A 112,536-nucleotide genomic window follows, 5' to 3' on the forward strand; every position below is an offset into this window, starting at 1 on the left:
TCCTAGTTAAGTTTGGGGGGGGGAGGGGGGTGTGTGGGGTGGGGGAAAGCCCAAAACACAAACCGGCCGGTAGCTACCGACCGTTGGTCGGTAGGCATTGGCGTGCCGACCGACGGTCGGCACCCACCACAAACCGACCGGTAGCTACCGACCGCTGGTCGGTAGGCATTGGCGTGCCGACCAACGGTCGGCACCCACCACAAACCGACCGGTCGGCACCCACCGGTCAGCTGTTGACGACCTTGAAGGCGTCGCGCGCGGCGGCGATCGTCGCGTCGATCACGCTGTCGTCGTGGGCGCTGGACAGGAAGCCGGCCTCGTAGGCCGACGGTGCCAGGAACACGCCACGCTCGAGCATGGCGTGGAAGAAGCGGTTGAACGCGCCGATGTCGCAGGCGACGGCCTGCGCATAGGTGTCCACCTTCTGGTCGGTGAAGAACAGGCCGAACATCGCCCCCACCTGGGTGGTGGTCACGGCAACACCCGCCGCTGCGGCCGCGTCTTCCAGGCCGGCGCACAGGCGGGCGCTCGCGGCGCTCAGGCGGTCGTGGAAGCCCGGTTCCTGCACCAGTTCGAGCATCGCCAGGCCGGCGGCCATCGCCACCGGATTGCCGCTCAGGGTGCCGGCCTGGTAGATCGGACCGGCCGGCGCGATCTGCGACATCAGCTCGCGACGCCCGCCGTAGGCGCCCACCGGCATGCCGCCGCCGATGATCTTGCCGAACGTGGTCAGGTCGGGGGTGATGCCGTAATGCGCCTGCGCGCCGCCGAGGGCGACGCGGAAGCCGGTCATCACTTCGTCGAAGATCAGCAGCGTGCCGTACTGGGTGCACAGCGCACGCAGGTGCTGCAGGTAGCCGTCGCGCGGCGGAATGCAGTTGGCGTTGCCCACCACCGGTTCGATGATCAGGCCGGCGATGTGCTCGCCCTGTTCGGCGAACAACGCGGTGGCCGCCTCGAAATCGTTGTAGGGCAGGGTCAGCGTCAGTTCGCTCAGGCCCGCCGGCACGCCCGGCGAGGTGGGCACGCCCAGCGTCAGCATGCCGCTGCCGGCCTTGACCAGGAACGAGTCGCCGTGGCCGTGGTAGCAGCCTTCGAATTTGACGATGCGGCTGCGGCCGGTGGCACCGCGCGCCAGACGGATCGCCGACAGCGTGGCTTCGGTACCGGAGTTGACCATGCGCACCATCTCGCACGACGGCACCAGGCGGGTGAGCGTCTCGGCCATCACCACTTCGGCCTCGCACGGAGCGCCGAAGGACAGGCCGTTGTCGATGGCACGCTTGACCGCCTGGCGCACGGCCGGGTGGTTGTGGCCGACGATCATCGGGCCCCACGAGCCGACGTAGTCGATGTAGCGGTTGCCGTCCACGTCGTACAGGTATGGGCCATCGGCGCGCTGCACGAAGAACGGTTCACCGCCAACCGACTTGAACGCGCGCACCGGCGAGTTGACGCCGCCGGGCAGCAGCGCCTGTGCGCGGGTGAACAGGGCGTGGGACTGGTCGTGGTTCATGGGGTGTCCTGGTGAGGCGGGAACTGGGCGAGGAAGGCGCGCTGGGTGGCGACCGGATCGTCGGCGGCGAACACGCTGCTGACCACGGCCACCAGATCGGCGCCGGCCGCGATGACGGGACCGACATTGTCCGGGGTCAGCCCGCCAATCGCCACCCGCGGCACGCCCAGTGCGGCGCTTTGCCGCAGCAGGTCGGGCGTGGCGCGGCTGCTGGTGACCTTGGTGGTGGTGGGGAAGAACGCACCGAAGGCCACATAGCTGGCGCCGGCAGCGACCGCACGCTCGGCGTTGGCCAGCTGGTCGTAGCAGGACGCGCCGATGATGGCCGCCGCGCCGAGAAGGGCGCGCGCAGCGCCGATGTCCCCATCGGTGCCGCCCAGGTGGACGCCGGCGGCGCCCACGCGCAGGGCGAGGTCCGGGTCGTCGTTGATGATCAGCGGCACCCCGTGCTGCGCGCACAGCGCCTGCAGCGCGGTGGCCTGCGCCTGCTTCAGGGCGGCGTCGGCGGTCTTGTTGCGGTACTGCAGCCAGGTGGCGCCGGCGGCCAGCAGCGGCGCGGTGCGCGCCAGCAGGCGGGCCGTGTCGGCCTCGTCGGGAGTGATCAGGTACACGCCACGGGGGCGTGCGGAAGAACGGGAAGCAGAAGTCATCGGTGGCTACCGGTAGCACGACGGGAGTGGGACAATGGGCGCTGCCCGTTCCTGTCCCGCCGTGATTATCCAATGACCGATGCCACCGCCACCACTTTCCGCACCTGGATGTGCGTTGTCTGCGGCTTTCTGTACAGGGAAGAAGACGGCCTGCCGGAAGAGGGGATCGCGCCGGGCACCCGCTGGGAAGACATTCCCGATACCTGGACGTGCCCGGACTGCGGCGTGACCAAGGATGATTTCGAGATGGTCGAGGTCGACTGATCCGCCTGGCGGGTCAATCGCGGGTTGCCGCGTTCAGTGCAGGCGCGGCGTGCGTCCGCCCAGTTCCACCAGCTTCTCGCGCACCCATTGGGCGTCGCTGGCCTGGCCATTGCGCTGCAGGTACTGGGCCAGGTCGCGGTGCGCGCCGGCCTGGTAGTCCAGCTGCAGATAGGCCAGCCCGCGGTCGCGCAGGGCGTCGTCCTGCTCGGGGGCCAGTTTCAGCAGGCGGTCCGCACAGCGTGCGGCGCGGTCCCATTCGCCGCGCTCGGCATACACCCCGTGCAGATTGCGCAGCATGCGCATCAGGATCGCGCGCGCCGGCGCCGGGTCGAGGATCTGCGCCAGCACGTCGTCATCGGGGACCTCGCCGCCCAGGTGCGAGCGGGCGCGTTCGCGCAGTTCTTCCACGTCCAGCGGACGGCCGCCGTTGAAGGGGTCCATCACCAGCACGCCGTCGTTGACCGGCAGGCGCACCAGGAAATGGCCGGGGAAGGACACGCCGTCCAGCGGAATGCCCAGCCGGCGCGAGACTTCCATCTGCACCAGGGCCAACGAGATCGGGTTGCCCAGGCGACGCTCGAATACCTGGTTGAGATAGCTGTTGCGCGGGTCGTAGTACTCGCCGTGGTCGCCGCTGTAGCCCAGTTCGTCGAACAGGTGGCGGTTGACCGCCGCGATCTTCATCGGCCACATCTCGATCGTGCCGACCTCGGTACGCAGGTGCTCGACATGGCTCTGGATGAGCGCGTCGTAGACCTTCGGGTCCAGGTCGGGGTACTCGTCGCGGGCGATCAGCAGCGCGGTGGGCAACAAGGGCAGCGCCTCGTCGTCCAGGTCGGCCAGCGAATCCCACTCCGGTAATGTCATCTGCCCCTGCATGGGACAAGACTGGCGACAAATGCGTCGCGATTCAAGCGGGGCGGTGTGAAAGACCGCCAGCCGAGGCCGGCGGTCGCACACTCAGCGGGCGTCGTCGATGCCCGGCCCGAACACCAGCTCGGTGCCATCGGCCAGGCCCAGCTTTTCGGCCTGGCCGGCATTGAGCTCGAGCACGTACCGCGCCGGGCCGCTGCTGGGGTAGGGCGGGCAACGGTCGCCGGCCGAGCACGGCGGCACGTCGCGCGACTGGCTGACCAGCCGCCGCTGCGCATCGAAGTACAGGATGTCCAGCGCGATCTTGGTGTTCTTCATCCAGTACGCCTGCAGCTCCTCGCGTTCGTGGATGAACAGCATGCCGTGGTCGTCGGGCATCTGGTCGCGGAACATCAGCCCGCGCGCGCGGGTTTCATCGTTGGTCGCCAGTTCGACCTGGTAGCGCGTACCGCCCAGTTCGACCCAGTGGCGGGCGCCGGTGCTGGCGCAACCGGTCAGGGCCAGCAGCAACAGCAGCGGCAGCAGACGCTTGAGAATCATCGTTCACCTCGACGGTAAGGCCGGCGCCAGGCGCCGGCCAAGGGGGTCAGAACACCTGCGGCGGTTCGCCACCGACGATCACCACGTCGGCCGGGCGCCGCGCGAACAGGCCCACGCAGACCACGCCGGGCAGCTGGTTGAGCTCGCGCTCCAGCTTCACCGGGTCGGTGATTTCCAGATGGTGGATGTCCAGGATGACGTTGCCGTTGTCGGTGACCACGCCTTCGCGCCACGCCGGCTGGCCGCCGGTCATTTCCAGGATGCGGCGTGCCACCAGGCTGCGCGCCATCGGAATCACTTCCACCGGCAGCGGGAAGCGGCCCAGCACCTTGACCTGCTTGCTCGGGTCGACGATGCAGACGAAGCGCTCGCTGGCCTCGGCAATGATCTTTTCACGGGTCAGGGCAGCGCCACCGCCCTTGATCAGGCACTTGTTGCCGTCGCATTCGTCGGCGCCATCCACGTACAGCGACAGCGTGCCGGTGTGGTTCAGCTCCATCACCTCGATGCCGTGTTCGCGCAGGCGCGCGGTGCTCTGCTCGGAGCTGGAGACGGTGCCCTTGATGCGGTGCTTGATGCGGGCCAGGCCATCGATGAAGTAGGCAACGGTGGACCCGGTGCCGACACCGACGATCATGCCGTCTTCGACGTATTCCAGGGCTTTTTCGGCGGCCAGGCGCTTGGCTTCGGACATGGCGGAGAACTCTTGGGGACGAGGATGAAAGGAAAGGGTCAGTGCTTTTCCAGCGACAGCAGCGTTTTCCACTGCGCTGCGGTCACCGGCAGGATCGACAGGCGGTTGCCGCGCGCGATGAGCGGGAAGCCCTCGCCCAGCGCATCGGCATGCAGCTTGATCTCGTCCAGCGAAATCGTGTCGCGCAGCTTGCGCTCGAAGGCCACGTCCACCAGCAGCCAGCGCGGTTCCTCGCGGGTGGCCTTGGGATCGTAATAGTCCGACCCGGCATCGAACTGGGTCTCGTCCGGGTAGGCGTCGCTGGCCACGGTGGCCAGCCCGACGATGCCGGGGACCTTGGTATTGGAGTGGTAGAACAGCACGCCGTCGCCGACCTTCATGCCGTCGCGCATGAAATTGCGCGCCTGGTAGTTGCGCACGCCGTTCCAGGGCTCGCGGCCCACGCGCTGCAGATCGTCGATGGAAAAGGCGTCCGGTTCGGACTTCATCAGCCAGTAGCGCTTGCGTGCGGTCATGCCATCTCTATCGCGGTAGGTGCCGATCGTCGACCGGCGCGGGAACAAGGGTGGACAGTTCGGTGCAGATCGCATCGACCGGGACATCCCAGGACGCGACCGGGAGGGCGTCCACCTGCTGGATCGAGAATCCGACGCCGACCAGCCACGGCGGGGCCGGGCGCGTCTGTCGGAATGCGAAGCTGCGATCATACCAGCCGCCTCCCATGCCCAGCCGCCGGCACTGGCTGTCGAACCCGACCAGCGGTGCCACCACCAGCGCCATCTGCTCCGGCGCCAGGGTCTGTGCGATGGGCATGTCCGGCTCGGGAATGCCGAACCGGTTGGCGGTCAGCGGCTGCCCGGGGCGCCACGGCGCGAAGCGCAGCGTCTGCGCGTGCAGCACCGGCAGGCAATAGACCACGGTGTCGGGCAACTGCATCTGCCAGCGGTGCAGGGCAATCTCGCCATCCATCGCCCAGTAGCCGGCGACATGGCCTGCGGTGGGGGCGAACGGCAACGACAGCAGCGCATCGGCCAGGGTGTCGGCAGCGGCCAGGCGGTGCGCGGCGGGGAGGTCTCGACGGGCGTGGCGCAACTGCTGGCGCAGGGCCAGGCGCGGGTCGGTCATGCCGGGGTCCAGGTCACGGAAGGAGAGCGGCGGATAAAACAAGAGCGACGCTCCAGGGGAACGTCGCTCTTGCCGGAATATTGCATTCTCCGCGGTGACGATGCGTGCGAAACGACCTTGAACCCGGGGTTCAAGTGGGTACGCTGGGGTTCCTTCGGGCTTCCCGCTACAAGGCGGACTTGCACTCCCGGCGCCGTCGCGCACCCGTGGTCGTAATTAAGGGACAAGGCGAATGTTTGCACACGCCGTCGTTCACAGCAGAGAACGCGTCGCCATTATAGCCAAGCGCGCGCCGAGGGATAGGCCGTTCGTCGGTTGGATTGCAGGGGAATTCAGATGGATGACAGGCGCGTGTTCATCGCCGCATGCGTGGCGATGTTCCACGCGCGGTCAGGCGCCGTCGATCGCGCGGTCCAACCGCCGGTTCAGGTCGGCCAGGGTCTGCTGCAGCGCCACCGCCTGGCGGGCATGGTCGTCGCGCAGCTGCTGCAGCTCGTGGGCGAGGTTGAGCGCGGCCAGCACCGCCACCCGGTCCACCGCGGCCATGCGGTTGCTGCCGCGGATCTCGCGCATCTTGGCGTCCAGCAGCCGGGCCGCCGCCGTGAGGCTTTCGCGTTCCTCGGCACCCACGCCCACGGTGTACTCGCGGTCCAGGATGCGGACACTGACCGGTTCGGTCTGGCTCATGTGTGCTGCTCCAGGGACTTGAGGCGGGTGATCATCGCTTCGACCCGGGAGCGGGCCTGCTCGTTCTTGGCCAGCAGCTGGGAGCGCTCGGCCACCAGGTGTTCCTGCTGGTGGCGCAGGCTGCGGTTCTCCTCGGCCAGGCGCTGGTTGCGCTCAAGCAACGCCTCCACGCGTGCGGCGAAGGCCTGCAACTGGGCGATGGCGTCGGCTGGTTCCATGAGCGGCACGATAGGCAAGGGCGTACGGGGCGGTCAAGCGAATAATGACGGGGGCCGGCGGCGGTCCGGGCCGGGGTCTGTCGCGGGCAGCCCGGGCGCACGGCGACGACCCGGGAAACACGGCCGGATTGCTACACTGTCGCGCTCACAAACCGTGGTGATCGGCTGCGGTGGCACCTTTTTCTGATCGAGCCCCAAGATGACCGAACTTCCGAGTGTCGACGACGTAAACCAGGCCAGCCAGGCATTGGGCCTGGGCGCCAACGCGGCTGAACTCCACGGCGGCCTGTGCGGCTGGCTGTCCGCTGGCGGCGCGCCGGTGCGCGAATGGCCGGCGCGGGTGCTGGCCGACGACGCCCTGCCGGTGCCGGCAGAGGGCGACGCGCTGTCGCGCCTGCTGGAGGCCAGCGTGGCCCAGCTCGAAGACCGCGACTTCGCCTTCGAGCTGCTGCTGTCCGATGCCGGCGATACCGCCGCGCAGGCCGATGCGCTGTTCACCTGGGCGCGCGCCTTCCTGGGCGGCTTCGGGCTGGGCTCGGGCGGTCGCCGCCCGACGCTGTCCGAAGAAGGCGAAGAAGCGCTCAACGACCTGGCCAAGCTGGCCCAGGCGTCGAGCGAGGATTTCGAGAGCGGCAACGACGATGACGAAGACGCACTGGCCGAAATCGAGGAGTTCATCCGCGTGGCGGTGCTGCTGCTGCACGGGGACTGCGTCATGGCCGCGCGCCATCGGCAGCGCCTGAACTGAGATGGATATCCGGCAGCTGACCGGCATCTCCGCCGCCGAATACACCCGTCGCCGCCGCCAGTTGATGGAAATGGCCGGCGACGACGCGATCCTGGTGCTGCCGGCCGCCGCCGAGCGCGTGCGCAGCCTGGATACCCACTATCCGTTCCGCCAGGACTCGGACTTCTGGTACCTGTCCGGCTTTCCCGAGCCGGATGCGGTGCTGGTGCTGATCCCCGGGCGCCGCCACGGTGAGGTGATCCTGTTCTGCCGCGAGCGCGATGCCGACCGCGAAGCCTGGGATGGCGCACGCGCCGGCCAGGAGGGCGCGGTGTCGCGCTACGGGATGGACGATGCGTACCCGATCGACGATCTGGACGACATCCTGCCGGGCCTGCTCGAAGGCCGTTCGCGGGTGTACTACCACTTCGGCCGCGATGCGGAATTCGACCTCAAGCTGATCGGCTGGGTCAACCGCGTGCGCTCCCAGGTCCGTCATGGCGCCCAGCCGCCGCACGAGTTCCTGGAACTGGGCCACCTGCTGCACGAACAGCGCCTGTTCAAGTCTGCCGCGGAGATCGCGCTGATGCAGCGCGCTGCCGACATCAGCGTGCAGGCGCACCGGGTGGCGATGCGGGTGGCGCAACCGGGCATTCACGAATACGAGCTGCAGGCCGACCTGGAGCGCGAGTTCCGCGCCAACGATGCCTGGGCCGCCTACGGCAGCATCGTCGGTGTCGGCGCCAATGCCTGCATCCTGCATTACCGCGACAACAACGCGCGCAGCCGCGACGGTGATCTGGTGCTGATCGACGCCGGCGCCGAGTACCGCGGGTACGCCAGCGACATCACGCGGACCTTCCCGGTCAACGGCCGTTTCACGCCCGAACAGCGTGCGCTGCACGATCTGGTGGGCGCGGCGCAGGCCGCCGCACTGGCCCAGGCGCGGCCGGGCCAGGCGTACGAAGCCGGGCATCTGGCGGCGGTGGAAACGCTCACGGAAGGCCTGCTGCGGCTGGGGCTGCTGAAGGGCAGCCTGGAAGAGAACATCGCCGAGGGCCATTACCAGCGCTTCTACCGGCACAAGACCGGCCATTGGTTGGGGCTGGATGTGCATGACGTCGGCGATTACCGCCTGGCCGGCGACTCGCGGATGCTGGAGCCGGGCATGGTGTTCACCATCGAGCCGGGCCTGTATGTCTCGGCCGACGACCGCACCGTGGACGCGCGCTGGCGTGGCATCGGCATCCGTACCGAGGACGACGTGCTGATTACCGACGACGGCCACCAGGTGCTGACGGCCGGGTTGGCGCGCAGTGCCGATGAGATCGAAGCGGAGATGGCCGCGCGCGCTCCGTAGCGCGGACCTCTGGTCGGCTGCGCTTCGTTCCGGAATCGACAGCCCCGGGCCGTCCGGAAAGCCGACCAACGGTCGGCTCTACCTGTTGTTGGTTGGTCGGCCGCGTCGTCCGGAAAGCCGACCAACGGTCGGCTCTACCGGTTGTTGGTTGGTCGGCCGCGTCGTCCGGAAAGCCGACCAACGGTCGGCTCTACCTGTCGTTGGTTGATCGGCCGCGTCGTCCGGAAAGCCGACCAACGGTCGGCTCTACCTGTCGTTGGTTGATCGGGCGCGCCGTCCGGAAAGCCGACCAACGGTCGGCTCTACCCGTTGTTGGTTGGTGGGCCGCGTCGTCCGGAAAGCCGACCAACGGTCGGCTCCACCCGTTGTTGGTCAGTCGGCCGCGGCGAAGGCCGGACGGGTGAGGTTGTCGGCATCGCCGTCGGTGCAGCGCACCTCGTCTTCAATGCGGATGCCGCCATACGGGCGGAAGAAGTCCACGCGGCTCCAGTCGATGCTGTCGGCGTTGCCGGCCTGCTTGACCTCGTCCAGCAGCATGTCGATGAAGTACAGGCCCGGTTCGATGGTGACCACCATGTCCGGCTCCAGCACGCGGGTCAGGCGCAGGTAGGGGTGGCCCTGCGGGCGCTCGACGCGGCCGCCGCGGTCACTGGCGGCGAAGCCGGCCACGTCGTGTACCTGCAGCCCGATCAGGTGGCCCAGACCGTGCGGGAAGAACGCGGCGCTGACGCCGGTGGCCAGGGCGGCCTCGGCGGACACCTTGAGCACGCCGAAGTCCTTGAGGATGCCCATCAGGGACAGGTGCGCATCGATGTGCAGCTGCTTGTAGTCCCCCCCCGCACGCACCCCCGCGCACATGACCTGCTGCGCGGCGTCGACCGCGTCGATCATTGCCTGGAACTCGTCGTGCCCGGCGGCGGCGTAGGTGCGGGTGATGTCGCTGGCATACCCATGCGCGCTGGCGCCGGCATCGATCAGGAAGCTGCGCAGCGGCTGCGGCGCGGTACGCCCCAGGTCGGTGTAATGCAGCACGGCCGCGTGCTCGTTGAGACCGATGATGTTGCCGTAGGGCAGTTCATTGGCGTCCTGGCCGACCGCACGGCAGTACGCCATGTGGATCTCGAACTCGCTGGCACCGGCGCGGAAGGCGGCCTCGGCGGCACGGTGGCCGCGCACGCCAAGGCGCTGGGCCTGGCGCATCAATGCGATTTCGTACGGCGTCTTGCTGGCGCGGTGCCAGTCCAGGTAGTTCACCACCGGCTCGGGGTTGTTCGGCACGAACGCGCCCAGCGTGCTCTGCGGCTCGCCGAGGATCGCGCAGCGTGCGATGTCCTTGGGCAGCAGCGCCAGCGCTTCCTCGGGCGTGCGGATGATCGCGATGTCCACATGCTCCACCCACCAGCCGTTGGGCGCGTCGGGCACCACATGCCAGTAGTCGAAGGGCTGGTGGAAAATCACCGTGGGGCGCTTGCCCGGGGTGTACACCAGCCAGCTGTTGGGCACCTTGGTCAGCGGCAGCCAGGCCTTGAAATTCGGGTTGACCGCGTACGGGTAGTCGCGGTCGTCGAACGCCTGGTAGTGCAGGGTGCCGCTGGGAATCACCAGGTGATCGAAACCGCCGCGCGCCAGCGCTTCATCGGCGCGCCGGCACAGCACGCTGATGTGGTGGGAATACAGGGCGCCGAGGTCTGGCTGGTTCATCACGGGGGCTCATTCGACAGTGCGGAGTGCAGCCCCTGATTCTGCCGCAATCGCGCCGGCGGCGCTGTGCCGGAACCGGCACTCACACTGCCGAAGATTCCTGTGCGATCCAGTCGCGCAGCTGCTCGCGGTGTTCCCGGCTCAGGGTCAGGAAGCGGAAGCCCACCCAGGCCTGGCCGGGCGCATGGGTCTGTTCGCTCCACAGCAGGTGCGCGCCCACATCGAGCACGCGCGGCTGGCCGAGCGGTCCGGGAATGGCGAACTGCAGCTGGTACAGGGCGTCCTCGTGCATCGGCACCGAGGCCAGCATCAGCATGCCGGTTTCGGACACGTTGCCGAGGCGGCCGATGATGGTCTCGGCCATGCAGTCGGTGACCGGCACCAGCTCGGCCACCTGGCGGCGCGGCGCGCGTCGCGTATCGGGGGTGTTCATGCCGATGCCTCCGGGGTACCGGCGCCCGCCAGCGAGCGCAGGGTGCGCAGGGTGGCCTGCCAGGCGCGGTCGATGAGCCGGCCCTTGTCTTCGGTGACGATGCGCGCCTGGCCGTGCGCCATCAGGCGGGCGAGGGCATCGAGCGAGTGCTCGCCGGCCTTCTGCCCGCGCGGCGTGACGAACAATGCGTTGTCGGTGACCAGGCTGTACCAGGACAAACGCTGGCGGCGCACGTCGCCCTGCTGGTTGGTGGTGAATTCGAACCACGTGCCGAACGGCAGCGTGCGCAGCTGGCGGTAGCAGTCTTCCTCTGCCGTGCTGCGCGCCAGCGGCGCGACCTTGCGCGGGTCCGCGCTGTCGGCCTGTTCGCCGAGGCGGGTACGCGCCTTCAGGCGTGCGGTCAGTTCGGTCCGCGAGGTGCTGTCGTCCTCGCCACCCGGCGTGGACAGCCGGCGGGCGATCGCAGCGGCCTCGTCCTGGTGATACCCCACCTGCAGCAGCGCGGCTTCGACCTGTTCCCCCAGCACGGTGTCGCTGTCCGCAGCGCCCGGCGGCTGGCAGGTGATGGCGGCGATGCGGGCCGTTTCCTCCTGGCGTTGCTGCCACTGCGGCGATTCCTCGCCGTGGCGCAGCAGGGTCAGGGTCAGGGTGTCCGACCAGGCCTGCTTGAGCAGGGACTGCACGAAGCGCGGCGGCGCGGCCTGCGCGCACAGCTGCTCGATGCTGGCGCTGGCCTGCTGCTTGGCCGATTCCAGGCGCTCCTTGCCGCGCGCCGCTTCCACGTGCCGTCGTTCGGCCAGTTCGGCCTTGTGTGCCAGTGCGCGGAAATGCTGCTGGATGTCATCGTTGGCGGCGTCGAACACCGCCGTATCGCCCTGGTAGTTCTGTACCACCTGGTCGACGGCGTGGCTGAGCTTGGCCACCAGCTGCGGATCGACATCCTCCTCGCCCAGCCAGGTGGCACCCGCTTCGGCCACGGCATTGAGCAGTTCGCGGGCCGGGTGCTGGTCGCGCACGAAGAAGGCGGGGTCGGACAGCGCTGCGCGCGCCACCGGCACCTGCAGACGGGTCAGCAGGTCGGCGGCGGCCGCGTCATGGCGGACTTCGCGCTGGATCTGCCCGTAGAGCATGTCCAGCAGGTCGAAGGTGTCGTTGTCCTTGATGGTCAGCGCCGCCTGCGGCCCGTGGTCGGCGCGGACCTGGGCCAGCAGCGCGTTGTGCAGGTCGGCCATGCTGCGGCGGGTGCCTGCGGCGTGCGCGGTCTGGCCCTGCAGTCGCGCCAGGGTGGCATGCAGGGCATCGTCGGGAATCGGAACGCCGGGGCTGGCTGGCGCCGGTTGTGCCGGGGCCTGGGGCGCGGCGCCGGGGGCACCTGCCACCGACGGTCCGTCCGGCGGCGCGCCGCCGCCGGTGTCCACTGCTGCTGCCGCTGCCGCGACCCCGGCGTTGGCCTGGCGCGCGGCGCCAAGCAGCTGGTGCAGGGCGGCCATCGCCGGTGCGGTGAGATCCGGGCCGGCCGCGGCGCCCGCAGCGGCCGCCGGTACGGCTGGCCCCGCCCCGGCAGTGGTCATGGGCGCGAGCGTGGCGTCCTGCAGCGAGCGCGGCAGGGCGCCCATTGCTTCACTGGTCATGGCCGCCCAGGCGCCGGCCGGCGCGGTGCCGCCCCAGCCGGTCAGCGGCCGCACGCCGGTACCGCCGGCACGGGCAGGGGGGCCACGCTCGGTACCCGTGACGATGCGGCGGGTGGTTGCCGACCGGGCCAGATACGGCGTGTAGACCAGGCCGGGCAGCACGCCTTCGTGGCCGAGCAGGATGTTGGCGCGCTCCAGCAGTTCGCCGAGACGCTCGATCAGCTGGCGGTCGAACACACGGAACAGCGCGAGCTGGGTTTCCAGCCCCAGCGCGAACTGTTCTCCCAGGTCGCGCGCGATCCGGCACAGCACGTGCGGGCCGAAGGGCAGATCCTCCACGTCGAACGCCGGCCCGGCCGCCAGCACGCCGAAGCGCTGGCCCAGCAGCTGCAGCGCGCTGGCCGAGCGCTGGGCTTCGCGCCGGGTGATGTCGGCCAGCACGATGTCGCGGTCGATGTCGGTATCGGTGACCAGGGTCAGGGTGCTGGCCGATACCGGAGCGGCGGCGGCCACCGGCCGGTGGGCCTGCCGCGGCTGGCGCAGCTGCGCCAGCGCGGCGGACAGGGCGGTCAGGAAGCGCGGTGCGAACAGGGCGTTCACCTCGTGCAGCTGCCGCGTCTGGGCGTAGATGTCGGCCTGGATCTGGCTGTTGCGCGCGCGCTCGGCATCGCGGAACAACTCGCGTTCCAGCTCGACGATGGTCAGCTTGAGCGGGTTGCTCAGGATCTGCACCGCCTGTGCATGCAGCGCGGCCAGCAGCCGGCGCACGCGCGGCGGCGCATCGACGCTGGCAAAGCGCGCGCTGTCGGGCTGGGACGATGAAGGTGCGGACGCAGACATCCGTTGTGGTTCCGGCTCCCCTGAGTACCCGGAATCTAACGGTTTCCCCGGATTGCCGCCACACGGTGCGTGAAGACACACCTGACGCAGGCCGTCGTAGAGCCGGGTTCTACCCGGCTGCACTCCGTCCGGATCGGCGCACACCTGACACAAGCCGGGCAGAGCCCGGCGCTACGGGAGGAACAGTTCGACCACGTCGTTGGTGAAGCGCCGGCCCAGCTCGGTGGGCTGGATGTGGTCGCCGTCCACGGTCATCCACCCACGCGCCACGGCGGTCTGCAGCGGTGCGGCGATCTGCGCCCGCGCCAACCCGGTGCGCGATTCGAAATCGCGCAGACCAAAGCCCTCGTGCAGGCGCAACAGGTTGAGCATGTACTCGAACGGCAGGCGGTCGGCATCGATGATGTCATCGCCGCCGATCGACGCGGCGGTGCCGGCGCTGTCCATGAACGTCTGCGGGTGCTTGTGCTTCCAGCGGCGCAGCACGTTCTGCCCGGCGCCGCTGCTGATCTTGCCGTGCGCGCCGGCGCCGATGCCCAGGTAGTCGCCGAAGCGCCAGTAGTTCAGGTTGTGCGCGCTCTGCCGGCCCGGCCGCGCATAGGCGCTGACCTCGTACTGCGCGTAGCCGGCGTCGGCCAGCAGGCGCTGGCAGTGTTCCTGGATGTCCCAGGCCGAGTCCTCGTCCGGGATGCCCTGCGGCGGCCGTGCGAAGAACACCGTGTTCGGCTCCAGGGTGAGCTGGTAGTGCGACAGGTGCGTGGGCTGCAGCGCGAACGCGCGTTCCAGGTCGTGTTCGGCCTGCGCCAGGGTCTGCTGCGGCAGCGCGTACATCAGGTCGATGTTGAAGTTGTCGTAGCCGGCGTCCTGCGCCAGCTTGACCGCGCGCTCGGCTTCGCCACTGTCGTGGATGCGGCCCAGGCGCTTGAGCGCCTCGTCGTTGAAGGTCTGGATGCCGAAGCTGATGCGGTTCACGCCGGCCGCGCGGTAGCGGTCGAAACGGCCGTGCTCGGCGGTGCCCGGGTTGGTTTCCAGGGTGACTTCCAGGTTCGGTGCGAAGCGCAGCCGCGCCGACGCGGCCTGCAGGAAGCGGTCGATCGCGTCCGGCGGAAACAGGCTGGGCGTACCGCCACCGAAGAACACGCTGCTGACCACCCGGCCCCAGACCAGCGGCAGGTCCTGGTCCAGGTCGCGGATCAGCGCGTCGATGTAGGCCTCGAACGGCAGTTCGCCCTTGGCCGCATGCGAGTTGAAATCGCAGTACGGACATTTGCGTACGCACCAGGGCAGGTGCACGTACAGCGCCAACGGCGGCGGGACCAGCCGCGGCGCATGATCATGATCGTGGTCGCCGGTGCAGGCTTCGCCGGGCAGGTGGTTGCAGGAGGTGGTCATGGACGTTGCGGCGCGGCAGGATTCGGGGGGAGGGCAGCGGTGCCCGGTGCCAGTTCGCGGGGGATGGCCAGGCCGGGTTGGGCGCTGTGCACAGCGGCAGCGATGGCGCGGAACAGCGCCAGCGCGCCGCCATCGGCCACATGGGTGTTCATCACCCGCACGTGATGCCAACGCCGGTGGGAACCGGGATGCAGGGCAACGCCCAGCTCACTCACCACCGACTGGGGGCTGCGTTGCCAGTTGCCATAGTGCAACGCGTTCACCTCGCGGGCATGGAAGCGCCGCGCGCGGAAGCCGTTCAGTGCGCTCTTGACCTCGATATGCCCATCGGCCTCGATCACGACACGTTGTCGGCTGAGTACGCCGATCATCACGGCGAGCAGGACCCACATGCTGGCGATCAGGCCGAACAGGAAGCCCCACGGGGATTCCTGCGCCGGATCGGTGCTGTCCGAGCCGAGCAGCGACGCGCCGCCCATGACCACCAGAACGCCCAGCATCAACGTGGCGAGCAGGGCCTGGTAGCTGCGCCCGCTGGAGTGGAACACGCGGCGCGCCCCGTCGCTCATGTGCTGGCGAGGAACCCGCGCAGCCTGGCCAGGGCGATGGCGCGGTGGCTGATGGCGTTCTTCTGCGCCGGCTCCATTTCCGCCGCGGTCAGGCCACGTACCGGGTCCAGGAACACCGGGTTGTACCCAAAGCCGTTGCTGCCGCGTGGCGCATCGATGATGGTGCCTTCCCAGCTGCCTTCGCAGATCAACGGTTGCGGGTCGTTGGCATGGCGCAGCAGCACGATCACCGCGTAGAAGCGCGCCGTGCGGCGTTCGGCCGGCACATCGCGCATCGCCTCGAGCAGCTTGGCGTTGTTGGCGGCATCGTTGGTCGGGCTGCCCGCATAGCGCGCGCTGTACAGGCCGGGAGCGCCATCGAGCGCGTCCACGATCAGGCCCGAGTCGTCGGCCAGGGCCGGCAGGCCGGTGCTGGCGCAGGCGTGGCGGGCCTTGATCAGCGCGTTCTCGACGAAGGTCAGGCCGGTTTCGGGCACGTCGCCGACGCCCAGTTCGCCCTGCGCCACGATCTGCAGCGGCAGGTCGCCGAGCATGGCCTGCAGTTCCTTCAGCTTGCCGGCGTTGCCGCTGGCCAGTACCAGTGTCTTCATTTCGGCTCCAGCAGGTCCCAGGTGTTGCCGTACAGGTCGGCGAACACCGCGACGGTGGCATAGACCTCCTCGCGCGGGGTTTCCAGGAACACCACGCCCTGGGCGGTCATGGCGGCATGGTCGCGGTGGAAGTCATCGGTGTTCAGGAAGAAGCCGACGCGGCCCCCGGTCTGGTTGCCGATGCGCGCGCGCTGCTCGTCGTTGCTGGCGCGGGCCAGCAGCAGGGCGGCGGCGCTGCCGTCGGTCGGGCCCACCACCACCCAGCGCTTGTCGCCCTGGTCGATGTCCTCGATCAGGGTGAAGCCGAGCTTGCCGGTGTACCAGGCGATGGCCTCATCGTAATCGGCCACCACCAGCGTGGTCAGGGCGATGCGCCGCTTCATACCGACGCCAGAGCGGCCTGCTGTGCCGCAAACAGATCCTGGATGCCCTTCTCGGCCAGTGCCAGCAGCGCGTCCAGTTCATCGCGGCGGAAGGCGTGGCCTTCGGCGGTGCCCTGCAGTTCGATGAAGCCGCCACCGTCGTTCATCACCACGTTCATGTCGGTATCGCAGTCGCTGTCCTCGGCATAGTCCAGGTCCAGCACCGGGGTGCCGCGGTACACGCCGACGGAGACCGCCGCGACCGCGCCGAAGATCGGGTTGCGTTTGATGTCGCCGCGCTTGAGCAGGAAGTTCACCGCGTCCACCAGGGCCACGTAGGCGCCGGTGATGGCGGCGGTACGGGTGCCACCGTCGGCCTGCAGCACGTCGCAGTCCAGGGTGATGGTGCGTTCGCCGAGTGCGCCGCGGTCGATGCAGGCGCGCAGGGTCCGGCCGATCAGGCGCTGGATTTCCAGCGTGCGGCCGCCCTGCTTGCCGCGGGCGGCTTCGCGGTCGTTACGGGTATGGGTCGAACGCGGCAGCATGCCGTACTCGGCCGTTACCCAGCCCTCGCCCTTGCCGCGCAGGAACCCCGGCACGCGGTTTTCCACGCTGGCGGTGCACAGCACGCGGGTCTCACCGAAGCTGACCAGCACCGAGCCTTCGGCATGGCGGGTGAAGGCGCGCTCGATGCGCACTTCGCGCAGCTGGTCGGCCTGGCGGCCACTGGGACGGGGATCGGACATGCTTGGCTTCCGGGTAGGACGGGGGATGCGGAGCCGCGCCCGGGCCGGAGACCGGCGGGCGAGGAGGCCGTGAGAAGACCGCTAGGGTACCATTTGCACTTTGAGAGCACCGGAAACCCGCATGATTCGAAGCATGACCGCCTATGCCGGCGGCGAGCGCGCCACCCGCTGGGGCACGCTGGCCTGTGAGCTGCGCTCGGTCAACCACCGGTTCCTGGAGGTGGGCGTACGCCTGCCCGAAGAACTGCGTGCGTTGGAACCGCAGCTGCGCGAGCGCGTCGCTTCCCGTTGCAGCCGCGGCAAGATCGACCTGGTGGTGCGCCTGCGCGCCCCGGAGGTCACCGGTGCGCTGGTGGTCAACGATGCACTGCTGGCCCAGCTGGGCGAGCTGTCCCGGCGCCTGGCGCCCGGGTTCCCCAGCCTGCAGGTGAGCTTCACCGAACTGCTGCAGGTGCCCGGCGTGATGCAGGGCGAGGCGGTCGATGCCGCGGCCCTGCAGGCCGAGGCGCTGGCACTGCTGGATACCGCGCTGGATGGCTTCGTGGCGGCACGCGAGCGTGAAGGCGACAAGCTGGCCACGGCCATCCAGGAACGTGTGGACGGGGTGGAGCGCATCGCTGCCGAGGTCACCACGCTGATTCCGCTGATCCGCGAGGGCCAGCGCGCCAAGCTGTCGGCCCGCCTGGCCGATCTGCCGCATCCGGTCGATCCCGGTCGCGCCGAGCAGGAGCTGGTGCTGTGGCTGCAGAAGCTGGACGTGGACGAGGAGCTGGACCGCCTGGGCAGCCATATCGTGGAGATCCGCCGCGTGCTCAAGCAGCGCGAGCCGGTCGGCCGCCGTCTGGACTTCCTGCTGCAGGAGTTCAACCGCGAAGCCAACACGCTGGGCTCCAAGTCGGTGGACAGCCGCACCTCCAACGCCGCTGTCGAACTGAAGGTGCTGATCGACCAGATCCGCGAACAGGTGCAGAACATCGAATGAGCAGCCAGCCCATGCCGACCGCCGAGCCCGCACGCGGCACCCTGTACATCGTGGCCGCGCCCTCCGGGGCCGGCAAGAGCAGCATCGTCAATGCCACCCTGGCGCGCGACCCGCAGATCGCCCTGTCGATCTCGTTCACCTCGCGTGCGACCCGGCCCGGCGAGATCAACGGCGAGCACTACCACTTCGTCAGCGCTGCGGAGTTCGAGCGGATGATCGCCGCCGGCGATTTCTTCGAACATGCCTGGGTGCACGGCGACTGGAAGGGCACCGCCCGGCAGTCGGTGGAGCCGCAGCTGGCGGCCGGCCAGGACGTGCTGCTGGAGATCGACTGGCAGGGCGCCCAGCAGGTGCGCCAGCTGGTGCCCGGTACGGTCACGGTGTTCATCCTGCCGCCGTCCCGGCAGGCCCTGCAGGACCGCATGCGCAAGCGCGGGCAGGACAGCGAGGCGGTGATCGCGCAGCGTCTGGCGGCCGCACGCGAGGAAATGCTGCATTTCAACGATTTCGACTACGTGATCGTCAACGAGGTCTTCGAGACCGCCGTGGACGAGCTGTGTGCCATCTTCACCGCCAGCCGGCTGCGCCGGGAGGCCCAGAAGGTCCGCCACGCGGGCCTGATCCAGGCGCTGCTGACCCAGGATCCGGCCACAACTGACTGATTCACAAGGGGCGGGTAGCGGGTTGGCTTGATTTTGTCCAGCCCCCGCCGGTACAATCCGTCCCCTTTCCCTCATTCGATTGAGCAGCCCTCACCGGCTGCCGGGAGCCCGCATGGCCCGCATCACCGTAGAAGATTGTCTGGAAGTCGTGAACAACCGTTTCGAACTGGTCATGATGGCGTCCAAGCGCGCCCGTCAGCTGGCCAATGGCGTCCAGGCCACCCTGGACAACAGCGAAACCGAAGACAAGCCGACCGTGCTGGCGCTGCGCGAGATTGCCGCCCGCAAGATCGACAACGCCCTGATCGACGAAGTCGAGAAGGCCGAGCGCGAGCGTGCCGAGCGTGAAGCACTGGAATGGGCCGCTGCCGAAGTCGTTGCCGACGAAGACATGTCCAAGAACGACGACTGATCGCCCACGCGATGCATCGTTGTTGACACAGACAGCCCGCCCTTGGCGGGCTGTCTGCATTTCAGGGCCGGGGCGCGGTCATGACGCAATAATTTGCCGTTATCACGTGGCTGGAATAGTCTTCAAGCCATGAATCCAGGCCCCACTGCCAAGGTCGCCTCGCCCCCCGGCGCGGCCGTACCCGACTATGTCCTCCAGCTCGAACGTGCGGCGCACTATCTGCCGCCGGAGCAGTTGCCGTTGCTGCGCCGTGCCTGGGAAGTGGGGGCCTCCGCGCATGCCGGCCAGACCCGCAAGTCCGGTGAGCCCTACATCACCCATCCGGTGGCGGTGGCCCAGGTGCTGGCCGAGCTGGGCCTGGACGTGGAAGCGCTGATCGCCGCGATCCTGCACGACACCATTGAAGACACCCCGCTGACCCGCGAGGAACTGGCCGCCGAGTTCGGCGAGGCCGTGGCCGAGCTGGTCGATGGCGTCACCAAGCTGGACAAGCTGAAGTTCCGCGACCGCCAGGAAGCGGCCGCCGAGAGCTTCCGCAAGATGCTGCTGGCGATGTCGCGCGACCTGCGTGTGATCATGATCAAGCTGGCCGACCGCCTGCACAACATGCGCACCCTGGGCGCGCAGAGCCGCGAAGCGCGTGGCCGGATCGCGCGCGAGACGCTGGAGATCTACGCCCCGATCGCACAGCGCCTGGGCATGAGCCTGGTCAAGAGCGAGCTGCAGAACCTGGGGTTCAAGGCGCTGTATCCGTGGCGTCACGCCATCCTGGAAAAACACATCCGCAGCCAGCCGGTGGTCCGCCGCGAGGCGATGGCGCAGGTGGAAGTGCAGCTGAGCCAGCGCCTGGCCAAGGAAGGGCTGGAACACCGCCTGGTCAGCCGCATCAAGACCCCGTGGAGCATCTACAACAAGATGCGCGACGAGAACAAATCCTTCGACCAGGTGATGGACGTGTTCGGCTTCCGCCTGGTGGTGCGCGGCGTGCCGCAGTGCTATCACGCGTTGGGTGCGGTACATGCCACCTTCAAGCCGCTGGACGGGCGCTTCCGCGACTTCATCGCGATCCCCAAGGCCAACGGCTACCAGTCACTGCACACGGTGCTGTTCGGGCCCTACGGTTCGCCGATCGAAGTGCAGATCCGCACCGAGGAGATGGACCTGATCGCCGAACGCGGCGTGGCCGCGCACTGGACCTACAAGTTCGGCGGCGACTCGCCCAACAGCGCGCAGAGCCGTGCGCATGCGTGGATCGTCGAGCTGATCGATTCGCAGCGCGCCGCGGGCTCCTCGCTGGAGTTCCTGGACAACGTCAAGGTCGACCTGTTCCCGGACGAGGTCTACCTGTTCACCCCGAAGGGCAAGATCCTCGCCTTGCCGCGCAACTCCACCGCCCTTGATTTCGCCTACGCGGTGCACACCGACGTGGGCAACATGGCCGTGGCCTCGCGCGTGGACAAGAAGCTGGTGCCGCTGCGTACCAAGCTGGTCAGCGGCCAGACCGTGGAAGTGATCACCGCACGCTCGGCCACACCCAAGCCGCAGTGGCTGGAGTTCGTGGTCAGCTCCAAGGCGCGTACCGCGATCCGTCACCAGCTCAAACAGCTTGAACACGAAGACGCCGTGCAGCTGGGCCACCGCATGCTGGACCGCGCGCTGGAGGCAATGGACAGTTCGCTGGAGCGGCTGCCCAAGGGCCGCCTGGACGCGTTCCTGGCCGAGCACCGCTACCCGCGCCTGGAGGCCTTGCTGGCCGAAGTGGCGCTGGGCAACTGGATGCCCAACCAGGCTGCGCAGGCACTGATGGCCTATGCCGAGCTGCGCGGCGGTGCGCATTCCAAGCATTCGCAGGAGAAGATCCTGATCAACGGCAGCGAGCGTGGCGTGGTCACCTTCGCCAACTGCTGCCAGCCGATCCCGGGCGACGACATCATGGGCTACCACACCGCCGGCAAGGGCATCGTGGTGCACCGCATGGACTGTCCGAACCTGGCCGAGCTGCGCAAGTCGCCTGAACGCTGGGTGCCGATCGGCTGGGACACCACCGTGTCCGGCGACTACGACACCTCGCTGGTGGTCGAGGTCGAGAACGGTACCGGTGTGCTGGCGCAGCTGGCCGCCGCGATCGCCCAGAGCCACTCCAACATCGAGCGGGTGGACTACCTGGACCGCGACTTCAACGCGGCCGTGCTGTGCTTCAACGTGCAGGTCCGCGACCGCAACCACCTGGCCGAGGTCATGCGCCGGCTGCGCCGTCTGTCGGTGGTGCAGTCGGTACGCCGTCAATAAACGGCAGCGCGGGGCAGGGCGCCCGCCGCGGAAACGCGGCGGTACAATGGCCGCTTCACTCTCGTTACCCGGAGCTTCCATGTCCCGTCAGATCATCACCAGCGACAAGGCACCGGCCGCCATCGGCCCGTACTCGCAGGCCGTGCGCGCCGGCAACACCGTGTATTTCTCCGGCCAGATTCCGCTGGACCCGGCCACCGGCGACATCGTCGGCGCGGGCGATATCGAGGCACAGGCGCGCCGCGCCTTCGACAACCTCAAGGCCGTGGCCGAAGAAGCCGGCGGCTCGCTGGACAAGGTGGTCCGCCTGGGTCTGTACCTGACCGACCTGGCCGAGTTCGCCAAGGTCAATGCGGTGATGCAGGACTACTTCCAGGCCCCGTACCCGGCCCGTTCCACCATCGAAGTTTCCGGCCTGCCGAAGGGCGCCAACTTCGAGGTCGACGCGGTGATGGTCATCGACTGACCCTCACGTGGCACGCAAGTCGGCGGTCACCCCGGCCCTGACGCCTTCCGGCGACGCCTCCCTGGCGATGCTGGCCGGTGTCGGCCCGGCCGTGGCCGCCAAGCTGGCGGCGCGCGGCCTGTCCTCGCTGCAGGACCTGTGGCTGCATCTGCCGCTGCGCTATGAAGACCGCACCCGGCTGACCACCATCGCCCAGCTCCAGCCCGGCATGGCCGCGCAGGTGGAGGGGCGGGTCAGCGCGGTGGAGCGTGGCTTCCGCGGTCGCCCGATGCTGAAGGTAGCCATCGAGGACGACTCGTACGGCACGCTGCTGCTGCGCTTTTTCCACTTTCGCGCCCAGCAGGTGGCGCAGTTCGCGGTGGGCGCGCGGGTGCGCTGCTATGGCACCGCCAAACCGGGCCAGCTCGGCCTGGAGATCGTGCATCCCAGTTACCGCGTGCTGGGCAGTCACGACGAAGACGAACTCGGCGACAGCCTCGACCCGGTCTATCCGGCCGTCGAGGGCGTCGGGCCGGCCACGATGCGCCGGTTCATCGGGCTCGCACTGGATCGCCTGCCCGACGAGGCCGCGCTGGAACTGCTCCCGCCCGACTGGCTGTCCGGGCTGGGTCTGCCGTCGCTGCGCGCCGCGCTGCTGACCGTGCACCGGCCCCCGCCGGATGCGGACCTGGCTGCGTTGGCCGCCGGCCGGCACCCGGCGCAACGGCGACTGGCCATCGAGGAACTGCTGGCGCACCACCTCAGCCTGCGCCGCCAGCGCATGGCGCTGCAGGCGCACCACGCGCCGTCGCTGCGCGGGCAGGGCGCGCTGGTCGAACGGCTGCGCGAGAGCCTGCCGTTCCGGCTGACCGGTGCGCAGCAGCGCGTGTACGAACAGATCCGCAAGGACCTGGCCAAGGCACACCCGATGCTGCGGCTGGTGCAGGGCGATGTCGGTTCGGGCAAGACCGTGGTCGCGGCGATGGCGGCGATGCTGGCGGTGGAGCGGGGCAAGCAGGTGGCGCTGGCCGCGCCGACCGAACTGCTCGCCGAGCAGCATCTGAACAACCTGCGCGGCTGGCTCGAACCGCTGGGCGTGCGCACCGCCTGGCTGGCCGGCAAGGTCACCGGCAAGGCGCGCGCCAAGGTGCTGGCCGAGGTTGCCTCGGGCGAGGCGCAGGTCGTGGTCGGTACCCATGCGCTGATGCAGGACAGCGTGGTGTTCAAGGACCTGGCGCTGGCCATCGTCGACGAGCAGCACCGCTTCGGCGTGCACCAGCGGCTGGCGCTGCGCGACAAGGGCGCCGACGGGCGCAGCGTGCCGCACCAGCTGGTGATGACCGCCACGCCGATTCCGCGCACGTTGGCCATGTCCGAGTATGCGGATCTGGATGTCTCGGCGATCGACGAGCTGCCGCCGGGGAGAACGCCGGTGCAGACCGTCGCGCTCAACAACGACCGGCGCCCGGAGCTGATCCAGCGCATCGCGGTGGCCTGTGCCGAAGGGCAGCAGGTGTACTGGGTGTGCACGCTGATCGAAGAAAGCGAGGAGCTCGATGCAACGCCGGCACAGGCCACCTTCGAATCGCTGCAGGCGCTGCTGCCGGGTGTGCGCGTGGGACTGGTGCACGGGCGGCTGAAGGCCAGCGAAAAACTTGCCACGATGGTCGCGTTCAAGGCCGGGGAAATCGACCTGCTGGTGGCCACCACGGTCATCGAGGTCGGCGTGGACGTTCCCAATGCGTCGTTGATGATCATCGAAAACGCCGAGCGCCTCGGGCTGGCGCAGCTGCACCAGCTGCGCGGGCGGGTCGGGCGCGGCTCGGCGGTGTCGCGTTGTGTGCTGCTGTACCAGGCGCCGTTGTCGAACATGGCGCGCGCGCGGCTGGAGACCATGCGCCAGACCAACGACGGGTTCCTGATCGCCGAGAAGGACCTGGAACTGCGCGGTCCCGGCGAACTGCTCGGCACCCGGCAGACCGGTCTGGCCGCGTTCCGCATGGCCGACCTGGCGCGCGACGCCGACCTGCTGCCCGGCGTGCACGAACTGGCCGAGCGCCTGCTCGCCGAAGCGCCCGCGGTGGCCGACACCGTGGTGCGGCGCTGGATCGGCTCGGCGGTGCGCTACGCGGCGGCCTGACGGGGCGCCAGCCCCCGCCTTGTATTTGTCATGACAGGGTGCGAAAGTCCCTTGCCGATTATCAAGACGGCAAAGATGACCAAGAAGATTCCGCTGCTGATCGACACCGATCCGGGTGTCGACGACGCCCTGGCCCTGTTGATGGCCTTCGCCGATGAACGCCACGCCATCGTTGGCCTGACCATCGCCGCCGGCAATGTCGGCCTGGACCACACGGTCCGCAACGCCCTGAAGCTGTGCGAAGTGGCTGGCCGCGACGACGTGCCGGTGTTCGCCGGTTCCGCCGATCCGCTGCTGCACCCCTCGGTGGATGCCGCCCACGTGCATGGCGCCGATGGGTTCGGCGACGTCAACCTGCCGCCTGCCGCCCGCACCGCCGAGGCCGAACACGCCGCGCTGGCGATCCTGCGCCTGTCGCACGAGTACGCCGGCGAGCTGTTCCTGGTGGCACTTGGTCCGCTGACCAACCTGGCGCTGGCGCTCAAGCTCGACCCCACCTTGCCGCAGCGTGTGAAGCGCTTCCTGGTGATGGGCGGGGCGGTGACCTGCCACGGCAACATCACCCCGGCTGCCGAGTTCAACATCGCCTTCGATCCGGAAGCGGCGCACGTGGTGTTCACCGGTTTCCCGCAGATCGAAGTGGCCGACTGGGAAGCCACCGTGGCCCACGGCCTGCTGCACAAGGACGTCGAGCAGTGGCTGGCTGCCGACAGCGACAAGGCCCGCTTCTACGAGCTGATCTCGCGCCAGACCCGCCTGTGGTCCGAAGACAGCCGCGGCGAGCGCTGGTTCGCCGCCGATGCCCTGGCGATGGCCTGGGCGCTGCAGCCGGAAGGGGCGATCCGGGTCGAATCGCGTCCGTTGAACATTGAACTGGCCGGTGTCCACAGCCGAGGTGCTACCATTGTCGACTGGAACCGCCAGACGGGGCAGCCGGACAACACCCAGCTGCTGATGGCCTACGACCAGGGGCGCTTTGAAGCCCAGGTCCGGGCCGCTCTCGGGGTCCGGTAAGGCCGCCACGGCGCGCCTGTTCATGTAGCGGTGGTCCCGGCTTGCCCTTGAAGGGCGCCGGGACTATAATGCCGCGCTTACGTTTTTCATATTCTCTACGGTGTGTCCATGAAGGCCGATATCCATCCGAACTACCGTGACGTCGTTTTTCAGGACGTTACCTCTGATTTCAAGATCCTGACCCGTTCCACCATGGCGACGAAAGAAACCGTGCAGTGGGAAGATGGCAAGGAATACCCGCTCGTCAAGATCGAAATCTCGTCCGCCTCGCACCCGTTCTACACGGGCAAGCACAAGGTGATCGACACCAGCGGCCGTATCGACAAGTTCCAGAAGCGTTTCGGCAAGCCGGCTCCGGCTGCTGCTGCCGAATAAGCGGTCGACGCTGCTGCACGAAAACAACGGTCGCCCAGGCGGCCGTTGTTTTTTTTTGCCTGTTTGAACCCTGCTGGCGAATGAACGGCAGTTCATAAATTGTCGCTGCGGCAGGAACGCAGTGTCCATCCCGGTCGCCCCGGCAGCCGCGAATGCCTGCTGGAGCGGGGCGTGCACGCCCTGCGTCTACGACTTCCGTCCTAGGGCGTGGCAAATGTTGCTGTGCGATAATGACGTGATCCACAGCACAGGCTGTGGACTTCCTTCACGTGCCTGCCCCATGCGCTTGGGTGGGCGCCTTCCCCTGAGGAGCGCACACAGTGTCCGATCTTGATCAGGTCACGCTCAACGCCGGCGACACGTCGGTTGTTCTGCCGGTCATCAAACCCACGCTTGGCAACGATTGCGTCGATATCTCGAAGCTGACCAAGGAAACGGGTCTCTTCACCTACGACTCCGGCTTCACCGCCACCGCCAGCTGCAAGTCCGCCATCACCTACATCGACGGCGACAAGGGCGTGCTGCTGTACCGCGGCTACCCCATCGAGCAGCTCTCGGAAAAGTCCAGCTACGTCGAAGTGGCCTACCTGCTGATCAACGGCGAGCGTCCGAGCGCCGAGCAGCTGAAGGCCTTCACCGATGAGCTGGCCGCCGAGGCCAACGTCGATGCATCGATCAACACGCTGATCGCCAGCTTCGCCAAGGATGCCCATCCGATGGCCATCCTGGCCGCCGCGATCGCGCAGCTGTCGGGCATCTACCACGCCTCGCTGGACCTGTCCGACGCCGAACAGCGCCGCCAGGCCGCCGTGCGCCTGATCGCCAAGGTGCCGACCCTGTCGGCGCTGATCTACCGCCACGGCAAGGGCCTGCCGGCCAACACGCCGGACACCTCGCTGGACTACGTCAGCCGCTTCCTGAAGCAGACCTTCGAGTCCGCCGACGGCCAGTACGACCTGAACCCGGACGTGGTCAAGGCGCTGGACCTGCTGTTCATCCTGCACGCCGACCACGAGCAGAACGCCTCGACCTCGACCGTGCGCCTGGTCGGTTCGACCGGTGCCAACCCGTATGCCTCGGTCGCCGCCGGCGTCACCGCGCTGTGGGGTCCGGCCCACGGCGGTGCCAACGAAGCCGTGCTGAAGATGCTGGAAGAGATCGGCTCGGCCGACAACGTCGAAAGCGCCGTGCTCAAGGCCAAGGACAAGACCTCCGGCTTCCGCCTGATGGGCTTCGGCCACCGCGTGTACAAGAACTTCGACCCGCGCGCCAAGGTCATCGGTGAGATGACCGGCAAGGTGCTCAAGCAGCTCGGCGTGCAGGATCCCCTGCTCGACGTGGCCGTCAAGCTGGAGCAGGCCGCACTGCAGGACGATTACTTCGTCGCCCGCAAGCTGTACCCGAACGTCGACTTCTACAGCGGCATCATCTACAAGGCGCTGCAGATCCCGACCGAAATGTTCACCGTCATGTTCGCCCTCGGCCGTACCTCCGGCTGGGTTGCGCACTGGCTGGAACAGCAGGTCGATCCGGAAATGAAGATCGGCCGCCCGCGCCAGGTCTACACCGGCCACGACGTGCGCGACTACCAGGGCTGATCGCCCCGACGTTGCAACGCAGAAAACGCCTCCGCAAGGAGGCGTTTTTTTTTGTGCATCGCGACCCATGTGTCGAGACCACTGGCGTCTCACGGTCCGTCCAGCGGATGTCCGGTGTCGACGTGCATTCGCGTCGCAACGGGTCGCGTCGGTCCCGGCATTATCTCCGTGGGTTGCGCCAGATAATATCCGGCGCGCAGGTCGTGGCCGATTCCGTCTGCGCAGGTGGGGCCATGGAGCCTGCGCGATGTCGTGTTCGACAGTCTGGAAAAACAGGCTTTTTTTCGCAGGAATGATAGGCGCGCATGACGACGCCGTGGTGAAAACCCACGTAGGAATCGGCGTGATTCGTACGTCGCGTGCGCGATGTCGCAGATGTACCTGTTATTGATGCATTTTAAGAATCGTTGCATGTCCAAATCACATTTCATTGACTAACGTGACCGCGCTGCTGGTACACCCCGTTCGTACGGCAGTGCTTCCACTACGGAGGCTCCTTAAATAATCAGAGAGAGAAACACATGTCGCATATCTTCAAGAAGGCCGCGCTTGCCGTGGCACTCGTCGGCGCCTCGCTGTCGGCAAACGCTGCAGTGGAAGCCAACATCACCGTGTGGGCCAACGTCGACCCGACCCTGTCCCTGCTCAAGGCCGATGGCACCGCCCTGCCGGATGCGGTGCAGCTGGTGTACCGCGCCGGTGGTGCCGGCCTGGCCCCGTGGAGCGAAGATGTGCGCATCTTCACCAACGACGTCGAGAAGGACGTCACCGTGCGTCTGGCCGCCGACGCGGTACTGCGTCCTGATCTGGCGGCCCCCGGTGCCCAGAATGTCGACCTGGCCGTGAGCCTCAACGGCCGTCCGCTGGATACCACCGCCATCGAATTCGCTGCTGCCGATCTGTTCGAGAGCGCGATTCCGGGTGCTTCGATCGCCATGCCGCTGCGCGTGCAGCAGAAGACCTCCGGTGAAATCAGCCACGCCGGTCTGTACAGCGGCACCGTCGCACTCGTCGTCGCCCAGAGCGCCGGCACCCTGTAATTCCTCCTACCGTGCCGGCCCGTGCGCGGGCCGGCCGGCTATCGGTTGTACCTCCCCTCATGTTGATACCTGCCCCCGCCCTTACCCGGCTGGCGATCGCGCTCGCCCTGACGTTGACCGTACCGGCCGTCCAGGCGCGGCCGGTGCCAGCCGGTTTCGAAGATCTCGCGACCGGCCAGGCCGAGCGCGTCGAGGTGCGCCTGTTCGGGCGCTCGGCCGGCCTGTGGTCGGCGTGGATCACGCTGGATACCGTGCAGCTGGACCAGCCGGTGCAGGTGCTCGATGCACTGGGCCTGCCGGCCGATGCGCAGGATGCGCTGCGCGCCGCGCTGGCGGCGCCGTTGCCACGCAACAGCCACCTGGCCTGCCCGTACGGCCAGCCCAATCCGGGCTGCGGCTGGATCGACAGCCCCGGTGACCCCGCGCAGGTGCACGCCATTTTCGACGAAGGCGAGGGCGTGCTGATGCTGTTCCCGGCACGCCAGTGGCTGCCGCAGCAGACGGCCGCGCCGTCGCCGTTCCACCGGGTCAGTGAGCAGGCGAAGAACGCACTGCTGCACCAGCAGACCATCAACGTCAGCGGTGGCGACGGCTATCAGGCGCTGAACATGCAGGGCAGCGGCGCGCTTGGCGTGCTGCGCAACGGACATATCGGCGGCAGCTGGAACTACAGCCGCCAGGCGCGCCAGGGCGCCGCGACGCATGACCGCTTCCACCTGGACGATCTCTACTACCGCCACGACCTGGCGCAGCGTCATTACCTGCAGCTGGGGCGCATGGACCGGCGCAATCTGTCCAGCCAGCAGGGCGGCACCTTCAGCTTCGGCATGCTGCCGCTGGACCGTTTCGAAGGGCTGCGCGTGGGCACCACGCAGGCCTATGTGGATGCCGACGCCAGTATCGCGTCCACGCCACTCACCGTGCTGCTCGGTCGCGACGCGCGCGTGGATGCGTTCGACGGCGACCGCCTGCTGCAGACCTTCTATCTGCAGGCCGGCGTCAACGACCTGGATACCCGCCGTTTTCCCGCCGGCACCTACACCGTCACCCTGCGCATCTACGAAGACGGGCGTTTCGTACGCAGCGAAGATGCGCCGTTCAGCCGCGGTGGCGACTGGTCCGACCGCAGCGTGCAGTGGTTCGTACAGGGCGGGCGGCGGCGTGCGCACAGCGCGCGCGAGCGCGACGCCACGGCCTTCGATACCGCGCTGCAGGCGGGGCTGCGCGTGCCGTTCGCGCGCAATTACGGCATGACCCTCGGCGTCGCCCGCGTGGCGGATACCGGCTACGGCGAACTGCGCCTGGAAGGCCGCCAGCGGCTGGGCGATCACGATCTGCAGGCGATGGTCAGTGCGATCAGCGGTGGCGACGGAAGTCACGGCATACAGCAGCAGCTGAGCTATCGCCACATCGCCTCGTGGAATCTCTACCGCCAGCGCGTGCGCGGCGGTGCGTGCGGCGCGAGTACCCCGCTGCAGCGTGATCGGTTCGGCTGCACCGATTCGCTCAGCGCCTCGGTGTCGGTGCCGTTGTTTGGCGGCAGCCTGTACCTGGGCCACACGCGGCGCCGCAGCCACTCCCCGGAGTGGACGCTGCCCGACGGCAGCGACGAGGCCTGGAACGGTCTGCCGCCCGGGCTGCTGCCGCCGTCCGTGCCCACGCTGCGCCCGGCGCAGACGGCGCGCAGCGTACAGGCCAGCTACAGCCACACCCGGCAGTGGCGCGGCCTGACCCTGGGCAGCCGCCTGGGCGTGTGGCAGCAGGACAACGATACCGGCAACGGCCTTGGCGCCTACCGCGATCGAGGTGTGTATCTGAACCTGACCGTGGCGCGGCTGCGGCGGATCGAGAATGGCAGTCTGCAGCAGCGCGTGGCGCTGGACATGCGGCGGCCGCAACACGGCGAGACGGACAACCGGCTGAGCCTGTCGCAGTCGCTGCGCCAGGAGCATGACGACGATGCCCGCGAGCTGAGCGGCGAACTGAGCGGACGCAATCAGGACCGCTACAACGCGCTGGTCAGCGCACGCCTCGACAACGCGATGGGGCAGACCGGCGCCGCCGTGTCGTACTACCGGCAACCCGGCGGCGGCGAGATGTCCTACAGCGTCAACCATTCCTCCGGTGTGGCGCTGTCCGCCCAGGGCCTGTTCTGGGGCGGCGCGTATGGTGCCGACGCCGGCGTGGCGGTCAGCGTGGGCGATGCGCAGGACCTGGATCTGCGCGGCGCGGCTGCGGAGGTCCGTGCCGGCAACAACCGCCGTCAGACGCTCGGCTTCGGCGAGCGCCGCCTGCTGCCGCTGGGCGGCTACCAGCGCCATCGCGTGGACGTACAGGACCTAAGTGCCCACGACAGCGAGGTTGCCGTGCGCGTCGCGCGGCTGGGCGCAGCGCAGCATGCGTTCCTGTCACCGGGCAAGGTGATTGCCCTGCCGATTGCACTGGAAGTGACCTACACCTTCATCGGCAATGCGCGCGACCTTGCCGGCGCACCGCTGGATGGCGCCCGCATCCTCAATGCGCCGGTGCCGTCGCTGGGCAGCGATGGCGGCTTCATCGCCGAGTTCCCGCAGCGCGAACCGGTGCTCTACCTGCTGCAGGCCGAGCGCCTGCTGCAGTGCCCGCTGACCGTGCGCGACCGCCGCAGCGTGGTGCTGCTGGTCGGCGACGTGCAGTGCGAACCGCTGGCGCTGGAGCGCCTGCCGGCGCCGATACGGCACCAGGCACGGGTGCAGCGGTTGTTGAACGAACTCACCCCGGTGGCGGCGCGACGCCAAAGCGAAACGATGGGAGAAGTGCGATGAAGATGTGGCTGGTTGCATGCGTGTTGTTGTGGAGCGTGTTCATCAGCGCGGAGGTGCATGCGCAGCGTCCACCGCTGACCACGCCGGCCACCGGCGTCATCACCACGGAGGTAACGCGCACGTTCGACCGCTCCGCGCCGGAAGCGCTGGAGCTCTGGTCGCGGCGCACGGTACTGGGCTACGGCGAAGTGGGGTTGAACTACGGAAAGATCCATCTGACCTGCACAGAGGATCCTGCGCTGGGACGGTGTCCTACGCACGATACGGGAGAATCTCCGTCTAGAAGCTTGTTCCCGCTTGAGTTCCGCGAACAACGAAGCGGTCAGCGCATCGATATCAACGTTACCGGCTGGTTGGAAAGGGCGGAGTGGGAGCGATTCTGCAGTGTCGACTTCTGGGACCAGCGAGAGTACCCGCTTTGGACATCTTTCCACGCCGAATGTCTGGTGCCGCCTAGCGGCACTGCAGCGGCTCTTGGCGTGCAACAAGAGGATGTGCAGAACCTTGTGGCCGGCCGCTGGCTGGCAGAACTCCATCTGAACCTTCGCATCGATCCGAACGGCCCCGTGATCGCCACGCACGTCTTCAAGTTCGACCTGACCATCACCGACCGCGACCGCACCATGATCTACCTGCCCGAGTTCGGTCTGGCCCCCCCGTTGGTCGGCCTCCAGCTCGACTATCGCCCGGTGCCGTATCCGGCCACCATCGGCGGCACCACGGTGCTGGACATGTGCCTGTACGACGGCATGGGTTCGCAGAGCGAATACCTGGCCATCACCGCACGCGACATGGGCCCGGCCGCCCCCGGCCGGCCGGACACGCAGTACTCGGTCTGGCACCGCGATGGCGGCCGTGACCCGCATGATCGCGTCGACTACCAGCTCACGCTTGCCCACAACGGGCAGCGCATCGCCCTGCGCAACAACGATGAAGTGCTGCTGCGCGGTATCGACACCGCCGAACTGCGCCTGGTGATGCTGCCCGACATGAACCAGTGGGTGTACTGCGTGCCCACCCCGCTGACCCTCGACACGCCCCGGGTACCCGCCGCCGACAAGCGCGAAGGCTACTACGAGGGCCGGCTCACGCTCGAGATGCGTCTGCCCACCACCCGCCTGTGACCCTCCGACTGGAACCCCGTCCGATGACCAAGACCTGCCTTGCCGGCGTGCTTCTGCTCGCCCTGTTGCCCGCCACCCCGGCGCTGGCCAACCTCAACGTCCACCCGATGCGCGTGCATGCCGAAGCCGGCAAGACCGCCACCGTGCGCGTGCATTCGCAATCGCCGCAGCCGCAGTACGTGCAGGCCACGGTGAAACGCATCCTGCATCCGGCGACCGAAGATGAGCAGGAAATCGACGAAGCCATCGGCGGCGCCACGGTGATGGCGGTAACGCCCGGCAAGTTCGGCCTGGCCGGCGGCGGCAGCCGTCTGGTGCGGATCATTCCGCTGCAGCCGGTCGAGGTGGAAACCGCGTTCCGCGTGTACTTCGAGGGTGTGCCGGGCCCCGACGACCGCGAGCCCGGCGTGGCCGTGCAGGGCACCAATGCCACGCTCGGCGTCAGCCTGGTGTGGGGCGTGCTGGTCAACGTGTTGCCCAGCGACGGTCGCGTGGAGATGCAGCTGGAGGGCAGCCGGCTGGTCAACCGCGGCACCTTGCGCCTGGGCGTCAATCACGTCCAGGACTGCGATGCCAATGGCGCCTGCACGCCCCACGAGGTCAAACGCAGCCTCTACCCCGGCGCGGCACTGGTGTTGCCGTTCGTGCCGCGCCCCGGTGGGCGCGTGGAGATCGATTACCGGCTCAGCCATGCCGGCTACCGCGACCACCGCCAGACCCTGCTGCCTTGAGCGCCGCGGCAACGCGCCGTGCCGCCTGTACCCCTTTTCCCAACCACGGAGTCTTTGATGAACCGTATCTACCGTTTGATCTGGAACACCACGCTGCGCTGCTGGTCGGTGGCCAGCGAGCACACCCGCTCGCGTGGCAAGCCGGCCTCGGCCACACGCGTGCTGGGCGCAGCCCTGTGCGCGGTGCTGGCGGGCCCGGCGCTGGCCAGCGAGGCGGTACCCGACCCTGGCGCAGCGCTGGAGACGGCGGTGGCAGGCGCTACCGATGCCGCAGCGTTCGACGACGCCGGGCAGGATCGCGATCCGCTGCCGGCCGATGCACCCGCTGCGACAGCCGTTGGCGCACGTGCGGCGGGCATCAACAGTCAGAACGTGCTGATCGGCGGTGGCTCGTCCGTCAACAGCACCCGCGGCGTGGCCATCGGCGTGGGGTCGACCACTGCCTTCGACGGCGTCGGCATCGGCGCCAACGCCAAGGCCAATGCCGGCGGGGTGGCGATCGGCATCGATGCCGCCACCAGTGCCGGCAGCGGCGGTACGGCCATTGGCAGGAATGCACGGTCCGACGCACAGGGCGGCACCGGTGCGGTGGCCCTCGGCATGAACAGCTACGTCGGTGCGAGCGGCAACAGTGCCATCGCCATCGGCTCCAGCGCCCGCGCGGAAGGCTCCCATGCCACGGCACTCGGTGCAGGGGCGCAGGCGTCGGGGAGCACGTCACTCGCACTGGGCAACAACGCCAAGGCACCGGCCAGGGGCGCGATCGTGATCGGCGACGGCGGCACGCTGGCCAATGCCAATGCGAGCCACGCCATCGTCATCGGCAGTGGCGCGCGTTCCGGCGGCTACGATGCCGGCATCGCCATCGGCCAGAGCGCGGTCACCGACGGCTCCGGCAAAGCGGTTGCGCTGGGTGCCCAGGCCAATGCCAGCCACGGCAACGCGGTTGCGCTGGGCGCCGGCTCGGTGACCACCGCCACCAACCAGGTGTCGGTGGGCAACGCCACCACCAAGCGCAAGATCGTCAACGTGGCCGACGCCGCATTGAGCACGACCAGCACCGAGGCGGTGACCGGCAAACAGCTGCACGCCACCAACCAGAACGTGACCAGTGCCACCAACACGGCCAACGGCGCGCGCACCACCGCCAACGATGCACTGGCCAAGGCCACAGCGGCCAGCGGCCTGATCAGCCAGACCGCGGCCAACGGCAACGTCCGCCTGGGCGGCAGCAACACCGGTACCACGCTGGATGTACGCAACCAGTCCAACGCCAACCGGCGCATCACCGGGCTGGCCGATGGTGCGCTGAGCACCAGCAGTACCGAAGCAGTAACCGGCAGGCAGCTGCACGCCACCAACCAGAATGTGGCCGGTGTCACCACCACGGCCAATGCCGCCAAAGCCCAGGCCGACACGCTTGCGGCGCGCCTGTCGGCGCCTTCCCTGGCGTTCGGGGCTGAGGCGCTCGCTGCTGGCGATGGCGCCGTGGCAATCGGTCGCAAGGCCAGTGCGCCGGCCAAGGGCGCCATCGTGATCGGCGATGGGGGCGGGCTGGCCAACGGTAATGCGTACCATGCCGTCGTGATTGGTACCGGGGCCCACTCCGGTGGCTACGCCGAGGGAGTGGCGATCGGCCACGGCGCCATCACCGGTGGACGCGGCAAAGCGGTGGCACTGGGCGCGCAGGCCACGGCAGACCATGCAGGTGCCGTGGCACTGGGCGCAGGTTCGACCACCCAGGCTGACAATCAAGTCTCGGTGGGCAATGCGAGCCTCAAGCGCCGCATCGTCAACGTGGGCGACGGTACGTTGAGCAACACCAGCAGCGAGGCGGTCACCGGCCGGCAACTGCATGCCACCAATCAGAATGTGAGCGCGGCGACCACCCTGGCCAACACCGCGCACAGCATCGCCAACGACGCACAGACCAAGGCCAACGTACTCGGGGGGCTGCTAAGCCAGAGCGCCGGCAATGGTGACGTCCGCGTGGGCGCCAGCAACACCGGCGCTGCGGTGGACATGCGCAACCAGTCAAACGCGAGTCGTCGGGTGACCGGCGTCGCCGATGCGGCGCTTGGCACCGGCAGCACCGATGCCGTCAGCGGCCGCCAGCTGCACGCGACCAACCAGAACGTCACGGCGGTGACCGCCACCGCGACCGCGCTGACGGGTCTGGTGGGCCAGACCACAGCGGGTGGCGACGTGCGCCTGGGCGCACAGAACACCGGCACCACGCTGGACGTGCGTAACCAGGCCAACGCCAACCGCCGCATCAGCGGCGTGGCCGATGGCGTGGTGAGTGCCAGCAGTGCCGACGCGGTGAGCGGGCGCCAGCTCAACACCACCAACCAGAATGTGACGGCGGCAACCACGCTGGCCAATACCGCGCACACCGTCGCCAACAGCGCACAGACCACGGCCAACGACGCACAGTCCAAGGCCAATCTGCTGGGCGGCCTGCTCAGCCAAACCGCCGTCAATGGCGATGTCCGACTGGGAGCCGGCAACAGCGGCGGCATGCTGGATGCGCGCAACCAGAACAACCAGGCTCGCCGGATCCGTGGCGTGGCGGAGGGCCTGCTGAACGCCACCAGCGACGAGGCCGTCAGCGGCCGCCAGCTGTTCGCCAGCAATGCACAGATCACCCGCAACCGCGAGGATATCGACAGCCTGCGCAGCGACTTTGCCGACTTCGACCCGGATCTCAGCGGTGTCGTGCGCTTTGACGAGGAGGGCAATGTGAGTCTCGATGGCGGGCGTATGGTCGCGCTTGCCGAGGGCGACCTGAGTGCGGGCAGCCGTGAGGCCGTCACGGGCGGGCAGCTGTTTGTCACCAATACGCAGGTGGCCGAGCACGGCGTGCAGATCGCTGCCACCCGGACCGATCTGGACGCGCTGCGGACAGACTTCGACAACTACGCGCCCGATCTTGGCGATGTGGTGACGTTCGATGCGGACGGCAACGTGAATCTCAAGGATGGGCGTCTGGTGGCCGTCGGCGACGGTGAGATCGCTGCCGGCAGCCGTGAGGCGGTCACTGGCGGGCAGTTGTTCGAGACCAATGCGCGGGTGTCGGTGCTGGAGGAGGGCAGCAAGTATGTTGTCGTGGGATACGACGAATACAGTGCGGCCGCCCAAGCCGGTATTCTGGCCACGGCGGTGGGCAGTGACACCAAGGCGATGGGGGAAGGAGCGACCGCGATTGGTAGTTTTGCCCAGGCACGGGGTAAAAACTCTGTTTCTTTGGGCCGAGCCGCGTTGGTACACGAAGGCGCTGAAGATGGCTTTGCATTGGGCGCGCGCTCCCAGGTTCACGTCCGCAATGGTGTTGCCCTTGGCGGAGGTAGTCAGGTGCGCCCGGGGGCTACAAACAGTGTGGCGTTGGGGCACGATTCCCTTGCCTCCGGGGTCAATGAGGTCTCTATCGGACATTCGAGTCTCAAGCGTCGCGTCACCAATGCAGCCAATGGCATCCAGGCACACGACCTCACCACCGTCAACCAGCTCGCTGGCGTGGTCAACGCGCTCGGCGGCGGCGCCGGCTTTGCGGCCGACGGCAGCGTGATCGCGCCGTCGTACAGCGTGCAGGGCATGGCGCACGGCACGGTCGGTGATGCGTTGGGCGCGCTGGATGCCGAGGTGACCGGCACGCAGCACGGCCTCGACGCGGTGGGCGAACGCCTGCACGCGCTGGACCAGGCCCGTGCGTCAGCCGATGCCACCGCCGTCCGCTTCGACGCCGACCGCAGTGCGGTCGATTTTGGCGGCGCCCGTCTGGTCAATGTGGGGGACGGCGACATCAGCTTCGCAGGAAGCCGCGAAGCGGTGACCGGCGGTCAGTTGTTTGTGACCAATGAGCGGATTTCCGGGTTGGAGGAAAACAACCGGTATGTCGTGGTTGGGTACGATGAGCTCAGCCTGCCTGCTCAGGCAGGTCTGCTCGCCACTGCGATGGGAAGTGATACGTACGCCTTGGCTGAGGGCGCTACTGCAATCGGCAGTTTCGCGCAGGCAAGGGCCAAGAACTCTGTATCGCTGGGCCGTGCCGCGTTGGTACACGAGGGCGCCGAAAATGGGTTTGCATTGGGCGCGCGGTCCCAGGTGCACGTTAGCAATGGCGTTGCGCTTGGCGGTTCAAGTCAGGTCCTGCCTGGTGCTGACAACAGTGTCGCGTTGGGGTATGGATCGCTCGCAGACGGTGCCAATCAGGTGTCGCTTGGCCATGTGAACCTCAAGCGTCGCGTCACCAATGCCGCCAATGGCCGGGACGCAAGCGACCTCACCACCGTATCCCAGCTCCGCAGCGCCTTCGCCGCGCTCGGTGGCAACATGGCGATGGATGCCAACGGCAACATCATCGCGCCGGAGTTCCATGTCCAGGGCCAGCGTCTGGCAACGGTCGGCGATGCGCTGAAGTCGCTCGATGGCGCGGTCATCGACAATCGCCGCGATCTGGCCAGCATCGACGCGCGCTTCAATCGCCTGTTCGACGACACCGGCACGCGTGACGATGGCGCCGGCCAACTGCGCCTGGGTGGCGAGTACGGCATGGTGCTCGGCAACGTGGCCAACGGCATGATCGCGCCGGGCAGCCGTGATGCGGTCAACGGTGGGCAGCTGCATGCGGTGCAGGAGCAGATCAACGGCCGCATCGATGGCCTGCAGTCGCAGATCGACGGGCCGACGGCGGCCGACAACCGGCAGGCGTCGGTGGACGACACCGCAACCGGCGAGGCACCTGCCGATGCGCAGGTACCGGAGACACCGGCCAAGGACGCGCCGGCCGTGGCCTCGGCCGACGCGCCCACGCCGGGCCCGAAGGCCGATGATCCGCCGCCGCCGGTGGACTCGCGTGCGGTGGACGAGGCGGTCAACCAGGCCAATGCGTATACCGACCAGGCGATGGCCGGCGTGGACCGCAAGCTGGACCGCATGGACAAGCGCCTGAACCGGATGGCCGCGATGGGCAGCGCGCAGGCGGCGATGGCGATGAACACCGCCGGCCTGAACACCTACAACCGCCTCGGTGCGGGTGTGGGCCATGCCGAAGGCGAGTCGGCGCTGGCCGTGGGCTACCAGCGCGTGCTCAACGAGCGCGGCTCGGCCACCTTCAGCCTCAACGGCGCGTTCACCAACAGCGGCGAACGCACGCTGGGCGTCGGCTTCGGCGTGGGCTGGTAAGTCCTGCGGCAGGGGCGGCGCCGTCTGGCCGCCCCGGTTGATCAACGCCCCGTGCGGTTCGCCGCACGGGGCGTTTTCGTTTCCGCGTCACCGGTCTCGGCGGGCGCTCAGGCGCCGCCGAGGTAACCGTCGATCTCGTCCTGGCTGAGCAGATCGCGCAGCTGGGCCTGCGAGGCGCGGCGCATCGGCTTCTCGTCGATGGCCGACAGCGGCGGCTGCCGCAACGCGTCGTAGGGCAGCACCGCGATGTCGAAGGTCAGGTCTTCGGCGCTGAACACCCACACCGGCACGTCGAGGTTGCGCTCGCGGTCCAGCCGCAGCCGTCGCGTGCGCGATTCGGCCGGGATGCCGTGTTCCTCCAGAAAGCGCTGCACCGCGTCGGTATCGTCGCTGTGCACCTGCACCTGCACGGGGCTGTTGGTGTCGGCGGTGCCGTCCAGCACCGGGCCACACAGACGCGGCGCGAAGGCGTGCAGGAAGTCCATCGCGCGCAACGCGGCTTCGCGTCGCTGGCGCAGCTGGGTGCCGTGGTCGGCGCCGGCGAACAGGCGCTGGTACTCGCGCAGCGCATCCTCGATCTCGGCGTTGCGTGGCAACGACGCGTCGTCGTGGATGTCCAGCCGTGCGGCGGCCTTGAGCTTGGCCTGGTGGTAGTCGCGGATGCCGCCCTCGGCCATCAGGCGGGCGGCTTCATGGGCAAGCCGGTGGCGGCGCTCGCGGGTCTGGGTGGCTGCATGCTGACGGGCTCGATGCATGACCGTGCTCCTGGGCGACCTGCACGCGACTGTACACCCGCGATGTGACAACGGAGTAGGCAGCGGCAGCAGGGAATCCCGGGGCCTGCGGCGGCCCCGGGCATCGCGGTGGATCAGAAGATGTCGAACGCGGCGTCGTCGGCCTGCGGTGCATGGGTGTCGAAGCTGTATTCCTCGATCTTGTCCATGTCCTCGACCTTGACCCACTCGGTGGCACCGTTGAGCGTGGCCTGGACCATGCCGGACGGCGGCTCGTTCTGCGCGATCGGGGTGTCCTTCAGTGCGGCGCGCATGTATTCGATCCAGATCGGCAGGGCGGCGCGGCCACCGTACTCGCGGTAGCCCAGCGAGCGGAAGTCGTCGCGGCCCACCCACACGGTAGTGGCATACGGACCGCCGAAGCCGGAGAACCACGCATCGCGGTGATCGTTGGTGGACCCGGTCTTGCCGCCGACATCCTCGCGGCCGAGCACCTTGGCCGCCGTGCCGGTGCCGCGCTGGACCACGTCGCGCATCATCGAGACCAGCTGGTAGGCGGTGCGTGCATCGATGGCGCGCGGGGCGACCTTGGCGTCCGGGTTGGCCGGGCGCGGTGCCTCGGCCACGGCCTGCTGCGGCTTGGCCGGGGCGGCGTTCGGGGCCGGCGCGGCGCCGAAGTTGAAGCCGTCCACGACCTGGCTGGCCGGCGCACCACCACTGGTGCCGGCGCAGTCGCGGCAGGCCAGGGCCGGGTTTTCCTTGAACACCACGTTGCCGTCGCGGTCGGTGACCTGGTCGATCAGCCAGGTGTCCACGCGCGAGCCGCCGTTGGCGAACACGGCATAGCCGCGCGCCACCGACAGCGGGGTCAGCGAGGCGGTACCCAGCGACATCGACAGGTTCGGCGGCAGCTCGGCTTCGGCAAAGCCGAACTCGCTGATGTACTTGCGCGCGTAGTCCACGCCCATGCCGTCGAGCAGGCGCACCGAGACCAGGTTGCGCGACTGCACCAGCGCTTCGCGCAGGCGCATCGGGCCACGGAAGCCGCCGCCGTCGTTCTGCGGCGACCAGGTCTTGCCGCGGCGGTCGCGGAACACGACCGGGGCGTCGAGCACGATCGAGGCGGGGTTGAAGCCCTTGTCGAACGCAGCGGCATAGATGAAGGGCTTGAAGCTGGACCCGGGCTGGCGACGTGCCTGGGTGGCGCGGTTGAAGCTGTTTCCCGAGAAGCTGAAGCCGCCGACCAGCGCCTTCAGGGCCCCGTTTTCGGCATCCAGCGAGACCAGCGCGGACTGGCCGCGCGGGACCTGGTCCAGCAGCCATTCCCCTTCCTTTGCGCCGGGGCGCACGCGGACGATGTCGCCGCGCTGGACCAGCTTGGCCGGGGTCTTGCCGGTCCACTTGGCGGCCGAGGCCGGCAGCACGATCTCGCGGCGGTTGGCCAGCACCACGGTGGCGCTGCCATCGGCGGCCGTGCTGGCCACGATGGCCGGCAGCAGCACCGACTGCACCGGGATCTTGCGCACGTGTTCGGCCAGGGCGGCGGCATCGTCGCCGGCACCGAGCTCGACCTGCTTCTCCGGCGCACGCCAGCCGTGGCGGTGGTCGTAGGCGAACAGCCCGTCGCGCACCGAGATGTTGGCGGCGGTCTGCAGGTCCGAATTGATGGTGGTGGTGACGTGGTAGCCCTTGTTGACCGCGTCGCCACCGAACCGGGCGATCATTTCCTGGCGCACCAGTTCGGCGACATAGGGCGCCTCGACCTGCACCGGCGGCTCGTGCGCGCTGGCGTGCATCGGCACCGCCTTGGCGGCGTCGGCCTCGGCCTGGGTGATGAAGCCCAGGGTAGCCATGCGCTGCAGCACGTAATAGTCGCGGCGCTCACGGGCGCGCTCGGGGTTGCTCAACGGGTTGCCGCTGGAGGGGAACTTGGGGATGCCGGCCAGCGAGGCCATTTCATCCAGCTCAAGTTCGCCCAGCTTCTTGCCGTAATAGAACTCGGCGGCCGCGGCCACGCCGTAGGCACGGTTGCCGAAGAAACTCTTGTTCAGGTAGAGCTCGAAGATCTCGTCCTTGCTCAGCTCCTGCTCGATCTTGCGCGCCAGCAGGATCTCCGAGATCTTGCGGGTGTAGCTGTACTCCGAGCTCAGGAAGAACTGGCGGGCGACCTGCTGGGTGATGGTGGACCCGCCGGGCACGCGCTTGTCGTTGGTGGTGGCCAGCAGCCACACCGCGCGGGCGATGCCTTTGTAGTCCACGCCGCCATGCTCGTAGAAGCGGGCGTCCTCGGTGGCCAGGAAGGCCTGCTTCAACCGCAGCGGGACGTCCTTCATCTCGACGGGGCTGCGGCGGGTCTCGCCGAACACGGCCATCAGTTTGCCATCGCTGGCATACACATACATGGGTTCCTGGAGCTCGATGTCGCGCAGGGTCTGCACGTCGGGGAGCTTGGAGGACACGGCGTAGTAGAGGCCGCCGGCAACCGCCGCGCCAATCAATGCCAGGACCAGGAACGCCACCAGCATCCAGCGCAGCCAACGGCGTAAGCGTGTCATCAGGACAGATTCCGATTGCGAATTTCGTGGTCGCAGAGTATAGATTACGCAAGGGAACGGCTGGGGTTGTTCCCGGGGAGAGCAATTCGTTCACCGTCTGGGGATGCGTGAAACGTGCCGTAGTGCTCGTTTCACAGCGTGACGGTTGCGGTTTGCAAAAAAAACGTTATTAATGCGCGGACGCAGGTTATGCGTCCAAGTGCCCGTCGGCAGGGGAGAAACCGTGGGGCTTATCCCAAAGAGCCAGTCGCCGCTTATTGGCGTCGACATCAGTTCGACTGCGGTAAAGCTGTTGCAGCTTTCACGCAGTGGCAATCGTTTTCGCGTGGAACATTACGCCGTGGAACCGCTTCCGCCGAATGCGGTGGTGGAAAAGAACATCGTCGAGGTCGAAGCGGTCGGGGAGGCCATTCGACGCGCAGTGAACCGATCGGGGACCAAGGCCCGGCATGCCGCCGCTGCCGTGGCAGGCTCGGCGGTGATCACCAAGCTGATCCCGATGCCGGCCGACCTGGATGAGAACGACATGGAAGCCCAGGTCGAGCTCGAGGCGGTCAACTACATCCCGTACCCGATCGAGGAAGTGAACCTCGATTTCGAAGTGCTGGGTCCGATTCCCAACAACCCGGAAATGGTCCAGGTGCTGTTGGCGGCGTCGCGGTCGGAAAACGTCGAGCTGCGCCAGTCGGCGCTGGAGCTGGGCGGGCTGACCGCGCGGGTGATGGACGTGGAGGCCTTCGCGGTCGAGAACGCCTTCGCCCTGGTCGCCAGCGAGCTGCCGGTGGCCAGTGACGGCGTGGTGGCGCTGGTGGACATCGGTGCCACCATGACCACGCTCAACGTCCTGCGTGGCGGGCGCAGCCTGTACAGCCGCGAACAGGTGTTCGGCGGCAAGCAGCTTACCGACGAAGTGATGCGCCGTTACGGCCTCACCTACGAGGAAGCCGGCCTGGCCAAGCGTCAGGGCGGGTTGCCGGAAAGCTATGAGATGGAAGTGCTGGAGCCGTTCAAGGAAGCCACGGTCCAGCAGATCAGCCGGCTGCTGCAGTTCTTCTATGCCGGCAGTGAGTTCAACCGCGTCGACCACATCGTGCTGGCCGGCGGGTGCGCGGCGCTGGCCGGTCTGCCGGAGATGGTGGAAGAACAGCTGGGCGTGGCCACCATCGTGGCCAACCCGCTGGCACAGATGACGCTGGGCCCGAAGGTGCAGGCGCACGCGCTTGCCCAGGACGCCCCGGCGCTGATGATCGCCACGGGTCTGGCCCTGAGGAGCTTCGACTGATGGCACGCATCAATCTATTGCCCTGGCGCGCCGAACGGCGCAAGCAACGCCAGCGCGACTTCTACACCATGCTGGGTTTTGCCGCCATTGGCGGCGTGCTGCTGTCGTTGCTGATCTGGTTCTACTACGACCGTCAGGTCAGCGGGCAGGGGGATCGCAATACCTTCCTGCAGGCCGAGATCGAGAAGGTCAAGGAGCAGAACAAGGAGATCGAGCGCCTGGATCGCCAGAAGGACCGCCTGCTGGCGCGCAAGAAGGTGATCGAGGAACTGCAGGCCAAGCGCTCGCAGATGGTGCACCTGTTCGATGCGCTGGTCCGGACCATTCCCGATGGCGTGGTGCTCACCGCGCTGAAGCAGGAAGGCGACATCCTCACGCTTGAAGGCCGCACGCAGTCCAACGCGCGTGTCAGTGCCTACATGCGCAACCTGGAAGGCTCGGGCTGGATGACCAGCCCGGAGCTGTCGATCATCGAGGCCAAGGCCCCGGAAAAGGACAAGGAAGGCGCCCCCCCGGTGGGCCCGGTCGCGGACATCAAGGCATTGCCGTACATGTTCGTGGTTAAGGTCACACTGCCGGCCCAGACCGATCCGAACGCGGCGGCGCCTGCCGTCCCGGGTGCCACTGACCCTGCCGTCGATCCGGCCGCGCCGGCCGTCGTGCCGCTGTCGCCGGCACCTGCTGCCGGTACCCCGGCCGCTGCACCGGCAAGCCCGGCCGCTGCCGCCCCGGCAGCGCCTGCATCGACCCCGGCCGATGCCGCCACCCCGGCCAAGCCGTCCGGCAGCCGCATCGCGCCGCCCGCGCCACACGTACAACCGGCTGCGCCGTCCCCGGCACAGAAGGGGGCCGCATGAGCCAGAAAGTCAATCTGAAAGAGCTGGACTTCAACAACATCGGCAATTGGCCGCAGAAGGCCAAGGTGGTGTTCTGCGCGCTGCTGGCGCTGTTCATCGTGATCATGGCCTGGTTTGTCCTGATCAGTGGCAAGCGCGAGGAACTGGGCACGCTGGAACAGCGCGAGTCCGAGCTGCGCGCCGAGTTCGAGAAGGAACAGGGCCGCGCGGTGAACCTGGAGCCGCTCAAGCAGCAGCTGACCCAGATGGAGCAGGTGCTGCAGCAGATGCTGCGCCAGCTGCCCAGCAAGACCGAAATGCCGGACCTGATCATCGACATCTCGCAGACCGCGCTGTCCAGCGGCCTGTCCAACGAGCTGTTCCAGCCCGGAGCGGAGGCGCCCAAGGAGTTCTACGCCGAGAAGCCGATCGCACTGCGCATGGTGGGCAGCTATCACCAGTTCGGCGCGTTCGTCAGCGGCGTGGCCTCGCTGCCGCGCGTGGTCATCCTGACCATGCACGACATCAACCTCAAGCCGAAGGATCCCAAGACCGGCATCACCGCCCGCAGCGGTGCGCTGGAGCTGTCCGGTACGGTCAAGACCTACCGTTACCTGGATGACGTGGAGATGGAAGCCCAGGACAAGGCCGCCCCCGAAAAAGACAAGGCGGCCAACGCCGGAGGCACGCCATGAGCCTGGGGACGACCGCACGGGTCTGCGTGGTACTGCTGGCGGTGTTGCTGGGGGGCTGCGCACGCGGCGTGACCAGCACGCCGGGCGATGCGCCGAACCTGGAGAAGTGGGTGGCCGACGTGCGCGCCCGGCCGGCACCGCCGCTGGAGCCGCTGCCGGTGATGCAGCAGTTTGAAACGTTCGAGTACTCCGCGCAGGGGATGCGCGATCCGTTTACCGATGCCTGGACCAATCCGCAGGGCGGATCGGGCCTGCGTCCGGATCCGAACCGCCGCAAGGAGCCGCTGGAAGCCTTCCCGCTGGACAGCCTGGACATGGTCGGTTCGATCGGTCGCGATGGCGGGCTCGTCGCGCTGGTGATGGCGCCGGACAAGGTCACCTATCGGGTGCGTCCGGGCGTCTATCTGGGGCAGAGCGACGGACGGGTGACCGGGGTCTACGAGGACCGGATCGAACTGATTGAACTTGTGCCCGATGGTGCAGGCGGCTGGCTGGAACGGCCGGCAACGCTCGCACTTGAAGATCAATGATTGCTTACGGGGATAGCACGATGACCTTTTCCAATGCCATGCGGCTGCGTCCGGTCCGGCGCCAGAAGCGTATCCACCTGTGCGCGCTGGGAGTCGCGCTCATGGTGGCCAATGGCACGCTGATGGCGGCCACGCCAGCCGGCACCACGGCCCCGGTTGCGGCGGCCACGCCCGCGGCGGCCACCGCCCCGGCGTCGCTGTCGGTGTCCAAGATCGACTTCAAGCGCGGCGACGATGGCGCCGGCCGCCTGATCCTGCAGTTCGACGGCCAGGGAGCAAATCCGGACCTGCGCAGCCAGGGCAACAGCGTCGTGATCGACGTTGGCAACGCGCGCCTGCCGGAGAACCTGCAGAAGCCGATCAATGTGACCGACTTCGCCACACCGGTGCAGCGCATCGATGCCAAGCCTTACGGCGGCGGCACGCAGCTGGTGCTCAACACCAACACCGCCTTCGAGTCGCTGGCCTATCAGAGCGGCAACGAGTACGTGGTCGAGATCAGCCCGCGCCAGGCCATGCCGGCCACCGGTGCGATCAATGCCACCACCGTGACCCAGGCCGCCGCGGCCGTGGGCCAGCGCGGGTACAGCGGCAAGCCGGTGACCTTCAACTTCCAGGACGTGCCGGTGCGCACCGTGCTGCAGTTGATCGCCGAGGAATCCAACCTCAACGTGGTCGCCTCCGACAGCGTCGAAGGCAACGTCACGCTGCGCCTGATCAACGTGCCGTGGGACCAGGCGCTGGACATCGTGCTGCGTGCCAAGGGCCTGGACAAGCGCCGCGATGGCGGGGTGATCTGGGTTGCGCCGCAGCCGGAGCTGGCCAAGTTCGAGCAGGACAAGGAAGACGCGCGGATCGCGATCGAGAACCGCGAAGACCTGATCACCGACTACATCCAGATCAACTATCACAATGCCGCGCAGATCTTCAAAGCGCTGACCGAAGCCAAGGGCATCGGCGGCGGCGGTGGCGGCAGTGGTGGTGGTGGTGGCAGCGGCAACAGCGGTCAGGAAGACAGCGGTTTCCTGTCCTCGCGCGGCCGCATCGTGGCCGACGAGCGCACCAATACGCTGATGATCAGCGACATTCCGAAGAAGGTCGCGCGCATGCGCGAACTCATCAATGTCATCGATCGTCCGGTGGACCAGGTGTTGATCGAGAGCCGCATCGTGATCGCCACCGACACCTTCGCGCGTGAGCTGGGCGCCAAGTTCGGCATCACCGGCAACCGCGACAACGTGTTCTTCGGCGGCCAGACCGAGACCAACCACGAGAACATCACCAACCAGGCCACCAACAACTACGACTACAACAAGGCCGTCAGTGAGTGGATCGCCGGTGGCCGGACCGGCGCCGTGCCGGTACGCGCCCCGGACAAGATCAGCACCGGGCTGCTGAACTGGAACTCGGCCGTGGCTGCGGCCAGCAACCCGGGTTCGCTGGCGCTGTCCATCCTCAACGCGGGCTACCTGCTGGACGTCGAACTGTCGGCGATGCAGCAGGAAGAGCGCGGCGAAGTGATCTCCAACCCGCGCGTGGTCACCACCAACCAGCGCGAGGCGCTGATCAAGCAGGGTAAGGAAATCGGCTACGTGACCATCAGCGGTGGTGGTGCCGGTGGTGGCGCTGCCCAGGCCAACGTGCAGTTCAAGGAAGTGGTGCTGGAGCTGAAGGTCACCCCGACCATTACCAACGACAACCGCGTGTTCCTGAACATGGCTGTCAAGAAGGACGAAGTCGAGCGCTACATCCGCCTGGAAGGCTACGGCGAAGTGCCGACCATCAACCGTCGCGAGGTCAACACCGCGGTGCTGGTGGAGGACGGCCAGACCGTGGTGATCGGTGGCGTGTACGAGTTCACCGACCGCAACAGCATCAACAAGGTGCCGTTCCTGGGCGATGTGCCCTTCCTGGGCAACCTGTTCAAGAAGCGCAGCCGCAACAAGGACAAGGCCGAACTGCTGGTGTTCGTGACCCCCAAGGTCCTGCGCGTGGCCAAGACCAACTGAGGTCTGCCGCACGTCAGGTGAAAAGGGCCGCCCCGTGCGGCCCTTTTTGCGTTCAGCCAATCTTGATGCGATGGGACCGCCCGGCCTGCCATCATGGCGATGGAACCTGACGCCTGTTGCGTGGGTCATACGGATGCCATGAATCTGCCCCCTCCCATGCCCGAGTTCGACACCCTTCCTTCCCCGCCCGACGCAGACGGTGATCGCCTGCATGCGGCGTTCACCGCGTTGCGCGATGCGCTGTCGGCCGAGATCGTCGGCCAGCGTGCGCTGGTCGAGCGCCTGCTGGTGGCCCTGCTGGCCGATGGCCACCTTCTGGTCGAAGGCGCCCCCGGGCTGGCCAAGACCACCGCGATCCGTGCCTTGGCCTCGCGCCTGGAGGCCGGTTTCTCGCGTGTGCAGTTCACCCCGGACCTGCTGCCGGCCGACCTGACCGGCACTGAGATCTGGCGCCCGCAGGAAGGACGCTTCGAGTTCGTGCCGGGGCCGATCTTCCATCCGATCCTGCTGGCCGACGAGATCAACCGCGCGCCGGCGAAGGTGCAGTCCGCGCTGCTGGAGGCGATGGGCGAACGCCAGGTGACGGTGGGCCGCCACACCTATCCGCTGCCGTCGCTGTTCCTGGTGATGGCCACGCAGAATCCGATCGAACAGGAGGGCACCTTCCCGTTGCCCGAAGCGCAGCTGGACCGCTTCCTGATGCACGTGCGGATCGGCTACCCGGATTCCGACGCGGAGGCCGAGATCCTGCGCCTGGCCCGCGAGCGCGCCCGCGAAGCGCTCACCGTGCCGGCCGCAGCTCCCTCGCGGATGCCGCTGGAGGATGTGTTCGCCGCACGTCGGGCGGTGCTGTCGCTGCACATGGCGCCGGCGCTGGAGCGCTACCTGATCGAGCTGGTGCTGGCCTCCCGCGACGCGGCACGCTACGACCCGTCGCTGGCCCGGCGCATTGCCTGGGGCGCCAGCCCACGCGGCTCGATCGCCCTGGAGCGTTGCGCACGTGCGCGCGCCTGGCTGGCGGGCCGCGATTTCGTCACCCCCGAGGACGTGCGCAGCGTGGCCCCGGACGTGCTGCGCCACCGCGTGCTGCCCAGTTACGAGGCCACGGCCGAAGGCTGGGATGGCGACCGTCTGGTTGCCGAGCTGCTGGCCCGCGTGCCGGCACCGTGAGCCGATGAAGGACGCCGCCGTGGACAACCTGGCCCCGGTGCTGGACGGGGACGGCCTGCAGCCAACCCTGCCCGAACTGGTCGCGCTGCGCCGCAGCGCCCACCGTCTGCGCCCGCCGCGGCGCGGCCGCATGGGCCATGCCGGGCAGGCGCCGTCGCCCGCACGCGGGCGCGGCATGGAGTACGCCGAATCGCGCGAGTACGTGCCTGGCGATGACGCCCGCCACATCGACTGGCGGGTGACCGCACGCAGCGGCCGCGCTCACACCAAGCTGTTCCAGGCCGAACGTGAGCGCCTGACCCTGCTGGTGGCCGATACCGACCCGGTGCTGTATTTCGGCACGCGGGTCCGCTTCAAGTCGGTGCAGGCCGCGCGCGTAGGTGCCGTGGCGGCGTGGTTCGCGCAGCGCCAGGGCGACCGCCTGGCCGCCGTGCGCGGCAGCCTGCGCGAAGCGCCCATCGCCCCGGCAGGCGGCACGCGCGGGGTACTGCGCGTGCTGGACGCGTTGACCCGCTGGTACGCGCAGCCGCCGGCCGACGATGCCGGCCTGGACCGCGCCCTGGAACAGGCGACGCGCCTGCTGCGCCCCGGTGCGCGCGTGGTGGTGCTGGCCGATCCGGCCCGGGCCGCCGGTATCGCTGTGTCGCGCTGGACGGCGCTGTCGCTGCATCACGAGGTGGTGCTGGTGTTGCTGGTCGACCCGCTGGAGCTGGCACCGCCGCCGTCACCGCTGTCCTTCATTGCCGGCGGGCAGCGGGTGGCGCTGGACCTGGGCAGCGATGCGGTGCGTGCGCGCTGGCTGGCGCAGTTCGTGGCGCCCCTGGATGCCTTGCGCGAGGCGTTGTCGGCCCGGCGCATCCAGGTGCACGTGGTGGCCACCGACGATGCCAGCGACAGCTGGCTCGGCGCGGTGCCATCGGCGGTGGTGGCATGAGCACGGGCGGTGCGCTGCCGCTACGCGATGTGCATCTGCCGCCGTTCCCGCCGCTGTGGCCGCTGCCGCTCGGCTGGTGGCTGGTGCTGGGTACGGTCGCCGTGGTCCTGGCCGGGTGCTGGGCATGGCGCGCGCAGCGGCGTCGACGCCGCCAGCGGTGGCTGACCCTGTTCGACGCGCGGCTGGCCGAAGCCGGTGGCCCGGTTGCCGAGGTCGCGGCCATCGCCGAGCTGCTGCGCCGTGCCGCCCGTCATCGCCAGCCCGGCGCCGAACTGCTGGACGGTACGGCGTGGCTGGGGTTCCTCGACCCGCCCGGCAGCCGCGCGTTCTCCGACGGGCCCGGGGGCCTGCTGCTGGACGGCATGTACCGTGCGCAGGTCGACCCGGCCGAGGCGAGAAAGCTGCGTGCTCTGGCCCGCGAGCGCTTCCTGGATCTGATGGTGGGCGCGCGATGATCGCTACCGCTCCCCTGCCCACGTGGCTCTCGTGGACCGACCTGTTGGCCTGGCCTTGGCTGCTGCTCGCCCTGCCGTTGCCGCTGTTGATGCGGTGGTGGCCGATGCGCGCGCAGGACAGTGCCGCGCTGCGCGTACCGTATGCCGTCGACACGTTGCAGGCGCTTGCCGGCACGGCGGGCGGACGCCGTCCCGGCGTGGTGCGGGTGCTGCTGTGGCTGGCATGGGCGAGCCTGTGCGTGGCCGCCGCGCGGCCGCAGCAACTGGGTGAGCCGGTGACGCCGCCGCACCAGGGGCGGCAAATGATGCTCGCGGTGGATGTCTCCGGCAGCATGGGCGAGCCGGACATGCGCCTGGGCAACCAGGTCGTGCCGCGCCTGACCGCGGCCAAGGCGGTGCTGGCCGACTTCCTCGACCGCCGGGTCGGCGATCGGGTCGGGCTGCTGATCTTTGGTGATCGTGCCTTTACGCTCACCCCGCTGACCACCGACCTGACCAGCGTGCGCGAACAGCTCGACGGCAGCGTGGTCGGTCTGGCCGGGCGCGAAACCGCAATCGGTGATGCCATCGCCTTGTCGGTCAAACGCCTGCGCGAACAACCGCAGGGGCAGCGCGTGCTGATCCTGCTGACCGATGGCGTGAGCAATGCCGGCGTGCTGCAGCCGCTGCGTGCGGCCGAACTCGCCCAGGCCGAGGGCGTGCGGGTGTATACCGTGGCGTTCGGCGGCGACGGCGGGCTGAGGGTATTCGGCATGCAGATCGCCACCGGCGACGATCCTGTCGACGAAGCGACCCTGCAGAAGATCGCCACGCTTACCGGCGGCCGTTCGTTCCGCGCGCGCAACACCGATGAATTGGCCGGCATCTATGCCGAGCTGGAACGCCTGGAACCGGTGACCTCCGCCGGCCAGGCGGTGCGCCCGCGCATCGAACGGTATGCCTGGCCGCTGGCGTTGGCGTTGCTGCTGGCGGGGCTGGCCTGGCTGCTGCCAAGGCGGTGGGCATGACCATGATCGACTGGAACGCGCTGCATTTCCTGCGCCCCGCTGCGCTGTGGGCGCTGTTGGCCCTGCCGGTGATCGCCGTGCTGTGGACGTGGCGCCGCCGCCGGCGCAGCGGCTGGCAGCAGGCGGTCGACGCGCACCTGCTGCCGCACCTGCTGGTGGCCGGCGGACGGGGAGGGCGCGGCGGCCTGGTATTGCTGCTGTGTGGCGTGGTCCTGGCGGTGCTGGCGCTGGCCGGGCCGTCCTGGCGGCAGGTGTCGCAGCCGCTATGGCAGAGCCCGTCGCCGCTGGTGCTGGCGCTGGACCTGTCCTCGCGCATCACCGCCACCGATCTGCCGCCGTCGCGGCTGCTGCAGGCGCGCGCCAAGCTGGCCACGCTGCTGCGCGAGCGGCAGGGCGGCGAGGTGGCACTGCTGGCCTATGCCGATGATGCCTTCACCGTGGCACCGTTGACTGCCGACATGGCCAACATCGCGCTGTACCTGGATGCGCTGGGCCCGGACGTGATGCCCCGCGACGGGCAGCGCGCCGACCGGGCGATCGAGGCGGCGGTCAAACTGCTGCAGCAGTCCGGCGCGCGCGGCGGCGACATCCTGCTGCTCACCGACCAGGCCGACGCCGATGCCACGCGTGCGGCTGCCTCGGCGTCTTCGCAGGGCATCCACGTGTCGGTGCTGGGCCTGGGGACCGCCGCGGGGGCGGCCTACCGTGCCGACAACGGGCAGATTGCCCAGGCGCGGCTGGACGCTGCGTCGCTGCGGGCGCTGGCCGCGGCCGGCGGCGGTGCCTACGCGTCGGCTGCCAGCGATGATGGCGACCTGCGATCACTCGGCGTGCTCACCCCGCGCGCCAGTGCCGGCGACAGCCGGGAGGGCGAGGGGCGTGCCTGGCGCGACGAAGGCTTCTGGCTGCTGCCACCGCTGCTGCTGATCGCGTTGCTGGCGTTCCGCCGCCGGGCGCTGCTGGGGCTGGTGCTGGTCTGCGCCAGCCTGCCGATGACGCTGCCGTCCACTGCCTACGCCGCCGATGGGCAGACGCGGTTGTGGAAGCGGGCGGACCAGGTGCAGCAGGCGCAGGTCGCCGCCGGCGTGGACGCGTACCGGCGCGGCGATTTCAGCGCCGCGCAGGCGCAGTTCGAGGGCGTGGATACCGATGCCGGCTGGTACAACCTGGGCAACGCGCTCGCCCGCCAGGGACAGTACGACGCGGCGATCGACGCCTACGACCGCGCGCTGGCCAAGCATCCCGGCATGGCCGATGCGATCGCCAACCGTGCCGCGGTGGATGCCGCGCGCAAGCGCAAGCCACCGCCGTCCTCCTCGTCGGACCAGGGCAAGCCGCAGCCCGGACAAGGCAAGCCCTCGCCCGGGCAGGGGCAGCCGCAGGACGCGGGCGGGAAACCCGGCCAGCCCGATCCTGCCGCGCCGCCCCAGCCGGGCAAGGCGGGCCAGGCAGACACGCCGGCCGACCCACGCAATGCCGATCCGGCGGCGCAGCAGCAGGCCGATGCGGCCCAGCGCGAGCGCATGCGCCAAGCGCTGCAGCGGCAGTCCCAGGCCGGCGACGGCCCGCAGCGCGATGCCCGCGCAGGCGCGCAGACGGCCGAAAAACGCGAGCAGCGCCAGGCCGTGGAGGCGTGGATGCGGCGCGTGCCGGATGACCCGGGCGCGTTGCTGCGTGCCAAGTTCCAGCTGGAAAACGAACGCAGGAAACAGGAAGGACGATGAGAGCCCATTTCCCCACGCACCGCGCGCTGCGCGCGGTCCTGGCCCTGCTGCTGTGCATCGGTTTCGGCGCGCAGGCGCAGCAGCCCCGTGCCTGGCTGGACCGCGACCGCATCGACGACGGTGGCACGGTCACGCTCAACATCCAGTCCGACGAGGCCGGCGCGGTGCCCGATTACGCGCCGCTGCGCGCCGACTTCGACCTCAGCGGCCAGACCAGCAGCCGCCAGGTGCAGTGGAGCAACGGCGACATGACCTCGCGGACGCTGCATGGCATCGCGCTGTCGCCGCGCCGCACCGGCACCCTGACCATTCCGCCGCTGCGGGTCGGCAGCGGCCGCACGCCACCATTGACCCTGCAGGTGGCGGCGGGGGCCGCCGCCACCGATCCGGGCGCCGCGCGCGGCAACGCCGCAGTGTTCCTGGAAACCGAGGTCGACGACACCACGCCGTACGTGCAGCAGAGCGTCGGGGTGGTGGTGCGGCTGTATTACGCCTCGCAGCTGGTGTCCGGCGAGCTGGTGCTCGATACCCCGGACGGCGCCTCGCTGCAGCGGGTCGGCGAAGACCGCAGCCTGGTCCGCGAGGTCAACGGGCGTCGCTACAACCTGGTCGAGCGCCGCTTCCTGCTGATCCCCGAGCGCAGCGGGCCGCTGGCGCTGGCCGGGGCCCGCTTCGACGGCCGCAGTGCCGGGGGCTTTTTCGACGACATGTTCGGCGGTGATGGCCGCCTGCGGGCCCGTGCGCCGGCGCGCACCCTGCAGGTGCAGGCGCAGCCGGATGCGGCACCGCAGCCGTGGCTGCCGCTGCACGACCTGCGCCTGCGTTACACCGCCGCCCCGGACACCGGGCGGGCCGGCGAAGCGGCCACGGTGGTGGTCGAGGCCACCGCGCTGGGCGCCTCCCGGGCCCAGTTCCCCGAGCTGCCGGTGCCCGATGTGGGCCCCGCGGCGCAGGTGTTCGCCGAGCCGCCGCAGTACGACGAAACGTTCAGCGGCACCACACCGCAGTTGAAGCTGACGCGCCGCTACTCGATCGTGCCCCGCCAGCCCGGCGCGCTGACGGTGCCGGGCCTGAAAATGGGCTGGTGGGACGTGAAGGCCGGGCAGGCGCGCACCGCGACCGTGCCCGATCTGACCCTGCAGGTGGGGGCCGGGAGCGGCGCGGCCGGCGCACCGGCGCCGATCGCCCTGGACACCCTGTCGCCGCTGCCCGGCAGCGCCGCTGCGCCGTCCACCGCCGTGCCGATTCTGCCGGTGCACGGCGCCGGCCGGCCGTGGGGCTGGATCGCCGCGGCCGCCGGCTTCGCCGTGCTGTGGCTGGTGACGCTGGCCATCGCGCTGGGCCTGGCCTGGCGCCGGCGCAGGCGCGCAGCGGTTGCTCCCGGCGCCCTGGCCGGGTCACCCGCGGCCGCCAGACCGTCGCTGGCCGCGCTGCGCCAGGCAATGGACGTGCAGGGCCTGGATGAGATCGTGGCGGTACTGGCCGGCATGGCCGGGGTGCAGACCCTGGAGCAGGTGCTGGAGCAGCTGGCCGACCCCGACCAGCGCGCCACCCTGGTCCAGATGCAGCGCGCGCGCTGGGGCGGGCAGGGCGGCGACGTGGCCGCCGCCCGCCAGGCCCTGCGTCGGGCGTTCCATGACGGACCGCACTGGCGACCGGTGGAAACGACGGAAAACAATGGCCTGGCACCGCTGTATCCGTCGGCGCGGTGAGGCGTCCCGATGCCGGCCGGGCCGGCTTTGCTAAGCTGATTCACTATTTTCAGAGGAAAGCCGTTCGATGACTGAGGCCGCAAAGACCCGGCAGAAGCTGCCATTGCACTGGAAAATGGGCATTGGCTTCGGCATCGGCCTGGTGCTGGGCCTGATCGTGCACGCCCTGGCGCCGGCCGTGCCGGGCCTGGGCGACGTCGCGAAGGGCGTGATGGCCTGGATCACCACGCCCCTGTCCAGCCTGTTCCTCAACCTGATCTTCATGCTGATCGTGCCGCTGATCTTCTCGGCGCTGATCATGGGCGTGTCGGAGATGGGCGATATCCGCGCCCTGGGCCGGATCGGCTGGAAGACGCTGGCCTACACCGTGCTGCTGTCGGGCATCGCGGTGGGCATCGGCCTGGTGCTGGTCAACGTGCTCAAGCCCGGTGCCGGCGTGGACCCGCAGGTCGCCGCGCAGATGCTCTCGGAGAACGCCGAGCGCAGCCGGGAGATCGTCGCCGGCATCCATGAAACGCCCAAGGGCATGGACATGCTGCTGTCGATCGTGCCGAGCAATGTGCTCCAGGCCGCTTCGGACAACGGCGCCATCCTGTCGCTGATGTTCTTCGCGCTGATGTTCGGCATCGGCATGGTGCTCAGCGACGACGACAAGGTTGCCCCGCTGCGCCGCGCCATCGAAGGCGTGTTTGAAGTCTCGATGACGCTGATCAACCTGGTCATCCGCCTGGCGCCGTACGCGGTGGCCTGTTTCATGTTCAACCTGGCCACGTTGTTCGGGCTGGATCTGATCGTGCGCCTGGGTGCCTACGTAGGCGTGGTGGTGCTGGCGCTGGGCCTGCACATGGTGGTGACGTACGGCACGGCGGTATGGCTGTCCGGCCGCTCGCCGCTGTCGTTCTTCCGCGACACCCAGGAAGCGACGGTGATGGCCTTCTCCACGGCCTCCAGCAACGCCACCCTGCCGACCGCGCTGCGCGTGGCCGACCAGATGGGCCTGCCGCAGCGGGTGTCGCGCTTCGTGCTGACCGTGGGCGCCACGGCCAACCAGAACGGCACCGCGCTGTTCGAGGGCGTGACGGTGATCTTCCTGGCGCAGTTCTTCGGCGTGGACCTGAGCATCGGCCAGCAGATCATGGTCATGGCGGTGTGCATCCTGGGCGGTATCGGTACCGCCGGCGTGCCGTCGGGTTCGCTGCCGGTGGTGGCGATGATCTGCGCGATGGTCGGCGTCAACCCGCTGGGCATCGGCCTGATCCTCGGCGTGAACCACTTCCTGGACATGTGCCGCACCGCGCTGAACGTCACCGGCGATCTGGCCCTGACCACCCTGGTGGCCAAGGGCGAGACCGAGGAACTGCCGCCGGCGACGGCGGGACGCGTCAACGGCGATTGAACCGCCGCCAGTCACGATGGGATACTCCACCGGCGCATGGAAGGCGCCGGGATCGGCGCCGTGCGGAAAGGAGCCGAAATGAGGATTTCGCATCTGCTGGCCGTTGGCCTGGCCCTGCTGGCGTTCGACGCCGGCGCTGAACCACGTACCTGTGAGACCCACGCCAGTACCACCGGCAGCTTCGCTGCCGGCCGCCAGTTCTTCACCTGGGACGTGGTGCCCGACGTCGCACCGGCCGAAGCCCTGCGGCGGATCCAGGCCGAGGGGGTCAAATCCGGCCTGAAAGTGGGCCGGCTGGACCCCGAGCTGGGCTCGGTGACCCTGGAACAGACCGCCCCGCTGGCCGATCGCCAGGTGACCCTGCCGGTGAACGTACTGGTGGAAGGCGAAGGGGAGGGCGCCCGCATCACCGTCAGCAAGACCCTGCCCGCCGGCTACGCCACGCGCGAGGACCTGCAGCGCAGGGCCATGTGCGCGTTCATCGACGCCGCGCGCGGCTGAGGGCGTGGTCCGGGCGTGACCCGGACTGACCCCACCGGTCGTCTGTGGGACAATGGGCAGCCCGCAGCTCCGCGGGAGCCTCCTGATCCCACAGAACCATGACGCAGCCTACCCGCCGCCAGTTGGCCAACGCCATCCGCTTCCTCGCCGCTGATGCGGTCGAAACCGCCAAGTCCGGTCATCCCGGCATGCCGATGGGCATGGCCGACATTGCCGAAGTGCTCTGGAACGATTATCTCCGTCACAACCCGAACAACCCCAAGTGGTTCAACCGCGACCGCTTCGTGCTGTCCAACGGCCACGGCTCGATGCTGCAGTACGCGCTGCTGCACCTGAGCGGCTACGACCTGCCGATCGAGCAGCTCAAGCAGTTCCGTCAGCTCGGCAGCAAGACCGCCGGCCACCCGGAACGCCATGAAACCCCCGGCGTGGAGACCACCACCGGTCCGCTCGGCCAGGGCCTGGCCAACGCCGTGGGCTTCGCGCTCGCCGAGAAGCTGCTGGCACAGCGTTACAACCGTCCCGAACACGAGATCGTGGACCACCGCACCTGGGTGTTCCTGGGCGATGGCTGCCTGATGGAAGGCGTGTCCCACGAAGCCGCCTCGCTGGCCGGCACCTGGGGCCTGGGCAAGCTGGTCTGCTTCTGGGATGACAACCACATCTCCATCGACGGCAACACCGATGGCTGGTTCACCGACAACACCCCCGAGCGTTTCGAGGCCTATGGCTGGAACGTGGTGCGCGGCGTCGATGGCCACGATCCGGACAGCATCAAGTCCGCCATCGACCAGGCCCTGTCGCAGTTCGACAAGCCGACCCTGATCTGCTGCCGCACCACCATCGGGTTTGGTTCGCCGGGCAAGGCGGGCAAGGAATCCAGCCACGGCGCGCCGCTGGGCAAGGACGAGCTGGAGGCCACCCGCAAGCAGCTGGGCTGGAACTACGGTCCGTTCGAGATTCCGGAAGAGATCTACGCCGGCTGGCGTGCCGGCGGTACCGGCACCCTGCGCCAGGCCGAGTGGGAACTGCAGTTCGACAAGTACGCCGCGCAGTTCCCCGCCGAAGCCGAGGAGCTGATCCGTCGCTCGCACGGTGAACTGCCGGCCGATTTCATCGCCAAGGCCGACGCCTACATCGCGCAGGTCCAGGCCGACGGTCAGACCATCGCCTCGCGCAAGGCCTCGCAGCTGGCGATCGAAGCATTCGCGCCGCTGCTGCCGGAACTGATCGGCGGTTCGGCCGATCTGGCGCACTCCAACCTGACCCTGTGGAAGGCCAGCAAGTCGGTCGCCACCGACGACCCGAACGCCAACTACGTGTATTACGGCGTGCGCGAGTTCGGCATGACCGCCATCGCCAACGGCCTGGCCCTGCATGGCGGGTTCATTCCGTTCGATGCCACCTTCCTGGTGTTCAGCGACTACGCCCGCAACGGCGTGCGCATGAGCGCGCTGATCCCGGCGCACGCGATCCACGTGTACACCCACGATTCGATCGGCCTCGGCGAAGACGGCCCGACCCACCAGCCGGTGGAGCACCTGGCCTCGCTGCGCTACATCCCGAACAACGATGTGTGGCGCCCGTGCGATGCGGTCGAGTCGGCGGTCAGCTGGAAGTCGGCGATCACCCGTACCGACGGTCCGAGCTGCCTGGTGTTCAGCCGCCAGAACCTGCCGCACCAGCCGCGCAACGACACGCAGGTCGCACAGATCGCCCGTGGTGGTTACGTGCTGGCCGACGCCGAGGGCGGCGTGCCGGACGTGATCCTGATCGGTACCGGTTCGGAAGTGGGCCTGGCTGTTGCCGCCAAGGCGGAACTGGATGCCGCCGGCATCAAGACCCGCGTGGTGTCCATGCCGTCCACCGACGTGTTCGAGCGCCAGGACGCCGCCTACCGCGAGTCCGTACTGCCCAACGCCGTGCGCAACCGCGTGGCGGTGGAAGCCGGCGTCACCGGTTTCTGGCGCCAGTACGTGGGCCTGGACGGTGCGGTGATCGGTATCGACACCTTCGGTGCCTCGGCCCCGGCCGATGCCCTGTACAAGCACTTCGGCATCACCACCGAGGCGGTGGTGGCCGCGGCCAAGGCGCAGCTGGCGAACTGATCGCAACCGCGTGATGCAACACCCACGGCGCTTCCCGAAACGGAAGCGCCGTTTTTTTTGTTGTCAGCGACCTGTGCAGCGCCGGCCGTTGGCCGGCTCGCGGGGGTGCATGCGCTTGCCTGGCGCCGGGCTGTTCCCGGCTTCATGCATTCAGGCGAACAGCCGCGATGTGCAGACGTTGTTGGGCTGCCGCCCTTGTCGGGGCACGCCACGCTGCCTGCCGTTCCCAACCGCACACGACCCTGTATGGGGGCCGCCGCCGGGTAGCCCCCGGAGGGACTGTCAAAAACATGGATGTTTTTGACAAGCCCCCAAGGATGGGTTCACGGCGTGTCCCGGAGCGGGGCTGCCCGGCGGCGGCCCCTGCACGTACGAACGAAGACGCTGTTCTTTGCGCGAAAGCCTGAAGCCGCAGAACACTGCCGGATGCACAAGGAACGGCACTGCCTACGCGGTACGCGCCAACCCCAACCGCACCAGCCGCGCTTCAATCCGTTCGCCGATGTCCTTCGGGGCCTCCAGCCCCATGCGCTGCAGATACACCGCGTCGCCGTCACCGGCCGGCTGCATGACCGCCGCCAGGACCGTGCGCAGCTTGGCCGCGCGCGTCTGCGTGTTCTGTTTCAGCCAGCCCAGCGCCTTCACCAGGTGCTGCTCCACCTCGGTGAAGTCGCTGCCCAGCGGGTAGTCAGGCAGCAGCCCGGACTGGCGGTACGGCGCCAGTGCCGCGCTGACCGCCGTGGCGGAATTGCGCTGCCAGTCCGCCGGTGCGGCAAACCCCGTGGCCAGTTTCTTCGCCGCCTTGGCCTGGTCCAGCAGGGCCGCCTGGAAGCGCGCATCGGTGATGCCGGCCATCGCGATCACGCAGTCCTCGTCGGTCATGTTGCGCAGATCGGCGATGCCGTACTCGTTGATGTACAGGTCGCGCAGGTGACGCGGGATGGTCGTGTGGCCGTAGTTCCAGCGCACATTCGACTGCAGCGCGCCCTTGTCCTCGCGCGTGGCCCGGAAGATCAGCGCACTGCGGGCGCCGGGCAGGGCATGGGCCATCGCCACGAAGTTGTACTGCCCGCCCACGCCGGACACCACCCGGCCATCTTCCAGCGCATCGGAGACGGCCGCACCCAGCGCCGTGGCCATCATGCAGGAGTTGAAGAAGCGCGCATCGCGGCGCTGCATCCGCTCCAGGGTTTCATCGCCGCCGTAGAGCTGGTTGATCTCACTGATCCGGCGCATGCCGATCGCGCTGCGTTCGTCGTCGGGCAGTGCGCGCAGCCACTGGTAGAACTCCGGCGAGCCCAGGTAGAACGCGCCATGCAGATACTCGCCTTCGGCCTCGAGCGTGGCGTAATCGGTGGTCCAGGCGCTGCCATTCTCGATGCGCTGCATCAGCGACAGATCGTCATGCACCTTGCGCCGGATCACGCCGGTCTGGACCAGCCGCCGGAAGCCCTCGTTGAGCATCTCGCTGCAGCCGTACAGGCCGATCTCGAACGGCTCCAGCCCGCCCGATGCGAGCACGCTCGGGTGGGTGGCCAGGTCAGGATCGAGCGCCTGCAGGATCTGCCGGTAACGCGCGTTGTCGGTGTGCCGCAGTACCAGCGCGTGGCTGAGCGCATCGGCCAGCGTGCCGATGCCGATCTGCAGCGTGCCACCGTCGCGCACCAGCGCGCTGGCATACAGGCCGATGGCGTAGTCGGCATCGCCGACCGGCTGCCGCGGCAACCCGAACAGATCCGGATAGGGGCCCGGCGGGGTGATCACCAGGTCGAAGAAGGAGACATCCACCGTGGCCGAACCGGCCAGATAGGGCAGCTGCGGATCGATCTCGGCAATCATCAGCGGGCGCGGCAGACCGCGCGCGACCATCGCATCGAGGGTGTCCTGGGTGATGTCGTTGTTGCACGACAGCGACAGCCGGCGATCGTCCGGGCGCATCGCCACCTTCTGCACGATCGCATGCGGCGCGCGCTGCGCCACCGCATCGGCGGCGTGGGTGTAGTTGAGGCTGGTGTAACTGCGCTGCGCCTGCGACGAGCCCAGCAGCGCACCGGACTGCATGTAGAACTCCTCCACCTGCACATGGTCGGGCAGGCGGTCGCGCGCCATCGCATCGGCATAGGCCAGGCGCGGGAAACCGGCGCCGAAGTGGCGTTCGGCGAACGGCCCCATGAAGCGCGCCTCCAGCCCGCTGCCACCGGCCTTCGGCGGATTCAGCGAAAGCGCGGTGTACAGCTGCAGCGGCCGTGAGGCATCGTTTTCCACGCGCGCATAAAGGGCATTGAGCAGGCGATGCGGCTTGCCCAGCGCCAGCGGCGCGCCCACGCGAAGGGGGCCATCGACCCGCTGCAGCAGCCAGTCGACGGCGGCGTCCAGGTCGGTCAGGTGTTCGGTCATGCGGCGCGTTCCTGCGAAATCATGCGGGCCATTACAGCATTTCGGGGTTGAACAGACGGCGACGCGAGACCTCGTCGCCGGAGACCATGAACTGCCCATCGCCGCGGTAGTGCACCGTGCGCGGCAGTTTCGGGGAGCGCGCGACGTGCGCCTTGACCACTTCCCAGATGAAGAGGCCATGCCGCCTGATCTGGCTGCGGTCGACCAGGCGGCACTCGAAACTGGCGTGGCATTGCGCGATCAGCGGCGCTGCCACCACGCTGCCAGCCACCGCATCCAGGCCGAAGTGCGCGAACTTGTCGATCTCGTCGCCGCAGGTATTGCCGATGCCGACCACGGTATCGAGCAGGTCGGCGGTGGGCACGTTGATGACGCATTCGCCGCTGCGGCGGATCAGCCCGGCGCTGTGGTTGCCGCTGGAGATCATCGTCGCCAGCCGTGACGGGGTGAACTCGAGCACCATGTGCCAGCCCAGGGTCATGATGTCGCGCTGGTCCTTCCACGCCGAGCTGACCAGCACCACCGGACCGGGTTCGAGGAAGCGCCGCACCTCGGCGACGGGGAAGTCGACTTTCCGATAGCGTCTCATCGGCGCCTCCACGGGGAATCGCCCGATGCTGGCAGCGTGCGCATGAACCGGTTGTCGAAGGGCTTGACACCGAATTCGATTACGGGCGTAATCGGCTTGTCGATTACGGATGTAAATGATGAGCCAGATCAGCGAAGCCGAAGCCGTGGTGATGGACGTGTTGTGGCGCAGCCATCCGCTGGGTGCCGACGAGGTGGTTGCCGCGCTGGCCGACCGCGACTGGGCCGAGCCGACCATCAAGACCCTGCTCAACCGCCTGCTGACCAAGGGGGCGATCAGCGCCAGCCGCGACGGCCGCCGTTACCGCTACTCGCCCGTGCTGCAGCGCCAGACCTGGGTGGCCGAGCAGAGCGAGGGCTTCCTCGGGCGCGTGTTCGACGGACGCGTGGCGCCGCTGGTGGCGCACTTCAGCCAGCGCGGGGAGCTGAGCGCGCAGGACATTGCCGACCTCAAAAAGCTGATCCAGGAGCTCGACCATGATTGAGCTCCTCAACGGACTGCTGCAGGCCAGTGTGTGGTTGTCGGTGGCGGTGCTGGTGCTGGCCGCCATACGCCCCCTGCTGCTGAGGCTGGGCGGCGCGGCGCTGGCGTATCGCAGCTGGTGGCTGCTGCCGATGCTGCTGGTGGTGCCGTACCTGCCGTTGCCGAACTTCCCGATCACCGAGGCCGCGCCGGTGAAGGTGATGGCGACCGCGCTGCGTGCACCGGACGTGTCCGCCGATACCCCGGTGTGGCCCTTGCTGCTGCTCGCCACGTGGCTGGCCGGCGCGCTGGTGATGGCCACGGCCAGTTGGCGCGCGCAGCGCCGTTTCGAACGTGCGCTCGGCTGCCTGCAGCCCCGTGTCGATGGCAGCTGGCAGGCGCAGGGCGATCCCGGCCTGCCGGCGCTGGTGGGCCTGTGGCGGCCACGCGTGGTGGTCGGACCGGATTTCGAGCAGCGCTTCAGCCCGGCCGAGCAGGACCTGATCCTGCGCCACGAACACAGCCACCGGCTGCATGGCGATCCGTGGGCCAATGCGGCGCTGGCGGTCCTGCGCTGCGTGTTCTGGTTCCATCCGCTGCTGCCGTGGACCGTGCGCCGCCTGCTGCGCGACCAGGAACTGGCCTGCGACGCGCGCACGGTCGATCCGCATCCGGCCCTGCGCCGTCTTTATGCCAACGCCTTGCTGAAGGCGCAGTTGGCCCACCCGGTTGCGCCGATGGCATGCCACTGGCGCAGCCAACCGATGTTGAAGGAGCGTATTGCCATGTTGAAGCAGCACAAACGGAAGGCGTTGCCGTGGTTGTCCGGACAGGTACTGGTGGTGGGGTTGTGCGTGGGGCTCGGCGGGATCGCGTGGGCCGGGCAGGGCGCTGGCGCCGCGCCCGTACGGGTGGATGCGAAGGCGAAGGAAGTGACGGCGCCGAAGTATCCGAAGAGCGCATTTGAACAGGGCGTGTCGGGCAAAGTGGTGCTGCGCGTGGAAGTGGATGCGCAGGGCAGGACCGGCGACATCCGGGTACTCACGTCGACGCCGGCCGGCGTGTTCGACGCGGTCTCCATCGCGGCCGCGAAAGAGTGGACGTTCGAGCCGGCGCTGCAGGATGGCAAGGCAGTCGCCTCGGCACTGAAGATCCCGATGACGTTCAAGCTCGACAACACCGGCCCCGGTCAATGAGGTGGGCGCTGACACCGGTGCTGGTGTCGGTGCTGGTGACCGGCGGCTGCGCCGGTCACGACCAGCTCACCACCGTCGATACCCGCAGGGAAAACGTGGACCATCAGCGGCTGAAGGTGGATGGCGGCGGCGGTGCCGGACAGGTGCAGCCGTACACGCTGAAGGCGAGCGAAGGCTATCGCATGCCGCAGTTGTATGCAGCGCCCGATCCGGTGGTCGGCGACCGCGACCCGCGTCGCTCGCTCGCGCCGACCACCATCTGCCTGCAGGTGGTGGTGGATGCCGAGGGCCGGGTCGAACGCAGCCTGCCGCTGACCGACCGCGACGAGTGCAATGCCGCTGCCGCCGCGGAGAATACGGCCCTGCTGGACGCCGCGCAGGCGGCAGTGGCGCAGTGGCGCTATTCGCCGGCAGCGGTGTGCCACTATCCGGCCGGCCGGGTGCCGAGTGATCGGGGCGACTGCGAGGGGGCCGAGCGCATCGAGCCGGTGCCGGTCAGCCTGCTCTACGCGTTCACCTTCGAGATCGTGAAGGGACAGCACACGGTTCGCCGCCAGAGTCATTGAGCCCTGGCGGCGGGGTCAGGTGGCGCGTTGCGGGCCGCCCTGCAGATTCGCCTTCACCGACGGATGCATCAGTTTCGGCTCGGCCAGCGTCGCATCGCGGGCCTGCCGGGTGGCGACGAACTCGGCCTGGCCGATGCCGTCGTGCAGGTGGATGTTGGACGCGCGCTGTTCGCCGATGGTGGTTTCATTGGCGACCTCGCGTCCGCCCGGGCCGTAGTCGTGGCAGATGAACACACGGGTGGCATCGGGCAGGGTGAGCAGCCGCTGGATGGAACGGTACAACTGGGCGGCGTCGCCGCCCGGGAAATCGCAGCGCGCGGTGCCGCCATCGGGCATGAACAGCGAATCACCGGTGAACAGCGTATCGCCGATGCGGTAGGCCACGCTGTCGCTGGTGTGGCCCGGCACCGCGATGACCTCGGCGGCAATGTCACCGAGCGCGAACCGCTCGCCATCGGCGAACAGATGATCGAACTGCGAGCCGTCGGTCGGCACGTCCAGCGCATAGCGCGGGGCGAACGTACGCTGCACCTGCACGATGCCCTGGCCCATTGCCAGCGTGGCCTGCGGCCAGTGCGGTTTGAGCCAGCGGCCGGCGCTGATGTGGTCGGCATGGGCATGGGTTTCCAGCAGCCAGCGCACCTGCAGGCCGTGCTCGCGCACATGCGCCAGCAGCGGCTGCAGCGGCCCGGACCCGAGCGCGTCGGTGTCCGGGTCGTAATCCAGCACCGGGTCGATCACCGCGGCCTGCAACGTCGCCGGGTCGTGCACCACGTAACTGAAGGTGTGGCTGTCCGGGTGGAAGAAACTGGCGACGTGCGGTGTCATGGGGGTGGCCTCAGCGTTTGCCCAACGTGTCATTGAGCAGCACGGCCAGGCGTTCGCCGGCCAGGCGCAGCTCGCGCTCGGCGACCGGACGGTAGGTCGCGGCATACTCCGGGGGAAGCGTACGCTTGTCCGGGTAAACGCCAGGTGCAATGGCGATGCGGCAGCTGGCTTCGGCCCACTGCACGGCGTCGCGGTCGATCTTCGAGCGCTTGTCCACCTTCGGCGCGGGCAGCGCCATCAGGCGGGCCAGGAACTGGTCGTCGTCCAGCTTCGGCGCAGTGAGCATGCCGCTGTCCCACAGCGAGTGCAGATTGGTACCGCGGTTGTTGAACTGCACCTGGAAGTCGTTGCCGCCCTTGTCATGCCCGTAGCCCGCATGCATCGGCTGATGGATGTCGCCGGCGAAATGCACGACGAACTTCAGTGCCTGCGCGCGCTCGGCATCGGGGCGGGTGCGGTCGGCGAGGATGGCGGTCTGCGCCTTCAGCGCTTCGACCACGCAGTTGCCGCCCTTGCAGTGCTTCTGCACGGCGTAGTGGCAATTGTCCTCGCCGATGTTGACGTAGTGCCAGCGCGCCGAACGACGGCCCAGGCCGGGGTCTTTGGCGCGCAGTTCGTCGGCCCAGGGGGCGATGGCGTGCAGGGTCGGGTCGGGCTCGCCGGCCAGCAGGCGGTCGACCTGCGCCTTGGCCTGCGGGGTGAGGCGGACTTCGGCGACGCGGGCGACCAGGCGATGGCCTTGTGCGCCCCAGGCCAGGGCATCGGTGGAAACGGCGGTGAGGGCCAGCGCGAGCGCGGCGGCCGGAAGCAGGGAGGCAATGTTCATCGGCTGCATTCTAGCGGGCGCGTCCGCCGTCGGGTTTGCCCGGATCTGGCCGACCGGCGGCCGGGCCGGGTAGGCTGGGCGCTGTCCAACCACGGGAGCGGCGTCGGTGCAGAAGGTCCTGGGCTTGATCGGTGGCATGAGCTGGGAAAGCTCGGCGCACTATTACCGGATGATCAACGAGCAGGTGCGCGACGCCCAGGGCGGGATGCACTCGGCGCGCCTGCTGATGTGGTCGTTCGATTTTGCCGACATCGAGGCGCTGCAGCGGGCCGGCGACTGGGACGCGGCGACACGGGCGATGGTCGAGGTGGCACAGCGTCTGGAAGCGGCAGGTGCGACCGCCATCGTGATCTGTACCAACACCATGCACCTCATGGCCGACGCGGTACAGGCAGCCATCGGCGTGCCGCTGCTGCATATCGCCGATCCGGTTGGCGCGCTGATCCAGGCCGCGGGGCTGCAGCGGGTCGGGTTGCTCGGCACGGCGTTCACGATGGAGCAGAACTTCTATCGCGTACGGCTGGCCGAACGCTTTGGTCTGGAGGTGCTCGTGCCCGAGGCGGACGACCGCGCGGTGGTCCATCGGATCATCTACGACGAGCTGGTGCAGGGCCGGGTGCTGCCGGCGTCGCGCGAGGCCTATCGCGGCGTGATGCAGCGGCTGGTGGACCGGGGTGCGCAGGCCATCATCCTGGGCTGCACCGAAATCATGCTGCTGGTGACCGACGACGATGCCCCGGTGCCGCTGTTCGACACCGCCGCGCTGCATGCGCAGGCGGCAGGGCGCCATCTGCTGGATTGACCGGGTTTACGGAGCTGCGGTGTTGGACGCACAAAAAAATCCCCGGCCGGAGCCGGGGAAAGCGCTTTGCTGCGAGGGTGGTGCGCGGTGCAGTCCTGATCCGCCGATCAGAACTTGAATACGTAGGACACGCCGTAGGCCAGCGGGTCGATGTTGACGGTGCCGATCTTCTCGCCATTGAGCTTGACGCCGGTGTCGATGTCGATCCAGCGCACATCCACGCGCAGCGAGCCCTTGTCGCTGACCGCGACATCCACGCCGGCGTGGGCGGCCAGGCCCCACGAGTCGTCCAGCTTGAGCTTGCTGCCGGCGAGCGCGCCGCCGGTTTCCTCGCTGAAGAAGGTGGTGTAGTTCAGGCCGGCGCCAACGAACGGCGACACCTTGCCCTTGCTGTTGAAGTGGTACTGCAGCGAGATCACCGGCGGCAGGTGCTTGGTGCTGCCCACGCGGCCCATGCCGGCAATGTTGATGTCGTGCTTGAACGGCAGCGCGGCCAGCACCTCGATGCCCAGGTTGTCGGCGATGAAGTACTCGCCGGTGATGGTCGGCTTGATGTCGTTGTCGACGTCAACCTTCAGCGTACCGCCGGCCAGCGAGCCGTTGTTCGACTTCGGGGCGACCTGGTGCACGCCGGCACCGATCGTCCAGTCGCCCTTGGACTGGGCCAAGGCGGGGGTGGCGGCCAGCGCCAGGGCGGCGGCCAGGCTGGACAGCAGGAGGGGGGCGGTCTTGCGCATGAGGGGGTCTCGTTGCGGGGTGGAATGGAGTGGGGCCAGTGTTCCCCTCCGCGCCCGCAGGCGCCTTGATTCTGATCAATCCCCGGTTCGCGCGGTGTAACCGGTTACCTCCGGCCGGGGCCGGAAACGGGCCGGTCCGGCCCTGCTAGAATGACGGCCCCTTACCATCGGCGCCGCACCGTCGCGGCTGCAGGAGCTTGTGAACATGGCAATCAAGGTTGGCATCAATGGTTTCGGTCGCATCGGGCGCAACGTGCTGCGTTCGGCCGTGCTGAACTTCGGCAATGACATCGAAATCGTCGCCATCAACGATCTGCTCGAGCCGGACTACCTGGCTTACATGCTGAAGTACGACTCCGTGCATGGCCGCTTCAAGGCCGACGTGGCCGTGTCCGGCGGCGACCTGCTGGTCAACGGCAAGAAGATCCGCCTGACCCAGGAACGCGATCCGTCCAACCTGAAGTGGGACGAAGTGGGCGTGGACGTGGTCATCGAATCGACCGGCCTGTTCCTGACCAAGGACACCGCGCAGAAGCACATCGATGCCGGCGCCAAGAAGGTGATCATGTCGGCGCCGTCGAAGGACGACACCCCGATGTTCGTGTTCGGCGTCAACGACAAGACCTACGCCGGCCAGGCGATCATCTCCAACGCCTCGTGCACCACCAACTGCCTGGCCCCGCTGGCCAAGGTCATCAACGACAAGTGGGGCATCAAGCGCGGCCTGATGACCACCGTGCATGCGGCTACCGCCACCCAGAAGACCGTCGATGGCCCGTCCAACAAGGACTGGCGCGGCGGCCGCGGCATCCTGGAGAACATCATCCCGTCCTCCACCGGTGCAGCCAAGGCCGTGGGCGTGGTGATTCCGGAGCTGAACAAGAAGCTCACCGGCATGAGCTTCCGCGTGCCGACCTCGGACGTGTCGGTGGTTGATCTGACCGTCGAGCTGGAGAAGGAAGCCACCTACGCCGAGATCTGCGCCGAAGTGAAGGCACAGAGCGAAGGCGCGCTGAAGGGCGTGCTGGGCTACACCGAAGACAAGGTCGTGGCGACCGACTTCCGCGGCGAGACCCACACTTCGGTGTTCGACGCCGACGCCGGCATCGCGCTGGACGGCACCTTCGTCAAGCTGGTGTCGTGGTACGACAACGAGTGGGGCTACTCCAACAAGTGTCTGGAAATGGCCAAGGTCGTGGCCGCGAAGTAATCGCGCCGCCAGCCTGCTGTACCCACGAACCCCGGCCCTGCCGGGGTTCGTGCGTTTGGGGAACCGCATCGCGCTGCCCGCCCCCGCGATCCATTAGCATGGCCGCATACCGGGGGCCCGCGTCGTGGCGCGCGACCGCGGCTTTGCCGATAAGGATCTGATGGAATGGAAGCTCTGATTGTCCTGCTGGGGCTGGCGGTGCTGCTGGTGCCCGCGTTGCTGGTGGTCGCCCTGGTGATGATCGCCGGACTGCGACGGCGCGTGGCCGCGCTGGAAGCCGGTCTGGCCGATGCCCGGGTGCGCCCCGCAGACGCGGAGGTCGCCGTACCGGCACCGGTGGCGCCTCCGCCGCGGGTGGTCGAGCCGGAGCACGTCGAGCGGGCGCCTGCCGCCGCCCCGCCGCCTCAGGTGGCCGCCCCGCCGCCGCTGCCGCCGCTGCCGCAGGCCGCCGCCGCAGTGCCCACGCCATCCCCCGTCCGCCCGGTCGAGCCGGAGCCTTACGTGCACCGCCCGGACCTGGCCGAACGCGCGCTGGCGGCGGTCAAACGCTGGTTCACCGAAGGCAACGTGCCGGTCAAGATCGGCATGCTGGTGCTGCTGGCCGGCGTGGCCGCGCTGCTCAAGTACGTCAGCGACCAGGGCTGGCTGAACCCGCCGATCGAGATGCGCCTGGCCGGCATCGCCGTCGGCGCGCTGGCCGGGCTGGTGTTCGGCTGGCTGCAGCGCGACCGTCGGCGGCTGTTCGCGCTGGCCCTGCAGGGCGGTGCGATCGGCATCCTGCTGCTGACCATCTTCGCCGCGTTCAAACGCTACGACCTGATCGACCCGCTGCCGGCGTTCGTCATGAGCGTGCTGCTGATCGCCGGCATGGGCGTGCTGGCGGTGGTGCAGAACTCGCGCACGCTGGCCGTGCTGGGCATCCTGGCCGGGTTCATGGCGCCGATCTGGCTGTCCACCGGCAGCGGCAACCACGTCGCGCTGTTTTCCTATTACGCGGTGCTCAACGCGGCCATCCTCGCCATCGCCTGGTGGCGGCCGTGGCGCGCGCTGAACCTGCTCGGCTTTGCGTTCACCTTCGGCATCGGGACGGCCTGGGGCGTGCTGCAGTACGCGCCGGAGAAGTTCGCCAGCACCGAGCCGTTCCTGCTGCTGTTCTTCGCCTTCTACCTGGCGATTCCGGTCCTGTATGCCCGCCGGCAACCGGCGGAGAAGCGCGATCTGGTCGATGGCAGCCTGGTGTTCGGCACGCCGCTGATCGCGTTCTCGCTGCAGGCCGGCCTGCTGCACCACGACCGCCTGGTCCTGGCGCTGTGCGCGCTGGGCCTGGCGGCGATCTACGCGGGCCTGGCGTGGGCGTTGATCCGGCGCCCCCGCTACGCCGCGCTGGGCCAGTCGCATGCGGTGCTGGCGGTGGGCTTTGCCACCCTGGCGGTACCGCTGGCCCTGTCCGCGCGCGCCACCGCCAGCGTGTTCGCGCTGGAAGGCGCGGCGCTGGTCTGGCTGGGCCTGCGCCAGCAGCGCTGGTTGCCGCAGATCGCCGGTGCGATGCTGCAGCTCGGCGCCGCGTTCGGCTTCGTGGTCGGTGCCGACTACTGGCACCTCGACGCCACCGCCATCGCCAATCCCACCTTCATGAGCGGCCTGCTGCTGGCGCTGGCCGGGTTCGCCTCGGCCTTCAGCTACCGGCGCGCCGGCCGCGATGCGCCGGCCATCGTCTATTACCTGTGGGGCCTGCTGTGGTGGCTCGGCAGCGTCAGCCACGAGATCGTCCGCTTCGTTGCCCATGACAGCCGCCCGGACGCGCTGCTGGTCGCCGTTGCGGTGACCGCGTGGGTGGCGGCCGAGGCGCACCGGCGCGGGCCGGCGCGCGCGCTGGTGCTGACCACGCTGGCGATGCTGCTGGCTGCCTTCCCGCTGGCGCTGTGGCAGGCGGCGGTGCACGACCAGCCGTTTGCCGGCCACGGTGCGTGGGCCTGGGCGGTGTTTGCGCTGCTCGGCGTGCGCGGCCTGTGGTGCCTGCGGGGCGCGCAGGACCGCAGTGCGCTGGCGGCCCAGTTCGTGTGGTGGATGCTGTGGCCCAGCGTATTGACCCTGCTGGCCGGCTGGCTGGCCGACCGCTTCGCGCTGGCACCGGGCTGGACCGCCGCACTGGCGATGCTGCCCTGGCTGGCGGTGGTTGCCGTGTCGCTGCAGCGCTGGCGCTGGCTGTCGCTGCCGCTCGGCGAGCGTTTCGATGGCGCGCGGCTGGCCTTGCAGGGCACCTGGTTCTGCGTGCTGGGGCTGGGCTGGGGGGTGAGCGTGTGGCTGGCCGGCGACCCGCGTCCGCTGCCGTGGCTGCCGCTGCTCAATCCGATGGAACTGGCCCAGGTTGCGGTGCTGGTGCTGCTGGCGCGCTGGGTATGGTCGCCGGCCGCTCCGGCGGGCGCGGCCGGCTGGCGCGTGCCGCTGCTGGCGATCGCCGGTTTCGTCCTGCTGACCAGCACCACGCTGCATACCGTGCATCACTGGGGCGCGGTGCCGTGGAACCGGGCGCTGTGGTCCTCAACCCTGGCCCAGACCAGCCTGACCGTGGTCTGGAGCGTGCTCGGCGTGATCAGCTGGATCTGGGGCTCGCGCCGCGGCCAGCGTCTGCTGTGGCTGGTGGGCGCGGTGCTGATGGGCGTGGTGCTGGCCAAGCTGGTCCTGATCGATCGCCAGCACCTGGGCAACCTGCTCGGCATCGCCTCGTTCATCGCCTACGGCCTGCTGTGCACGGTCGTGGGTTACCTGGCACCGGCGCCGCCGCGTGCGCCGGAATCCACCGTGGAGCTGCAGCCGTGACCCTCGTCCCCCGCCTGATCGTCGCGCTTTCCTTTGCTCTGGCCACACCGGCCGTGTCGGCAGCCGATGCCCGCCAGGACTACCGCGAGCAGTGGCCGCTGCAGTTGTCCTCGCCGCAGGCGGGTGCCTACCGGCTGATGCTGGGCGAGGCGCAGTACCGCAGCGCGGTCTCGCCGCGGCTGGCCGATGTGCAGGTGTTCAACGCGCAGGGGCAGCCATTGCCCTCCGCGCTGCTGTCGGCCGACCAGCCGCTGGCGCAGGCCGCGCAATGGCAGTCCCTGCCGTGGTTCCCGCTGCCGGCCCGGGGCGGCGGCGCGGGCGACGACCTGCAGCTGCTCACCGAGCGCAACACCGACGGCAGCGTGCGCCGGGTCGAGGCACGGCTGGGCCGCAGTGTCGGCACCGCCGATCCCGGCGGCTGGCTGGTGGATGCCAGCGCGCTGCGCAGCAGCGTGCAGGCGCTGCGGCTGGACTGGCAGGCACCGACGGCGCTGCAGGTGCGCGTGCGCGTGGATGCCAGCGACGACCTGCGCGACTGGCAGCGGGTGGCCGACGACGTGCCGCTGGTCGACCTGCAGCATGATGGCCGCCGCCTGCAGCAGCGACGGATCGAGATCGGGCGCCAGGCGAAGTACTTCCGCATCCTGCCGGTGGGCGGCGATGCGCTTCCCGTGCTCTCGGCGGTGCAGGCCGAGCGCGTGCCGCCCGCGCAGGCCATCCAGTGGCAGTGGCGTTCGCTGACCGGCACCGCCGGCACGCCGGGCGAGTTCGAGTACACGCTGGACGGTCGCTTCCCGATCGCCCAGGCCGACATCGCCACCGCCGACAACAGCGTGGTGCAGTGGACGCTGCTCAGCCGCGACGATCCCGGCCAGCCCTGGCAGGTGCGTGCCGGTCCGTGGGTGGCCTACCAGCTGCAGGACACCGCCCAGCGCCGCCAGTCGCAGGCGCAGTCGCTGGCGGTGGCCATGCGCGACCGCTACTGGAAGCTGGTGGCCGCACAGGCCCAGGGCGTCGCCGCGCCGACACTGAAGCTGGGCTACCAGCCCGAAGCGCTGGTCTTCCTCAGTCAGGGCGACGCGCCGTTCACGGTTGCCGCCGGCAGCGTGCGTGCCGCGCGCATCGATGCCCCGGTGGGCACGGTGATCGCGCAGCTGCGCGAACAGCAGGGCGCCCAGTGGCAGCCCGCGCTGGCCACGGTGCAGGGGCCGGTGCAGCCGCTCGCCGGTGAGGCCGCGGTGCAGCCGGTGCGCGACTGGAAGCGCTGGCTGCTGTGGGGCCTGCTGGTTCTCGGTGTGCTGGTGGTGGGTGGGTTTGCGGTCAGCCTGTTGCGGCAGAAGCCGCGGTAGCAACGACCGTTGGTCGTTACGCCAAGGTGTGACGACCAACGGTCGTCACCCACCGGCCATGTGCCAAAGCGGGTCATCTACAATGGGCGTCTGCGTCGTACGCGGCGCCCTTTCCCTTTCCGCCAAAGAGTTGCCCATGTCCATCGTTCGCATGACCGACCTCGACCTTTCCGGCAAGCGCGTGCTGATCCGCCAGGACCTCAACGTGCCGATCGAAAACGGCCGCATCACCTCCGAGCAGCGCATCAGCGCATCGCTGCCGACGTTGAAGCTGGCCCTGGAGAAGGGCGCGGCGGTGATGGTGACTTCGCATCTGGGGCGCCCCAGCGAAGGCGTGTGGAGCGACGCCGATTCGCTGGCACCGGTCGCGCTGCGCCTGTCGCAGCTGCTGGGCCGCGAGGTGCCGCTGGTGCGCGACTGGGTCGACGGTGTCGACGTTGCGCCGGGTTCGATCGTGCTGCTGGAAAACTGCCGCATGAACGTCGGCGAGGGCAAGGACGATGAAGCCCTGTCCAGGAAGTACGCCGCGCTGTGCGACGTGTTCGTGATGGACGCCTTCGGCACCGCGCACCGTGCGCAGGCCTCCACGCACGGCGTGATCCGCTTTGCCCCGGTGGCCGCCGGTGGCCCGCTGCTGATGGCCGAACTGGACGCGCTGGCCAAGGCGCTGCTCGCGCCGGCCCAGCCGCTGCTGGCGATCGTGGCCGGCAGCAAGGTCAGCACCAAGCTTGAACTGCTGGCCAACCTGGTCGGCAAGGTCGACCAGCTGATCGTGGGCGGTGGCATCGCCAACACCTTCATCGCCGCCGCCGGCCACGCCGTGGGCAAGTCGCTGTATGAGCCGGACCTGCTCGACACCGCCCGCAGGATCGTGGCCGATGCCAAGGCGCGCGGCGCCGAGATCCCGCTGCCCACCGACGTGGTGGTGGCCAAGCAGTTCCTGCCGGACGCCGAAGCCACGGTCAAGGCAGTCACCGACGTGGCCGAGGACGATCTGATCCTGGACATCGGCCCGGACACCGCCCAGCACTACGCCGGGTTGATCGCCAAGGCCGGCACCGTGGTCTGGAACGGCCCGGTCGGCGTGTTCGAGTTCGAGGCCTTCAGCCACGGTACGCAGGCACTGGCGCAGGCGATCGCCGCATCGCCGGCCTTCTCCATCGCCGGTGGCGGCGACACCCTGGCTGCGGTCGACAAGTACGACATCGCCGACCAGGTGAGCTACATCTCCACCGGTGGCGGCGCGTTCCTGGAGTTCCTGGAAGGCAAGACCCTGCCGGCCGTGGCCGCGCTCGAGGCCCGCGGTCAGTGATCGATAACGATCGGGGCGTGACCACCGTGGGTCGTCACGCCGTTGAAGCACCTGCAACGCTCTTCTTCGACCTCGACGGCACGCTGATCGACTCGGCCGTGGGCATCACCCGGTGCGTGGCGCATGCGCTCACCCAGCTGGGTCGCCCGGTGCCGCCGGACGCGGAACTGCGGCGTTGGATCGGGCCGTCGCTGCGCACCAGCTTCGCGCCGCTGTTCGACGATCCGGCGCAGGTGGAGCAGGCGGTGGCGCTCTACCGCGAGCGCTTCGAGGTGCTCGGCTGGCAGGAACACGTGGTCTACCCGCAGATCGGACAGGTCGTGCAGGAACTGCACGGCCGTGGCCATCGGCTGGCCATCGTCACCGCCAAGAATGAGCCGCACGCGCGCCGCATCATCGAGCATCTGCCGTTTGGCGGGTGCTTCGAAGACGTGATCGGGGCGACGCTGGACGGCAGCCGCAGCGAGAAGCCGCAGCTGGTGGCCGAGGCACTGCGGCGCCTGTCGCTGGCGCCGGAGCAGTGCTGGATGATCGGCGACCGGCGCATGGATATCGCCGGCGCGCGTCATCACGGGATGCGCAATATCGGCGTGTTGTGGGGGTTTGGCGGTGCCGACGAGCTGCGCGACGCCGGTGCGCAGCACATCGCGGCCTCGCCGGAAGCGCTGTTGTCGTTGATCGATTGAGCGGTGCGGCGGCGTTCCGTACGCCGCCGCATGTCGAGCGGAGAGTCAACAGGGTCAGGCGTTGGCGTCATGCTGGCGCGACGGGATGTCCGCCCTGTCATCCGACGCTGTCTGCAGGACATCGGACAAAGCCAGCTACGACAAGGCTGTAAACGTATTCATGGGACGTGAAGGGTGTGCTAATTTCGACCCTTTCCCGGGAGCCCATTTACCATGATTGAGCGTCAGCGTCGCACCAAGATCCTTGCCACCCTCGGACCGGCGACCGACCCGCCGGGCGTGCTGGAGGATCTCTTCCGCGCCGGCGTGAACGTGGTCCGCCTCAATTTCAGCCACGGTGATCCGTCCGGCCAGGCCAAGCGCGCCGCCGACGTGCGCGCCGCCGCGCAGCGGGTGGGCGTGGAGGTGGGCATCCTGGCCGACCTGCCGGGCCCGAAGATCCGCATCGAGCGTTTCGCCGAAGGCAAGATCCATCTGAAGGCGGGCGACCGCTTCGACCTGGTCGCCTCGCCGAACGCACCGGCCGGCGACACCACCCAGGTGGGCGTGAGCTACCTCGGCCTGCCGCAGGACGTGGTGGCCGGTGACGTGCTGCTGCTCGACGATGGCCTGATGCAGCTGCAGGTGCTGGAAGTGCAGGGCGAGCGCATCATCAACACCGTGCTCAACGACGGCGTGCTGTCCGACCGCAAGGGCCTGAACAAGCAGGGCGGTGGCCTGTCGCTGGGCGCGCTGACCGAGCGCGACAAGGAACTGATCGGCATCGTGGCCAAGATCGGCGTGGACTTCATCGCGGTGTCGTTCTGCCGCAATGCGCAGGACATGAACGATGCCCGCGCGATCGCCGAATCGCACGGCTGCTACGCCGCGCTGGTGTCCAAGATCGAGCGCACCGAAGCCATCGAGAATCTGGAAGAGATCGTTGATGCCAGCGACGTGGTGATGGTGGCGCGTGGCGATCTCGGCGTGGAAATCGGCGACGCCGAACTGCCGGGCCTGCAGAAGAAGATCATCAAGGCCTCGCTGGCGCAGAACAAGGTGGTGATCACCGCCACCCAGATGCTGCAGTCGATGGTGGAAAGCCCGATCCCGACCCGCGCCGAAGTGCTGGACGTGGCCAACTCGGTGATCGACGGTACCGATGCGGTGATGCTGTCGGCCGAAACCGCCGCCGGTGCGTACCCGGTCAAGGCCGTGGAGGCAATGGCGCGTATCTGCCTCGGTGCCGAACGCCAGTTCCAGACCGAGACCGACTTCGGCGCGTCGCCGCGCAACCTGGAACGTGCCGATCAGGCCATCGCGATGGCGACCATGTTCCTGTCCCAGCATGTGGGCGTGCGCGCGATCGTGGCGATGACCGAATCCGGCGGCACCGCACGCTACCTGTCGCGTTTCCGTGCGTCGGCACCGGTGTTCGCGGTGACCCGCCATGATGGTGCCCGTCGCCAGATGGCGCTGATGCGCGATGTGTTCCCGATCAACTTCGACAGCCGCGGCTTCACCCCGCGCGAAGCCGCGCGCGGCAGCATCCGCCTGCTGGTGGAAGCCAACCAGCTGCAGGCCGGTGACCGCGTGGTGTTCACCAGCGGCGAGCACATGGAAACCCACGGTGCGACCAACACCCTGCGCCTGCTGGAAGTGGGCGAAGACGGCCGCGCCAGCGGTCTGGGCGACCTGTAACGGGCACGCACCACCGCATGCGCGCTGGCGCACCACGGTCTGCACGGCAGACCGTGGGCCCCGGCGCCGTACGCGTCGGCCGCCTCGCGGCCACCCCCGACACCGTGGGGCTCCCACGGGCACATCCAGCAGCACCGGGGCCTGCGCGTCTGAAAGCGGTTCCAGATTCCGTGGACGGCCAGTTCACGGAAGGCGGGGGCTATAATTGCGGTTTTCCCGCACCCGCCACAGGAAATACATGAGCATCGAACAGCTGGCCGAAACCGCCCAGGCCATGGTCGCCCCGGGCAAGGGCATCATCGCGATCGACGAATCCACCGGTACCATCGCCAAGCGCTTCGCCAGCGTCGGCATCGAGAACACCGAGGAGAACCGTCGCGCCTACCGCGAGCTGCTGCTCACCACGCCGAAGCTCAACGAGCATATTTCCGGCGCGATCCTGTACGACGAAACCATCCGCCAGTCCACCAAGGACGGCGTGCCGTTCGCCAAGTACATGGCCGACCACGGCATGATTCCGGGCATCAAGGTCGACAAGGGCGCCCACCCGCTGGCCGGCTGCCCGGGCGAGATGGTCACCGAAGGCCTGGACGGCCTGCGTGAGCGTCTGCAGGAGTACTACAAGCTGGGCGCGCGCTTCGCCAAGTGGCGTGCGGTCATCAACATCGGCGAGAGCATTCCGTCGGGCACCTGCATCGAGTCCAACGCGCACGCGCTGGCCCGTTACGCCGCCCTGTGCCAGGAATGCGGCCTGGTGCCGATGGTGGAGCCGGAAGTGATCATGGACGGCGACCACGACATCGAAACCTGCTACGAAGTCACTGAAGCCACGCTGCGTTCGCTGTTCGACGCGCTGTACCAGCAGAACGTGCTGCTGGAAGGCACCATCCTGAAGGCCTCGATGGTCATCTCGGGCAAGGGTTGCGATGAGCAGGCCGACGTCGAGGAAGTGGCCGAGTCGACCGTGATGTGCCTCAAGAGCACCGTGCCGGCGATCCTGCCGGGCGTGGTGTTCCTGTCCGGTGGCCAGGGCGACGAGCAGTCGACCGCGCATCTGAATGCGATGAACCAGATGGGCAACCTGCCGTGGCCGCTGAGCTTCTCCTACGGCCGTGCCATGCAGCAGGCCGCGCTGAAGCTGTGGGCCAAGGACACCAAGGCCAATGTCGCCAAGGCGCAGCAGACGGTCTACGACCGCGCCAAGGAAAACGGCCAGGCCGCGCTGGGCAAGTGGAACGGCTGATCCGTTCCACGCACTGCGTGATCTGAACAACGCCGGCCTCTGGGCCGGCGTTTTTTTTTGCCCGCACGCAGCGTGCGCCGGGCCACGCGCGGCGGAGGGACGCCCGGTTTCGCGCGTTCTGGCAGGATGTCGCTTCTTTTCCTGTGCGGGATGTCTGCCGGTGATGCGACGTTGCGGTGGTCTGCTGGGGCTGTGGTGGCTGATGTGCGTTCCGGCGGCGTGGGCATCCCCGGCACGGGGATTCGATGTGCTGCATTACGCGGTGGCGTTGGAACCGGACATCGCCGGTGGGCGCATCCAGGGCAACGAGGTGGTGCGGGTGCGCGCGCTGCAGGCCGGGCTCGCGGAGGTCACCCTGGATGCCGGTGCGTTGACCATCGCCTCGGTACGGCAGGGCGGCACGCCAGTGACGTTCGTGCGGGAGCAGGGGCAGGTGCGGATAGCGTTGGCGCGGCCGCTGCGGGCCGGGCGCGAGGTGAGCCTGCAGATCGCCTATCACGGCGCGCCGGCATTCGGCCTGGAGTTCGCGCCGGCACGCGAGGAGGTGTACACGATCTTCTCCACCAGTCAGTGGATGCCGTCGGTGGACGCGCCGGACGAGCGCGCGACGCTGTCGCTGTCGCTGACCCTGCCGGCGGGACTGCTGGCGACCGGCACCGGACGCGCGCTCGCGCCGCGCCCCCTGGCCGATGGCCGCGTGCAGCACCGCTGGGCGCTGGAAACGCCCATGCCTGGCTATGTGTACGGCTTCGCGGCCGGGCGCTATCGCGAGGTGGTGCAGCCGGGCAAGGTGGCGCTGCGCTATCTGTCGGTGGAGCGGTCGCCGGACGAGCTGCGCCGGTTGTTCGCGCCGACGGCGGACATGCTGGCCTTCTTCGCCGAGCGCGCCGGCCTGCCGTATCGCGGCGACTACCAGCAGGCGTTGGTGGCGCGCACGATCGGGCAGGAGCTGGCAGGGGTGTCGCTGCTGTCCGAGGCCTACGGTGCCGAGGTGCTGGAGGCGCCGGAGCAGACTGCGCTGATGGCGCATGAGGCGGCCCACCAGTGGTGGGGCAACCGGGTCACCTGCGCGGGCTGGGAACACTTCTGGCTCAACGAGGGCATGGCCAACTTCATGACGGCGGCCTGGCTGCAGCAGGCGCAGGGCGAGGCCGCGTACCAGCGGCAGGTCGCCGGCTGGCGCGCACGTCTGGAACGGCTGCGCGCCAAGGGCGCCGACCATGCGCTCGTCTACGCGGCGTGGGATGCCCCCAGTGCGGACGACCGCGCGGTGGTCTACCAGAAGGGTGCGTACGTCCTGCACCTGCTTCGCGAGGAACTGGGCGAAACGGTGTTCTGGCAGGGGCTGCGCAGCTACACCCGCGCGCACGACGGGCGGGCGGTGGTGACGGCCGACTTCCAGCAGGCGATGGAGCGGGCGGCAGGGCGCCCGCTCGATGCGTTCTTCCAGGCCTGGGTCTACGGCACCGGCGGCAGCGCGCCGGCGGCCGCGGGTGGCTAGAGCGCGGCTGCCGGCGGCAGGCCGAGATCCAGATCGAGCGCCGTCCGCCCCGGCGACGCGGTACTGCCCGCAAGCGACGGGCTCTCCAGCGGTTGGCCCTGGGCAGCCAGGGCCTGCTGGTAGACCTTGAAGGTGGCGGCGTTGTAGGCCACCAGGATGATGCGCCGCGGCTGGCGGTGCGAGCGCTGCCAGGTCAGGGTCTCGGTAGCGGCGATCTGCGCGGCCTGGTGCAGCGGATAGCCGAACACGCCGCAGCTGATGGCCGGGAAGGCGATCGATTCCAGATCGAGTTTTTCGGCGAGCTGCAGCGACTTCCAGTAACAGTTGGCGAGCAGCGCCGGTTCGTCGCGCTGTCCGTCCTGCCAGACCGGGCCGACCGTGTGGAACACGTGCCGCGCCGGCAGGTCGTAGGCGCCGGTGGCGCGCACCTCACCGGTCGGGCAGCGCATGCCCGGGCGGATCTCCGGCAGTGCACGGCAGGCATCGAGCAGGCCCGGGCCGGCCGCGCGATGGATCGCGCCGTCCACGCCGCCGCCGCCGAGCAGGGATTCGTTGGCCGCATTGACGATCGCATCCACCGCCAGGGTCGTGATGTCGCCCTGCCACACTTCGATCTTCATGCGTACCGCTCCTTCCTGAGTCCGGGTCCAACCAACGGGATGACATCCTTTCCTGCACGGTAACGGGCAGGGCATCTAGGCTGCGTCATCGTCGTCTCAGGCAGTGCGACCCGGTGTTGCGCTGCCCGATGCCCACACGATGCGGTGCGACGGCTTCACGGCAGATGAAGGCGCAGCGGCGACGCTGAATACGACAACGCCCACCGTGGGGTGGGCGTTGCGGGTCTTGTCCGGGACAACGCGGAGATCAGGGCAGACCGGCCAGCCAGTCGTCGTCGGAGCCCTCGTTGATGTCGGCGAACAGCGGGGTGGAGAAGTAGCGTTCACCGGTGTCGGGCAGCATCGCCAGGATCACGCTGCCGGGTTCGGCGCGCGCGGCGATGTCCAGCGCACTGGCCACCGTGGCGCCGGCAGAGATGCCGACGAAGATGCCTTCCTCGGCCGCCAGGCGGCGCGCGGTCTCGATCGCCCGGGCATCGTCGATGCTCAGCAGTTCGTCATAGACACCGCGGTTGAGCACCTCGGGCACGAAGTCCGGGGTCCAGCCCTGGATCTTGTGCGGCTTCCACTCGTCGCCCTTGAGCAGGGCCGCGCCCTGCGGCTCGGTGGCGATGATGCGGGTGTCCGGGCGGGCCACCTTGAGCACTTCACCCACGCCGGTCAGCGTGCCGCCCGTGCCCCAGCCGGTGACGAAGTAGTCCAGCCGCCTGCCGGCGAAGTCACGCAGGATCTCCGGCGCGGTGGTGTTGCGGTGGTAGGCCGGGTTGGCCGGATTGGCGAACTGGCTGGCCAGGAACCAGCCGTGTTCCTCGGCCAGTTCCTTGGCGCGGCGGACCATGCCCGAGCCGCGCTCGGCGGCCGGGGTCAGGATCACCTTGGCGCCGTAGGCACGCATCAGCTTGCGGCGTTCAATCGAGAAGGTTTCCACCATCGTCGCCACGAACTTGTAGCCGCGCGCGGCGGCCACCATCGCCAGGGCCACGCCGGTGTTGCCCGAGGTTGCCTCGACGATGGTGTCGCCGGGCTTGAGCAGGCCGCGTGCCTCGGCATCCAGCACGATCGCCAGCGCCAGCCGGTCCTTGACCGAGCCGCCTGGATTGAACGCCTCGACCTTGGCATACAGGGTCACGTGGTCGGGGGCCAGGCGGTGCAGGCGCACCACCGGGGTGTTGCCGATGGTGTCCAGAATGGAGTTGTACAGCGTCATGGGATGCTCCAGAGCGGTTCGGTGCCGCCCGGTAGCCGTGCGGCGGGGGAGTCGGGCGCCGGATCGCGGTGGCGCCGGCCCGGCGCGGCCGCTGGGGCGTCGCCGGGTGTACCGGCAGACCGTAGCGCCGGCATATGACACCGGGAAATGACCTGATACCCTTCTTAAACAACGTTTGGTTATAAGCTGGTGACGGCAATTGCCCTACAGTCGGATTGCCTCCTTCCCGCCAGTGGCACCGCACGCCCATGACGCTCACCCAACTCCGTTACCTGGTGGCCATCGCCGACGCCGAGCTGAACATCACGCTGGCGGCCTCGCGCGTGCACGCCACCCAGCCCGGCCTGTCCAAGCAGCTCAAACAGCTGGAGGACGAGCTTGGCTTCCTGCTCTTCGTGCGCAAGGGCCGCAGCCTGGAAGCGGTGACTCCGGCCGGCGTGGAAGTGATCGGCCGCGCCCGGGCGGTGCTGTCTGAAGCCAACAACATCCGCACCTATGCGGCCAACCAGCGCCGCGAGAGCCAGGGCCAGCTGATCCTCACCACCACCCACACCCAGGCGCGCTTTGTGCTGCCGCCGGCGGTGGCGCGGATCAAACAGGCCTATCCGCAGGTCAGCGTGCACCTGCAGCAGGCCGCCGAAAGCGATGCGCTGGACCTGCTCAGCCAGGGTGACGCGGACATCGCGATCATTTCCACGGCCGGCGCCGAGCCCAGTGCCGGCATCGCCATTCCGCTGTACCGCTGGCGCCGGCTGGTGCTGGTGCCGCGCGGGCACGCGCTCGACCGTCCGGGCGCCGCGCCGGACCTGCAGGCGCTCGCCTCCCATCCGCTGATCAGCTACGAGTCCTCCACCCGGGGCAGCTCGTCCCTGCAGCGGGCGTTCGCCAGTGCCGGGTTGAGCCCGGACATCGCCCTGACCGCGCTCGACGCGGATCTGATCAAGACCTATGTGCGCACCGGCCTGGGCGTGGGCCTGCTGGCGGAAATGGCGGTCAATGCCAGCGATGAGGATCTGCGCGCCTGGCCGGCCCCGGCGCCGATCGACGAGTGCATCGCCTGGGCCGTGCTGCCCCGCGACCGCGTGCTGCGCGACTACGCGCTGGAGCTGGTGCACGTGCTCGCCCCGCAGATCGACACCCGCGACCTGCGCCGCGTGATCGACGGCAACCAGGAGGCCAACTGGCCGCTGCCCCCCACCTGGGAATCGCTGACCCAGACCATCACCGTGTGATCGGTGGGTGCCTGCGACGGTTCGTCGCACGGCCAACCCTGGAGCGCGGTCTACACTGATGCGGTGAACCGTCGTCGCCGCCCGTACGCCTTCTTTCTGCAGCTCGCCTTCGTGGCGACCCTGCTGATGGCGCTGGCGCCGCTGGTCAGCCGCTGGCAGCAGGCCCATGCCGATGCGCCGGTGATGGCGATGCCGATGGGCATGGCGCATCCGATGCCGGCCGCTGCCATCACCGCCGCCGACCCCCATGCCGGCCACGCGATGGCTGGTCACGCGATGGCCGGCCACGACATGGCCGCCCACGCCCTGCACGGCGATGCCCCTGCCACGCCGGTTGCGCCGCTGCTGGGCGAACACGCCGGGCATGGCGAGGCGTGCGAGTACTGCATGATGGCCTCGCGGCTGATGCCGTGGCTGGCCGTGCTGGTGCTGCTGCTGCCGGCGCTGCCGGTCATCGCGCCGCGCGTCCTGCGTGCGGTCGCCGCCCCGCGGAGCCTGCGCTGGCCCGCGCATGCGGCTCGCGGCCCGCCGTTGAACGCCTGAGATCCGTCCTCTCTCTTCCTGCTGCGTGACGCCGTGATGGCGCCGCGCGCCTGTGCGTTTTCCGGAGTTCCACCATGACCGTTTCTTCCCGCAGCGCGGGCGCATCGACGCGCCTGTCTGTTTCCCTCTCCCTTGCGCTGGCCGCACTGCCGCTGCACGCCGCCGAGCGCGATACCGCCCGTACCTTGGACACCCTGGTGGTCACCGCCAGTGCGCCGTCCTCGCCGCTGCACTGGGTCACCGACCCGCGGCTGCCGCGCCAGCCGGTGCCGGCCAGCGACGGTGCCGACTACCTCAAGACCGTTCCCGGCTTCTCGGCGATCCGCAACGGCGGCACCAACGGCGACCCGGTGCTGCGCGGCATGTTCGGTTCGCGCCTGAACATCGTCAGCAACGAGGGCAACCTGATCGGCGCCTGCCCATCGCGGATGGACAATCCGCTGTCCTACATCGCGCCGGAAACCTTCGACCGGCTGACCATCATCAAGGGCCCGCAGAGCGTGCGCTGGGGCGCGGGTGCCTCGGCGGGCACGGTGCGCTTCGAGCGCGATACGCCGCGCTTCGATACGCCGGGCATCGATGTCGATGCCAGCGCGCTGGTCGGCTCGCGCAACCGCAATGACCAGGTCCTCGACCTGACTGCCGGTGCCAGCGCGGGCTATGTGCGGGTCAACGGCAACCGTTCCGAAGCGGACGACTACAAGGACGGCAACGGCAACCTGGTGCCGTCGAAGTGGCGCAAGTGGAACAGCGACGTCGCCGTCGGCTGGACGCCCGATGCCGACACCGTGCTGGAACTCTCCGCCGGTACCGGCGATGCCATCGCGCGGTACGCCGGGCGCGGCATGGACGGTGCGGCGTTCAAGCGCACCAGCTACGCGGCCCGTTTCGAGAAGGACAACCTGCCCGGCGCGTGGGACAAGCTGCTGGCCAACGTCTACTACAACGATGCCGACCACGTGATGGACAACTACACGCTGCGCACGCCGAACCCGGACAGCAGCATGCCGATGCCGATGGGGTCCAACGTGGACCGGCGCACCACCGGCGGTCGCATCGCCTCGGAATGGCGCTGGCAGGACATCGCCATCGTGGCCGGTATCGATGCGCAGGACAGCCGCCACCGCAGCCGCAACGCAATGGGCCGCAACACCTATCGGCTGCAACCCTGGCGCACCGACGCACGCTTCGACACGCGCGGCGCGTTCACCGAGATCACCCTCGGCGAAGGCACGGCGCAGCGCTGGCTCGGCGGCCTGCGCATCGACCGCGCCGAGGTCACCGACAAACGCGCCACCACCGGCATGATGGGCATGCCCAATCCGACCGCCGGGCAGACCCGTCGCGAGGACCTGGGCAGCGGTTTCCTGCGCGTCGAGCGCGACATCGCCCCGGCGCTGACCTGGTACGCCGGCATCGGCCACAGCGAGCGCATGCCGGACTACTGGGAACTGTTCTCGCCGGACATGGGGCCGATGGGCGCGCCCAACGCCTTCGCCGGCATCCAGCCGGAGAAGACCACCCAGCTTGATCTCGGCCTGCAGTACCGCAGCGACCGGCTGGATGCGTGGGTGTCGGCCTATGCGGGCCGGTTGCAGGACTACATCCTGTTCGCCTATCACGAAGGCGGCATGATGGGCAGCATGGCCCAGGCCGGCAACATCGACGCGCGCATCGCCGGCGCCGAAGCCGGTGCCGATGTGCGGTTGGGTGAGCGCTGGAAGCTCGGCGGCACACTGGCCTACGCCTGGGGCGAGAACCGCAGCAATGGCGGTGCGCTGCCGCAGATGCCGCCACTGGAAGCCCGCCTCAGCGCCAACTGGGAAGGCGAGCGCTGGAGCGTCGGCGCGCTGGGCCGGGCGGTGACCCGCCAGCACCGCGTGGCGGTCGGGCAGGGCAACGTGGTCGCCCGCGACCTGGGGCCCAGCGCCGGTTTCGCCACGCTGGCGCTCAACGCCAGCTACCGGATCAGCGATGCACTGCGGCTCAGCGCCGGGGTCGACAACCTGTTCGACCGCGCCTACAGCGAACACCTGAACCTGGCCGGCAGCGCCGACTTCGGCTTCCCGGCCGATCCGGTCCGTATCAATGAACCGGGCCGCACGGCCTGGATGAAGGTGAACTACCGCTATTGAGTGCGTGAAGGGGGGGGGGGCGGTTACCGCCCCCCGTTCCATCCGGTCCGGCGACGCACGCCGACACGCGCCGACACATGCCGTTACACGTGCGCCAACCCCCAGCACGAAAGGCATTGCGCCCGCCATCGACCGATGTGAAGCCCGTGGTAAACGCTTGGCACATATGTCTTGACACAGCCCGTGGCTACACTTGCCGGTCGTGGAACATCCGGGGTTTTTCTTCATGTTGGGACGCATCACCGCGCGCATCGCCGTTGGCCTCGGGCTGGCCCTTCTGGCCGGCTGTGGCAGCAAAGACGAGGCCGCACGCCGGCAGGCCGACGCCGTGCCGGTTACCGCCCAGGTGGTGCAGTCCTCGGCATGGAGCGACACGCTGCAGGCGCTGGGCACCGCCAAGGCGCGCGAGTCGGTGACGATCACCGCCAAAGTCAGCGAAATCATCGAAACGGTGCACTTCGAGAGCGGGCAGCAGGTCAATGCCGGCGCGCCGCTGGTGACCCTGCGCGGCCAGGCCCAGGAAGCGGCGCTGCTGCAGGCGCAGGCGACCTTCGCCGAAGCCGACCAGCTGTACAGGCGCCAGCGCGAACTGGCTGCCCAGCAACTGGTGGCCAGCGCGACGCTGGATACCCAGCGCGCCATCCGCGATGCCGCCGAGGCACGCGTGCGTGAAATGCAGTCGGACATCGGCGACCGCCGGGTGCGTGCGCCCTTCGCCGGCGTGCTCGGCATCCGCCAGGTCAGCGCCGGCTCGCTGGTGACGCCGTCCACCACCATCGCAACGCTGGATGACATCGAGCGGATGCACGTGGACTTCCAGGTGCCGGAGGCCGAACTGGCCTCGCTGACCACCGGCGACAAGGTCAGCGCCACCAGCGTGGCCTACCCAGGCCGCACCTTCGAGGGCGAGGTGGCCACCATCGACACCCGTGTCGATCCGGGCACCCGCGCGGTCACCGTGCGCGCGGACTTCATCAACGCCGACCATGCGCTGCGCCCCGGCATGCTGCTGGACGTGCGCATGTTCCGCCCGGAACGCCAGGCCCTGGTGATTCCGGAGATCGCCGTGGTCCAGGTCGGCCGCGACTCCTTCGTGTACCGGGTCAAGGCCGACCAGAGCGTGGAGCGCACCGACGTGACCACCGGCGCCCGCCGCGCCGGCGTGGTCGAGATCCGCAGCGGCATCCAGGCCGGCGACCGCATCGTGGTGGACGGCACCGGCAAGCTGCGCCCCGGCCTGAAGGTGCAGGCGCATGACGCCGCGCCGGCCACCGCGCCCGCCCCGGTGGCGGCGCCGGCACCGGCACCGGTACCGGCCGCGCAGACGGGCACCGGCGGATGAAACTCTCCGACGTCTCCATCCAGCGCCCGGTATTTGCCGTGGTGATGAGCCTGCTGCTCGTCGTGCTGGGCATCATGTCGTTCACCCGCCTGACCCTGCGCGAGCTGCCGGCCATCGACCCGCCGATCGTGTCGGTGTCGGTGGACTACACCGGCGCCTCGGCGGCGGTGATCGAAAGCCGCATCACCCAGGTGCTTGAAGATGCGCTGGCCGGCATCGAGGGCATCGACACCATCAACGCGCGCAGTTCCAACGGCCGCGCGCAGGTGAGCATCGAGTTCACCTCCAACCGCGATATCGAAGCGGCCGCCAACGACGTCCGCGACGCGGTCAGCCGGGTCGCCGACCGCATGCCCGAAGAGGCGCGGCCACCGGAGATCGCCAAGGTCGAAAGCGACGCCGACCCCATCATCTGGCTCAACATGAGCTCGACCACGATGGACACGCTGGAACTGAGCGACTATGCCGACCGCTACGTGGTCGACCGCTTCTCCAGCCTGGACGGCGTGGCGCAGGTGCGTATCGGCGGCCGCCAGCGCTATGCGATGCGGATCTGGCTGGACCGCGACCAGCTCGCCGCGCGCGGCCTGACCGTGGGCGATGTCGAAACCGCGCTGCGCAACGAGAACGTGGAGCTGCCGGCCGGCCGCATCGAATCGGCCGACCGCGATTTCACCCTGCGCGTGGAGCGCAACTACGTCAAACCCGACGACTTCGCCGGCATTCCGCTGGGCAAGGGCGCCGACGGTTACGTGGTGCGCATGGGCGATGTGGCCAAGATCGAGCTGGCCTCGTCCGAACGCCGCGCCTATTACCGCAGCAACGGCGAACCCAACATCGGCCTGGGCATCGTCAAGACCTCCACCGCCAATGCGCTAGACGTGGCCCGCGAGGCCCGCGAGGAGGCCGAGCGCATCGGCAGCTCGCTGCCGCAGGGCACGCGGATCTTCGTCGCCTTCGACAACACCACCTTCATCGAAGCGGCGGTGGACCGCGTGTACGCCACGCTGGTGGAGGCGATGCTGCTGGTGCTGGCGGTGATCTGGCTGTTCCTCGGCAGCTTCCGCGCGGCACTGATTCCGGCCGTGACGGTGCCGGTGTGCCTGGTGGCCGCCTTCATCGCGCTGTACGCCTTCGGCTTCTCGATCAACCTGCTGACCCTGCTGGCGCTGGTGCTGTGTATCGGCCTGGTGGTGGACGACGCCATCGTGGTGGTGGAGAACGTACAACGCCGCATCGACCTCGGCGAACCGCCCCTGGTCGCCTCCAAACGCGGTACCGCGCAGGTCGCCTTCGCGGTGATCGCCACCACCGCGGTGCTGGTGGCGGTGTTCCTGCCGGTCGGGTTCCTGGAAGGCAACACCGGCCGCCTGTTCCGCGAGCTTGCCGTGGCGCTGGCAGCGGCGGTGGCGTTGTCCGCGTTCGTGTCGCTGACCCTGACCCCGATGATGGCCTCCAAGCTGCTCAAACCGCACACCGGGCAGGCGCCGCGCGGCCTGCACGGGGTGATCAACCGCAACCTGGATCGCGTCTCGGCCGCCTATGGCCGGGTGCTCGACGCCCATGTCGGGCGCACCTGGATCTACATCGTGGTGATGGTGCTGTCGCTGCTGGCCAGCGCCGCGCTGCTGAAACTGCTGCCGTCCGAACTGGCGCCGGCCGAAGACCGCGGGTCGTTCCAGATCATGATCGACGGCCCGGAAGGCGCCGGTTTCGACTACACGGTCGGGCAGGTCCAGCAGGTGGAGAAGATCGTGTCCGGCTTCGTTGGCGAGGACAAGCCGATCGTGCGCGCCAACCCGCGCGTGCCCGGTGGCTTCGGCGCCAGCGAGGAAATGCATACCGGCCGCATCAGCGTGTTCCTGCAGCCGTGGCGCCAGCGCGATGTGTCCACCCCGGATGTGGCGGCCGATCTGCAGACCCACCTCAACGACCTGCGTGGCGTGCGCGTGCGCACCCAGGTAGGCGGCGGCCTGGTGCGCAGCCAGGGCCAGCCGTTCCAGATCGTTCTCGGCGGCCCCGAGTACGCCGAGATCGCCCAGTGGCGCGACCGCATGCTGCTGCGCATGGCCGACAACCCCGGTCTGGTCGGCGCCGATTCGGACTACAAGGAAACCCGCCCGCAGATGCGGGTCAACATCAACCGCCAGCGTGCGGCCGACCTGGGCGTGTCGGTCACCGCGATCGGCGGCGCGCTGGAAACCATGATGGGCTCGCGCCGCGTCACCACCTTTGTCGACAACGGCGAAGAGTACGACGTGCTGGTCCAGGCCGGCCGCGACGGCCGTGCCTCGCCGGACGACCTGGCCGCGATCCGGGTGCGGGCCGCCAACGGTGAACTGATCCCGCTGTCCAACCTGGTCACGCTCAGCGAAGTGGCCGAGGCCGGCAACCTCAACCGCTTCAACCGGCTGCGCTCGATCACCATCAGCGCCGGCCTGGCGCCGGGCTATCCGCTGGGCGAGGCGATCGCCTGGGCCCAGCAGACCGCGCGCGAGGAACTGCCGCAGCACGCGCAGATCGACTGGAAGGGCGAGTCGCGCGAGTACCAGAACGCCGGCAGCGCCGTGCTGCTGACCTTCGCGATGGCGCTGCTGGTGGTGTACCTGGTGCTGGCCGCGCAGTTCGAGAGCTTCATCCATCCGCTGGTGATCATGCTGACCGTACCGCTGGGCGTGCTCGGCGCGCTGCTGGGCCTGTACGTCAGCGGGGGCACGATCAACCTGTTCAGCCAGATCGGCATCGTGATGCTGGTCGGGCTGGCCGCCAAGAACGGCATCCTGATCGTGGAGTTCGCCAACCAGCTGCGCGACGAGGGCCGCAACGTGCACCAGGCCATCGTCGAATCGGCGATGGTGCGCCTGCGCCCGATCCTGATGACCTCGATCGCCACTGTGGTCGGTGCGGTGCCGCTGGTGGTGGCCGGCGGCCCCGGTTCGGCCAGCCGCGGCACCATCGGCATCGTGGTGATCTTCGGCGTCACCGTCTCCACCTTCCTGTCCCTGTTCGTGGTGCCGGCGTTCTACTCGCTGCTCGCCCCGTACACGCGTTCGCCCGAGGCGGTGGCGCGCGAGCTGGCCAGGCAGGAGGCGGACACCCCGTCCGTGGGCGGGCACGCCTGAGGCATCGGCGCGGCCTGCGGGCCGCGCCCACCGCCCATTCATCGAAATTGCCACTACGCAGGCCGGCGCGGATCGTGGAGAATCAACCCGGTCCTCCCAGCCGACGGGGACGTTCCTTTTTTCCGCCGACTGGAGAGAGCGCGTGGAAGCAGCTGTACATTTCATCAATGGCATCATCTGGAGCAAGGCACTGATCTTCGTGTGCCTGGCCGCGGGCCTGTACTTCAGTGTCCGTACCCGGTTCATGCAGATCCGCGGGTTCTTCGAGATGTGCCGCCTGACGGTGCAGGGCGAGAAGTCCGACGCGGGCGTATCCTCATTCCAGGCGCTGGCCATGTCGATGGCCGGCCGCATGGGCATCGGCAACATCGCCGGCGTCGCCACCGCGATCGCCTTCGGCGGCCCGGGCGCGATCTTCTGGATGTGGGTGATGGGCTTCCTCGGCGCATCCACCTCCTACGTCGAGTGCACCCTGGCCCAGATCTACAAGACCAAGGATGCCGAAGGCCGCTACCGCGGCGGTCCGGCCTACTACATCGAAAAGGCGATGGGCCTGAAGTGGTACGCACTGGCCTTCGCCGGCGCCACGATCATCGCCGCCGGCTTCCTGATGCCGGGCGTGCAGGCCAATGCCATCGCCGACAGCATCATCAACGCCTGCCGAGGCGGGGCGCTGTGCGGGCCGCTGGATGGCCAGGTGATGGGCATGGAATCGGTGCAGGCGCTGAAGCTGGGCATCGGCGTCGTGGTGGCGCTGCTGCTGGGCGTGGTGATCTTCGGCGGCGTCAAGCGCATCGCCAACTTCGCCGAAGTGGTGGTGCCGTTCATGGCGGCCGGCTTCATCCTGATGGCCATCGTCATCATGATCATCAACCACGACCGCGTGCCGGAAATGTTCGGCATCATCTTCGACAGTGCCTTCGGCACCCATGCCGCCTTCGGCGCGATGATGGGCCTGGCGGTGGAGTGGGGCATCAAGCGCGGCATCTATGCCAACGAGGCCGGCCAGGGTTCCGGGCCGCATGCCGCCGCCGCGTCGGAGGTCTCGCACCCGGCCAAGCAGGGCTACGTGCAGGCGTTCGCGATCTACTTCGACACCATGATGGTGTGCACGGCCACCGCGTTCCTGATCCTGGCCAGCGGCACCTACAACGTGTATTCGCCGGTGGCCGGTGCCGCGCCGATCTTCCAGGGCCTGGCCGGTATCCCGGAAGGTGCCGGGTATGCGCAGGCAGGCGTGGAAGCGGTGCTGCCGGGGTGGGGGGCGTCGTTCGTGTCGGTGGCGATCTTCTTCTTCGCCTTCACCACGATCATGGCCTATTACTACATGGCCGAGACCAACCTCAGCTACATCAACCACAACCGCAAGCGCCCGGCCACCGTGCTGCTGCTGCGCCTGGGCATCATCGGCATGGTGGTGTTCGGTGCGTTCCACAACGCCACGCTGGCCTGGGCGCTGGGCGACATCGGCGTGGGCCTGATGGCCTGGTTGAACATCATCGCCATCCTGATCGTGCAGCGGCCGGCCATGCTGGCGCTGCGCGACTACGAACGACAGAAGAAGCTGGGCCTCGACCCGATCTTCGACCCCGATGCCCTGGGCATCAAGAACGCCGAATTCTGGCGTCAACGCAAGCTGGAGCAGTCCCGTAGTGAATGATCCCTGGAAGAATGCCCGCCGCCCGTCGGCGCGACCGCCGCGGGCCACCCCGCTGCCGCCGCGCGATCAGGGCGGCAGCCCGCCGCCGCCGGGCCGTGGCAACGACGAACTGCGTCTGTATGGCTGGAATGCCGTGCAGGCGTTGTTCGAGCGTCGCCCGCAGGCGCTGCGCAAGCTGTACCTGGCCGAGGCGCTGATCCCGCGCCTGCAGCCGATGCTGAAGTGGTGCGTGGCCAACCGCGTCGGCTATCGGGTCGTGGAAGAGGGCGATCTGAACAAGCTCGCCGCGACCACCCACCACGAGGGCGTCGTCGCCGATGTGGTGCGTGCGCCGATGCTGGCCTTGTCCGAGTGGCTCGACACGCTGCCGGCCACGGGCCCGGTGCTGGCGCTGTGGCTCGACGGTGTGGGCAACCCGCACAACTTCGGCGCGATCCTGCGCTCGGCCGCGCACTTCGGCGTGTCCGGCCTGTTGTTGCCGCCGGGCGCGACGCTGGCGCTATCCGGTGCCGCCGCACGCGTGGCCGAGGGCGGTGCCGAAGCGGTACCGCTGGTACGCCTGCCGGAACTGCCGCAGGCGATGACGCAGCTGCGTGGCGCCGGCTTCGGGCTGGCGGCGACGCTGGTGGACGGCGGCGACAACCTGTTCGCGGCCGCGCTGCCCGAGCGCCTGGTGTATGTCATGGGTGCCGAAGGCGAGGGCATGGACCGCGACCTTGCGCAGGACTGCGATCTGCAGGTTTCCATTCCTGGCAGTGGCGCGGTGGAAAGCCTCAACGTGGCGTCGGCCACGGCGGTGCTGCTGTCGCATTGGTACGGCCGCAAGGGGTGATCGCGGCAGCTGCTTTACGGGTAGCGCGCATGGCGCGCCGCCTCATGTTGTGATCGGTTCCACCGAACTGGCTGTGACTACATTCGATTCGGACTTTTCGCATGGTGAAGTGGAATCCATTCCACGCACAGTGTGACGGCGGTGCTGCGTTGCGTAGGTGAGGAGAGACACCCACGCAGCGCGGCGGTCCGCTTGTCCGGACGTACGTAAGACTGCGGCATTCACCGCGTGGGGTGTGATGCAATCCCGGTAACCCGGTCGCTCTGCGGCCGGGTTTTTTTTTGTTCTTTCTCCCGACAGGCCGTCTCTCCCGCGATCACGCACGGGAATGGATTTCCGCTTCGCCATACGCAGAACAAAGCTCCGCTGCGCATCATCCGAAAGGGTGTCAAACGACCTGCGTGCGGCGCCGCACAGAACGGCAAAAACAAGGTTCCTGGACGTTGTTGTCGCACGCCCGGATGTGCAGATTGGCGCGGCGTCGTCGTCTCACGCCGCGTCCTTGCCAGACCTACGGGAGTTGTCGCATGAACCTGTCCGTGTTGCCCTTGTGCCCCGCCGCCACTGCAGTGGTGGCCGCGTTCGCCTTCGCCGTTCCATCCGCCGCCACTGCGCAGACGCGCAGCCTCGACGGCGTCAATTTCACCGGTCCCCTCGTCACCGCCAACCCCGCCGGCCTCCCGCGCGGCCATTGGTATATCGAACCCTACCTCGTGCGCATCGACAGCAGCGCGCACTACGACAGCCGCGGCGCACGCCGCAGCCGCCCGGGCAGCGGTGCCTGGCTTACCGTGGTCCCCATTGCCTATGGCATGGGCGAACGCGTTACCGCCCAGGTAAACCTCAGCGCCGCGCGTGCCGAGGCGGACGGTGCACGCAGTGGCGCGATGCGCGCGGGCGACACCACCGCCCGCCTGCAATACCTCCTGCAGGCCCCCAGTGCCGACGGCAGTCGCCCCGCCATTTCCATCGCGCTGATGCAACGCTTTGCCACCGGCAGCTATGACCGCGTCGTCGGCAACCCGCTCGACGCCCAGGGCGACGGCGTGCAGCGCACCACATTCGCGCTCGGTATGCAGCAGGTGCTGTGGCTGCCCAACGACCGCCCGCTGCGGTGGCGCGGCCAGCTCAGTGCCAGCCCTGCACCGGCGCGTGTCGCCGTGCACGACAGCAGCGTGTACGGGACCGATCCCGGCTTCCGCGGCAGCATCGCACGCGGTTCGCTGGTCGGGGTTTCGCTGGGTGCCGAGTACAGCATCAACCCACGCTGGGTTGCCGCCCTGGACGTTACCGCCAGCCGCGAAACCGCTCAGCGCATCACCGGCTATGCCCCCGGGGCCGACGGCCTGCGCCTGATCGACCAGCATCGGCCCGCCAGCCGCAGTTTCAGCCTGGCCCCTGCGGTCGAATACCACTTCAGCCCGTCCGTCGGTGTCATTGCCGGTGTGGAGTTCAGCGTGGGCGGCCGCAACAGCGGTGCGTTCGTCAGCCCGCAGGTCGCCCTCGGGATGTTCTTCTGATGCGCGCTCCGTTGCGCCGCCGGCGCACGCCGTCGCCCCTCATCCCGTCGGGAGTCGCCCATGAACATTGAAAACGCCGTCGCCTGGTTGCTGGGCGTGGTCTGGAGCCCGGTACTGGTCGGCCTGTGCCTGCTCGCCGGGCTGTACTTCAGCATCCGCACGCGCTTCATCCAACTGCGCGCCCTGCCGGACATGGTGCGGCTGCTGTTCAATTCGTCCAGTTCCGCCGCCGGTGTGTCCTCGTTCCAGGCGCTCAGCCTGTCGCTGTCCAGCCGCGTCGGTGTGGGCAACATCGCCGGCGTTGCCCTGGCCATCGGCTACGGCGGCCCCGGCGCCGTGTTCTGGATGTGGTGCGTGGCGTTCCTGGGCGCGGCCAGTGCGTTCATGGAATCCACCCTGGCGCAGATCTACAAGGAGCGTGATGCCAACGGCCAGTATCGCGGTGGCCCGGCGTATTACATCGAGAAGGCGCTCGGTCAACGCTGGTATGCCGTGCTGTTTGCGTGGAGCGCCGTGATCGGCTGCGGTCTGCTGCTGCCGGGAACCCAGTCCAACGCCATCGCCAGTGCGCTCGATGGCGCCTGGGGCGTACCGGCGGTCTACTCGGCGCTGGGCATGGTGACCGCCACCGGTCTGGTCATCTTCGGTGGCGTACGCCGCATCGCGCGGGTGACCCAGGTGGTGGTGCCGTTCATGGCGGTGGGCTACCTGCTGGTGGCCGCAGTGGTGATGGGCGTTCACTACGAAACCCTGCCCGGCATGTTCCGGCTGATCGTCGACAGCGCCTTCGGCACCGATGCCGCGTTCGGCGCGATGCTCGGCACGGCCATCCAGTGGGGGGTGCGGCGCGGGGTGATGTCCAACGAAGCCGGGATGGGCACCGGCGCGCATCCGGCCGCTGCGGCCGAGGTCTCCCATCCGGTCAAACAGGGGCTGGTGCAGGCGTTCTCGGTCTACATCGACACGATGGTGGTGTGCAGCGCCACCGCGTTCCTGATCCTGGCCGCGGGGGCGTACAACGTGTATGAGCCCGGCGCAGGCGGTGCCCTGCTGGTGGCGCACGTGCCCGGGCTGGAGGCCGGGCCGCATTACGTGCAGCGGGCCGTCGAATCGACCCTGCCCGGTTTCGGCGCCGGGTTCATTGCCCTGGCGATCCTGCCGTTCGCCTTCAGCACCATCCTGGCGCTGTACTACAACGCCGAAACCAACGTGGTGTTCCTTCGGCACAACCGCGCCTGCCCGTGGACGATCCGGCTGTTCCGGCTGGCATTCCTGGGCGTGGCCTCCTGGTCGGCGATCAACAGCGCCACGGTCGCGTGGTCACTGGGCGATATCGGCGTGGGGCTGATGTCGTGGTTCAACATCATCGCGCTGCTGTTGCTGCAGAAGCCGGCGCTGGCGGCGCTGCGCGACTACGAGAAGAGCCGGCGCGCGGGCCTGGACCCGGTCTTCGATCCGTGTGCAGCCGGTGTTGTCCGCGCAGAGCTCTGGGACGACATCGCTGCCACCCATCGCAGCGAGCGCAAGGACGGGTGAGCAGGGCATGGACCACGGCGGGGTGCCGTGGTCCATGCGCGGCCTCATTCGTTCGGCGGCGTGGTCGCCTTGGCTTCGCTGCCGAAGCTGCCATCGGCCTCGGCGGCCAGGTAGGCAAAGACGGTGTAGGCGGCCACGTTCTGCGCCAGCGCGGCCGGGTCGATCTTGTCCAGCGTGTCGTCGGCGGTGTGGTGCAGGTGGAAGTAGTCGCTGCCGTCCTGCGCCAGCCACGCCCATGCACCGCCCTTGGCGGCCAGCGGGCCCACGTCCGGGCCCGGCCCGCCCTTGTCCGGCGCGTACTCGATGCCCAGCGGCTTGAGTACTTCGGCGATCTGGCGGGTCGCCTCGCGCGAGTCGGCCGGGTTCGGTGAGCCGGTATTGAACGCGTAGATGCGGCCGGCACCGAAATCGCTTTCGGCGGCGAGCTGGTGCCGGACCACGTCCTTGGCGTGCGCCTCGGCATACGCCTTGCCGCCGTACAGGCCCTGTTCCTCGTTGGCGAAGGCCACCACGCGGATGGTCCGCTTCGGCGCCTGCTTGAGCTGGCCGATCAGGTGGCCGGCAGCCATCGTGATGCCCACACCGGCGCCATCATCAACCGCGCCGGTGCCCAGGTCCCAGGAATCGAGGTGGCCACCGATCACCACCACTTCCTTGGGCAGGCTGCGCCCGGTGATCTCGCCGATCACGTTGTACGAGGTGGCCTTGCCATCCCAGCCACAGTCCAGGCTGACCTTGAGCGTGGTCGGGCCGAGCGCGAGCAGGCGCGCCAGCTGGTTGGCATCGGGCACCGACAGGGCGGCCGCCGGCACCGGGGTCAGGCCGTCGTCGAAGCGGGTGATGCCGGTATGCGGCACGCGGTGCGAATCGGTGCCGGCCGAGCGCATCACAAAGCCGATCGCGCCCTTGCGGATCGCCTCGGAGGGGCCCTTGCTGCGCACCGCGCCGCCGTTGCCGTAGTCGCGGCCATCGCGGTAGGCCGTCATCTGGTAGTCGACGAAGGCGATCTTGCCGGTCAGCGAGCCGGCCGGCGCCGCCTGCAGGGCGGCCAGATCGGCGAAGCGCACCACCTCGGCTTCGACCGTGCCGCCCGGGCTGCCGCCCAGTGCGGTGATGGTCAGCGGCTGGGCATGCTTGCCGGTCACTTCGGCGTGCTCGCTGCGGCGCTCCCACTTGGGGAAGGTGACCGGCTCGGTCCACACCTTGTCAAAGCCCAGCGCCTTGAACTTGGCCACCGCCCAGGCCACCGCGCGTGCGTCGGCTTCGCCGCCGGCGATGCGCGGCCCGATCTCGGTGGTGAGCGACTCCACGACCTTCCAGCCGGTGTCGTCCTTCAGCGCCTGCTCGCGCAGCTGCGCCGCCGTGGCCAGCGAGGCGGGCGGCAGCGTCGTCGGCGCGGCGAAGGCGGGCCCTGCCAGCAGGGCAAGGGTGGATGCGATGGCAAGGACGCGGCGACGCATGGACGAACTCCGGAAACGGGGCGGAAGCGTCCGAGCTTAGCAGCCTGCCGGCCGCGCACATGGGCGGGAGGTCATGGTCCGGCGGACGCTGTTTTCCATACGCGAAAACCCCGCCGGGGCGGGGTTTCGAAGGCAGGTACCGACCGTTGGTCGGTACGCCCCTGGACCGTGGTAGGTACCGACCGTTGGTCGGTACGCCCCTGGATCGCGGTAGGTACCGACCGTTGGTCGGTACGCGCCTGGACCGTGGTAGGTACCGACCGTTGGTCGGTACGCCGGTCAGCGCTTCAGGTTGTCGCGGATCTCGCGCAGCAGCAGCACTTCTTCAGCCGGCGCGGCCGGAGCGGCTTCCTTCTTGCGGGCCAGGCGGTTGATCACCTTCACCACCAGGAAGATCGCAAAGGCCACGATTACGAACTGCACCAGCGTGTTGAGGAAATCGCCGTAGCCGATGACCACCGCCGGAATCTCTTTGCCGTCCGCGCCCAGTCGTGCCGGGGCCAACGTCCAGGCCAGCTGCGAGAAATCCACCCGGCCGATCAGCCAGCCCAGCGGCGGCATGATGATCTTGTCCACCAGCGCGGTGACGATCTTGCCGAACGCGGCACCGATGACGACACCGACCGCCAGGTCGATGACGTTGCCACGCATGGCAAATTCCTTGAACTCAGTAATCATTCCCATCGGGTTCTCCTGTCGCGGGGGGATCAAAGGACGCCGCAGCGTAACGCAGCGGTTGTCATCCGGCGATGACGCCGTGGCGCTCGGCCACGTTTTCCAGACGCGCGCTGAAACGATCGCCCGGGTGCAGCGCGGCCACACCGGCAGGCGTGCCCATGAACACCAGATCGCCCGCACGCAGTGCCCACAGCTTGGACAGCTCGTGCAGGATCTCCGGCACGTTCCAGATCATCTGGTCCAGCAGCGATTGCTGGCGCACTTCGCCATTGATTTCCAGCGACAGATTGAGCGCGGCAAGATCGCCCACTTCACCGGCCGGCACCAGTTCGCTCACCGGGGCAGAGTGATCGAAGCCCTTGGCGCTGTCCCAGGGGTGGCCCTTGGCTTTGGCGGCCGCCTGCAGGTCGCGGCGGGTCAGGTCCAGGCCGACGCCATAGCCGAACACCAGCGCCTCGGCCTGGTCCACCGGCAGCACGCCGGCCGGCGCATCGCGGCCGATGGCCACCACCAGTTCCACCTCGTGGTGCAGGTCGCTGGTGGAGGGCGGGTAGGGGATCACATCGTCATGGCCGACCACGATCGCGTCGGCCGGCTTGCTGAAGAACATCGGACGGCCGCGGTCGTCGGCGGCCGGCACGGCCGCCCCCATCTCACGCGCATGGTCGGCGAAATTGCGGCCCACACAGTAGATGCGACGCACCGGGAACGTACCGCCGCCGGCAACCGGAATGCGCGGTGGCACGGGCGTGGGGATTACATCGGTCATGCTCGCGTCCTGTAACGGAAGGTTCGCGGCAGTCTAGAACGTGCGTGCGCGACGTGCCATGCCAAGCGTGGCATGTCGACAGCGTCAGGGCAGGGCTGGCCCGCCGGTGCGGGCCGTGCAGCGGATCAGCGCGACAGCGGCAGGGCCGGCTTGCGCACCACGCGATACTCGCCGTCCATCACCTGCGACGGGGCCGGGCGGGCGCTCTTACGCTGGGCCAGCAGCTTCCACGCCACACCGGCAATGATCATCGCCGCACCCACGAAGACGCCCACGAACACCAATGCGGCCAGGATCGCCAGGCCCAGCAGACCGACCGCAACGCGCACCAACGGGTGGCGCGGCTTGCGCGGCGCAAACAGGGAGCGGAACTGGTTGAACTGGAAGAAGCGGCTGTACATGGCGGTTTTCTTGGCTGAAGTCAGCGAGTGCTGAGTATCTGCGGTGGCCACTGTCATTGAGTGAAAAAGTCGTTAAGCGTAGCGTTCCGGTGTTTCAGATCAATGACTTGGGTTCATGCGGCAGCCAGCGACATGACGACGTGAGACACTGGTGTCCTTCCGCTGTCCCGACCTGCCATGCCCGAACTGCACGCCCCCGACACCGCCCTGATCGCCCTGGATGCCATTGCCGACGCCGGTTTTGCCGAAGTGGAGGCCTGCATCGACGGCGATGCCGAATCGATCGTGCTGTACCGCGACGGCGCGCAGGTGCGCGGCTGGCTGAACATCTGCCCGCACGCCGGCCGCCGGCTGGACTGGGCGCCGGGACAGTTCCTCAAGAGCCGCGATGGGCATCTGGTGTGCGCCGCGCACGGGGCCTCGTTCTCGCTGGACAACGGCGACTGCGTGGCCGGCCCCTGTCGTGGCGATCGCCTGCGCACGGTGCCGCTGCAGGTGCGCGACGGACAGGTGTGGCTGGCCTGATCAGAACATCAGGTTGATCATCACCACCACCACCGCGGTGTAGATCAACGACAGCGGCGCGCCCACCCGCCACAGTTCGCGCGGCGTGTAGTTGGCCGGGCCGGTGATCATCGAAATCACCGGGTTGGAGGCGGTCATCAGGTTGTTGGACGCCGACAACGCCACGATCAGCGCGAATGCGGTGGGGTTGCCGCCGGCGGCCAACGCGAGGTTGACCGCGATCGGCACCATCACGATGGTCGCCCCGACATGGCTGATCACCAGCGAGAACACCGTGGTCAGCAGCGCCAGCGCGATCTCCAGCACCCACACCGGGATGCCGGTGGGCAGGCGGTCGATGGTATGCCCGGCAACCCAGGCGGCCGCGCCACTGCTGTCCATTGCCCAGCCGAGCGGAATCAGCCCGGCCATCATGAACACCGTCTTCCAGTTGATCGAGGCGTAGGCCTCGTCCATGCGCAGCACGCCGGTGAGCAGCATGCCGGCCACGCCGGTCATCAGGGTCAGCGCCACCGGCAGCTTGGAGGTCAGCGCGATGAGGATGGTGATGGCGAAGATCGCCATCGCCATCTTGAACTTGTGCGGACGCTGCTCGCCCTTGGGGTAGTCGGTGACCACCACGAAGTCGCGGCTCTTGGCGGCCTGCGCCAGGTCGGTCCAGATGCTGTGGAACACCAGCATGTCGCCGGCACGCAGCGCGACGTTGCGGACGTCCTCGCGGATCACCTGCTTGTCGCGGTTGATCGCCAGCAGGCTGATGCCGCGCTGCTTGCGCAGGCGCAGGTCCGAGGCGCTCTTGCCGATCACATCCGAGGTGGGCGGCACCACCGCTTCGGAGATGCCGGCACGGCTGGGATTGAACAGATCGCCCAGGTGCTTGAGGCGCGAGGACATGCGCAGGAACTGGTTCTGCGCGAAATCGCTGACCTGCTGGCGGGCGCCCATCACCCCGAGCACGCTGCCGACCCAGATGCGCATCTCCGCTGGGGGTGCCAGGCGGGTGTCGTTGCCCGTCTTCAGGGCCAGCAGCAGCGGGGCGTCGTGCACGTTCTCCGCTTCGCCCAGGGTCATGCCGACCAGCGGGCTTTCGGCGGTGACCACCAGCTCGAACACGTCGCCTTCGATGCCATAGGTCTTGGCGAAGTAGCTGTCCGTGCGCGCCGGGGTCACCCCGTCGTTGGCCAGCGACTCTTCTTCGACCAGCTTGCGGTCGCCGTAATAGCGGAAGTACAGCAGCGAGGCGATCAGCAGCGCCACGCCGATCGGCAGCGGCGCGAACATGCGCAGCGGCTCGATGGTGGCCAGGCCGGAGGGCAGGTTGTTGTTGGCCGAGGCCAGCAGATCGTTGAGCAGGATCAGCGGTGAGTTGCCGACCATCGTCAGCGCGCCGCCCATCACGATCGCCGCGGAGATCGGCAGCAGCAGCCGCTGCAGGGTCAAGCCGGTGCGTGCGGCCAGGCGTGAGGCCACGGGCAGGTACAGCGCCATCACCGAGGGGTTCTGCATGAACGAGGAGTTCAAGCCGGCGATGGCGGTGGTCATCATCAGCAGGCGCTGCTCGACGCCGTGGCCGCGACGCAGCAGCCAGGCGGCCAGCCGGTTCAGCGCCCCGGTGCGGTCCAGGCCCGCGCCGAGGATGGTGGTGGCGATGATGCTCATCACCGCGTTGCCGGAGAAGCCGCCGAAGATCTCCTCCGGCGCGATCAGGCCGGTCACGCCCAGCACCACCAGCACCACCAGCGCCACCACGTCGGCGCGGATGCGCTCGAACAGGAACATCGCCATCGTGAAGCCGACCAGCCCGAGTACGAGCTTCATGTCCGTGGTCAGCGTCAGCGCGGTATCCATGAGGTGGCGCGGTTCCTTGGGCTCGGGTCAGGTACGGTCGTACAGCAGGTCCCACACCCCGTGGCCGAGTTTCTGGCCGCGGGTCTCGAAGTGGGTCTGCGGGCGCCATTCGGGACGGTCGACCTGGCCGCGCGGGCCGGCGCGGTTGCTCAGCCCGGCGGTGGCGTCGAGCACCTCCCACATCTGCTCGGCGTAGTCTTCCCAGTCGGTGGCGCAGTGCAGGCGGCCGCCGACGCGCAGCTTGCGCACCAGCAGCTCGGCGAACGCCGGCTGGATCAGACGGCGCTTGTTGTGGCGCTTCTTGTGCCACGGGTCGGGGAAATAGATGCGCACTTCATCCAGCGCGCCATCGGCGATTTCCTTCTCCAGCACTTCCACCGCATCGTGGTGGTACAGGCGCACGTGGTCGGCGTTGTCGTCGGCCAGCGCATTGAGCAGGCGGCCCACGCCCGGTGCGTGCACTTCCAGGCCGATGTAGTCGCGGCTCGGGTCCTGCTGGGCGGCGAAACGCAGCGCGGCGCCGTTGCCGAAGCCGATCTCCAGCACCTTGCGCGCATCGCGCCCGAAGGTGGCATCGAGGTCGCGGGGCTCGCCGGTGAAGTCCAGCCCGAAGCGCGGCCAGCGGTCGTCAAACGCGCGCTGCTGGGCCGGGGTGAACCGGCCCTGGCGAAGCACGAAGCTGCGCACCTCGCGGCGGCCTTCGGTGACGGTGAAGGGCTTGGGCGGCGCCTTGGCGCCGGCACTGTCAAAGGGATTGGTCATCAGGCGATCAACCCATCCACCGGCGAGGACGCACTCGCATAACGCTTGCGCGGGATGCGCCCGGCCAGGAACGCTTCGCGGCCGGCCTCGACCGCCTTGCGCATCGCGCTGGCCATCAGCACCGGGTTGCGTGCGCCGGCAATGGCGGTGTTCATCAATACGCCGTCGCAGCCCAGTTCCATCGCGATCGCCGCGTCGGAGGCGGTGCCCACGCCGGCATCGACAATGATCGGCACCTTGGCGTTCTCGATGATTTCCAGCAGGTTGTACTTGTTCTGGATGCCCAGCCCCGAGCCGATCGGCGCGGCCAGCGGCATCACCGCAGCGCAGCCGATCTCTTCCAGGCGCTTGGCCAGGAGGGGGTCGTCGGAGGTGTAGACCATGACTTCGAAGCCGTCCTTGACCAGCTGTTCGGCTGCCTTGAGGGTCTGCACCACGTCCGGGTACAGAGTCTTCTGGTCGCCCAGCACTTCAAGCTTGGTCAGGTTGTGGCCGTCCAGCAGCTCGCGCGCCAGGCGGCAGGTGCGCACCGCGTCGTCGGCGGTGTAGCAGCCGGCGGTGTTGGGCAGGATGGTGAAGCGGTCCGGCGGCAGCACGTCGAGCAGGTTCGGCTCGCCCGGGTTCTGCCCGATGTTGGTGCGGCGGATCGCCACGGTCACGATCTGTGCGCCGGCGGCCTCGGTGGCCGCACGGGTTTCGTCCAGATCCTTGAACTTTCCGGTGCCGGTCAGCAGCCGGGATGCATAGGTCTTGCCGGCAATGACCAGCGCGTCGGAGGGGGCATGTGCGTTCATCGCCGAATTATCGCCTATCGCGCGCGACCCTGCTGGGGCGGTGTGCGATGGGGCGGTCGCGCTCAGCCGCCGCCCAGCGCGTGCACGATCTCGACCACGTCGCCGTCCTGCAGCACGTGCCCGGCATGGCGGCTGCGGGTGATGATCTGGCCGTTGACCTCCACCGCCACGCGGCGCTCGATCAGGTTCTCGGTCTGCAGCAGGTCCAGGACGGTGGCAGTGTGCGGAAGCTGGCGGGATTCGCCGTTGAGCTGGATGTTCATGTCGTTATTGTCCCCCAATGATGGGGCAAGTGCGTACCCTTGCCGGCCCTGCGCGCGGTGCTGGGACGCAGGCCCCGGAAGGGTGTGCGGCCGGTGCGCGAGACTTCATGCGGCGGCGCAGCGTGAAGTCGCCGAAGCGCAGTGAAACCATTGTCACCGTGCGCTGGCGTATGCCGCCGGCCTCCCACCTCTCAAGGAGCTTTACATGCTGATCAGCAAGCGACCCCTGCGTTCCCTGATGGCGGTCGCCATCGCCCTGGCCGCCGTGCCTGCAATGGCGCAGTCCCCGTACTCCCGCACCGTGTTCATCGGCGACAGCCTGACCGACGCCGGCTACTTCCGTCCGCTGCTGCCGGCCAGCGTGCAGCCGGTCACCGGCCAGTTCACCACCAATCCGGGCTGGACCTACGCCCAGTACGTGTCGAACTACTACGGCACCAATGGCGCGGCGCACGGCAACGGCCAGGGCGGTGACAACTACGCCATCGGTGGCGCGCGCGTCGGCGTGGACGGCAGCCAGTCGCTGGCCCCGGGGACCCCGGCCATTCCGGTCTACTCGCTGAAGACCCAGACCGCGCAGTACCTGGCCGCCAACGGCGGCAAGGCCGACGCCAATGCCCTGTACACCGTGTGGGGCGGCGCCAATGACCTGTTCGCCATCCAGGCCGGTGCACCGCTGCAGGCCACGCTGGGCGCGGCCGTCACCGACCAGGTCGGCATCGTCGCCACCCTGAAGGGCGCCGGCGCGCAGTACATCGTGGTCCCGACCCTGCCGGACATCGGCCTGACCCCGGCCGCCCGTGCCGGCGGCGCCGTCGGCATGGCGCAGGGCACCGCCCTGGCCAAGGCCTACAACGACGCGCTGTTCGGTGGCCTGAAGGCCGCCGGCCTGCAGGTGATCCCGGTCGACACCTTCCACATCCTGCAGGAAATCGTCGCCAGCCCGGCCGCCTACGGCTTCATCAACGTGACCAGCCCGGCCTGCACCACGGCTTCGTCGCTGACCTGCAACCCGACCTCCTACGCCAACCCGAACGCCGCCAACAACTACGTGTTCGCCGACGGCGTGCATCCGACCTCGGCCACCCACGCCATGCTGGGCGCCTACACGCTGTCCATTCTGGAAGCGCCGCGCCTGCAGCAGATCCTGACCCACTCGGCCCAGACCGTGGGCCGTTCGCGTGCCGACCAGGTCAGCATGCACCTCGGCGGCCGCCCGGCCGACGGCCTGAGCTGGTGGGGCAACCTGCGCGGCGACATGCAGCGCTACGCCCACGCCGACCTGTACGACGGCATGGCTCCGGCCGGCCTGTTCGGTGTGGATTGGGCGCGTGATGGCATGGTTGCCGGCGGTTTCGCCGGTTACGGCCGCATGGACGCGGACTTCGGCAACAGCCAGGGCGACTTCACCCAGTCCGACACCACCGTGGGTCTGTTCGCCGGCTGGTATGGCGAGCGCGCCTGGGTGAACGGCCAGGTCAGCTACAGCTGGCTGGACTACGACGTCACCCGCAAGCTGCACCTCGGCCCGGCCACCCGCGAGCACAAGGGGTCGCCGGAAGGCAGCAACCTGACCGCCGCGCTGAATGCCGGTTACGAGTTCGGCAACGAAGGCGGCTTCCGCCACGGCCCGGTGGCCGCGGTGATCTGGCAGAAGGTCAAGCTGGACGGCTACACCGAAAGCAACTTCAGCGCCTCGGCGCTGGGCTACGGCAACCAGGATCTGGATTCCACCGTCGGCCGTCTCGGCTGGCAGGCGCGCTTCGACGGCGGCAACGTCAAGCCGTACCTGCAGGTCACCTACGACCACGAGTTCGAAGACGGCAAGCAGGCCAGCGCCTGGCTGCAGACCATGCCGGACGTGGGCATGTACAAGGTGCCGGGCCTGGAGTTCGACAAGGACTACGCCACCGCCGTGATGGGCGCCCGCATGACCCTGTTCGGCCTGAACAGCAATGTCGGCATCAGCACCACCACGCTGCAGAAGCGCGCCCGCGACGCGACCGTGTTCGCCAGCTTCAGCGGCAGCTTCTGATCCACCTCGGTCTCCACGCGGCGGCACGTCGCGTGGACACCGGCAGCGCAACGGGCGGCCGCGTGCCGCCCGTTGCCTTTTTACCGCCCCGGCGCATAAACTTGCCGGGTGCTCTGCGGGTGTAGCTCAATGGTAGAGCTGTAGCTTCCCAAGCTACTGACGAGGGTTCGATTCCCTTCACCCGCTCCATGTCTCCCAAGGCTTTCGGCTGAAAGCGCCGCTCCGCAATCTAGGGGCCGCTCCGCAATCAGCGTGTTGGGGTCGCCTTCGAACCCCTCTTCTTCATCACGTAGATCTCCGTCGTGGTCACCGACGAGTGGCCCTGCTGCGCCTGTGCTTGGCGGATGTCCTGAGCCGAATCGGCCTTGTCCGTGCCTGCCTTTGCGTGCAGATCGCGGAACTGGAACTCAGCGCTGACGATGCCTGCCGCCTTCCTGGCCTTGTCGAACCGGTAGCGGAGCGCGGCACGTCCGAGCGCCAGACCGCTGTCGTCCACGATCAGGCCCGTGCTGTACGGCTTGCCGCGACCGTTTGGAAGCTTCGCTTGCTTGCTTGCACGCCGCGACTCGATCGAGCAGGGCGGCTAGCTCGCCCGTGACCTCCATCGTTACCTTGTTTTCCGTCTTCGCCTGCTGAATCACCAGTCGCGTGACGTCACGTGCCGAACATCCATCGACCATACGTCGCCCACGCGCTGGCCGGTGAGATAGGCGAAGTCCATCGCGTCGCGCAGCGCTGCGTCGGCATGGCGATAGACGGCCTGAAACACCTCGTCCTCCACATAGACGCCGCGACCGGTCTCCTTGTTCCGATGGATACCCGCACCTCAGAAGAGCATAGGGCCGCGTCCCTCAATGAGTCGGCCCGGCGAAAGGGCAGGGGGCGCGGGAGGTGGTGGGAGAGGAGCTGAAGCTACGAGCGCCGGGTCGCGGGCGTGATGCAGGGCCTCCGGCACCGGTTCCGCCTGCTGGCCGAGTTTCAGCAGCAGCGGCGTCTGCGAGACGCTGCCCGGCTTAAGAGGTGCCTCCGATTTCGGGCAATTGCACTTCGCCGTTCCAAGGGCCCGACCTCGCCTGGTCAAGAATTCACAAGACCGTCTGACGGCAGCGGTAAAGATGGCTCCGCGTCGGCCGATCTATGGTTGACGTGGATTGCTGCTGCGCAGTAGTTCTTGACCATGATCGATGGCTCTGCGGCAAGTCGCATTTTGACGTGAGATTCGTGATGTATGTCTTGTTCTTGGGGACAAATTGCGTCACTTTTGGTCCTCCGCTGAATGGTGGATAGAGCTTATGGCGGAGTAGTTGGCAGGGACTTGTGGTTGACACTTTTACGTGCGAGAGTGCTTGTCAAGGGTTGACAACAGCGTTTGGACCCTTGATCACTCGGAATTTCCGGGGCATAATAGGCGGCTCGCTGAGCCGCGAGTGCAATGGCAGGGGCGTCAAAAAGCTTGAGGCGAGTGCTCTCAACCCCCGGCTTCTAAAGGAGTTCGTCATGGCTACCGAAATGAAAAACGCGCGCGACATGCTCTACGGCGCAACGGGCCTGAGCGCGTCCAACTTCAAACTATTCCCGGGCACCAGCCGCGAAGTCACGGCTGAGCAGATCGCTGCTGAAATCACCCGCAGCATCACTGAGATCGGCGCTGCTCCTCTTACTGCGGAGTAATCTCCAGGTCGCGGTATTCGCCCGTGGACGGGTATCAGGGAAAGTGAGATAAGTGCAAGGATGAGCTACCGCGAACTGTATGAGTTTTGCCAAAACCTGCCGGCGCCAATCAGTCGTACAGAGCTGATCCCAAACGTCTGCAGGCTTACAGGAAAGCCCAAGCCGCGCGTGATCTTGTCGGGTCTGAACCCAGAGATCGTGCGCGGCTATTTTATAGTGCCGGGGAACACCCAGCACCCATTCGCGAAATGGGCGAATGCGCCTGGCGGAGCCATCATTGTCGTGGCGCGCGAGATGAACTATTGCTGGAAGCGATTCGTCGAAGTTAAGGAGCTGATGCACCTTTTCGATGAGCCTCTTCAACTGGTGGGCGACGGTGATATTTTCCAAGGCCTTATTTCCGAGTTTGTGGCGCCCACGCTTGAATGGTCGGACGCCTTCCGTTCTGATGCGCAAGCTGTCTGGATGGCGCTCGGTGTGCTTTGTCCCGAGCAGCGCCGGCAAGAGTTTGCCCGTATGCGTACGGCAGGCGACATCAATGACCTGACCATTGCTCAGGGGCTGAAGATTCCCGAGCGCTACGTGCCAACGCTGTTCCATCCAGCATTCAGGCGGTATGTTGACGCCGTAAAATAGTGGCATCGAGAAGCCCCGTGAAAGTGGGGCTTTTTCTTTTCCGGCGCGGAGCGTTCTCACTAGTTCCCACAAAGGTGAACTCGACCCCTGACTCTCCGGAGCTTGGAGAGGTTCAGTCGCACTCCGCAATTCTTACCGAACCGGCAAATTTTCCGCTAAATAACTGCGTGTGGAGAACTCCATTTGCGGAGCGTAAATGCTGCCCAAGTTACTGATTTTATGGGGAATATCTTGAGTTTCCCAAGCTACTGACGAGGGTTCGATTCCCTTCACCCGCTCCAGAGTTTCGCCTCGGCCCGCAATGGGCCGGCGGTCCAGGCCGCAGCGGCGATGTACGCGCGCTTCGCCGCCCCCCTTTACTCCCGAACCACCTCGAACACGAAGGGATTGCCCTGTTCGGGGAAGTACAGCCGATAGCGTTCGATGCGGGTGTCGCCGTCGGACGTCAGGTAGTCCACCTGCAGACCCTCCGGCTGGTTCTCCTGCCACACGCCCAGATAGGAATTGCTCGGATAGCGGAAGCCGGCATGCGGCGCGCTGCGGATGGCGGCGCAGGTACCGAACAGCGGGGGCAGGACGTAGAGCCGCTTTTCATGCAGCAGCACCACCGTGGTGTAGCGATCGCCGTAGCCGCTGCTGACGTGGCGGATGTCCAGGCACATCGAAGTGCCCCGATGCCACAGCGTGATCTCGGCCAGGTTCTCGGGATCGACGGGCGCGTTGCCCTGCCACGGCGGCGGTGCCAGGTTGACCGCATCGCGCAACGGCCAGCGTTGCGTCCCCACCACCAGGGCTTCGCCGTCGAAGGCAACGTCGGGTACCCCTGGCGGGGGCGTCATCTCCAGGTCGCCCGGCGTGGTCCACAGCGGCTGGTCGAAGCGCCGCACGGCCTGGCGCATGGAGGTCACCCAGACGCAGTGCCGGGGCGATTCCGTACAGGGCTTCGCCAGTGCCGTGCCCGGCCCGGGGAACAGGCTGCCGCCCAGCGAGCGATAAAAGGTGGCGTAGTCGGTGAACCGCACCGGGGCGGCCAGTGCCGTCGCCGACAGCAGGGCGCCCAGCAGCGCAGCGCAAACAGGAGTGAAGCGATTCATTGATTGTCCGTGCCGGCAGTCACGTGGGGGTTGCGGCGGCGACCCGGTCCATCGCCGCGTGCGCCAGCCAGCGTGGTGGGTCGCCACTGTAGCGCAGCGCGATGCGCGCCCCGCTCGCCGTCATACTGTGCCGCTGCCTGATCTGAAAAAGGACTGTTCATGATCCGTCGCACTATCGGCCTTGCCTCATCCTGCCGGCCGTTCCTGCTGGCGCTGACGTTCACCGCAACGGCTGCATCCGCGTGGCCGACGCTGCCACCGGGGGACTCCTTCCCGGCCGAACCTGGCGTGCAGGCGGCGGTCTCGGCGCGGACCACGTTGCCCGACGGCACGCGGCGCGTGGAAGGACGCGTGCCGGGCTACAAAACCTACCGCGTCGACGCCGACTGCGCCCGGGGCACTGTCGCGATGTACCGGATGGAGGAAGGGCAGTGGGACCTCCGGTATGCCGCACGGCGGCGAGGGGAGGGCTGGGAGCGCACCACGATCGAGGGACCGGTGGCGCGCATTCCGGCAGGGTCCAACCTCGATTGGCTGGCCACCGCGCAGCACGCGGCGGTCTGCGCGCCGAAGACCGGTCTGGATGCGCCGCGTGCCGCGCAGGGCTGACGCCGACCGCCCGTCGTCGCCAGGGCCTGCCGACCGCACCGCGCTGCGCCGCTATACCCGCTGGCTGCCCCTGGTGGTCCTGGTGGGCATCTGCATCGCATGGTGGTCGCCGCTGGGTGTCATCGCGGCGTTGGTCGGTGCGATGGTGGTCGGCGAGGCGTTGGCGCGCCTGGATCTGACCGGCGACGTGGTCGCGGTGGGCGGCGCGCGGCTGCACTCGCAGCGCCTGTATCCGTTTGCGGCGCGGGTACCGGAGGGCGACAGGCTGCTGCACGTGGGCGAGATCGGTATGGGCGGGCCGTCGTTGAGTACCCAGATGCTGCGCGATGGTGCCATCGTCTCTGGCATCGCCTGTTCGGGGAGCGACGATGCCCGCGCGGACTGGCGCGACCTGGCGGGCACGCCGCTGCGCGTGGCCAACGCATATGTGGATCGCAGCGAGGCCGTCGTGGCGTACGACGAGCGGGACCACGTGGTGATGCATCTGACTGGCGTCGCGCCGCATGCGTTCTGGCACGGGCTGGACGAGCGCCGTCGCCAGCACGGCGATGCCGCTGCTGCGGCCTGGGTGCGCACGCTGGCGACAGGCGCCGTCGCTCTGCGCCCGTTTCAGGGGCTGTGGCTGGAACCTGACCAGCATGCGCGGATGGCGCCGTGGGTGCCGCTGCAGCGGCGCGTGCTCGTGGATGGCCGGGAACTGTGCGCGCGCCTACTGCTGCCCGACGACCTGCGGCGGGCCTCGCCATCGGATCTGTTCACCCATGCACGTCCGTGCGCGCTGAGTCTCGATGGTGTGGCATCGGGCCGCCATGTCTACTCGCTGGATGAGGTGATCGCCAGTCCGCGCGGGTTGTGCGTGGCGGTCGCGGGCATCCGCCTGGGCGAGCATCACCAGCCGCTGGAGCCGCTGTGGCTGGTGCACTTCCGGGGACGCTGGCAGGCGCTGGCGGCCGACGTCTTTGTCGATGTCGGCGGGAGGCAGCGTCGCTCGGCAGCACTGCGGGTTGTGGCCGCCGACGACACGGGCAGGCTGACGCTGCTGGCGTACGAACGGGGCTACATCGGTGACGGCGCTCCGCCCCGACCGCTGGGCGACGACTACGGCCATGTCGAACTGATCGTGGAGTGGCGACAGACGGTGCTGTCGGTCAGCCATTCCAACGGTCGCCTGTCGGTGCGGCTGCCGCGACGCTGAACCGGGGAGCCGTCATCGCGCCGTATCGCCTGCGCGCTATGCTTCGCGCTTTCCTCCCTGCGCACCGCCATGAAGCTGGCCATTCTTTCCCGCAACAGCAAGCTGTACTCGACCCGCCGCCTGGTCGAAGCGGCGCGTGCCCGTGGTCATACCGTGCGGGTGCTCGATCCGCTGCGCTGCTACATGCGCATCGCTGCCGACGGTTTCAGCATGCATTACAAGGGGCGGGCGATCACCGGCGTGGACGCGGTGATTCCGCGCATCGGTGCCTCGGTAACCCGCTACGGCACCGCCGTGCTGCGCCAGTTCGAGATGATGGGCGCGCGCACGCCCAACCCCTCCGACGCCATCCTGCGCGCGCGCGACAAACTGCGTGCGCACCAGATCCTGGCCTCCAAGGGCATCGACATGCCGGTGACGGTGTTCGGCGACAACCCCGATGACACCGTGGACCTGCTGTCGATGCTGGGCCCGCCGCCGCACGTGGTGAAGCTCAACGAGGGCACCCAGGGGCGGGGGGTGATCCTCACCGAGAAGGCCAGCGCCTCGCGCGGCATCGTCGAGGCGCTGCGCGGGCTGTATGCCAACTTCCTGATGCAGGAGTTCATCGGCGAGGCCCAGGGCGCCGACCTGCGCTGCCTGGTGGTAGGCGACCAGGTGGTGGGCGCGATGCAGCGGCAGGCGCCTGAAGGCGACTTCCGTTCCAACCTGCATGCGGGTGGCAGTGCCCGTGCGGCCAAGGCGACACGGGCCGAACAGCAGGTGGCCGTACGCTCGGCCAAGGCGCTGGGCCTGAGCGTGGCCGGTGTGGACCTGATCCGCTCCAGCCGCGGCCCACTGGTGCTGGAGGTCAACTCCACCCCGGGGCTGGAAGGGATCGAGGCCATCTGCCAGACCGACCTGGCCGGACGCATCATTGACCACGTTGCGGCGATGAAAAAGCCTTCCATTTCAAAGGCTTGAATATTAATGCGTGCAGTGGCGGCGCTTTTAACACGGGTTTAATCGACCCCGGCGTAGGCTCTGTCGAACCGCAGCTCTGCCCTCCTCAGCAGGATTCGGTAATCGGGAAACACCTTCAGGCCCAGGCGGCTTCCGCCTGGGCCTTTTTATGCCCTGTCGTTGCGCACTTGCTGGTGTGAAGGCGACGGGGATACAGTCGGCGTTCACTCCAAGCAAGGAATGGCTGGGCATGAAAGGTATGACGAAGGTGTTGGCCACGGCGGCGCTGCTGATGTGCGTGGCTACGGCCGCACACGCGGCACCGAAGAAGGAGGTGTTCGAGTCGGGCAAGCCGTTGTCTGAACAGATCACCAAGATCGAGATCGACTTGAACGACGGCGAAACCTACTCCGAACTGGGCGTGAGCGAGCGCGGCCGGGTCCGTGAAGCCTTGACGCGTATGCGCGGCGTGGTCGAACAGTACCCCGAGCAGAAGGCGCTGCCGGAGAGCGCGCGCATGGCGCTGTTCAACGATCAGCAGGTAGTAAACACCGTTTTGACACAAGCGCGCGAAGATAGCCGTCTAATATGCAAGCGTGAAAAGGCGATCGGCTCCAACATGCCGGTCACCCAATGCATGACCGTTGCCCAGCGCGAGCGCATCAAGGCCCAGGCCCAAGGTCGCATGGATAAGACGCAACGGGTCGGCAACTATTCTTATTAGAGGTCACAGTGCGAATTCTTGTAATTGAAGACAACAGCGACATCGCCGCCAACCTGGGCGACTACCTCGAAGACCGCGGGCATACCGTGGACTTCGCCGCCGATGGCGTGACCGGCCTGCACCTGGCGGTGGTCCATGAGTTCGACGCGATCGTGCTGGATCTCAATCTGCCGGGGATGGACGGCATCGAGGTCTGCCGCAAACTGCGCAATGAAGCGCGCAAGCAGACCCCGGTACTGATGCTCACCGCACGGGATTCGCTGGACAACAAGCTGGCCGGGTTCGATTCCGGCGCAGACGACTACCTGATCAAGCCGTTTGCGCTGCAGGAAGTCGAAGTCCGCCTGAACGCCCTGTCGCGCCGCGGCAAGGGCGTACAGACCCGCGTGCTGGAAACCGGCGACTTGGAATACAACCTGGATACGCTGGAAGTCCGCCGCCAGGGCAAGCTGCTGCAGCTCAACCCGACCGCCCTGAAGATCCTGCAGGCGCTGATGGAAGCGGCCCCGGCCGTGGTCACCCGCCAGGAACTGGAAACCCGGGTGTGGGGTGAGGAGCTGCCGGATTCGGACTCGCTGCGCGTGCACATCCACGGCCTGCGTGCCGTGGTGGACAAGCCCTTCGATGTGCCGTTGATCCAGACCCGCCACGGCATCGGGTACCGCATCGCCGCCCCGGAAGCCTGATCGGGTGAGCGCCAAGGGGGGCCGCCGCCGCGCACCGTACCGGCGGCGGCTGCGCAGTCGCATCATCGTTTCGTTCGCGTTGTTGGGCTTCTGCCTGACAACGCTGTTCGCGTTCGCCACCAACTGGGCGCGCAGCCGCGTGGAAAACCAGCTGGTCGAAGACGTGATGAACCGCAACGTCGACGAGTACGCACGGCGGTTCTATTCCGATCCCAGCCGCAGCCCGGACCTGCCGGTCGAACAGATGCTGGCGTACGTGTTCCCCAAGGACAAGTTCGACCGCGTCCGCCAGGAGCGCCCGGAGTGGACGCGGCTGCCCAATGGCAACCACAACATCACCGGCACCGACGATCAGGGCAAGCCGTTTGCCTACAAGCTGGCGGTCCGCAAGACCGACAGCGAGTGGTTCTTCCTGCTCTATGACATGACCCAGGCCCAGCGCGGCGAGATGCAGCTCAAACGGGCGCTGCTGGTCTCCGTGCTGGTGTTCAGCCTGTTGTCGCTTGTGTTGGGCTGGTGGTCGGCGTCCAAGGTCATGAAACCGGTGTCGGACCTGGCCGCACGGCTGCGGTCCTACCGCGGTGGCACGATCGAGCCGGAGCCACTGGCACCGCGCTTTCCCGACGACGAGGTGGGCCAGCTGGCCCAGGCACTGGACGACTACTCCTCGCGGCTGACCGAAGTGGTGCAGCGCGACCGGGAGTTCAACGCCGACGTCAGCCACGAACTGCGCACGCCGTTGGCGGTGATCCGTGGCGCCACCGAGCTGCTGCTGGCCCGTCCCGGCCTGGACGAGAAGGTGCTGCAGCGCCTGCAGCGGATCCAGCGCGCCGAACAGCAGTGCACCGACCTGATCGGTTCGCTGCTGCTGCTGTCGCGCAACGAGCGCGGGCAGGGCACCAGCAATGTGGCGCGGGTTGCCGAGCAGCTGCTCGACGCGCACCGTGCCCAGCTCGGCGGCAAGCCGCTGGAGCTGATCCTCGAAGGCGGCAACGAGCTGGTGGTGGACGCGCCGGAGGCGGCCCTGTCGGTCGCCCTGGGCAACCTGATCGGCAACGCGGTGAAGTACTCGCAGGAAGGGGCCGTGCGTGTCCGCATTCTGGCCAACAGCGTGGAGGTCATCGACAGTGGCCCGGGGCTGAGCCGGGAAGATGCCGAGCGCCTGTTCCAGCGTGGCTATCGTGGCACCCATGCGGGGCATTCGCAGGGCGGGGGCATCGGTCTGTCGATCGTCAGCCGCCTGTGCGACCTCTATGGCTGGCAGGTCAGCGTGCGCCCGGGCGAAGCGCGTGGCGTGATCGCGACCCTGACCTTCTCCCCGGCGACCCACGCCTGACGGTGGCGCGGCCGCTCGGCGGCCGCATCAACCGCGCTGCGCGGCCAAGGCCCGGTACTGGCGGTCCAGCCGCTCCACATGCGCCTGCAGGCGGTCCGGATGACCATCGTTGTCGACCACGTCGTCGGCCAGTGCCAGACGCGCGTCGCGGCTGGCCTGGGCGGCGATCATGCGGTCGGCCAGGTCGGCGGTGATGCCGTCGCGCTGTACGAGCCGCGCGTGCTGCACCGCCACCGGCACATCCACGACCAGGATGCGGTCCAGCCACGGGTACTGCGCGCGGCCGCCGGCTTCGGTCAGCAGCGGGATGGCGGCAATCGCGTAGGGACCGGGCGCCTGTGCGCAGGTATCGCGCAGCCGCTGACGGATGGCCGGGTGGGTGATCGCCTCCAGCGCCTGGCGCGCCTGCGCCGAGGCGAAGATGCGCTCGCGCAGGGCGGCACGGTCCAGTTGGCCGTCGGCCAGCAGGATATCGGCACCGAACCGGGCGGCAATGCGGGCCAGGCCCTCGCTGCCGGGGGCGACCACCTCGCGGGCGGCGAGGTCGGCATCGGCCACGGTCACGCCCAGCGCTTCGAAGCGGCGGCTGACCTCGCTCTTGCCGGCGGCAATGCCGCCGGTCAGCCCCACCACGAAGCGACTCATCGGCCGGCCCTCAACGCAGGCCGGCGTAGCTCAGGTAGCCGTTGATCAACGGCTCGCCCCAGAAAAACACGATCCAGCCGGCGATGGCCAGGTACGGCCCAAACGGAATCGGGCTGGCGCGGTCGCGGCCGCGCGAGTACAGCC

General features: G+C 68.4%; 101 protein-coding genes, 1 tRNA gene and 1 other RNA gene (1 of these 103 only partly in view). 63 read left to right on the top strand and 40 right to left on the bottom strand.

The window, feature by feature from the left end:
* Window positions 1-226: 226 nt before the first annotated feature.
* Window positions 227-1,516, bottom strand: coding sequence for a glutamate-1-semialdehyde 2,1-aminomutase (hemL, locus tag ACO6VK_RS00225; RefSeq protein ID WP_422504907.1), 1,290 nt, complete (start codon window positions 1,514-1,516; stop codon window positions 227-229).
* The gene (gene thiE / locus ACO6VK_RS00230; protein ID WP_422504908.1) at window positions 1,513-2,166 is read right to left on the bottom strand and encodes a thiamine phosphate synthase; all 654 of its coding nucleotides are present in this window, start codon (window positions 2,164-2,166) and stop codon (window positions 1,513-1,515) included. The genes hemL and thiE overlap by 4 nt, the downstream gene beginning before the upstream one ends.
* A 72-nt stretch (window positions 2,167-2,238) precedes the next feature.
* Here thiE and ACO6VK_RS00235 point away from each other — a divergent pair, with 72 nt between their 5' ends.
* A complete protein-coding gene (locus ACO6VK_RS00235) occupies window positions 2,239-2,430 on the top strand; it encodes a rubredoxin (protein WP_037553342.1) in 192 nt (63 codons plus the stop codon).
* 33 nt (window positions 2,431-2,463) lie between these two features.
* On the opposite strand, the gene ACO6VK_RS00240 is transcribed toward ACO6VK_RS00235, so the two are convergent.
* The 8 genes from ACO6VK_RS00240 to ACO6VK_RS00275 all read right to left on the bottom strand — a co-directional run bounded on the left by ACO6VK_RS00240 (window position 2,464) and on the right by ACO6VK_RS00275 (window position 6,567).
* Window positions 2,464-3,309: a SirB1 family protein gene (locus tag ACO6VK_RS00240; RefSeq protein ID WP_422504909.1), complete on the bottom strand. Its 846-nt coding sequence runs from the start codon at window positions 3,307-3,309 to the stop codon at window positions 2,464-2,466.
* 81 nt (window positions 3,310-3,390) lie between these two features.
* Entirely contained in the window at window positions 3,391-3,843 is a 453-nt protein-coding gene (locus tag ACO6VK_RS00245) for a DUF192 domain-containing protein (RefSeq protein ID WP_422504910.1), read from the bottom strand.
* 46 nt (window positions 3,844-3,889) lie between these two features.
* Window positions 3,890-4,537, bottom strand: a complete 648-nt coding sequence (rpiA, locus tag ACO6VK_RS00250) for a ribose-5-phosphate isomerase RpiA (RefSeq protein WP_422504911.1) — start codon at window positions 4,535-4,537, stop codon at window positions 3,890-3,892.
* Between the two features lie 38 nt (window positions 4,538-4,575).
* On the bottom strand, window positions 4,576-5,052 hold the full coding sequence (locus ACO6VK_RS00255) for an EVE domain-containing protein (protein ID WP_411852013.1): 477 nt from the start codon (window positions 5,050-5,052) through the stop codon (window positions 4,576-4,578).
* 7 nt (window positions 5,053-5,059) lie between these two features.
* Window positions 5,060-5,662, bottom strand: a complete 603-nt coding sequence (locus tag ACO6VK_RS00260) for a 5-formyltetrahydrofolate cyclo-ligase (protein WP_422504912.1) — start codon at window positions 5,660-5,662, stop codon at window positions 5,060-5,062.
* Window positions 5,663-5,744: 82 nt separating this feature from the next.
* Window positions 5,745-5,929, bottom strand: a non-coding RNA gene (ssrS, locus tag ACO6VK_RS00265) — 6S RNA.
* Between the two features lie 123 nt (window positions 5,930-6,052).
* Complete coding sequence (locus tag ACO6VK_RS00270; RefSeq protein ID WP_017355838.1) at window positions 6,053-6,349, bottom strand: cell division protein ZapA; 297 nt, start codon at window positions 6,347-6,349, stop codon at window positions 6,053-6,055.
* The gene (locus ACO6VK_RS00275) at window positions 6,346-6,567 is read right to left on the bottom strand and encodes a TIGR02449 family protein (RefSeq protein ID WP_422504913.1); all 222 of its coding nucleotides are present in this window, start codon (window positions 6,565-6,567) and stop codon (window positions 6,346-6,348) included. Before ACO6VK_RS00275 ends, ACO6VK_RS00270 begins: the two co-directional genes overlap by 4 nt.
* Before the next feature lie 199 nt (window positions 6,568-6,766).
* On the opposite strand from ACO6VK_RS00275, the gene ACO6VK_RS00280 reads away from it, so the two are divergent.
* Window positions 6,767-7,315, top strand: coding sequence for a UPF0149 family protein (locus tag ACO6VK_RS00280; protein WP_422504914.1), 549 nt, complete (start codon window positions 6,767-6,769; stop codon window positions 7,313-7,315).
* 7 nt (window positions 7,316-7,322) lie between these two features.
* Window positions 7,323-8,654: an aminopeptidase P N-terminal domain-containing protein gene (locus tag ACO6VK_RS00285; protein WP_422504998.1), complete on the top strand. Its 1,332-nt coding sequence runs from the start codon at window positions 7,323-7,325 to the stop codon at window positions 8,652-8,654.
* Window positions 8,655-9,026: 372 nt separating this feature from the next.
* Here the strand turns inward: ACO6VK_RS00285 and pepQ are convergent, their stop codons facing one another.
* The 8 genes from pepQ to rph form a co-directional block, all read right to left on the bottom strand.
* Window positions 9,027-10,355 (bottom strand): Xaa-Pro dipeptidase, encoded by a 1,329-nt coding sequence (pepQ, locus tag ACO6VK_RS00290; RefSeq protein WP_422504915.1) that lies wholly within the window; start codon window positions 10,353-10,355, stop codon window positions 9,027-9,029.
* Window positions 10,356-10,437: 82 nt separating this feature from the next.
* Window positions 10,438-10,788, bottom strand: a complete 351-nt coding sequence (locus ACO6VK_RS00295; protein ID WP_422504916.1) for a PilZ domain-containing protein — start codon at window positions 10,786-10,788, stop codon at window positions 10,438-10,440.
* The gene (locus ACO6VK_RS00300; protein WP_422504917.1) at window positions 10,785-13,259 is read right to left on the bottom strand and encodes a DUF1631 domain-containing protein; all 2,475 of its coding nucleotides are present in this window, start codon (window positions 13,257-13,259) and stop codon (window positions 10,785-10,787) included. Before ACO6VK_RS00300 ends, ACO6VK_RS00295 begins: the two co-directional genes overlap by 4 nt.
* A gap of 171 nt (window positions 13,260-13,430) precedes the next feature.
* Window positions 13,431-14,651: a radical SAM family heme chaperone HemW gene (gene hemW / locus ACO6VK_RS00305; RefSeq protein ID WP_422504918.1), complete on the bottom strand. Its 1,221-nt coding sequence runs from the start codon at window positions 14,649-14,651 to the stop codon at window positions 13,431-13,433.
* Window positions 14,648-15,220 (bottom strand): hypothetical protein, encoded by a 573-nt coding sequence (locus ACO6VK_RS00310; RefSeq protein WP_422504919.1) that lies wholly within the window; start codon window positions 15,218-15,220, stop codon window positions 14,648-14,650. The genes hemW and ACO6VK_RS00310 overlap by 4 nt, the downstream gene beginning before the upstream one ends.
* Entirely contained in the window at window positions 15,217-15,810 is a 594-nt protein-coding gene (gene rdgB, locus ACO6VK_RS00315; protein ID WP_422504920.1) for an RdgB/HAM1 family non-canonical purine NTP pyrophosphatase, read from the bottom strand. The genes ACO6VK_RS00310 and rdgB overlap by 4 nt, the downstream gene beginning before the upstream one ends.
* Window positions 15,807-16,193 carry a VOC family protein gene (locus tag ACO6VK_RS00320; protein WP_422504921.1) on the bottom strand — a complete coding sequence of 129 codons (387 nt, stop codon included), beginning with the start codon at window positions 16,191-16,193 and terminating at the stop codon, window positions 15,807-15,809. The genes rdgB and ACO6VK_RS00320 overlap by 4 nt, the downstream gene beginning before the upstream one ends.
* A complete protein-coding gene (gene rph / locus ACO6VK_RS00325) occupies window positions 16,190-16,918 on the bottom strand; it encodes a ribonuclease PH (protein WP_422504922.1) in 729 nt (242 codons plus the stop codon). The genes ACO6VK_RS00320 and rph overlap by 4 nt, the downstream gene beginning before the upstream one ends.
* A gap of 121 nt (window positions 16,919-17,039) precedes the next feature.
* Here rph and ACO6VK_RS00330 point away from each other — a divergent pair, with 121 nt between their 5' ends.
* The 14 genes from ACO6VK_RS00330 (at window position 17,040) to ACO6VK_RS00395 (ending at window position 37,718) form a co-directional block, all read left to right on the top strand.
* Entirely contained in the window at window positions 17,040-17,900 is an 861-nt protein-coding gene (locus tag ACO6VK_RS00330) for a YicC/YloC family endoribonuclease (RefSeq protein WP_411852002.1), read from the top strand.
* The gene (gene gmk, locus ACO6VK_RS00335) at window positions 17,897-18,562 is read left to right on the top strand and encodes a guanylate kinase (protein ID WP_411852001.1); all 666 of its coding nucleotides are present in this window, start codon (window positions 17,897-17,899) and stop codon (window positions 18,560-18,562) included. Before ACO6VK_RS00330 ends, gmk begins: the two co-directional genes overlap by 4 nt.
* Window positions 18,563-18,674: 112 nt before the next feature.
* Window positions 18,675-18,974 carry a DNA-directed RNA polymerase subunit omega gene (rpoZ, locus tag ACO6VK_RS00340; RefSeq protein ID WP_005410877.1) on the top strand — a complete coding sequence of 100 codons (300 nt, stop codon included), beginning with the start codon at window positions 18,675-18,677 and terminating at the stop codon, window positions 18,972-18,974.
* A gap of 129 nt (window positions 18,975-19,103) precedes the next feature.
* Window positions 19,104-21,263 carry a RelA/SpoT family protein gene (locus ACO6VK_RS00345; RefSeq protein WP_411852000.1) on the top strand — a complete coding sequence of 720 codons (2,160 nt, stop codon included), beginning with the start codon at window positions 19,104-19,106 and terminating at the stop codon, window positions 21,261-21,263.
* Between the two features lie 79 nt (window positions 21,264-21,342).
* Window positions 21,343-21,729: a RidA family protein gene (locus tag ACO6VK_RS00350; protein WP_422504923.1), complete on the top strand. Its 387-nt coding sequence runs from the start codon at window positions 21,343-21,345 to the stop codon at window positions 21,727-21,729.
* 7 nt (window positions 21,730-21,736) lie between these two features.
* Window positions 21,737-23,848 carry an ATP-dependent DNA helicase RecG gene (gene recG / locus ACO6VK_RS00355; RefSeq protein WP_422504924.1) on the top strand — a complete coding sequence of 704 codons (2,112 nt, stop codon included), beginning with the start codon at window positions 21,737-21,739 and terminating at the stop codon, window positions 23,846-23,848.
* 75 nt (window positions 23,849-23,923) lie between these two features.
* The gene (locus tag ACO6VK_RS00360) at window positions 23,924-24,862 is read left to right on the top strand and encodes a nucleoside hydrolase (RefSeq protein WP_422504925.1); all 939 of its coding nucleotides are present in this window, start codon (window positions 23,924-23,926) and stop codon (window positions 24,860-24,862) included.
* Window positions 24,863-24,970: 108 nt separating this feature from the next.
* Window positions 24,971-25,237: a type B 50S ribosomal protein L31 gene (locus ACO6VK_RS00365; RefSeq protein WP_017356718.1), complete on the top strand. Its 267-nt coding sequence runs from the start codon at window positions 24,971-24,973 to the stop codon at window positions 25,235-25,237.
* Between the two features lie 320 nt (window positions 25,238-25,557).
* Window positions 25,558-26,835: a citrate synthase gene (locus tag ACO6VK_RS00370; RefSeq protein ID WP_422504926.1), complete on the top strand. Its 1,278-nt coding sequence runs from the start codon at window positions 25,558-25,560 to the stop codon at window positions 26,833-26,835.
* A gap of 521 nt (window positions 26,836-27,356) precedes the next feature.
* Window positions 27,357-27,875 (top strand): CS1 type fimbrial major subunit, encoded by a 519-nt coding sequence (locus ACO6VK_RS00375; RefSeq protein ID WP_422504927.1) that lies wholly within the window; start codon window positions 27,357-27,359, stop codon window positions 27,873-27,875.
* A 59-nt stretch (window positions 27,876-27,934) separates the two neighbouring features.
* Window positions 27,935-30,679, top strand: a complete 2,745-nt coding sequence (locus ACO6VK_RS00380) for a TcfC E-set like domain-containing protein (RefSeq protein ID WP_422504928.1) — start codon at window positions 27,935-27,937, stop codon at window positions 30,677-30,679.
* A complete protein-coding gene (locus ACO6VK_RS00385) occupies window positions 30,676-31,803 on the top strand; it encodes a CfaE/CblD family pilus tip adhesin (RefSeq protein WP_422504929.1) in 1,128 nt (375 codons plus the stop codon). Before ACO6VK_RS00380 ends, ACO6VK_RS00385 begins: the two co-directional genes overlap by 4 nt.
* A 23-nt stretch (window positions 31,804-31,826) precedes the next feature.
* Window positions 31,827-32,534, top strand: coding sequence for a fimbria/pilus periplasmic chaperone (locus tag ACO6VK_RS00390; protein WP_422504930.1), 708 nt, complete (start codon window positions 31,827-31,829; stop codon window positions 32,532-32,534).
* Between the two features lie 57 nt (window positions 32,535-32,591).
* Entirely contained in the window at window positions 32,592-37,718 is a 5,127-nt protein-coding gene (locus ACO6VK_RS00395) for an ESPR-type extended signal peptide-containing protein (protein WP_422504931.1), read from the top strand.
* 107 nt (window positions 37,719-37,825) lie between these two features.
* On the opposite strand, the gene ACO6VK_RS00400 is transcribed toward ACO6VK_RS00395, so the two are convergent.
* Window positions 37,826-38,473, bottom strand: a complete 648-nt coding sequence (locus tag ACO6VK_RS00400) for a hypothetical protein (RefSeq protein ID WP_422504932.1) — start codon at window positions 38,471-38,473, stop codon at window positions 37,826-37,828.
* A gap of 113 nt (window positions 38,474-38,586) precedes the next feature.
* A complete protein-coding gene (locus ACO6VK_RS00405; RefSeq protein ID WP_422504933.1) occupies window positions 38,587-41,007 on the bottom strand; it encodes a penicillin-binding protein 1A in 2,421 nt (806 codons plus the stop codon).
* 223 nt (window positions 41,008-41,230) lie between these two features.
* Here ACO6VK_RS00405 and ACO6VK_RS00410 point away from each other — a divergent pair, with 223 nt between their 5' ends.
* The 14 genes from ACO6VK_RS00410 to tkt all read left to right on the top strand — a co-directional run bounded on the left by ACO6VK_RS00410 (window position 41,231) and on the right by tkt (window position 57,366).
* On the top strand, window positions 41,231-42,289 hold the full coding sequence (locus tag ACO6VK_RS00410) for a pilus assembly protein PilM (protein ID WP_017356727.1): 1,059 nt from the start codon (window positions 41,231-41,233) through the stop codon (window positions 42,287-42,289).
* The gene (locus ACO6VK_RS00415; protein WP_422504934.1) at window positions 42,289-43,146 is read left to right on the top strand and encodes a PilN domain-containing protein; all 858 of its coding nucleotides are present in this window, start codon (window positions 42,289-42,291) and stop codon (window positions 43,144-43,146) included. The genes ACO6VK_RS00410 and ACO6VK_RS00415 overlap by 1 nt, the downstream gene beginning before the upstream one ends.
* On the top strand, window positions 43,143-43,820 hold the full coding sequence (locus tag ACO6VK_RS00420) for a type 4a pilus biogenesis protein PilO (protein ID WP_422504935.1): 678 nt from the start codon (window positions 43,143-43,145) through the stop codon (window positions 43,818-43,820). Before ACO6VK_RS00415 ends, ACO6VK_RS00420 begins: the two co-directional genes overlap by 4 nt.
* A complete protein-coding gene (locus tag ACO6VK_RS00425; RefSeq protein WP_037591971.1) occupies window positions 43,817-44,350 on the top strand; it encodes a pilus assembly protein PilP in 534 nt (177 codons plus the stop codon). Before ACO6VK_RS00420 ends, ACO6VK_RS00425 begins: the two co-directional genes overlap by 4 nt.
* 20 nt (window positions 44,351-44,370) lie before the next feature.
* Window positions 44,371-46,359, top strand: a complete 1,989-nt coding sequence (locus ACO6VK_RS00430) for a type IV pilus secretin PilQ (RefSeq protein WP_422504936.1) — start codon at window positions 44,371-44,373, stop codon at window positions 46,357-46,359.
* Window positions 46,360-46,497: 138 nt separating this feature from the next.
* Complete coding sequence (locus tag ACO6VK_RS00435) at window positions 46,498-47,529, top strand: AAA family ATPase (protein ID WP_422504937.1); 1,032 nt, start codon at window positions 46,498-46,500, stop codon at window positions 47,527-47,529.
* Between the two features lie 4 nt (window positions 47,530-47,533).
* Complete coding sequence (locus ACO6VK_RS00440) at window positions 47,534-48,463, top strand: DUF58 domain-containing protein (RefSeq protein WP_422504938.1); 930 nt, start codon at window positions 47,534-47,536, stop codon at window positions 48,461-48,463.
* Window positions 48,460-48,918, top strand: coding sequence for a DUF4381 family protein (locus ACO6VK_RS00445; RefSeq protein ID WP_422504939.1), 459 nt, complete (start codon window positions 48,460-48,462; stop codon window positions 48,916-48,918). Before ACO6VK_RS00440 ends, ACO6VK_RS00445 begins: the two co-directional genes overlap by 4 nt.
* Complete coding sequence (locus ACO6VK_RS00450) at window positions 48,915-49,925, top strand: vWA domain-containing protein (protein ID WP_422504940.1); 1,011 nt, start codon at window positions 48,915-48,917, stop codon at window positions 49,923-49,925. Before ACO6VK_RS00445 ends, ACO6VK_RS00450 begins: the two co-directional genes overlap by 4 nt.
* Complete coding sequence (locus tag ACO6VK_RS00455) at window positions 49,922-51,649, top strand: VWA domain-containing protein (protein WP_422504941.1); 1,728 nt, start codon at window positions 49,922-49,924, stop codon at window positions 51,647-51,649. Before ACO6VK_RS00450 ends, ACO6VK_RS00455 begins: the two co-directional genes overlap by 4 nt.
* Window positions 51,646-53,361 carry a BatD family protein gene (locus ACO6VK_RS00460; protein ID WP_422504942.1) on the top strand — a complete coding sequence of 572 codons (1,716 nt, stop codon included), beginning with the start codon at window positions 51,646-51,648 and terminating at the stop codon, window positions 53,359-53,361. The genes ACO6VK_RS00455 and ACO6VK_RS00460 overlap by 4 nt, the downstream gene beginning before the upstream one ends.
* Before the next feature lie 67 nt (window positions 53,362-53,428).
* Window positions 53,429-54,757: a dicarboxylate/amino acid:cation symporter gene (locus ACO6VK_RS00465; protein ID WP_422504943.1), complete on the top strand. Its 1,329-nt coding sequence runs from the start codon at window positions 53,429-53,431 to the stop codon at window positions 54,755-54,757.
* A 78-nt stretch (window positions 54,758-54,835) separates the two neighbouring features.
* On the top strand, window positions 54,836-55,258 hold the full coding sequence (locus tag ACO6VK_RS00470) for a hypothetical protein (protein WP_422504944.1): 423 nt from the start codon (window positions 54,836-54,838) through the stop codon (window positions 55,256-55,258).
* Between the two features lie 98 nt (window positions 55,259-55,356).
* Window positions 55,357-57,366: a transketolase gene (tkt, locus tag ACO6VK_RS00475; protein ID WP_422504945.1), complete on the top strand. Its 2,010-nt coding sequence runs from the start codon at window positions 55,357-55,359 to the stop codon at window positions 57,364-57,366.
* A 447-nt stretch (window positions 57,367-57,813) separates the two neighbouring features.
* Here the strand turns inward: tkt and ACO6VK_RS00480 are convergent, their stop codons facing one another.
* Complete coding sequence (locus tag ACO6VK_RS00480; RefSeq protein WP_422504946.1) at window positions 57,814-59,763, bottom strand: acetyl-CoA hydrolase/transferase C-terminal domain-containing protein; 1,950 nt, start codon at window positions 59,761-59,763, stop codon at window positions 57,814-57,816.
* Between the two features lie 31 nt (window positions 59,764-59,794).
* Window positions 59,795-60,352: a flavin reductase family protein gene (locus tag ACO6VK_RS00485; RefSeq protein WP_422504947.1), complete on the bottom strand. Its 558-nt coding sequence runs from the start codon at window positions 60,350-60,352 to the stop codon at window positions 59,795-59,797.
* A gap of 118 nt (window positions 60,353-60,470) precedes the next feature.
* Here ACO6VK_RS00485 and ACO6VK_RS00490 point away from each other — a divergent pair, with 118 nt between their 5' ends.
* The 3 genes from ACO6VK_RS00490 to ACO6VK_RS00500 are packed head-to-tail and all read left to right on the top strand — an operon-like array spanning window position 60,471 to window position 62,576.
* On the top strand, window positions 60,471-60,836 hold the full coding sequence (locus ACO6VK_RS00490) for a BlaI/MecI/CopY family transcriptional regulator (RefSeq protein ID WP_411851975.1): 366 nt from the start codon (window positions 60,471-60,473) through the stop codon (window positions 60,834-60,836).
* The gene (locus tag ACO6VK_RS00495; protein ID WP_422504948.1) at window positions 60,829-62,010 is read left to right on the top strand and encodes a TonB family protein; all 1,182 of its coding nucleotides are present in this window, start codon (window positions 60,829-60,831) and stop codon (window positions 62,008-62,010) included. Before ACO6VK_RS00490 ends, ACO6VK_RS00495 begins: the two co-directional genes overlap by 8 nt.
* Complete coding sequence (locus ACO6VK_RS00500) at window positions 62,007-62,576, top strand: hypothetical protein (RefSeq protein WP_422504949.1); 570 nt, start codon at window positions 62,007-62,009, stop codon at window positions 62,574-62,576. Before ACO6VK_RS00495 ends, ACO6VK_RS00500 begins: the two co-directional genes overlap by 4 nt.
* A gap of 15 nt (window positions 62,577-62,591) precedes the next feature.
* Here the strand turns inward: ACO6VK_RS00500 and ACO6VK_RS00505 are convergent, their stop codons facing one another.
* Together ACO6VK_RS00505 and ACO6VK_RS00510 are read right to left on the bottom strand one after the other, a co-directional pair.
* On the bottom strand, window positions 62,592-63,404 hold the full coding sequence (locus ACO6VK_RS00505; RefSeq protein WP_422504950.1) for an MBL fold metallo-hydrolase: 813 nt from the start codon (window positions 63,402-63,404) through the stop codon (window positions 62,592-62,594).
* A gap of 10 nt (window positions 63,405-63,414) precedes the next feature.
* Entirely contained in the window at window positions 63,415-64,230 is an 816-nt protein-coding gene (locus tag ACO6VK_RS00510) for a S1/P1 nuclease (protein WP_422504951.1), read from the bottom strand.
* A gap of 106 nt (window positions 64,231-64,336) precedes the next feature.
* Here ACO6VK_RS00510 and ACO6VK_RS00515 point away from each other — a divergent pair, with 106 nt between their 5' ends.
* Window positions 64,337-65,032 (top strand): aspartate/glutamate racemase family protein, encoded by a 696-nt coding sequence (locus tag ACO6VK_RS00515; RefSeq protein ID WP_422504952.1) that lies wholly within the window; start codon window positions 64,337-64,339, stop codon window positions 65,030-65,032.
* A 107-nt stretch (window positions 65,033-65,139) separates the two neighbouring features.
* Here the strand turns inward: ACO6VK_RS00515 and ACO6VK_RS00520 are convergent, their stop codons facing one another.
* On the bottom strand, window positions 65,140-65,769 hold the full coding sequence (locus ACO6VK_RS00520) for an OmpW/AlkL family protein (RefSeq protein WP_422504953.1): 630 nt from the start codon (window positions 65,767-65,769) through the stop codon (window positions 65,140-65,142).
* Window positions 65,770-65,974: 205 nt separating this feature from the next.
* Here ACO6VK_RS00520 and gap point away from each other — a divergent pair, with 205 nt between their 5' ends.
* The 8 genes from gap to ACO6VK_RS00560 all read left to right on the top strand — a co-directional run bounded on the left by gap (window position 65,975) and on the right by ACO6VK_RS00560 (window position 77,570).
* The gene (gene gap / locus ACO6VK_RS00525) at window positions 65,975-66,979 is read left to right on the top strand and encodes a type I glyceraldehyde-3-phosphate dehydrogenase (RefSeq protein WP_422504954.1); all 1,005 of its coding nucleotides are present in this window, start codon (window positions 65,975-65,977) and stop codon (window positions 66,977-66,979) included.
* Between the two features lie 165 nt (window positions 66,980-67,144).
* A complete protein-coding gene (locus ACO6VK_RS00530) occupies window positions 67,145-69,799 on the top strand; it encodes a DUF2339 domain-containing protein (RefSeq protein ID WP_422504955.1) in 2,655 nt (884 codons plus the stop codon).
* Window positions 69,796-71,148, top strand: coding sequence for a DUF3999 domain-containing protein (locus tag ACO6VK_RS00535; protein ID WP_422504956.1), 1,353 nt, complete (start codon window positions 69,796-69,798; stop codon window positions 71,146-71,148). Before ACO6VK_RS00530 ends, ACO6VK_RS00535 begins: the two co-directional genes overlap by 4 nt.
* A gap of 136 nt (window positions 71,149-71,284) precedes the next feature.
* A complete protein-coding gene (locus ACO6VK_RS00540; RefSeq protein ID WP_422504957.1) occupies window positions 71,285-72,460 on the top strand; it encodes a phosphoglycerate kinase in 1,176 nt (391 codons plus the stop codon).
* 17 nt (window positions 72,461-72,477) lie between these two features.
* On the top strand, window positions 72,478-73,146 hold the full coding sequence (locus tag ACO6VK_RS00545) for an HAD hydrolase-like protein (protein ID WP_422504958.1): 669 nt from the start codon (window positions 72,478-72,480) through the stop codon (window positions 73,144-73,146).
* Between the two features lie 213 nt (window positions 73,147-73,359).
* A complete protein-coding gene (gene pyk / locus ACO6VK_RS00550; protein WP_332810140.1) occupies window positions 73,360-74,826 on the top strand; it encodes a pyruvate kinase in 1,467 nt (488 codons plus the stop codon).
* A gap of 238 nt (window positions 74,827-75,064) precedes the next feature.
* Complete coding sequence (locus tag ACO6VK_RS00555) at window positions 75,065-76,069, top strand: class I fructose-bisphosphate aldolase (RefSeq protein WP_411851964.1); 1,005 nt, start codon at window positions 75,065-75,067, stop codon at window positions 76,067-76,069.
* A 163-nt stretch (window positions 76,070-76,232) separates the two neighbouring features.
* Window positions 76,233-77,570, top strand: a complete 1,338-nt coding sequence (locus tag ACO6VK_RS00560; RefSeq protein ID WP_422504999.1) for a M1 family metallopeptidase — start codon at window positions 76,233-76,235, stop codon at window positions 77,568-77,570.
* On the opposite strand, the gene ACO6VK_RS00565 is transcribed toward ACO6VK_RS00560, so the two are convergent.
* Window positions 77,567-78,190 carry an O-acetyl-ADP-ribose deacetylase gene (locus ACO6VK_RS00565; protein ID WP_422504959.1) on the bottom strand — a complete coding sequence of 208 codons (624 nt, stop codon included), beginning with the start codon at window positions 78,188-78,190 and terminating at the stop codon, window positions 77,567-77,569. The two genes, ACO6VK_RS00560 and ACO6VK_RS00565, sit on opposite strands and share 4 nt — an antisense overlap.
* Window positions 78,191-78,437: 247 nt before the next feature.
* Window positions 78,438-79,397, bottom strand: a complete 960-nt coding sequence (gene cysK, locus ACO6VK_RS00570) for a cysteine synthase A (RefSeq protein WP_422504960.1) — start codon at window positions 79,395-79,397, stop codon at window positions 78,438-78,440.
* A 248-nt stretch (window positions 79,398-79,645) separates the two neighbouring features.
* Here cysK and ACO6VK_RS00575 point away from each other — a divergent pair, with 248 nt between their 5' ends.
* The 9 genes from ACO6VK_RS00575 (at window position 79,646) to ACO6VK_RS00615 (ending at window position 93,319) form a co-directional block, all read left to right on the top strand.
* Entirely contained in the window at window positions 79,646-80,629 is a 984-nt protein-coding gene (locus tag ACO6VK_RS00575) for a LysR family transcriptional regulator (protein WP_422504961.1), read from the top strand.
* 63 nt (window positions 80,630-80,692) lie between these two features.
* The gene (locus ACO6VK_RS00580; RefSeq protein ID WP_422504962.1) at window positions 80,693-81,172 is read left to right on the top strand and encodes a hypothetical protein; all 480 of its coding nucleotides are present in this window, start codon (window positions 80,693-80,695) and stop codon (window positions 81,170-81,172) included.
* Window positions 81,173-81,246: 74 nt separating this feature from the next.
* Window positions 81,247-83,307, top strand: a complete 2,061-nt coding sequence (locus ACO6VK_RS00585) for a TonB-dependent copper receptor (RefSeq protein ID WP_422504963.1) — start codon at window positions 81,247-81,249, stop codon at window positions 83,305-83,307.
* Window positions 83,308-83,533: 226 nt separating this feature from the next.
* Window positions 83,534-84,649, top strand: coding sequence for an efflux RND transporter periplasmic adaptor subunit (locus ACO6VK_RS00590; protein ID WP_422504964.1), 1,116 nt, complete (start codon window positions 83,534-83,536; stop codon window positions 84,647-84,649).
* Window positions 84,646-87,771: an efflux RND transporter permease subunit gene (locus ACO6VK_RS00595; RefSeq protein WP_422504965.1), complete on the top strand. Its 3,126-nt coding sequence runs from the start codon at window positions 84,646-84,648 to the stop codon at window positions 87,769-87,771. Before ACO6VK_RS00590 ends, ACO6VK_RS00595 begins: the two co-directional genes overlap by 4 nt.
* A gap of 142 nt (window positions 87,772-87,913) precedes the next feature.
* Complete coding sequence (locus tag ACO6VK_RS00600; protein WP_422504966.1) at window positions 87,914-89,431, top strand: alanine/glycine:cation symporter family protein; 1,518 nt, start codon at window positions 87,914-87,916, stop codon at window positions 89,429-89,431.
* On the top strand, window positions 89,424-90,263 hold the full coding sequence (locus tag ACO6VK_RS00605; protein ID WP_422504967.1) for a TrmH family RNA methyltransferase: 840 nt from the start codon (window positions 89,424-89,426) through the stop codon (window positions 90,261-90,263). The genes ACO6VK_RS00600 and ACO6VK_RS00605 overlap by 8 nt, the downstream gene beginning before the upstream one ends.
* A gap of 527 nt (window positions 90,264-90,790) precedes the next feature.
* Entirely contained in the window at window positions 90,791-91,783 is a 993-nt protein-coding gene (locus ACO6VK_RS00610; RefSeq protein ID WP_422504968.1) for a hypothetical protein, read from the top strand.
* A 60-nt stretch (window positions 91,784-91,843) separates the two neighbouring features.
* Complete coding sequence (locus tag ACO6VK_RS00615) at window positions 91,844-93,319, top strand: alanine/glycine:cation symporter family protein (RefSeq protein WP_422504969.1); 1,476 nt, start codon at window positions 91,844-91,846, stop codon at window positions 93,317-93,319.
* A gap of 44 nt (window positions 93,320-93,363) precedes the next feature.
* On the opposite strand, the gene ACO6VK_RS00620 is transcribed toward ACO6VK_RS00615, so the two are convergent.
* The 4 genes from ACO6VK_RS00620 to ACO6VK_RS00635 all read right to left on the bottom strand — a co-directional run bounded on the left by ACO6VK_RS00620 (window position 93,364) and on the right by ACO6VK_RS00635 (window position 96,627).
* Complete coding sequence (locus tag ACO6VK_RS00620) at window positions 93,364-94,779, bottom strand: M28 family peptidase (RefSeq protein WP_422504970.1); 1,416 nt, start codon at window positions 94,777-94,779, stop codon at window positions 93,364-93,366.
* Window positions 94,780-95,058: 279 nt separating this feature from the next.
* Window positions 95,059-95,463: a large-conductance mechanosensitive channel protein MscL gene (mscL, locus tag ACO6VK_RS00625; protein WP_422504971.1), complete on the bottom strand. Its 405-nt coding sequence runs from the start codon at window positions 95,461-95,463 to the stop codon at window positions 95,059-95,061.
* A gap of 55 nt (window positions 95,464-95,518) precedes the next feature.
* On the bottom strand, window positions 95,519-96,226 hold the full coding sequence (locus ACO6VK_RS00630; protein WP_422504972.1) for a fumarylacetoacetate hydrolase family protein: 708 nt from the start codon (window positions 96,224-96,226) through the stop codon (window positions 95,519-95,521).
* A gap of 125 nt (window positions 96,227-96,351) precedes the next feature.
* Entirely contained in the window at window positions 96,352-96,627 is a 276-nt protein-coding gene (locus ACO6VK_RS00635) for a hypothetical protein (protein WP_017356189.1), read from the bottom strand.
* A 186-nt stretch (window positions 96,628-96,813) separates the two neighbouring features.
* Between ACO6VK_RS00635 and ACO6VK_RS00640 the strand changes: the two genes are divergently transcribed.
* Window positions 96,814-97,152: a Rieske (2Fe-2S) protein gene (locus ACO6VK_RS00640; protein ID WP_422505000.1), complete on the top strand. Its 339-nt coding sequence runs from the start codon at window positions 96,814-96,816 to the stop codon at window positions 97,150-97,152.
* Here the strand turns inward: ACO6VK_RS00640 and ACO6VK_RS00645 are convergent, their stop codons facing one another.
* From ACO6VK_RS00645 to thiS, 4 genes are all read right to left on the bottom strand, one after another.
* Window positions 97,153-99,000, bottom strand: coding sequence for an SLC13 family permease (locus tag ACO6VK_RS00645; RefSeq protein ID WP_422504973.1), 1,848 nt, complete (start codon window positions 98,998-99,000; stop codon window positions 97,153-97,155).
* Between the two features lie 27 nt (window positions 99,001-99,027).
* Window positions 99,028-99,762, bottom strand: coding sequence for a tRNA (guanosine(46)-N7)-methyltransferase TrmB (trmB, locus tag ACO6VK_RS00650; RefSeq protein WP_422504974.1), 735 nt, complete (start codon window positions 99,760-99,762; stop codon window positions 99,028-99,030).
* Entirely contained in the window at window positions 99,762-100,556 is a 795-nt protein-coding gene (locus tag ACO6VK_RS00655; protein ID WP_422504975.1) for a thiazole synthase, read from the bottom strand. Before ACO6VK_RS00655 ends, trmB begins: the two co-directional genes overlap by 1 nt.
* 62 nt (window positions 100,557-100,618) lie before the next feature.
* The gene (gene thiS, locus ACO6VK_RS00660; protein WP_422504976.1) at window positions 100,619-100,819 is read right to left on the bottom strand and encodes a sulfur carrier protein ThiS; all 201 of its coding nucleotides are present in this window, start codon (window positions 100,817-100,819) and stop codon (window positions 100,619-100,621) included.
* Between the two features lie 205 nt (window positions 100,820-101,024).
* Between thiS and ACO6VK_RS00665 the strand changes: the two genes are divergently transcribed.
* Together ACO6VK_RS00665 and ACO6VK_RS00670 are read left to right on the top strand one after the other, a co-directional pair.
* Complete coding sequence (locus ACO6VK_RS00665; RefSeq protein WP_422504977.1) at window positions 101,025-102,854, top strand: autotransporter outer membrane beta-barrel domain-containing protein; 1,830 nt, start codon at window positions 101,025-101,027, stop codon at window positions 102,852-102,854.
* Window positions 102,855-102,969: 115 nt separating this feature from the next.
* Window positions 102,970-103,043 (top strand) — tRNA-Gly (locus tag ACO6VK_RS00670).
* 58 nt (window positions 103,044-103,101) lie between these two features.
* Here the strand turns inward: ACO6VK_RS00670 and ACO6VK_RS00675 are convergent.
* Together ACO6VK_RS00675 and ACO6VK_RS00680 are read right to left on the bottom strand one after the other, a co-directional pair.
* Window positions 103,102-103,350: a hypothetical protein gene (locus ACO6VK_RS00675; RefSeq protein ID WP_422504978.1), complete on the bottom strand. Its 249-nt coding sequence runs from the start codon at window positions 103,348-103,350 to the stop codon at window positions 103,102-103,104.
* Between the two features lie 141 nt (window positions 103,351-103,491).
* Window positions 103,492-103,623, bottom strand: a complete 132-nt coding sequence (locus ACO6VK_RS00680; RefSeq protein WP_422504979.1) for a hypothetical protein — start codon at window positions 103,621-103,623, stop codon at window positions 103,492-103,494.
* 728 nt (window positions 103,624-104,351) lie between these two features.
* On the opposite strand from ACO6VK_RS00680, the gene ACO6VK_RS00685 reads away from it, so the two are divergent.
* Both ACO6VK_RS00685 and ACO6VK_RS00690 read left to right on the top strand, forming a co-directional pair.
* Window positions 104,352-104,525 carry a hypothetical protein gene (locus ACO6VK_RS00685; RefSeq protein WP_422504980.1) on the top strand — a complete coding sequence of 58 codons (174 nt, stop codon included), beginning with the start codon at window positions 104,352-104,354 and terminating at the stop codon, window positions 104,523-104,525.
* Window positions 104,526-104,585: 60 nt separating this feature from the next.
* Window positions 104,586-105,161 (top strand): hypothetical protein, encoded by a 576-nt coding sequence (locus tag ACO6VK_RS00690; protein ID WP_422504981.1) that lies wholly within the window; start codon window positions 104,586-104,588, stop codon window positions 105,159-105,161.
* A 356-nt stretch (window positions 105,162-105,517) separates the two neighbouring features.
* Here ACO6VK_RS00690 and ACO6VK_RS00695 read toward each other — a convergent pair whose 3' ends face one another.
* A complete protein-coding gene (locus ACO6VK_RS00695) occupies window positions 105,518-106,255 on the bottom strand; it encodes a hypothetical protein (protein ID WP_422504982.1) in 738 nt (245 codons plus the stop codon).
* Window positions 106,256-106,414: 159 nt separating this feature from the next.
* Between ACO6VK_RS00695 and ACO6VK_RS00700 the strand changes: the two genes are divergently transcribed.
* The 6 genes from ACO6VK_RS00700 to ACO6VK_RS00725 all read left to right on the top strand — a co-directional run bounded on the left by ACO6VK_RS00700 (window position 106,415) and on the right by ACO6VK_RS00725 (window position 111,747).
* Complete coding sequence (locus tag ACO6VK_RS00700) at window positions 106,415-106,864, top strand: hypothetical protein (protein WP_422504983.1); 450 nt, start codon at window positions 106,415-106,417, stop codon at window positions 106,862-106,864.
* Window positions 106,848-108,059, top strand: a complete 1,212-nt coding sequence (locus ACO6VK_RS00705; protein WP_422504984.1) for a hypothetical protein — start codon at window positions 106,848-106,850, stop codon at window positions 108,057-108,059. Before ACO6VK_RS00700 ends, ACO6VK_RS00705 begins: the two co-directional genes overlap by 17 nt.
* Window positions 108,060-108,128: 69 nt before the next feature.
* Window positions 108,129-109,022 (top strand): 30S ribosomal protein S6--L-glutamate ligase, encoded by an 894-nt coding sequence (gene rimK, locus ACO6VK_RS00710; RefSeq protein ID WP_422504985.1) that lies wholly within the window; start codon window positions 108,129-108,131, stop codon window positions 109,020-109,022.
* Between the two features lie 238 nt (window positions 109,023-109,260).
* On the top strand, window positions 109,261-109,725 hold the full coding sequence (locus ACO6VK_RS00715) for a hypothetical protein (RefSeq protein ID WP_422505001.1): 465 nt from the start codon (window positions 109,261-109,263) through the stop codon (window positions 109,723-109,725).
* An 8-nt stretch (window positions 109,726-109,733) separates the two neighbouring features.
* Window positions 109,734-110,411 carry a response regulator transcription factor gene (locus ACO6VK_RS00720; RefSeq protein WP_422504986.1) on the top strand — a complete coding sequence of 226 codons (678 nt, stop codon included), beginning with the start codon at window positions 109,734-109,736 and terminating at the stop codon, window positions 110,409-110,411.
* A gap of 4 nt (window positions 110,412-110,415) precedes the next feature.
* On the top strand, window positions 110,416-111,747 hold the full coding sequence (locus ACO6VK_RS00725; RefSeq protein WP_422504987.1) for a sensor histidine kinase: 1,332 nt from the start codon (window positions 110,416-110,418) through the stop codon (window positions 111,745-111,747).
* 27 nt (window positions 111,748-111,774) lie between these two features.
* On the opposite strand, the gene coaE is transcribed toward ACO6VK_RS00725, so the two are convergent.
* On the bottom strand, window positions 111,775-112,392 hold the full coding sequence (gene coaE / locus ACO6VK_RS00730) for a dephospho-CoA kinase (protein WP_422504988.1): 618 nt from the start codon (window positions 112,390-112,392) through the stop codon (window positions 111,775-111,777).
* 10 nt (window positions 112,393-112,402) lie between these two features.
* Window positions 112,403-112,536, bottom strand: the final stretch of a protein-coding gene (locus ACO6VK_RS00735) for a prepilin peptidase (protein WP_017356176.1). The gene runs 730 nt beyond the window's last position; the window shows 134 of its 864 coding nt (coding positions 731-864); its start codon lies beyond the right edge, outside the window; the stop codon is at window positions 112,403-112,405.

The organism is Stenotrophomonas sp. GZD-301 (assembly GCF_049310345.1).
In the GTDB taxonomy this organism is placed as follows: Bacteria; Pseudomonadota; Gammaproteobacteria; order Xanthomonadales; family Xanthomonadaceae; genus Stenotrophomonas.

What these genes read in the sequence shown, in the direction of transcription:
- hemL (WP_422504907.1), bottom strand. Translation starts at nt 1,516, where the DNA reads ATGAACCACGACCAGTCCCACGCCCTGTTCACCCGCGCACAGGCGCTG.
- thiE (WP_422504908.1), bottom strand. Translation starts at nt 2,166, where the DNA reads ATGACTTCTGCTTCCCGTTCTTCCGCACGCCCCCGTGGCGTGTACCTG.
- ACO6VK_RS00235 (WP_037553342.1), top strand. Translation starts at nt 2,239, where the DNA reads ATGACCGATGCCACCGCCACCACTTTCCGCACCTGGATGTGCGTTGTC.
- ACO6VK_RS00240 (WP_422504909.1), bottom strand. Translation starts at nt 3,309, where the DNA reads ATGCAGGGGCAGATGACATTACCGGAGTGGGATTCGCTGGCCGACCTG.
- ACO6VK_RS00245 (WP_422504910.1), bottom strand. Translation starts at nt 3,843, where the DNA reads ATGATTCTCAAGCGTCTGCTGCCGCTGCTGTTGCTGCTGGCCCTGACC.
- rpiA (WP_422504911.1), bottom strand. Translation starts at nt 4,537, where the DNA reads ATGTCCGAAGCCAAGCGCCTGGCCGCCGAAAAAGCCCTGGAATACGTC.
- ACO6VK_RS00255 (WP_411852013.1), bottom strand. Translation starts at nt 5,052, where the DNA reads ATGACCGCACGCAAGCGCTACTGGCTGATGAAGTCCGAACCGGACGCC.
- ACO6VK_RS00260 (WP_422504912.1), bottom strand. Translation starts at nt 5,662, where the DNA reads ATGACCGACCCGCGCCTGGCCCTGCGCCAGCAGTTGCGCCACGCCCGT.
- ACO6VK_RS00270 (WP_017355838.1), bottom strand. Translation starts at nt 6,349, where the DNA reads ATGAGCCAGACCGAACCGGTCAGTGTCCGCATCCTGGACCGCGAGTAC.
- ACO6VK_RS00275 (WP_422504913.1), bottom strand. Translation starts at nt 6,567, where the DNA reads ATGGAACCAGCCGACGCCATCGCCCAGTTGCAGGCCTTCGCCGCACGC.
- ACO6VK_RS00280 (WP_422504914.1), top strand. Translation starts at nt 6,767, where the DNA reads ATGACCGAACTTCCGAGTGTCGACGACGTAAACCAGGCCAGCCAGGCA.
- pepQ (WP_422504915.1), bottom strand. Translation starts at nt 10,355, where the DNA reads ATGAACCAGCCAGACCTCGGCGCCCTGTATTCCCACCACATCAGCGTG.
- ACO6VK_RS00295 (WP_422504916.1), bottom strand. Translation starts at nt 10,788, where the DNA reads ATGAACACCCCCGATACGCGACGCGCGCCGCGCCGCCAGGTGGCCGAG.
- ACO6VK_RS00300 (WP_422504917.1), bottom strand. Translation starts at nt 13,259, where the DNA reads ATGTCTGCGTCCGCACCTTCATCGTCCCAGCCCGACAGCGCGCGCTTT.
- hemW (WP_422504918.1), bottom strand. Translation starts at nt 14,651, where the DNA reads ATGACCACCTCCTGCAACCACCTGCCCGGCGAAGCCTGCACCGGCGAC.
- ACO6VK_RS00310 (WP_422504919.1), bottom strand. Translation starts at nt 15,220, where the DNA reads ATGAGCGACGGGGCGCGCCGCGTGTTCCACTCCAGCGGGCGCAGCTAC.
- rdgB (WP_422504920.1), bottom strand. Translation starts at nt 15,810, where the DNA reads ATGAAGACACTGGTACTGGCCAGCGGCAACGCCGGCAAGCTGAAGGAA.
- ACO6VK_RS00320 (WP_422504921.1), bottom strand. Translation starts at nt 16,193, where the DNA reads ATGAAGCGGCGCATCGCCCTGACCACGCTGGTGGTGGCCGATTACGAT.
- rph (WP_422504922.1), bottom strand. Translation starts at nt 16,918, where the DNA reads ATGTCCGATCCCCGTCCCAGTGGCCGCCAGGCCGACCAGCTGCGCGAA.
- ACO6VK_RS00330 (WP_411852002.1), top strand. Translation starts at nt 17,040, where the DNA reads ATGATTCGAAGCATGACCGCCTATGCCGGCGGCGAGCGCGCCACCCGC.
- gmk (WP_411852001.1), top strand. Translation starts at nt 17,897, where the DNA reads ATGAGCAGCCAGCCCATGCCGACCGCCGAGCCCGCACGCGGCACCCTG.
- rpoZ (WP_005410877.1), top strand. Translation starts at nt 18,675, where the DNA reads ATGGCCCGCATCACCGTAGAAGATTGTCTGGAAGTCGTGAACAACCGT.
- ACO6VK_RS00345 (WP_411852000.1), top strand. Translation starts at nt 19,104, where the DNA reads ATGAATCCAGGCCCCACTGCCAAGGTCGCCTCGCCCCCCGGCGCGGCC.
- ACO6VK_RS00350 (WP_422504923.1), top strand. Translation starts at nt 21,343, where the DNA reads ATGTCCCGTCAGATCATCACCAGCGACAAGGCACCGGCCGCCATCGGC.
- ACO6VK_RS00360 (WP_422504925.1), top strand. Translation starts at nt 23,924, where the DNA reads ATGACCAAGAAGATTCCGCTGCTGATCGACACCGATCCGGGTGTCGAC.
- ACO6VK_RS00365 (WP_017356718.1), top strand. Translation starts at nt 24,971, where the DNA reads ATGAAGGCCGATATCCATCCGAACTACCGTGACGTCGTTTTTCAGGAC.
- ACO6VK_RS00375 (WP_422504927.1), top strand. Translation starts at nt 27,357, where the DNA reads ATGTCGCATATCTTCAAGAAGGCCGCGCTTGCCGTGGCACTCGTCGGC.
- ACO6VK_RS00380 (WP_422504928.1), top strand. Translation starts at nt 27,935, where the DNA reads ATGTTGATACCTGCCCCCGCCCTTACCCGGCTGGCGATCGCGCTCGCC.
- ACO6VK_RS00385 (WP_422504929.1), top strand. Translation starts at nt 30,676, where the DNA reads ATGAAGATGTGGCTGGTTGCATGCGTGTTGTTGTGGAGCGTGTTCATC.
- ACO6VK_RS00390 (WP_422504930.1), top strand. Translation starts at nt 31,827, where the DNA reads ATGACCAAGACCTGCCTTGCCGGCGTGCTTCTGCTCGCCCTGTTGCCC.
- ACO6VK_RS00395 (WP_422504931.1), top strand. Translation starts at nt 32,592, where the DNA reads ATGAACCGTATCTACCGTTTGATCTGGAACACCACGCTGCGCTGCTGG.
- ACO6VK_RS00400 (WP_422504932.1), bottom strand. Translation starts at nt 38,473, where the DNA reads ATGCATCGAGCCCGTCAGCATGCAGCCACCCAGACCCGCGAGCGCCGC.
- ACO6VK_RS00405 (WP_422504933.1), bottom strand. Translation starts at nt 41,007, where the DNA reads ATGACACGCTTACGCCGTTGGCTGCGCTGGATGCTGGTGGCGTTCCTG.
- ACO6VK_RS00415 (WP_422504934.1), top strand. Translation starts at nt 42,289, where the DNA reads ATGGCACGCATCAATCTATTGCCCTGGCGCGCCGAACGGCGCAAGCAA.
- ACO6VK_RS00420 (WP_422504935.1), top strand. Translation starts at nt 43,143, where the DNA reads ATGAGCCAGAAAGTCAATCTGAAAGAGCTGGACTTCAACAACATCGGC.
- ACO6VK_RS00425 (WP_037591971.1), top strand. Translation starts at nt 43,817, where the DNA reads ATGAGCCTGGGGACGACCGCACGGGTCTGCGTGGTACTGCTGGCGGTG.
- ACO6VK_RS00430 (WP_422504936.1), top strand. Translation starts at nt 44,371, where the DNA reads ATGACCTTTTCCAATGCCATGCGGCTGCGTCCGGTCCGGCGCCAGAAG.
- ACO6VK_RS00435 (WP_422504937.1), top strand. Translation starts at nt 46,498, where the DNA reads ATGAATCTGCCCCCTCCCATGCCCGAGTTCGACACCCTTCCTTCCCCG.
- ACO6VK_RS00440 (WP_422504938.1), top strand. Translation starts at nt 47,534, where the DNA reads ATGAAGGACGCCGCCGTGGACAACCTGGCCCCGGTGCTGGACGGGGAC.
- ACO6VK_RS00445 (WP_422504939.1), top strand. Translation starts at nt 48,460, where the DNA reads ATGAGCACGGGCGGTGCGCTGCCGCTACGCGATGTGCATCTGCCGCCG.
- ACO6VK_RS00450 (WP_422504940.1), top strand. Translation starts at nt 48,915, where the DNA reads ATGATCGCTACCGCTCCCCTGCCCACGTGGCTCTCGTGGACCGACCTG.
- ACO6VK_RS00455 (WP_422504941.1), top strand. Translation starts at nt 49,922, where the DNA reads ATGACCATGATCGACTGGAACGCGCTGCATTTCCTGCGCCCCGCTGCG.
- ACO6VK_RS00460 (WP_422504942.1), top strand. Translation starts at nt 51,646, where the DNA reads ATGAGAGCCCATTTCCCCACGCACCGCGCGCTGCGCGCGGTCCTGGCC.
- ACO6VK_RS00465 (WP_422504943.1), top strand. Translation starts at nt 53,429, where the DNA reads ATGACTGAGGCCGCAAAGACCCGGCAGAAGCTGCCATTGCACTGGAAA.
- ACO6VK_RS00470 (WP_422504944.1), top strand. Translation starts at nt 54,836, where the DNA reads ATGAGGATTTCGCATCTGCTGGCCGTTGGCCTGGCCCTGCTGGCGTTC.
- tkt (WP_422504945.1), top strand. Translation starts at nt 55,357, where the DNA reads ATGACGCAGCCTACCCGCCGCCAGTTGGCCAACGCCATCCGCTTCCTC.
- ACO6VK_RS00480 (WP_422504946.1), bottom strand. Translation starts at nt 59,763, where the DNA reads ATGACCGAACACCTGACCGACCTGGACGCCGCCGTCGACTGGCTGCTG.
- ACO6VK_RS00485 (WP_422504947.1), bottom strand. Translation starts at nt 60,352, where the DNA reads ATGAGACGCTATCGGAAAGTCGACTTCCCCGTCGCCGAGGTGCGGCGC.
- ACO6VK_RS00490 (WP_411851975.1), top strand. Translation starts at nt 60,471, where the DNA reads ATGAGCCAGATCAGCGAAGCCGAAGCCGTGGTGATGGACGTGTTGTGG.
- ACO6VK_RS00495 (WP_422504948.1), top strand. Translation starts at nt 60,829, where the DNA reads ATGATTGAGCTCCTCAACGGACTGCTGCAGGCCAGTGTGTGGTTGTCG.
- ACO6VK_RS00500 (WP_422504949.1), top strand. Translation starts at nt 62,007, where the DNA reads ATGAGGTGGGCGCTGACACCGGTGCTGGTGTCGGTGCTGGTGACCGGC.
- ACO6VK_RS00505 (WP_422504950.1), bottom strand. Translation starts at nt 63,404, where the DNA reads ATGACACCGCACGTCGCCAGTTTCTTCCACCCGGACAGCCACACCTTC.
- ACO6VK_RS00510 (WP_422504951.1), bottom strand. Translation starts at nt 64,230, where the DNA reads ATGAACATTGCCTCCCTGCTTCCGGCCGCCGCGCTCGCGCTGGCCCTC.
- ACO6VK_RS00520 (WP_422504953.1), bottom strand. Translation starts at nt 65,769, where the DNA reads ATGCGCAAGACCGCCCCCCTCCTGCTGTCCAGCCTGGCCGCCGCCCTG.
- gap (WP_422504954.1), top strand. Translation starts at nt 65,975, where the DNA reads ATGGCAATCAAGGTTGGCATCAATGGTTTCGGTCGCATCGGGCGCAAC.
- ACO6VK_RS00530 (WP_422504955.1), top strand. Translation starts at nt 67,145, where the DNA reads ATGGAAGCTCTGATTGTCCTGCTGGGGCTGGCGGTGCTGCTGGTGCCC.
- ACO6VK_RS00540 (WP_422504957.1), top strand. Translation starts at nt 71,285, where the DNA reads ATGTCCATCGTTCGCATGACCGACCTCGACCTTTCCGGCAAGCGCGTG.
- pyk (WP_332810140.1), top strand. Translation starts at nt 73,360, where the DNA reads ATGATTGAGCGTCAGCGTCGCACCAAGATCCTTGCCACCCTCGGACCG.
- ACO6VK_RS00555 (WP_411851964.1), top strand. Translation starts at nt 75,065, where the DNA reads ATGAGCATCGAACAGCTGGCCGAAACCGCCCAGGCCATGGTCGCCCCG.
- ACO6VK_RS00560 (WP_422504999.1), top strand. Translation starts at nt 76,233, where the DNA reads ATGCGACGTTGCGGTGGTCTGCTGGGGCTGTGGTGGCTGATGTGCGTT.
- ACO6VK_RS00565 (WP_422504959.1), bottom strand. Translation starts at nt 78,190, where the DNA reads ATGAAGATCGAAGTGTGGCAGGGCGACATCACGACCCTGGCGGTGGAT.
- cysK (WP_422504960.1), bottom strand. Translation starts at nt 79,397, where the DNA reads ATGACGCTGTACAACTCCATTCTGGACACCATCGGCAACACCCCGGTG.
- ACO6VK_RS00575 (WP_422504961.1), top strand. Translation starts at nt 79,646, where the DNA reads ATGACGCTCACCCAACTCCGTTACCTGGTGGCCATCGCCGACGCCGAG.
- ACO6VK_RS00585 (WP_422504963.1), top strand. Translation starts at nt 81,247, where the DNA reads ATGACCGTTTCTTCCCGCAGCGCGGGCGCATCGACGCGCCTGTCTGTT.
- ACO6VK_RS00590 (WP_422504964.1), top strand. Translation starts at nt 83,534, where the DNA reads ATGTTGGGACGCATCACCGCGCGCATCGCCGTTGGCCTCGGGCTGGCC.
- ACO6VK_RS00595 (WP_422504965.1), top strand. Translation starts at nt 84,646, where the DNA reads ATGAAACTCTCCGACGTCTCCATCCAGCGCCCGGTATTTGCCGTGGTG.
- ACO6VK_RS00610 (WP_422504968.1), top strand. Translation starts at nt 90,791, where the DNA reads ATGAACCTGTCCGTGTTGCCCTTGTGCCCCGCCGCCACTGCAGTGGTG.
- ACO6VK_RS00615 (WP_422504969.1), top strand. Translation starts at nt 91,844, where the DNA reads ATGAACATTGAAAACGCCGTCGCCTGGTTGCTGGGCGTGGTCTGGAGC.
- ACO6VK_RS00620 (WP_422504970.1), bottom strand. Translation starts at nt 94,779, where the DNA reads ATGCGTCGCCGCGTCCTTGCCATCGCATCCACCCTTGCCCTGCTGGCA.
- mscL (WP_422504971.1), bottom strand. Translation starts at nt 95,463, where the DNA reads ATGGGAATGATTACTGAGTTCAAGGAATTTGCCATGCGTGGCAACGTC.
- ACO6VK_RS00630 (WP_422504972.1), bottom strand. Translation starts at nt 96,226, where the DNA reads ATGACCGATGTAATCCCCACGCCCGTGCCACCGCGCATTCCGGTTGCC.
- ACO6VK_RS00635 (WP_017356189.1), bottom strand. Translation starts at nt 96,627, where the DNA reads ATGTACAGCCGCTTCTTCCAGTTCAACCAGTTCCGCTCCCTGTTTGCG.
- ACO6VK_RS00645 (WP_422504973.1), bottom strand. Translation starts at nt 99,000, where the DNA reads ATGGATACCGCGCTGACGCTGACCACGGACATGAAGCTCGTACTCGGG.
- trmB (WP_422504974.1), bottom strand. Translation starts at nt 99,762, where the DNA reads ATGACCAATCCCTTTGACAGTGCCGGCGCCAAGGCGCCGCCCAAGCCC.
- ACO6VK_RS00655 (WP_422504975.1), bottom strand. Translation starts at nt 100,556, where the DNA reads ATGAACGCACATGCCCCCTCCGACGCGCTGGTCATTGCCGGCAAGACC.
- thiS (WP_422504976.1), bottom strand. Translation starts at nt 100,819, where the DNA reads ATGAACATCCAGCTCAACGGCGAATCCCGCCAGCTTCCGCACACTGCC.
- ACO6VK_RS00665 (WP_422504977.1), top strand. Translation starts at nt 101,025, where the DNA reads ATGCTGATCAGCAAGCGACCCCTGCGTTCCCTGATGGCGGTCGCCATC.
- ACO6VK_RS00685 (WP_422504980.1), top strand. Translation starts at nt 104,352, where the DNA reads ATGGCTACCGAAATGAAAAACGCGCGCGACATGCTCTACGGCGCAACG.
- ACO6VK_RS00690 (WP_422504981.1), top strand. Translation starts at nt 104,586, where the DNA reads ATGAGCTACCGCGAACTGTATGAGTTTTGCCAAAACCTGCCGGCGCCA.
- ACO6VK_RS00695 (WP_422504982.1), bottom strand. Translation starts at nt 106,255, where the DNA reads ATGAATCGCTTCACTCCTGTTTGCGCTGCGCTGCTGGGCGCCCTGCTG.
- ACO6VK_RS00700 (WP_422504983.1), top strand. Translation starts at nt 106,415, where the DNA reads ATGATCCGTCGCACTATCGGCCTTGCCTCATCCTGCCGGCCGTTCCTG.
- rimK (WP_422504985.1), top strand. Translation starts at nt 108,129, where the DNA reads ATGAAGCTGGCCATTCTTTCCCGCAACAGCAAGCTGTACTCGACCCGC.
- ACO6VK_RS00715 (WP_422505001.1), top strand. Translation starts at nt 109,261, where the DNA reads ATGACGAAGGTGTTGGCCACGGCGGCGCTGCTGATGTGCGTGGCTACG.
- coaE (WP_422504988.1), bottom strand. Translation starts at nt 112,392, where the DNA reads ATGAGTCGCTTCGTGGTGGGGCTGACCGGCGGCATTGCCGCCGGCAAG.